General features: G+C 68.3%; 101 protein-coding genes and 2 pseudogenes (1 of these 103 running past the window's edge). 48 read left to right on the top strand and 55 right to left on the bottom strand.

The genetic code is table 11. From position 1 onward, the window contains the following. From QNJ30_15990 to QNJ30_15975, 4 genes are all read right to left on the bottom strand, one after another. A protein-coding gene (locus QNJ30_15990; protein ID MDJ0944969.1) for a transglycosylase SLT domain-containing protein crosses the window boundary here: on the bottom strand, positions 1-656 show its start. Its footprint begins 871 nt before the window's first position; the window shows 656 of its 1,527 coding nt (coding positions 1-656); the start codon lies at positions 654-656; the stop codon falls past the left edge of the window. A gap of 158 nt (positions 657-814) precedes the next feature. After that, positions 815-1,027, bottom strand: coding sequence for a hypothetical protein (locus tag QNJ30_15985; protein ID MDJ0944968.1), 213 nt, complete (start codon positions 1,025-1,027; stop codon positions 815-817). A gap of 146 nt (positions 1,028-1,173) precedes the next feature. After that, positions 1,174-1,380 carry a hypothetical protein gene (locus QNJ30_15980; protein ID MDJ0944967.1) on the bottom strand — a complete coding sequence of 69 codons (207 nt, stop codon included), beginning with the start codon at positions 1,378-1,380 and terminating at the stop codon, positions 1,174-1,176. 116 nt (positions 1,381-1,496) lie between these two features. Next, a complete protein-coding gene (locus tag QNJ30_15975) occupies positions 1,497-2,831 on the bottom strand; it encodes a glycerophosphodiester phosphodiesterase family protein (protein ID MDJ0944966.1) in 1,335 nt (444 codons plus the stop codon). A gap of 373 nt (positions 2,832-3,204) precedes the next feature. Here QNJ30_15975 and QNJ30_15970 point away from each other — a divergent pair, with 373 nt between their 5' ends. Together QNJ30_15970 and QNJ30_15965 are read left to right on the top strand one after the other, a co-directional pair. Then, positions 3,205-3,507 (top strand): hypothetical protein, encoded by a 303-nt coding sequence (locus tag QNJ30_15970; protein ID MDJ0944965.1) that lies wholly within the window; start codon positions 3,205-3,207, stop codon positions 3,505-3,507. Between the two features lie 152 nt (positions 3,508-3,659). Then, positions 3,660-4,541, top strand: a complete 882-nt coding sequence (locus QNJ30_15965; GenBank protein ID MDJ0944964.1) for a carbon-nitrogen hydrolase family protein — start codon at positions 3,660-3,662, stop codon at positions 4,539-4,541. On the opposite strand, the gene QNJ30_15960 is transcribed toward QNJ30_15965, so the two are convergent. Together QNJ30_15960 and QNJ30_15955 are read right to left on the bottom strand one after the other, a co-directional pair. Then, positions 4,472-5,056, bottom strand: coding sequence for a hypothetical protein (locus tag QNJ30_15960; GenBank protein ID MDJ0944963.1), 585 nt, complete (start codon positions 5,054-5,056; stop codon positions 4,472-4,474). The genes QNJ30_15965 and QNJ30_15960 overlap by 70 nt on opposite strands. Next, on the bottom strand, positions 5,056-5,544 hold the full coding sequence (locus QNJ30_15955; GenBank protein ID MDJ0944962.1) for an MFS transporter: 489 nt from the start codon (positions 5,542-5,544) through the stop codon (positions 5,056-5,058). The genes QNJ30_15960 and QNJ30_15955 overlap by 1 nt, the downstream gene beginning before the upstream one ends. A 152-nt stretch (positions 5,545-5,696) precedes the next feature. Between QNJ30_15955 and QNJ30_15950 the strand changes: the two genes are divergently transcribed. Beyond that, positions 5,697-6,569 (top strand): DUF2066 domain-containing protein, encoded by an 873-nt coding sequence (locus tag QNJ30_15950; GenBank protein MDJ0944961.1) that lies wholly within the window; start codon positions 5,697-5,699, stop codon positions 6,567-6,569. A gap of 42 nt (positions 6,570-6,611) precedes the next feature. Here QNJ30_15950 and QNJ30_15945 read toward each other — a convergent pair whose 3' ends face one another. After that, positions 6,612-7,454, bottom strand: a complete 843-nt coding sequence (locus QNJ30_15945; GenBank protein MDJ0944960.1) for a GNAT family N-acetyltransferase — start codon at positions 7,452-7,454, stop codon at positions 6,612-6,614. A gap of 45 nt (positions 7,455-7,499) precedes the next feature. After that, positions 7,500-8,348: an EamA family transporter gene (locus QNJ30_15940; protein ID MDJ0944959.1), complete on the bottom strand. Its 849-nt coding sequence runs from the start codon at positions 8,346-8,348 to the stop codon at positions 7,500-7,502. A gap of 210 nt (positions 8,349-8,558) precedes the next feature. Between QNJ30_15940 and QNJ30_15935 the strand changes: the two genes are divergently transcribed. The 3 genes from QNJ30_15935 (at position 8,559) to QNJ30_15925 (ending at position 9,828) form a co-directional block, all read left to right on the top strand. Then, on the top strand, positions 8,559-8,993 hold the full coding sequence (locus tag QNJ30_15935) for a universal stress protein (GenBank protein ID MDJ0944958.1): 435 nt from the start codon (positions 8,559-8,561) through the stop codon (positions 8,991-8,993). A gap of 264 nt (positions 8,994-9,257) precedes the next feature. Then, positions 9,258-9,416 carry a hypothetical protein gene (locus tag QNJ30_15930; protein MDJ0944957.1) on the top strand — a complete coding sequence of 53 codons (159 nt, stop codon included), beginning with the start codon at positions 9,258-9,260 and terminating at the stop codon, positions 9,414-9,416. 82 nt (positions 9,417-9,498) lie between these two features. Beyond that, on the top strand, positions 9,499-9,828 hold the full coding sequence (locus QNJ30_15925) for a putative quinol monooxygenase (protein ID MDJ0944956.1): 330 nt from the start codon (positions 9,499-9,501) through the stop codon (positions 9,826-9,828). 43 nt (positions 9,829-9,871) lie between these two features. Here QNJ30_15925 and QNJ30_15920 read toward each other — a convergent pair whose 3' ends face one another. After that, complete coding sequence (locus QNJ30_15920; protein MDJ0944955.1) at positions 9,872-10,396, bottom strand: HD domain-containing protein; 525 nt, start codon at positions 10,394-10,396, stop codon at positions 9,872-9,874. Positions 10,397-11,030: 634 nt separating this feature from the next. Here QNJ30_15920 and QNJ30_15915 point away from each other — a divergent pair. Beyond that, complete coding sequence (locus QNJ30_15915; protein MDJ0944954.1) at positions 11,031-14,234, top strand: adenylate/guanylate cyclase domain-containing protein; 3,204 nt, start codon at positions 11,031-11,033, stop codon at positions 14,232-14,234. Here QNJ30_15915 and QNJ30_15910 read toward each other — a convergent pair. The 3 genes from QNJ30_15910 to QNJ30_15900 all read right to left on the bottom strand — a co-directional run bounded on the left by QNJ30_15910 (position 14,197) and on the right by QNJ30_15900 (position 16,348). Next, positions 14,197-14,856 (bottom strand): hypothetical protein, encoded by a 660-nt coding sequence (locus QNJ30_15910; protein MDJ0944953.1) that lies wholly within the window; start codon positions 14,854-14,856, stop codon positions 14,197-14,199. The two genes, QNJ30_15915 and QNJ30_15910, sit on opposite strands and share 38 nt — an antisense overlap. Before the next feature lie 13 nt (positions 14,857-14,869). After that, positions 14,870-15,349, bottom strand: coding sequence for a hypothetical protein (locus QNJ30_15905; protein ID MDJ0944952.1), 480 nt, complete (start codon positions 15,347-15,349; stop codon positions 14,870-14,872). A gap of 225 nt (positions 15,350-15,574) precedes the next feature. Then, complete coding sequence (locus QNJ30_15900) at positions 15,575-16,348, bottom strand: SDR family oxidoreductase (GenBank protein MDJ0944951.1); 774 nt, start codon at positions 16,346-16,348, stop codon at positions 15,575-15,577. A gap of 311 nt (positions 16,349-16,659) precedes the next feature. On the opposite strand from QNJ30_15900, the gene QNJ30_15895 reads away from it, so the two are divergent. Next, positions 16,660-17,526 (top strand): DUF2189 domain-containing protein, encoded by an 867-nt coding sequence (locus tag QNJ30_15895; GenBank protein MDJ0944950.1) that lies wholly within the window; start codon positions 16,660-16,662, stop codon positions 17,524-17,526. Positions 17,527-17,711: 185 nt separating this feature from the next. Here QNJ30_15895 and pap read toward each other — a convergent pair whose 3' ends face one another. From pap to QNJ30_15875, 4 genes are all read right to left on the bottom strand, one after another. Then, a complete protein-coding gene (gene pap, locus QNJ30_15890; GenBank protein MDJ0944949.1) occupies positions 17,712-19,199 on the bottom strand; it encodes a polyphosphate:AMP phosphotransferase in 1,488 nt (495 codons plus the stop codon). Positions 19,200-19,273: 74 nt separating this feature from the next. After that, positions 19,274-19,954 carry a response regulator transcription factor gene (locus QNJ30_15885; protein ID MDJ0944948.1) on the bottom strand — a complete coding sequence of 227 codons (681 nt, stop codon included), beginning with the start codon at positions 19,952-19,954 and terminating at the stop codon, positions 19,274-19,276. Further along, entirely contained in the window at positions 19,951-21,549 is a 1,599-nt protein-coding gene (locus tag QNJ30_15880; protein MDJ0944947.1) for an ATP-binding protein, read from the bottom strand. Before QNJ30_15880 ends, QNJ30_15885 begins: the two co-directional genes overlap by 4 nt. 323 nt (positions 21,550-21,872) lie before the next feature. Beyond that, complete coding sequence (locus QNJ30_15875) at positions 21,873-23,375, bottom strand: NADP-dependent isocitrate dehydrogenase (GenBank protein MDJ0944946.1); 1,503 nt, start codon at positions 23,373-23,375, stop codon at positions 21,873-21,875. 209 nt (positions 23,376-23,584) lie between these two features. Here QNJ30_15875 and QNJ30_15870 point away from each other — a divergent pair, with 209 nt between their 5' ends. Continuing rightward, the gene (locus QNJ30_15870; GenBank protein ID MDJ0944945.1) at positions 23,585-25,531 is read left to right on the top strand and encodes a mechanosensitive ion channel family protein; all 1,947 of its coding nucleotides are present in this window, start codon (positions 23,585-23,587) and stop codon (positions 25,529-25,531) included. A 9-nt stretch (positions 25,532-25,540) separates the two neighbouring features. Here the strand turns inward: QNJ30_15870 and QNJ30_15865 are convergent, their stop codons facing one another. After that, positions 25,541-26,818, bottom strand: a complete 1,278-nt coding sequence (locus QNJ30_15865; GenBank protein ID MDJ0944944.1) for a glycosyltransferase — start codon at positions 26,816-26,818, stop codon at positions 25,541-25,543. 149 nt (positions 26,819-26,967) lie between these two features. On the opposite strand from QNJ30_15865, the gene QNJ30_15860 reads away from it, so the two are divergent. Beyond that, the gene (locus tag QNJ30_15860; protein ID MDJ0944943.1) at positions 26,968-28,290 is read left to right on the top strand and encodes a hypothetical protein; all 1,323 of its coding nucleotides are present in this window, start codon (positions 26,968-26,970) and stop codon (positions 28,288-28,290) included. A gap of 13 nt (positions 28,291-28,303) precedes the next feature. On the opposite strand, the gene QNJ30_15855 is transcribed toward QNJ30_15860, so the two are convergent. Continuing rightward, on the bottom strand, positions 28,304-29,215 hold the full coding sequence (locus tag QNJ30_15855; protein MDJ0944942.1) for a LysR family transcriptional regulator: 912 nt from the start codon (positions 29,213-29,215) through the stop codon (positions 28,304-28,306). Between the two features lie 202 nt (positions 29,216-29,417). Between QNJ30_15855 and QNJ30_15850 the strand changes: the two genes are divergently transcribed. Next, a complete protein-coding gene (locus QNJ30_15850) occupies positions 29,418-30,050 on the top strand; it encodes a glutathione S-transferase family protein (protein MDJ0944941.1) in 633 nt (210 codons plus the stop codon). 461 nt (positions 30,051-30,511) lie between these two features. Here the strand turns inward: QNJ30_15850 and QNJ30_15845 are convergent. From QNJ30_15845 to QNJ30_15835, 3 genes and pseudogenes are all read right to left on the bottom strand, one after another. Continuing rightward, positions 30,512-30,742, bottom strand: a pseudogene (locus QNJ30_15845) (transposase). Positions 30,743-30,850: 108 nt separating this feature from the next. Next, positions 30,851-32,071 carry an IS256 family transposase gene (locus QNJ30_15840; protein ID MDJ0944940.1) on the bottom strand — a complete coding sequence of 407 codons (1,221 nt, stop codon included), beginning with the start codon at positions 32,069-32,071 and terminating at the stop codon, positions 30,851-30,853. Positions 32,072-32,145: 74 nt separating this feature from the next. Then, a pseudogene (locus QNJ30_15835) lies at positions 32,146-32,268 on the bottom strand (hypothetical protein). 483 nt (positions 32,269-32,751) lie between these two features. Here QNJ30_15835 and QNJ30_15830 point away from each other — a divergent pair. Beyond that, positions 32,752-35,631, top strand: coding sequence for a penicillin acylase family protein (locus tag QNJ30_15830; GenBank protein ID MDJ0944939.1), 2,880 nt, complete (start codon positions 32,752-32,754; stop codon positions 35,629-35,631). 1,450 nt (positions 35,632-37,081) lie between these two features. Here QNJ30_15830 and QNJ30_15825 read toward each other — a convergent pair. The 4 genes from QNJ30_15825 to QNJ30_15810 all read right to left on the bottom strand — a co-directional run bounded on the left by QNJ30_15825 (position 37,082) and on the right by QNJ30_15810 (position 43,870). After that, positions 37,082-38,026, bottom strand: a complete 945-nt coding sequence (locus QNJ30_15825; GenBank protein MDJ0944938.1) for a ribose-phosphate diphosphokinase — start codon at positions 38,024-38,026, stop codon at positions 37,082-37,084. A gap of 608 nt (positions 38,027-38,634) precedes the next feature. Next, positions 38,635-40,266: a DUF427 domain-containing protein gene (locus tag QNJ30_15820; protein MDJ0944937.1), complete on the bottom strand. Its 1,632-nt coding sequence runs from the start codon at positions 40,264-40,266 to the stop codon at positions 38,635-38,637. Between the two features lie 413 nt (positions 40,267-40,679). Further along, positions 40,680-42,110 (bottom strand): right-handed parallel beta-helix repeat-containing protein, encoded by a 1,431-nt coding sequence (locus tag QNJ30_15815; GenBank protein MDJ0944936.1) that lies wholly within the window; start codon positions 42,108-42,110, stop codon positions 40,680-40,682. A gap of 479 nt (positions 42,111-42,589) precedes the next feature. After that, positions 42,590-43,870: an MFS transporter gene (locus tag QNJ30_15810; protein MDJ0944935.1), complete on the bottom strand. Its 1,281-nt coding sequence runs from the start codon at positions 43,868-43,870 to the stop codon at positions 42,590-42,592. Between the two features lie 163 nt (positions 43,871-44,033). On the opposite strand from QNJ30_15810, the gene QNJ30_15805 reads away from it, so the two are divergent. Next, complete coding sequence (locus QNJ30_15805) at positions 44,034-44,741, top strand: helix-turn-helix transcriptional regulator (GenBank protein MDJ0944934.1); 708 nt, start codon at positions 44,034-44,036, stop codon at positions 44,739-44,741. 439 nt (positions 44,742-45,180) lie between these two features. Here QNJ30_15805 and QNJ30_15800 read toward each other — a convergent pair whose 3' ends face one another. Continuing rightward, a complete protein-coding gene (locus tag QNJ30_15800; GenBank protein ID MDJ0944933.1) occupies positions 45,181-45,819 on the bottom strand; it encodes a VOC family protein in 639 nt (212 codons plus the stop codon). A 249-nt stretch (positions 45,820-46,068) separates the two neighbouring features. On the opposite strand from QNJ30_15800, the gene QNJ30_15795 reads away from it, so the two are divergent. Further along, complete coding sequence (locus QNJ30_15795) at positions 46,069-46,458, top strand: tautomerase family protein (GenBank protein MDJ0944932.1); 390 nt, start codon at positions 46,069-46,071, stop codon at positions 46,456-46,458. Positions 46,459-47,359: 901 nt separating this feature from the next. Further along, on the top strand, positions 47,360-48,145 hold the full coding sequence (locus tag QNJ30_15790) for a hypothetical protein (GenBank protein ID MDJ0944931.1): 786 nt from the start codon (positions 47,360-47,362) through the stop codon (positions 48,143-48,145). A gap of 61 nt (positions 48,146-48,206) precedes the next feature. Here the strand turns inward: QNJ30_15790 and QNJ30_15785 are convergent, their stop codons facing one another. Then, positions 48,207-48,533, bottom strand: a complete 327-nt coding sequence (locus QNJ30_15785; GenBank protein MDJ0944930.1) for a DUF1330 domain-containing protein — start codon at positions 48,531-48,533, stop codon at positions 48,207-48,209. Positions 48,534-48,685: 152 nt separating this feature from the next. Between QNJ30_15785 and QNJ30_15780 the strand changes: the two genes are divergently transcribed. Then, positions 48,686-49,573 carry a LysR family transcriptional regulator gene (locus tag QNJ30_15780; GenBank protein ID MDJ0944929.1) on the top strand — a complete coding sequence of 296 codons (888 nt, stop codon included), beginning with the start codon at positions 48,686-48,688 and terminating at the stop codon, positions 49,571-49,573. Between the two features lie 559 nt (positions 49,574-50,132). Here the strand turns inward: QNJ30_15780 and QNJ30_15775 are convergent. Continuing rightward, a complete protein-coding gene (locus QNJ30_15775) occupies positions 50,133-50,582 on the bottom strand; it encodes a hypothetical protein (GenBank protein MDJ0944928.1) in 450 nt (149 codons plus the stop codon). Positions 50,583-50,718: 136 nt separating this feature from the next. On the opposite strand from QNJ30_15775, the gene QNJ30_15770 reads away from it, so the two are divergent. From QNJ30_15770 to QNJ30_15745, 6 genes are all read left to right on the top strand, one after another. After that, positions 50,719-51,054 (top strand): metalloregulator ArsR/SmtB family transcription factor, encoded by a 336-nt coding sequence (locus tag QNJ30_15770; GenBank protein MDJ0944927.1) that lies wholly within the window; start codon positions 50,719-50,721, stop codon positions 51,052-51,054. A 9-nt stretch (positions 51,055-51,063) separates the two neighbouring features. Continuing rightward, positions 51,064-51,531 (top strand): SRPBCC domain-containing protein, encoded by a 468-nt coding sequence (locus QNJ30_15765; GenBank protein ID MDJ0944926.1) that lies wholly within the window; start codon positions 51,064-51,066, stop codon positions 51,529-51,531. Positions 51,532-51,594: 63 nt separating this feature from the next. Next, positions 51,595-52,986: a CoA transferase gene (locus QNJ30_15760; GenBank protein ID MDJ0944925.1), complete on the top strand. Its 1,392-nt coding sequence runs from the start codon at positions 51,595-51,597 to the stop codon at positions 52,984-52,986. Between the two features lie 153 nt (positions 52,987-53,139). Beyond that, positions 53,140-53,886 (top strand): MBL fold metallo-hydrolase, encoded by a 747-nt coding sequence (locus tag QNJ30_15755; protein ID MDJ0944924.1) that lies wholly within the window; start codon positions 53,140-53,142, stop codon positions 53,884-53,886. Positions 53,887-53,913: 27 nt separating this feature from the next. After that, complete coding sequence (locus tag QNJ30_15750; GenBank protein MDJ0944923.1) at positions 53,914-54,312, top strand: RidA family protein; 399 nt, start codon at positions 53,914-53,916, stop codon at positions 54,310-54,312. A gap of 53 nt (positions 54,313-54,365) precedes the next feature. Continuing rightward, positions 54,366-54,749, top strand: a complete 384-nt coding sequence (locus QNJ30_15745) for a RidA family protein (GenBank protein ID MDJ0944922.1) — start codon at positions 54,366-54,368, stop codon at positions 54,747-54,749. Positions 54,750-54,764: 15 nt separating this feature from the next. Here QNJ30_15745 and QNJ30_15740 read toward each other — a convergent pair whose 3' ends face one another. Further along, positions 54,765-54,974 carry a dodecin family protein gene (locus tag QNJ30_15740; GenBank protein MDJ0944921.1) on the bottom strand — a complete coding sequence of 70 codons (210 nt, stop codon included), beginning with the start codon at positions 54,972-54,974 and terminating at the stop codon, positions 54,765-54,767. 349 nt (positions 54,975-55,323) lie between these two features. On the opposite strand from QNJ30_15740, the gene QNJ30_15735 reads away from it, so the two are divergent. Next, positions 55,324-55,737: a GNAT family N-acetyltransferase gene (locus QNJ30_15735; GenBank protein ID MDJ0944920.1), complete on the top strand. Its 414-nt coding sequence runs from the start codon at positions 55,324-55,326 to the stop codon at positions 55,735-55,737. A 61-nt stretch (positions 55,738-55,798) separates the two neighbouring features. On the opposite strand, the gene QNJ30_15730 is transcribed toward QNJ30_15735, so the two are convergent. Further along, positions 55,799-56,569, bottom strand: a complete 771-nt coding sequence (locus QNJ30_15730; GenBank protein ID MDJ0944919.1) for an isocitrate lyase/phosphoenolpyruvate mutase family protein — start codon at positions 56,567-56,569, stop codon at positions 55,799-55,801. A gap of 27 nt (positions 56,570-56,596) precedes the next feature. Continuing rightward, positions 56,597-57,235 carry an Ada metal-binding domain-containing protein gene (locus tag QNJ30_15725; GenBank protein MDJ0944918.1) on the bottom strand — a complete coding sequence of 213 codons (639 nt, stop codon included), beginning with the start codon at positions 57,233-57,235 and terminating at the stop codon, positions 56,597-56,599. A gap of 150 nt (positions 57,236-57,385) precedes the next feature. Between QNJ30_15725 and QNJ30_15720 the strand changes: the two genes are divergently transcribed. Together QNJ30_15720 and QNJ30_15715 are read left to right on the top strand one after the other, a co-directional pair. Next, entirely contained in the window at positions 57,386-57,859 is a 474-nt protein-coding gene (locus tag QNJ30_15720; GenBank protein MDJ0944917.1) for a MarR family transcriptional regulator, read from the top strand. After that, entirely contained in the window at positions 57,859-58,293 is a 435-nt protein-coding gene (locus QNJ30_15715; GenBank protein MDJ0944916.1) for a GFA family protein, read from the top strand. Before QNJ30_15720 ends, QNJ30_15715 begins: the two co-directional genes overlap by 1 nt. A gap of 37 nt (positions 58,294-58,330) precedes the next feature. Here the strand turns inward: QNJ30_15715 and QNJ30_15710 are convergent, their stop codons facing one another. Both QNJ30_15710 and QNJ30_15705 read right to left on the bottom strand, forming a co-directional pair. Beyond that, positions 58,331-60,499 carry a cation:dicarboxylase symporter family transporter gene (locus QNJ30_15710; GenBank protein MDJ0944915.1) on the bottom strand — a complete coding sequence of 723 codons (2,169 nt, stop codon included), beginning with the start codon at positions 60,497-60,499 and terminating at the stop codon, positions 58,331-58,333. 327 nt (positions 60,500-60,826) lie between these two features. Continuing rightward, positions 60,827-61,480, bottom strand: coding sequence for a DUF2238 domain-containing protein (locus tag QNJ30_15705; GenBank protein MDJ0944914.1), 654 nt, complete (start codon positions 61,478-61,480; stop codon positions 60,827-60,829). 286 nt (positions 61,481-61,766) lie between these two features. Here QNJ30_15705 and QNJ30_15700 point away from each other — a divergent pair, with 286 nt between their 5' ends. Further along, positions 61,767-62,657, top strand: a complete 891-nt coding sequence (locus tag QNJ30_15700; protein MDJ0944913.1) for an ABC transporter substrate-binding protein — start codon at positions 61,767-61,769, stop codon at positions 62,655-62,657. A 37-nt stretch (positions 62,658-62,694) separates the two neighbouring features. On the opposite strand, the gene QNJ30_15695 is transcribed toward QNJ30_15700, so the two are convergent. Further along, complete coding sequence (locus QNJ30_15695) at positions 62,695-63,702, bottom strand: AraC family transcriptional regulator (GenBank protein ID MDJ0944912.1); 1,008 nt, start codon at positions 63,700-63,702, stop codon at positions 62,695-62,697. Between the two features lie 286 nt (positions 63,703-63,988). On the opposite strand from QNJ30_15695, the gene QNJ30_15690 reads away from it, so the two are divergent. Continuing rightward, positions 63,989-64,375 carry a helix-turn-helix transcriptional regulator gene (locus QNJ30_15690; protein MDJ0944911.1) on the top strand — a complete coding sequence of 129 codons (387 nt, stop codon included), beginning with the start codon at positions 63,989-63,991 and terminating at the stop codon, positions 64,373-64,375. A 250-nt stretch (positions 64,376-64,625) separates the two neighbouring features. Here QNJ30_15690 and QNJ30_15685 read toward each other — a convergent pair whose 3' ends face one another. Together QNJ30_15685 and QNJ30_15680 are read right to left on the bottom strand one after the other, a co-directional pair. Next, positions 64,626-64,814, bottom strand: coding sequence for a hypothetical protein (locus QNJ30_15685; GenBank protein ID MDJ0944910.1), 189 nt, complete (start codon positions 64,812-64,814; stop codon positions 64,626-64,628). 128 nt (positions 64,815-64,942) lie between these two features. Beyond that, positions 64,943-65,128: a hypothetical protein gene (locus QNJ30_15680; protein ID MDJ0944909.1), complete on the bottom strand. Its 186-nt coding sequence runs from the start codon at positions 65,126-65,128 to the stop codon at positions 64,943-64,945. Positions 65,129-65,249: 121 nt separating this feature from the next. On the opposite strand from QNJ30_15680, the gene QNJ30_15675 reads away from it, so the two are divergent. Beyond that, complete coding sequence (locus QNJ30_15675; GenBank protein MDJ0944908.1) at positions 65,250-66,071, top strand: SMI1/KNR4 family protein; 822 nt, start codon at positions 65,250-65,252, stop codon at positions 66,069-66,071. Positions 66,072-66,086: 15 nt separating this feature from the next. Here the strand turns inward: QNJ30_15675 and QNJ30_15670 are convergent, their stop codons facing one another. Continuing rightward, positions 66,087-66,482, bottom strand: a complete 396-nt coding sequence (locus QNJ30_15670; protein ID MDJ0944907.1) for a hypothetical protein — start codon at positions 66,480-66,482, stop codon at positions 66,087-66,089. Positions 66,483-66,791: 309 nt separating this feature from the next. On the opposite strand from QNJ30_15670, the gene QNJ30_15665 reads away from it, so the two are divergent. Beyond that, entirely contained in the window at positions 66,792-67,361 is a 570-nt protein-coding gene (locus QNJ30_15665; protein MDJ0944906.1) for a dienelactone hydrolase family protein, read from the top strand. Beyond that, positions 67,358-68,236, top strand: a complete 879-nt coding sequence (locus tag QNJ30_15660; GenBank protein MDJ0944905.1) for an arginase family protein — start codon at positions 67,358-67,360, stop codon at positions 68,234-68,236. Before QNJ30_15665 ends, QNJ30_15660 begins: the two co-directional genes overlap by 4 nt. On the opposite strand, the gene QNJ30_15655 is transcribed toward QNJ30_15660, so the two are convergent. Continuing rightward, the gene (locus tag QNJ30_15655) at positions 68,210-68,401 is read right to left on the bottom strand and encodes a hypothetical protein (protein ID MDJ0944904.1); all 192 of its coding nucleotides are present in this window, start codon (positions 68,399-68,401) and stop codon (positions 68,210-68,212) included. The genes QNJ30_15660 and QNJ30_15655 overlap by 27 nt on opposite strands. 144 nt (positions 68,402-68,545) lie before the next feature. Between QNJ30_15655 and QNJ30_15650 the strand changes: the two genes are divergently transcribed. After that, positions 68,546-69,565, top strand: a complete 1,020-nt coding sequence (locus tag QNJ30_15650) for a hypothetical protein (protein ID MDJ0944903.1) — start codon at positions 68,546-68,548, stop codon at positions 69,563-69,565. Positions 69,566-69,597: 32 nt separating this feature from the next. Here QNJ30_15650 and QNJ30_15645 read toward each other — a convergent pair whose 3' ends face one another. Both QNJ30_15645 and QNJ30_15640 read right to left on the bottom strand, forming a co-directional pair. After that, positions 69,598-70,605, bottom strand: coding sequence for an NAD-dependent epimerase/dehydratase family protein (locus tag QNJ30_15645; GenBank protein MDJ0944902.1), 1,008 nt, complete (start codon positions 70,603-70,605; stop codon positions 69,598-69,600). Beyond that, a complete protein-coding gene (locus QNJ30_15640) occupies positions 70,602-71,084 on the bottom strand; it encodes a GFA family protein (GenBank protein ID MDJ0944901.1) in 483 nt (160 codons plus the stop codon). The genes QNJ30_15645 and QNJ30_15640 overlap by 4 nt, the downstream gene beginning before the upstream one ends. Positions 71,085-71,657: 573 nt before the next feature. On the opposite strand from QNJ30_15640, the gene QNJ30_15635 reads away from it, so the two are divergent. Continuing rightward, positions 71,658-72,203, top strand: coding sequence for a hypothetical protein (locus QNJ30_15635; protein ID MDJ0944900.1), 546 nt, complete (start codon positions 71,658-71,660; stop codon positions 72,201-72,203). Positions 72,204-72,493: 290 nt separating this feature from the next. On the opposite strand, the gene QNJ30_15630 is transcribed toward QNJ30_15635, so the two are convergent. After that, entirely contained in the window at positions 72,494-73,396 is a 903-nt protein-coding gene (locus tag QNJ30_15630; protein MDJ0944899.1) for an AraC family transcriptional regulator, read from the bottom strand. 148 nt (positions 73,397-73,544) lie between these two features. Between QNJ30_15630 and QNJ30_15625 the strand changes: the two genes are divergently transcribed. The 8 genes from QNJ30_15625 to QNJ30_15590 all read left to right on the top strand — a co-directional run bounded on the left by QNJ30_15625 (position 73,545) and on the right by QNJ30_15590 (position 83,912). Continuing rightward, positions 73,545-74,234 carry a hydrolase gene (locus QNJ30_15625; protein MDJ0944898.1) on the top strand — a complete coding sequence of 230 codons (690 nt, stop codon included), beginning with the start codon at positions 73,545-73,547 and terminating at the stop codon, positions 74,232-74,234. A gap of 62 nt (positions 74,235-74,296) precedes the next feature. Beyond that, positions 74,297-76,249, top strand: coding sequence for an amidohydrolase (locus tag QNJ30_15620; protein MDJ0944897.1), 1,953 nt, complete (start codon positions 74,297-74,299; stop codon positions 76,247-76,249). A gap of 98 nt (positions 76,250-76,347) precedes the next feature. After that, positions 76,348-77,169 (top strand): efflux RND transporter periplasmic adaptor subunit, encoded by an 822-nt coding sequence (locus QNJ30_15615; protein ID MDJ0944896.1) that lies wholly within the window; start codon positions 76,348-76,350, stop codon positions 77,167-77,169. Continuing rightward, positions 77,166-78,761 carry an MFS transporter gene (locus QNJ30_15610; GenBank protein ID MDJ0944895.1) on the top strand — a complete coding sequence of 532 codons (1,596 nt, stop codon included), beginning with the start codon at positions 77,166-77,168 and terminating at the stop codon, positions 78,759-78,761. The genes QNJ30_15615 and QNJ30_15610 overlap by 4 nt, the downstream gene beginning before the upstream one ends. A gap of 393 nt (positions 78,762-79,154) precedes the next feature. Beyond that, positions 79,155-80,678 (top strand): ABC transporter substrate-binding protein, encoded by a 1,524-nt coding sequence (locus tag QNJ30_15605; GenBank protein ID MDJ0944894.1) that lies wholly within the window; start codon positions 79,155-79,157, stop codon positions 80,676-80,678. Then, complete coding sequence (locus QNJ30_15600) at positions 80,666-81,634, top strand: ABC transporter permease (GenBank protein MDJ0944893.1); 969 nt, start codon at positions 80,666-80,668, stop codon at positions 81,632-81,634. Before QNJ30_15605 ends, QNJ30_15600 begins: the two co-directional genes overlap by 13 nt. Positions 81,635-81,927: 293 nt before the next feature. Then, the gene (locus QNJ30_15595) at positions 81,928-82,497 is read left to right on the top strand and encodes an ABC transporter permease subunit (protein MDJ0944892.1); all 570 of its coding nucleotides are present in this window, start codon (positions 81,928-81,930) and stop codon (positions 82,495-82,497) included. Then, positions 82,494-83,912, top strand: coding sequence for an ATP-binding cassette domain-containing protein (locus tag QNJ30_15590; protein ID MDJ0944891.1), 1,419 nt, complete (start codon positions 82,494-82,496; stop codon positions 83,910-83,912). The genes QNJ30_15595 and QNJ30_15590 overlap by 4 nt, the downstream gene beginning before the upstream one ends. A gap of 638 nt (positions 83,913-84,550) precedes the next feature. Here the strand turns inward: QNJ30_15590 and QNJ30_15585 are convergent. The 13 genes from QNJ30_15585 to typA form a co-directional block, all read right to left on the bottom strand. Beyond that, positions 84,551-85,729: an alcohol dehydrogenase catalytic domain-containing protein gene (locus tag QNJ30_15585; protein MDJ0944890.1), complete on the bottom strand. Its 1,179-nt coding sequence runs from the start codon at positions 85,727-85,729 to the stop codon at positions 84,551-84,553. 209 nt (positions 85,730-85,938) lie between these two features. Beyond that, complete coding sequence (locus QNJ30_15580; GenBank protein ID MDJ0944889.1) at positions 85,939-87,882, bottom strand: adenylate/guanylate cyclase domain-containing protein; 1,944 nt, start codon at positions 87,880-87,882, stop codon at positions 85,939-85,941. A 516-nt stretch (positions 87,883-88,398) separates the two neighbouring features. Next, on the bottom strand, positions 88,399-89,100 hold the full coding sequence (locus tag QNJ30_15575) for a GAP family protein (GenBank protein ID MDJ0944888.1): 702 nt from the start codon (positions 89,098-89,100) through the stop codon (positions 88,399-88,401). 295 nt (positions 89,101-89,395) lie between these two features. Then, on the bottom strand, positions 89,396-90,718 hold the full coding sequence (locus QNJ30_15570) for a TRAP transporter large permease subunit (protein MDJ0944887.1): 1,323 nt from the start codon (positions 90,716-90,718) through the stop codon (positions 89,396-89,398). A gap of 10 nt (positions 90,719-90,728) precedes the next feature. Beyond that, complete coding sequence (locus tag QNJ30_15565) at positions 90,729-91,331, bottom strand: TRAP transporter small permease subunit (GenBank protein MDJ0944886.1); 603 nt, start codon at positions 91,329-91,331, stop codon at positions 90,729-90,731. Positions 91,332-91,547: 216 nt separating this feature from the next. Further along, positions 91,548-92,666, bottom strand: a complete 1,119-nt coding sequence (locus QNJ30_15560; GenBank protein ID MDJ0944885.1) for a TRAP transporter substrate-binding protein — start codon at positions 92,664-92,666, stop codon at positions 91,548-91,550. A 147-nt stretch (positions 92,667-92,813) separates the two neighbouring features. Next, a complete protein-coding gene (locus QNJ30_15555) occupies positions 92,814-93,800 on the bottom strand; it encodes an alcohol dehydrogenase catalytic domain-containing protein (GenBank protein ID MDJ0944884.1) in 987 nt (328 codons plus the stop codon). A 95-nt stretch (positions 93,801-93,895) separates the two neighbouring features. Then, a complete protein-coding gene (locus tag QNJ30_15550; protein MDJ0944883.1) occupies positions 93,896-94,279 on the bottom strand; it encodes a RidA family protein in 384 nt (127 codons plus the stop codon). A gap of 87 nt (positions 94,280-94,366) precedes the next feature. Beyond that, the gene (locus QNJ30_15545) at positions 94,367-94,978 is read right to left on the bottom strand and encodes a DNA-3-methyladenine glycosylase I (GenBank protein ID MDJ0944882.1); all 612 of its coding nucleotides are present in this window, start codon (positions 94,976-94,978) and stop codon (positions 94,367-94,369) included. A 76-nt stretch (positions 94,979-95,054) separates the two neighbouring features. Continuing rightward, positions 95,055-95,342 carry a hypothetical protein gene (locus tag QNJ30_15540; GenBank protein MDJ0944881.1) on the bottom strand — a complete coding sequence of 96 codons (288 nt, stop codon included), beginning with the start codon at positions 95,340-95,342 and terminating at the stop codon, positions 95,055-95,057. A 70-nt stretch (positions 95,343-95,412) separates the two neighbouring features. Continuing rightward, complete coding sequence (locus QNJ30_15535) at positions 95,413-95,856, bottom strand: MarR family transcriptional regulator (GenBank protein MDJ0944880.1); 444 nt, start codon at positions 95,854-95,856, stop codon at positions 95,413-95,415. 216 nt (positions 95,857-96,072) lie between these two features. Continuing rightward, entirely contained in the window at positions 96,073-97,179 is a 1,107-nt protein-coding gene (locus tag QNJ30_15530) for a VCBS repeat-containing protein (protein ID MDJ0944879.1), read from the bottom strand. An 8-nt stretch (positions 97,180-97,187) separates the two neighbouring features. Next, complete coding sequence (gene typA / locus QNJ30_15525) at positions 97,188-99,011, bottom strand: translational GTPase TypA (protein MDJ0944878.1); 1,824 nt, start codon at positions 99,009-99,011, stop codon at positions 97,188-97,190. Positions 99,012-99,486: 475 nt separating this feature from the next. Between typA and QNJ30_15520 the strand changes: the two genes are divergently transcribed. After that, the gene (locus tag QNJ30_15520) at positions 99,487-100,767 is read left to right on the top strand and encodes a peptidoglycan-binding domain-containing protein (protein ID MDJ0944877.1); all 1,281 of its coding nucleotides are present in this window, start codon (positions 99,487-99,489) and stop codon (positions 100,765-100,767) included. A gap of 112 nt (positions 100,768-100,879) precedes the next feature. On the opposite strand, the gene QNJ30_15515 is transcribed toward QNJ30_15520, so the two are convergent. Beyond that, positions 100,880-102,187 carry a tetratricopeptide repeat protein gene (locus QNJ30_15515; protein ID MDJ0944876.1) on the bottom strand — a complete coding sequence of 436 codons (1,308 nt, stop codon included), beginning with the start codon at positions 102,185-102,187 and terminating at the stop codon, positions 100,880-100,882. A gap of 346 nt (positions 102,188-102,533) precedes the next feature. Here QNJ30_15515 and QNJ30_15510 point away from each other — a divergent pair, with 346 nt between their 5' ends. The 7 genes from QNJ30_15510 to QNJ30_15480 all read left to right on the top strand — a co-directional run. Continuing rightward, a complete protein-coding gene (locus QNJ30_15510) occupies positions 102,534-104,420 on the top strand; it encodes a multiheme c-type cytochrome (GenBank protein MDJ0944875.1) in 1,887 nt (628 codons plus the stop codon). Between the two features lie 13 nt (positions 104,421-104,433). Beyond that, positions 104,434-105,933, top strand: coding sequence for a hypothetical protein (locus QNJ30_15505; GenBank protein MDJ0944874.1), 1,500 nt, complete (start codon positions 104,434-104,436; stop codon positions 105,931-105,933). Between the two features lie 444 nt (positions 105,934-106,377). Continuing rightward, on the top strand, positions 106,378-107,643 hold the full coding sequence (locus QNJ30_15500) for a 2Fe-2S iron-sulfur cluster-binding protein (GenBank protein MDJ0944873.1): 1,266 nt from the start codon (positions 106,378-106,380) through the stop codon (positions 107,641-107,643). Positions 107,644-107,658: 15 nt separating this feature from the next. Continuing rightward, on the top strand, positions 107,659-108,693 hold the full coding sequence (locus QNJ30_15495) for a cytochrome c family protein (GenBank protein MDJ0944872.1): 1,035 nt from the start codon (positions 107,659-107,661) through the stop codon (positions 108,691-108,693). Then, positions 108,690-110,501, top strand: coding sequence for a 4Fe-4S dicluster domain-containing protein (locus tag QNJ30_15490; GenBank protein MDJ0944871.1), 1,812 nt, complete (start codon positions 108,690-108,692; stop codon positions 110,499-110,501). The genes QNJ30_15495 and QNJ30_15490 overlap by 4 nt, the downstream gene beginning before the upstream one ends. Next, positions 110,498-111,322, top strand: coding sequence for a hypothetical protein (locus QNJ30_15485; protein MDJ0944870.1), 825 nt, complete (start codon positions 110,498-110,500; stop codon positions 111,320-111,322). The genes QNJ30_15490 and QNJ30_15485 overlap by 4 nt, the downstream gene beginning before the upstream one ends. Continuing rightward, on the top strand, positions 111,319-113,444 hold a 2,126-nt coding region (locus tag QNJ30_15480; protein MDJ0944869.1), incomplete at its 3' end, for a hypothetical protein. The genes QNJ30_15485 and QNJ30_15480, both read left to right, overlap by 4 nt.

Below are 113,444 nucleotides of genomic sequence, written 5' to 3'. Positions count from 1 at the left end.
GGCCGGCCGCGGGCGCGGAAGTCGGCGTTGAGGTCCTGGAGGCTGTCGAAATAGCTGGAGTCCTCGCGGACCACCACCTCCTGGCCGGCGAGGTCGTCCAGGCTCGCGAGCGCGGGCGAGGCCGGGCCCAGGATCAGGTGCTCCCGGTCCCGGTCGGTGAAGGGCAGGGAGAAGTCGACCAGCGCCCGGCGGCGCGGCGTGATCCTGAGGGTCGCCGAGGCGAGATCGCCGTAGCCCTCGACCAGGAAGGGCAGGAGCTGGTCCCGGCGCACCGGGATGATGACCAGCTTGAGGGCCTTGGCCCGCTCCCCGAGCTTCTGCCTGAAGAAGCGCCGGAAGGCCTCGGCGCCCTCGGCGAGCGTGCCGCGCGGCCGGCCGCCGTCGATGAAGTAGGTGCCGAGGCTGAAGCTGGTGAGCAGGCGGATCTGGCCGCGCTCGATCATGCCGTCGAGATCGCCGGTCCAGGGCTCCGCCAAGGGCGGCCAGACGTCGGAGAGCGGGGCCTCGTCCGGCGCCTCCGCGGCGGCGGGCGAGGCCGCCGTCTCGGCGTCCACCGCCCAGGGCGGGGCGCAGGCCGCGAGGCTCAGCAGCAGGAGGCCCGCGGCCAAACGAGCGGCGGCCGCGGCGTGGAGCGCAGAGGTCAAGGCCCGTTTCATTCCCCCCATCCGGGATCTCTCGCGCGTCGGCGGTTTCGGCCGCGCCGCCCAGAGGCCGCGCGCCCAAAGGGTAGTCCAGCCTGCCAGCCTCGGCGAGATCGGACCGGCCAGGAGGCGCCGGCCCGGCGAAGAGGACCCTCGTCCCGCGCGGCGCGGGCTCAGCCGTCGTCGCCGGCGGGGCGCGGGGCGGCGGGGGGATTGGGCCTGGCGGCCGGCGCGGCGCGGCCCTGGGGGTCCGGGGCGCAGGGCTGGCAGCCGACGAAGGGGCGGTCGCCCAGGGTCGCGAAGTGGGCGCCGTCCATCTCCTCGCGGCGCAGGCCGGCGCGGGCGCCGGACAGCAGGCGCCGCAGCTTGCCCAAGGTTCTCAACATGTCATCGCCTCTCGCTCCGAAACGCGCAGGCCCGGTCGGCGCAGTTGTTCCGCAAAAGGCCGGCACGATCAAGGGGTCATCGCGCGCCGGCGATGTGGAGTCCGCCTGACGCCCCAGTCGGCCGGGGCCCGGCGGTCGATTTCGATCTAGTCGTTGTCTGCCACCGGGCGGTCGGTGGCCTTGGGGGCAAGGTCGGCCGGGGGGTCGAGGCGCCGGGGCTCCGGCGCGCAGGGTCGACAGCCGACGAAGGGGCGGTCGCCCAGAGTGGCGAAATGGGCGCCGTCCATCTCCTCTCGCCGGAGCCCCTCCCGGGCGCCGGACAGCAGCCGCCACAGCTTGCCGAGCGTCTTCAAGACAGCCCCCCGTTTCTCGGCAGCGAAGGTGCAAGACCTTCACACCCAATAGTTGAGCAGCAAAGGGGCGCGGAGATCAAGGAGTTTCGTGGGCCGGCGGCGGCGCGGCGGGCGGCTTACTCGTCGTCGTCGTCTTCGTCGTCGCCCGGGCGGCCGGCCTGCACCTTCTTGCAGTTGGCATAGAAGGTGGTGGTGGCGGGCCAGTCGGAGAAGAGGGCGATGATGCCGACGTCCTGGGCCAGCACGTCGATGGTGCGCAGGATGTCGCCGTCGCTCTCCAGGGCCTCCAGGGTGGTCTGGTAGTAGAAGGCGCTGCCGCGGCCCTCCAGGACCTCCTCGACGATGCGCCCGGAGCGCTCGGTGGTCCAGGAGATGATGTCGAGGCCGGCCTGGCGGGCGTTCCTGGCATAGTCGGAGGGCACGATCTCGCCGTCCTCGACGGTCAGCAGGACCGGCATGGGCGGGGCGACGATGTTGAGGCCCGCGGCCTTGAGCTCGAGGAACGCCTCCAGGGACGGCGGGCTCTCGGCGAGCTCGCCGACGTTGCGGCCGTCGAGGAAGACCGCCTGGCGGCCGTAGGCCGGGAACTCCTGGATCCAGAGGAAGACGTCGTCGAGGTTGAAGGACTGGGGCCAGACCCGGTCCGGGCGGATGCCGGCCTCGAGGTAGTCGAGCAGCATCTCGCGGGCGTAGCTGATCTGGTCGAGGCCGGACTCGCCGAAGCCGACGTCGCGGTCGACGCCCTTGAGCTCGGGCGTGAAGCCGGTGCCGAGCGACTTGAAGAGCGCGATGCTCTCGGCGTGGGTCAGGAGGGTGCCGCCGGTGGTGTGGAGGTCGGTCCGGAAGGCGGCGGTGCCGCCGACGTAGTCCTCCAAGGTGGTGGCGTCTGGGTCGGCGGCATCCATCTTGCCCTTCAGGGTCTTGAACTCGGCCAGGGTCAGGTCGCTGGTGCAGCACTTGATGTCCGGGCCGTTGAGCAGCCTGCCGTCGGCGTCGAGCACGGGCGGGACCTGGCACTTGGCGGCCAGCTCGGGGCGCAAGACGATGTCGGTGGTGGTGTGCAGGTCGCACTGGGCGTGGCGGCAGACCAGCTCGGCGTCCTTGGTGAAGGTGACGTCGCACTCCAGGATCCCGGCGCCCATGCGCGCGGCGGCGACGTAGGACTCCGCGGTGTGCTCGGGGAAGAGCAGCGGCGCGCCGCGGTGGCCGATGGAGAAGTCGGAGGCCCGGTAGCGCCCCTTGCGGGCGGCGCAGCGCTGCAGCTCCTTCTTTAGGGCGCCCTCGCGCAGCCTGTCGAGCAGGTAGAAGGGGCGCGGGCCGAGCTGCACCGGCAGGGCGCGGCCCGGCTTGCCGTAGGCGCCGGCGTCGACCGCCTGGACCTCCCGGGTCTGGGGCAGGACGAGGAGCGCGCCCAGGACGGCGGCGGCGAGGCCGGCGAATGACGGAGACATGATCGGCTCCCCTTTGTGCAGGACGTCTTTTCGCAAGAACCGCAGTCTGGCAGAAAAACACGCTACGGGTGCAGCGTGTCGGCCGCGTGACCGCGCGGTTGCAGAAATATGGCGCCGCCCGCCGGCCGTGGCCGAAGTGTCACACCGCTGCGGAGACTAATCCCTTCGGCGCAATCCCAGATTGCGGAGGCCCCCGGCGTCTGCGATACTCTGAATCGCCAAACACTCTTGGAGCAAGTCTCCGTAGCCGGAACGACCGAGTCCCGGGCGCCCCAACCCAGGATCGTCGTGCCCCCCGCCGGCTGGTGGGATCGCAGGTCCGGCTACAGGACGGACCGGCCGCGTGCCGGAACGGCTCATAGGAGGTTTCGGCATGGCGCAAGACGCCTTCAACTGGAAAAGCTTCTGGGACATCGCGACGCCCGAGGAGGCCGCCCACATCCTCTCGGGCTGGTTCGGCGTGATGGCGGCGCAGCTGGCGGTCGACTGCGCGCTGGCGGCCGGCAGCGATCAGAAGGACGACGACCGACGCTTCTGGCTGGCGGTGCTGGACCACTTGACCGGCAGCACCCGGCGCCGGGCTCCGGGTCCAGCCCTGGCGCCGCAGGCGGAAGCCGGCGCGCCCGCCCCGCGCGGCGGCCCGATCCCGGTGCGCCCGGATCCCGGCCTGGCCTGACTCCGGCCCCGCCCGGCTTCGACTCGCTGCGATCCGCGCCGGGCCGCGTGTCGGCCGCGTGACAGATCGGGAGCTTTCTTGCGTCCGGGGCCGTCGCAGGCTTGGCCGCCCGCCGGGGCGGTCCTGCAACGGGGGAACTCGGCAAGGTGTCGATGCTTCGGGTCGCTTTGGCGCAGACCAGGGTCGGGACCGAGGTCGCGACGAACGGCGCGGCGATCCGCGCGGCGATGAAACGGGCCAAGGCGGCCGGCGCCGACGTCGTGCAGTTCACCGAGGGCGCGCTCTCGGGCTATGGCCGCAAGGCGCTGCGCCCTTTCGAGACCTGGTCGGCGCGGGACTGGCGCGACCTCGATTCCGAGACCGATCGGATCCTGGATCTGGCGCGTGAACTCGGGCTCTGGACGGTCTTCGGCAGCGTGAGCCGGATCCCGGGCGCGGCGCATCCGCACAACTGCCTCCTGGTGGCCGACGCCGGCGGGCGAATTCATGGGCGCTACGACAAGCGCTTCTGCTCGCACAACGAGCTCGCGGGCTGGTACACCCCGGGCTTCGCGCCTCTCGTCTTCAAGGTCCGGGGCCTGCGCTTCGGCTGCCTGATCTGTCTCGACGGCCGCTTCCCCGAGGTCTGGGAAGAGTACCGCGAGCTGGGCGTCCACTGCGTGCTCTTCTCGAGCTTCACCGCCGGCCGGGAGTCCGAGCGCGACGCCGCCCAGGACGCGATCTTCGGCATCACGGCGCAGGCCCAGGCGGCCAGCCACGTCTACTGGGTCAGCCTGGTCACCCCGGCCAACCCGGTCCAGGGCACGCGGACCCAGTTCATCACCCCGCGGGGCGCGGTCGAGACGAGCTGCCGCCGCCACCGCAGCGGGCTCGCCATCGGGACCCTCGACCTCGGCCCGGACGGCCCGTGGCAGGCGACGGAGCGGGGCCGGCGCTGGCGCGCGGCGGCGCGCGAAGGCGGGATCTACCGCGCGAAGGCGGCGTCGGGATCCCGCGCCAGAAGCGACCGCAGCGGGCGGTCGTCCCAGACCTGAATCTCGACGAATTTGTCGTAGCGCATTGAGGCCTCGGTCTTCCAGCGGTCACCGGGCAGGCCGAAGCGCGCGACCACTTCTCTGATCTCTGCCAGGGTGAAGACCTTGCCGTGGTGGTCCTTCCTCTCGGCGCGGTGGTGATCGTGGCGGGAGAGCGGAAGGCTGGCCATGCTGTCGGGGTAGGTGAAGGTCAGCACGTCGGGCGGCAAGGCCGCCAGCGGCAGGACCAGCGACGCCGGGCGCGACGGGTCCAGGCCGTCGGCGAAGTCGCCGAGAAAGAAGTAGATCGGCCGGTCGAGGCGCGTGGCACCCAGCTTCCGGCGGCGCTCGGAGATGAGCCAGTCCTCGACCGCGTGCCGTCTTCGCAGGTAGTTGGCCTTGATCCGGCGCGTTCCGCCGACGCGGATCTCGTCGAGGATCCGCTCCGCCTCTGCCGCCGGCAGGGCGCAGAGGTTCCGGAAGAGCCCGCGGGCCGGGTCGTAGTTGTGGGTAACGACCTCGGGAAGCCGATGCATCAGCGCCGGCCGAAGGCGAAGAGGACCGCGAAGGCCAGGAGCGCGAGGCCGGCGTCATGGACCCCCGAGACCCGGCCCCGGAGCCGGTCGGGGCAGGCCGTGTTCAGCCAGGCCTCGCTCATGATGAAGATGACGCCGGCGCAGAACCCGAGCAGGAAGCGCGTGGCGATCCAGATCCAGAGAGCTTCGAAGCCGGCGAGCGCGGCCAGGCAGAGCGAGCAGCCGAGCAGGCCGAGGACGATCAGCCGGTCGCCGGCCATGTAGGCCGTGAGCCTTCGGATCAGCAGGATCGCGGCGACGGTGCCCAAGCCGAAGCTGCCGGCGTTCAGGCCGATCAGGCTCTCAGGCACGGCGCAGCTTTCCGGGACCAGCGAGGCCAGCGGATAGGTCAGCCCCTGCACCGCCGCGAAGGCGGTGACGCCGAGGATGACAGCCGTGATCGCCGCCCAGTCCTGCATAAAGCCATCGACGGCCCTTGAAGCGTTCAATTCGTATCCGACCCCTTTCTGAACCGCAGCAAGGACAAGCTAGCGCATTCCCCTGTCCTGCGGCACTGACCCGCGCCGAAGGCCATGACTTTTCTGGACAGGAACGTCATCGCACTTTCGAAGCTGCCCACGCCGTCTTGAGAGGGTGTTTCATGCTCACTCGCGCCAAGACCCAGACTGCGATAGAAGAACCCGTTCCGACAACCCAGGCTTGGAGGGAGGTCGCCCTGCGTCGGTGGCTCTCGTTGCTCCTGCTGCTGATCCCGGCCGGCGACGGCCCCGGGGCGGCGGAGGTCGCGGACCTCTACCGCGCCGAGACCGTCGTCACCGGCACCCTGGAGCCGGAGCGCAGCCGCGGCTTCCGGGCCGGCCTCACCGACGTCGTCGTCAAGCTGACCGGCGATGCGCGGCTGGCCGGAGATGACCGCCTGGCACCGCTGGTCGAACGCGCCCACAGCTTCGTCGCGTCCTTCGACTACGAGGACCGGATGAAAGGCATCCCGGTCCATGACGAGCAAGGCACGCGGGAACGGCCGCACCTCCTGAGGATGCGCTTCAAGGCGGCCGAACTCGACCGGGCGCTGGGGCGTCTGGGCCTGTCGATCTGGCCGGCCGAGCGGCCGCTGCTGGCGGTCTGGCTCGGGATCGAGACGGCCGGGGACCGCTACGTGCTGAGGGCGGCCGGAGCTAGGGGCTACGGCCAAAGGGCGGTCCTGGTCGAGACCGCGGCGCGGCGCGGTCTGCCGCTTCTGCTGCCCGAGGCGGCGAGCGGCGAATCCGCCGTCGCTTTCGAGGATATCGCCGCCGAAGACGTGAGCCGGATGATCGGCGAATCGCCGGGTGCCGACGCCCTTCTCGCCGGCGTGCTTTCGCTCGCCGAGGGCGGATACTGGGACATCACCTGGCGCCTGACCTGGCGGGCGCGTTCAAGGGCTTGGCGCCTGCGCGGCGTGTCCTTCGACACCGCCCTCAGGGACGGCCTGCAGACCTCCGCCTTGGTCCTCAGCGGCCGGGCGCCGCCTTGAAGCCTCCGGCCTCGCGGCGCGGGACGTCCAAGACCTTGCCGGTCAGTACGCCCGCCGCGAGTTGAACCAGGAGTCGCAGACGGGCTCGAAGCCGAGCTTGACGTAGCAGCGCTTGGCGGCGGGATTGCGGGGGTCGCAGTAGAGGCAGGCCGTGGTCCGACCCTCGGCATGGATCCGTTTCACCACCGCGGCGGTGGCCGCGCCGGCGTAGCCGCGGCCGCGCTGCGCGGGCGGCGTGTAGACCGGGCCGATGGCCGCGGCGCGGCGGCTGCGGCGCACGATGCCGGCCAGGGAGACCGGCCGGCCCTCGACTTCCCAGAAGAGATAGTCGCCCTGGCCCGCCTTGCGCGCCAGGCCCGGCCCTTCGGGCGGCGGGTCCTGGGGAACGGCCTCGCGGTTAAAGTCGGTCATCCAGTCGGCCAAGAGCGGGGCGTCGGCGGTCGTGACCGGGCGCGACCGGCCGGGGGCCCGAGGGTCGCGCGGCGCCGCGCGCAGCGCCAGGATCTGCTGTGGCGCGGGGTCGCCGAAGCCGAGCCCCAGCTCCATCGCGCGCGCGACGAACCAGCGCGCCGTCAGGTCCGGGCCCTGCACCGCGGGGTAGTCCTCGTCGCGGGTCGCCTCGGCCAGCGTCGCGCACTGCCGCCGTCCGAGATCGCCGAGGACGATCGGCCGGCCCGCAACCTGCAGCGCGCAGACTCCCGGCCCGCCTAGGCTCCACCGACGCGGCTCGGGCGCGTGTCCCGACCGGACCGCGGCCAGGAGTCCCAGCGGCAGGTTGTGCCGCGCCTCGTCGCGCTCCAGCGCCGGAAGGTGGAGGTCGTGGAAGGCGGCGAACTGCATGGCGGGACGAGCGAAACCGAGACAGGGGTCGCCGAACGCGGCCATGCTAGCGGCCTCGAGGGCGCTTGTCTGCTCTCGGGGGCTGCGGTCCTAGGACTTCGAGAGGCGCATCAACGCGGCACCGAGAAGGGTGACCAGGGTGGAGAAAACCTTGGCGAGGTCGAGCCGTTCCTTCAGGACGCCGACACCGATCACCAGCGCGAAGAGGATGCTGGTCTCGCGCAGCGCCGCGACCAGGGCGATCGGGGCCTGGGTGAAGGCCCAGATCACCAGCGCGTAGGCGATGAAGGTCGCCGCACCGCCGAGAAGGAAAACCTGCTTGGCCCGCAAAGGCACCGCCAGGAGCAGGCCCGGCTGGGTGCAGGCGATGAAGGCTGCGAAGAGAATGACGTTGCCGATGGTGAGCCAGCAATAGAAGCCGAGGGCCGTCCCGGCCAGACGGGCGCCGTTGCCGTCGACCAGCGAGTAGGCGGCGATGAATCCGCCGGTCACGACGGCGAGCAGGGCGGCCTGCGGGTTGCGCAGTCCGTCGCTCCGGCGGACCAGGGCCGTGCTCATCACCCCCGCCGCGATGACCAGGACGGCGAGCGTCTCGGCCGGGGTCAGCGGCACGCCCAGGAAGAGGACCGAGACCCCGGCGACCAGGAGCGGCGCGCTGCCCCGGGCGATCGGATAGACCTGGGTCAGCTCGCCGATCCGGTAGGAGAAAAGCAGGAACACATGGTAGCCGGCATGCAGCGCGACGCCGGCGGCCAGGTAGCCCCAGCTCTCCCGCGCGGGTGCCGGGACGAAGGCCAGGAGGCCGAGGGCGATCGGCAGCGAGCCGAGGACGACGGCGGTCATGTTCAGGTGCTTGTCGCCGCCGCCCTTCACCAGGGCGTTCCACCCCGCGTGCAGCAGGGCCGCGGCGAGGACGGCAAGGAATACGGTCGTGCTCACGCGTTGCCCCGCTGTGCGGAAAGGCCCTGGTCGCCCCCGGGGACCATAGGCGCCGCGAGCCCGCCCGGGCAAGAGGCGGCCGCCGGCCGGCCGATCGTCTGATCCGAGACATGGGCGAACGCGGGACCCTGACCCAGATCAATGCCGGGGTGGCGGGGCCTCGCGCATTTTCCGTCGGGTTTGGAAAGGCTTCCGAGCGAGGAGATTCGGATGCGCAACATCGTGGTTCTCGTGGACCTGGACGAGGAGAGTTCCTGGCGCCAGGCGCTGCCGACGGCGATCGACTACGCCGGGCACGCCGGGGCGCGGCTTCACGTCCTGACCATCGTGCCCGACGAGATGTTCAAGATGACCGTCGTGGCGCAGCTCATACCGGAAGACTACGAGGACAAGCTGATCGAGGACGCGAAGCGGCGCCTGGCCGAGATCGTCGCGGGACAGGCCGCCGCCGAGGGCCCGGAGATCGAGCCCGCCGTGCGCCTGGGCAGCGTCTACAAGGAGGCCCTGCGCTATGCCCGCGACGTCGGGGCCGAGCTGATCGTCCTGGGCGCGCACAAGCCCGAGCTGAAGGACTACCTGCTGGGCTCGAACGCCTCGCAGGTCGTCCGGCACGCGCCCTGCTCGGTGTGGGTCGTGCGCGGCTGAGGCAGATCCCGACCAGACACGGACGGAGTTTCGAGCGAGGTCCGATGCTGCACAAGCGAATCCTGGAATGGCAGGCCGCCCACCCCAACGTCACCTGGATCTTCTGGGGCATCGTCTGGGCCTGTGTCCTGGTCCTTCTGTTCTGGTCCGGGCCGCTCGGCTAGCGCAGGTCCCGATCAGACGCGTTCGCGTCTGGCCGGGAGTCGTGCGCTATCAGTCTGAAGATAGGGCATCGCGATCGACGGAGCGGGAGAACGACGTCCCATGGACTTCACCAGCGTCATCGCCTTCATCGCGATCATCCTCTTTCTCGCCTTCCTGTCCTGGTCGCTGACCCAGGGGCTGAAGGCGATCGAGCGCCGGGTGGTCGCGATCGAGGAGCGCGTCTCCGACCTCGAGGACGAGCTGGCCAAGCGCGGGTAACGGCACAATTCGACAGGCACCGAAGCATCCGGCATGCTGGTGCCGTAAGCTCGGGCGGCCTTGCTTTGATGGAGGAACCGAAATGCCAGCCGCCAGCTTCACGCCGCAGGAATTGAACGACGGCTTCGTCGTGGCCATCGACATCCAGGCCGAGGACGGCGAGGCGGAGACCGTGGCCGCGATCCTCGAAGGCCTGATCGCACCGACGATGGCCGAGCCGGGGGTCAAGCTGTTCCTGCCCTACCGCTCGCCCGACGACCCCGCCCGCTTCTTCATTTTCGAGCTCTACCGGAACCAGGACGGCTGGGCCGCGCACCAGGAGACCGCGCACTTCAAGGCCGCCGTCGCGGAGCTGCTGCCGCGGGTGTCGCGGCGCGAGCGCGTGCCTTTCCTGCCCTTCGCGTCGCGGTGAGATCGGCGAGCGGAACTCGGGTCCCGAGTTCCGCCCCTTGGTGTCAGACGCTGCGGCTGCGGGCCAGCCTGCGGTCGCCTTTGGCGGCGATCCGCTCGAAGCAGACGTCGAGGTCGGCGAAGAGATCCCAACGGTCCTTGCCCAGCCGCTCGGCGGCGGCATCGACCACGCGGAGCTCGAGCGCGCCGACGCGCACGCCCTTCCAGAGCCGATCGGACAGGGCGATCAGGAGCTCCTCGAAGGAGACCTCCATCGACTCGTAGCGGGCGTAGCTGAGGCAACAGCGCGCCACCTCGGGCTGGACGCCGACCTCGAGCAGCAGCCGCTCTCCGGCGGCCTCGTGCGCATCGCCCGGCGCATCGAGCTCGCCGGGGTGAAGGATCTTACCGGCATCGTGGAGGACGACGCCGAGCCGGACCAGATCCTCCCGGATCCCGAGGCCGAGCGGACGCAGCGCGTCGAGCAGCTCGTCCGCCGCCTCGCCGACCAGCTGGGCGTGAAGCACCAGGCGCCCGGGCGCGCCGAGGAAAACCAGCAGGTCGTAGGCGTCTTGCGTCTTCTTCAGCACGGTTCTCTCCTCAACAGGCCGCGCAGGGAGCGCCGCGGCTCCGCTCGCCGCGCGGGCCGAACTCGACGGAGCGGCCACCCAGAGTCCGCCCCGCCCCGCCCATTCCCGGGGCCGGACGCGCGATGCTGGCGTTTGGTTGAACTTCATGCCGTCTTCAACTCCACTTCGTCTCGATCTTGGCTTCGGAAAAATGCCGAGCCGGGCGACGACGCCCGGCGATCGCGCTGCGTCGGGGCCGGTCCCGGCGATTCGGAAGACGCGATGCGCGCGAAGATGCTGCCCGGCGGGCGGCACGAGCCTCGGGTGAAGTCACGGGGTCGAAGAAGGCCGGGGCCGGCGCGGCAGGCCCGGCGGCCGCAACGACGGCGCCGCCGAGGCGGCACGCCTCGCGCCAACTCGGAACTGCCCAAGACTCTCGGCTTCACTCCCTTCCTCCGGACCCTTGTTCCAGGCCCTTGCTCCGGGAAAAACGGGCAGCCCCGGCGGCAAAAGCCGTATTGCCACCAAGCGCCCGGCTAGCCTACGATACCGCCCAACTTCGGCCCCCAGGCGTGCTAGAGGCTGACTCTGGTACCGGACGGCGCCAAGGTCTCCGGTCATCCGCTCCGCCAGAGTTAACCGAGAGGCTCATCGGATGCGATGTCACGCGTGCGGCGCCGTCAATCGTCGCTCTAGCAGCTACTGCGGCTTCTGCGGTGTGGCATTTGCCACTGTCTGCCAGAAATGCGGGCACGAGAACCAGCCCAAGGCGCAGTTCTGCAGCGCCTGCGGGACCGTCCTGGAGTCGCCCCCGCGCGACCAGGCCGTCGAGAGAGGCACCTCCCACCCGGCCTGGGGCGAACGCAAGCAGGGCACCGTCCTCTTCGCCGACCTGGTCGGCTCGACCCAGCTGATCGCCGAGCTCGACCCCGAGCAGGCGATGGAGCGGCTGCGCCCGAGCCTGGGCATCATGCGCGCGGCGGTGAGGCGTTTCGGCGGGACCGTCATCCGGTCCCTCGGCGACGGCATCATGGCGGTCTTCGGCGTGCCGCGCACCCAGGAGGCGCACGCCCTGCTCGCCTGCCAGGCCGCGATCGCCATGCAGCGCGCCTTCGAGTCGGACGGCGACGCGATCAAGGTCCGCGTCGGGCTGCACTCCGGCGAGCTCGTGGTCTCCCAGGACGAGGACCGGCCGGAGCCGGTGCCGCACGGCGCGACGATCCACCTGGCGAACCGCCTGGAGCAGATGGCCGAGCCCGGCGCCATCTGCCTGACCGGCGACTGCTACCGCCTGATCAAGCTGCACTGCGACGCGCGGGCCCTGGGGCCGCGGACCGCGAAGGGCTTCTCCAAGCCGGTCGAGACCTATGCCCTGCTGGGGGTCAAGCCCGCCGTCGCCAGCCAGCAGTTCCGGGCCATGAACCTGACCCCCTTCCAGGGCCGCGTCGAGGACCTCAGGCAGCTGCAGCGCGCCCTGCAGCGTAGCGAAAGCGGCGACGCGCAAGTCGTCGGCATCTCGGGCGCCGCCGGCACCGGCAAGAGCCGGCTTTGCTACGAGTTCGCGGAATGGTCCCGGCGGCGCTTCATCCCGGTCCTGGAAGCCCGCGCCCTGGTGTCCAAGCAGGCGACGCCGCTGCAGCCGGTGCTGGAGTTCCTGCGCCTGTTCCTGGAGCTCTCCTCGTCCGAGGACCAGGCCGCGGCGCGCGACCGCGTGCAGCGGCATCCGACGGTCGCCGGCCTGGACGCGGCGACCGACATCCCGCTGCTCTGCCAGTTCCTCGGCATCGACGATCCCGAGGTCGAGGTGCCGCTGCGGACCCAAAGAACCCGCCAGTCGCGGCTGCGCGAGATCCTCGGCCACATGGTCAGGCAGCGGGGCGAGCAGCCCTACATCATCCTGATCGAGGACCTGCACTGGCTAGACTCCGGGAGCGCGGAGTTCGTCGGCGCGATCGTGCGCGCGATCGCCGGCACCAAGGCGATGCTGGTCGTGAACTTCCGCCGGTCCTACACGGCGGACTGGATGGCGCAGCCCCACTACGAGGAGATCCAGCTGGACGAGCTGGACGCGGGCCCGACCAGCGCCCTGGTCGAGCAGCTGGTCGGCGACCATGCCGAGCTGCGCGCGGTCAAGGCGCGGATCGTCGAGCGCTGCGGCGGCAATCCCTTCTTCGCCGAGGAGCTGGTCCAGTCGCTCGCCGAGCGCGGCGTCATTCGCGGCGAGAAGGGCGACTACCGGCTGGGACCCCGATCCGAGGAGGACCTGCTTCCCGCCTCGGTGCAGGCCATCATCGGCGCGCGCATCGACGCCCTGGCGCCGCCGGAGAAGAACGCCATCCACATCGCGGCGATCATCGGCAAGGAGTTCCCGTTGTCGATCATCGAGGAAGTCGCCGGCATGCCGCGGGAAGAGATCGAGACCATCATCGACCGGCTGCACCAGGCCCAGCTGATCGAGCCGCGCTTCGGGTCCTCCGACCAGGAGTACTTCTTCCGCCATCCGCTGATCCAGGACGTGGCCTACAACGAGCAGCTCAAGAGCCGGCGCAGCGAGCTCCATGCCGCGGTGGCGGTCGCCCTGATCCGCCAGTACAGCGCCAAGCTCGACGAGTTCGCCGCCCTGATCGCGCACCACTACGAGGCCGCCGGCGAGCCGGCGCGCGCGGCGATCTACGCGGCCCGGGCCGCGGTCTGGATCGGCAGCGCCGCCTCCGCGCAGGCCCTGCAGCACTGGCACAGGGTGCTCCGGCTGCTCGACGACCAGCCCCATACGGTGATGCACGACACCCTGCGGATGCGGGCGAGCGGCCAGATCGCCATGTTCGGCTGGCGCGAGGGCATGACCGCCGAAGAGGCCCGGCCCTACATCGACGCGGCCCTGGTCTGGGCGCGCAAGATCGACAACTCCATGACCTCGCTGCTGCTGGCCGCCGACGGGCGGATCGCGGTGGCCAGCGGCTATTCGGCGGACGACTACATCGCAGGCATCCAGGAGGCCCTGACGATCGAAGGCGACCAGGGCAACCCGGGGCGCCTGGCCACCTTGAACGCCCTGTTCTGTCACGCGAACTTCCTGGCCGGCTACCTGACCGAAGCGCTGGAGGCGAACGACCGCGCGCTCCAGGGAGTCCGCGCCATCGACCCCTTCGACGAGGAGTTCCTGGGCCTCGACGTCGAACAGTGGATGCAGAGCCTGCGCGGGCGGATCCTGGTCCGGCGCGGGCAGTTCGACGATGCCGAAGCCTGCCTGCAGAAGGTGCTGGCGATCGAGACGTCGCTGCTCGATCCGGCGGTGCAGTTCATCCCGCACCTGGCCTTCGTCGATCTCGCCTGCTTTCGCGACGATGCGGAGCTGGCCAGGGAGCACGCCTCGCGCATCGTCCAGATCGCCGAGAAGGGCCAGAACCCCTACCTCCAGGTCTACGCCCTGGGTTGCTCGGGCGCGGCCCTCTTCGCCGAGAAGGATTTCGACGGCGCGGCCAGCAAGCTGACCGAAGGCGTCACCTTCGCGCAATCGGCCAAGGCCGCGCTGGAGTTCGAGCCCGAGATGATGGCCAGCCTGGCCGATTGCCACTACGGCGCGGGGGCCTTCGGCCAGGCGGTGTCGGTCGCCAAGCAGGCCATCGAGCTCGCCCAGCGGCGCGGCGCGCGGATGGCCGAGTGCCGGGCGTCGATCATCTACTCCGCCGCCCTGGTCGCCGCCCAGGGCGAGCGGCCGAAAAAGGCGCTGCCGCTCAAGTTCGACCAGGCCGAGAAACTGATCGAGATGACCGGCGCGAGCGTCTTCTCGAAGCGCCTGACGCGCGAACGCGCCCTCACGCTCAGGAAGCTGAACCCCTGCGGCGCACAAGAAGAGTGAACTCCGGCTGGCCGTAGTCGTCGAGCAGGGTGACCGACGCGCCGTAGGCCCGCTCGCAGTGCCGTATCCAGGTCTCCGGCCGCGACCGGTAGAGGTCCCGCTCGGCGGCGCTGTCCGGGGGCCGGTCGCGCGGCAGCATGAAGTTCACGGCGAAGCCCTTGCGGCTGGCCGCGTGCATCTCGTCCAGGGTGAGAGCGACGAAGCGCTCCCAGGTCGGCCGCGGCTGCTCCAGCTTCACGTTGAAGATGCCGCTGGCGACGCTGTAGTCCGCGACCCGGGCGTTGGCGGTCCCGGTGACGAAGGCGGCCCAGGGACAGGCCCGCCAGAGCCGCTCGGCCCGGCGCTTCATGGCCGCCGCCAGGTCGATGCCCAGGTAGTCGATCCCGGCCTCCGGGTGACGCTTGGCGAGATAGCCGACCAGCGCCCCGTAGCCGCAGCCGACGTCGTTCAGCGAGAAGGGCGCCGCGAAGTCGCAGAGCTTCATGAGCTGGAGGAAGCGCAACTCCTGGGAGGCGATGCAGCTCCAATCGACTCCCAGGGGCGTGGCGCCGAAGCGCTTCAGGCGATCTGTGTAGTAGCGGACGACGCCCGACTCGAGCTTCGACAGCGCGTCGCCCTCCATCGGCGCGCCGCGCTCAGCGGGACTTGGCTCGTCGCTTGGCGCGGTTCTTCTCGATCGGAGTCATGGGCAGGGAGATGACCAGGAAGTTCTCGGTCGAATAGGTCAAGGCGAGCTTCGGCCGGGGCGAGACCTTGACGCGCGGGTCCTTGCGCGAGTCGTGCGTGGTGAAATGGACCGGGATGGGCTCGCCCTTCTCGAGATGGCGCTGCAGGACCGAAATGATCCGGTCCTCGCCGCTCATGTCCTTCTTGTCCGAGGGACAGGCTTTGAGGTCTTTGACGAGGTACTCGTACCAGCCGCGCCGATGGGCCCAGTTGTTGCCCGGCGCCAGGTTGAGGAGCGCGAAGGACTGCTTTAGGGAATGCTCCTCGGAGAAGATGCCGAACTCCTTCTGCAGGACGAGCATCTCCTTGATCGCATCATTGGGCCCGAAACGCAGGTTGAGCTGCTCCAACAGGCCGCCGACGTTGATGTCCGGTAGGCGTCCGCCCATCTCACTTCCCCCCTCAGGCAGTTTAGGTCAATCGTGATATAGCACAGGCCCTTCCCCTGCGCGAGGCGAGCCGAGTGCGACTGCGAGGCTGCAGTCAAGGCTCCGGATCGCCGCCCCGCCATAGGGCGCCGCGGCAGCATGCATGACGCCCGGGCCGGGACGCAACCACTTCGTCGGGGGCCGGATTGCCGAGGCCTTCCGCAGCCGGCCCCCTCTCGCGGCCGGTCAGAGCGCGCGGACGATGCCGCCTTCGACGCGCAGGGCGCTGCCGTTGACCGCGCCGTTGGCGGCGAGGAAGACGGCGGCCTCGGCGACCTCCTCGGCGGTCACGAAGCGCTGAATCAGAGAGGTCGGCTCGTGCGCCCGGAAGTAGGTGTCGATCACCTCCTGCACCGGCTTGCCCTCCTGCGCGGCCAGGCCCTCGAAGTAGGACTCGACGCCGGCGGTCCAGGTCGGCCCGGGCAGAAGGCTGTTGACCGTGACCGCGGATCCCCGGGTCAGCTCGGCCAGGCCGCGCGACAGGGCGATGAGGTCGGTCTTGGTCATGGAGTAGTGGATCATCGTCGGCAGGGGCCTGAGCCCGGCCTCGCTGGCGACGTTGACGATCCGGCCGCGGCCGCGCTCGAGCATGCCCGGCATCAGCGCACGGCAGAGGCGGATGGCGCTGAGCACGTTGGTCTGGTAGTAGCGCAGCCACTCCTCGTCCTCGATCTCGAAGAAGTCCTGGACCGAGAAGATGCCGGCGTTGTTGACCAGGATCTCGACCTCGCCGGCCGCGGGAAGCGCCGCGATCACCTGGGCGCAGCCCTCCGCCGTCGCCAGGTCGCCGGCCACCCCGGCGTCGGCGCCGATCTCCGCGCGCACCGCCTCGACCTCCGCCGGATCGCGGCCGTGGACCACGGCCCGGGCCCCCTGTGCGACGAAAGCCGCGGCGATGGCCCGCCCGATCCCCTTGGTCGAGCCGGTGACCAGAGCGCGCTTGCCTTCCAAATCGGCCATGGCCGTCACCTCCTTTCGCGTTTGACTCCCTTTGCGTTCATATCGGGCGCGACCGCCAAGGTCGCCACCCAGGATGCCTTCACCGAGGGTGCGGGGATCAAACGCGGGGTGCGAGGGTCCCGCCCGCCGCCGCGTCTCAATGGCGGGGGACGGGCCCGCACACATCTCGCAGTTGTGAGGAGACAGGGGCGCACAAGGGGCGTAGACTCAACAGCGTGGCTGGTCTCGGCGCCTTCGGGCCTGCGGCTGGACGACATGGCAGGCCATGAAGACGTCGCGACCGAGGGTGCAAACGGTCGAAAGGAAGGATCATGGCCACCATACGCAATCCCATCGAATGGGGCGCCGACCAGTTCCGGCGGGCGACGCAGCACGCCGGGTCGACGGGCCGTGCCCTGCGCGGGAGCGAAGCCGGCGCCGAGGCCGGGCCGCTGACGGTCCGGCGGATCGGGCTGGAGGACCTGAGCGAGGTCCTGCGCAGGGGCATGGCCGACTTCGCCGCCTGCCGGACCGACGTGGTCTTCCTCTGCCTGATCTATCCCATCATCGGCCTGGTCCTGGCGCGCCTGGCCTTCGACCACGACCTTCTGCCGCTGCTGTTCCCGGTCGCCTCGGGCTTCGCGCTGCTCGGACCGGTGGCCGCGGTCGGGCTCTACGAGATGAGCCGGCGCCGCGAGCAGGGCGGCAAGGCGAGCTGGAGCGAGGCCTTCGGGGTGATCGCGGCACCCGCCTTCGGCGCCATCGTCGTGCTGGGCCTGATCCTGCTGGCGATCTTCCTGCTGTGGCTGGTCGCCGCGCAGGTGATCTACCTGAACACCCTGGGGCCCGAGCCGCCGGCTTCCCTCGCCGCCTTCATCGGCGAGGTCCTCGGGACCGAGGCCGGCTGGACCATGATCGCGGTCGGGATCGGGGTCGGCTTCCTCTTCGCCCTGCTGGTGCTGGCGACCAGCGTGGTGTCCTTCCCGCTGCTGCTCGACCGGGACGTCGGGATCGGCACCGCGATCGGGACCTCGGTGCGGGTCGCCGCCGCCAACCCGCTGGCCACCGCCGCCTGGGGCCTGATCGTCGCCGGCGGCCTGGTGCTCGGCTCGCTGCCGCTGTTCCTGGGGCTGGTGGTGGTCCTGCCGATCCTGGGCCACGCAACCTGGCACCTCTACCGCCGGACGGTGGCGCAGTAGAGGCGCGCCCTCGGCGCGGGGTGACGTTCAGATGGCCGATTTAGTCGCAGCGGTGGGCCTGACCCCTCACCCTCCCGACGCTTCGCGCCGGGCCCCTCCCTCTCCCTGGGGAGAGGGATGTGGAGGCTTGGCGAGGCCGGGGGCCGAGCCTTAGCCGGAGCTGGATGAGGGCGCAGACGCCGGGTTCAGAGCTCGGCTTTGAGGCGGTCGGCGAGGGTCTTCACGACCTTGACCCGGGCGTGGTACTTGTCGTTGGCCTCGACCAGGGTCCAGGGCGCGGCGGTCGTGCTGGTGCGGTCGACCATGTCGTGGACCGCCTGCCGGTAGGCGTTCCATTTCTTGCGGTTGCGCCAGTCCTCCTCGGTGATCTTGTAGCGCTTGTAGCCGATCTTCTCGCGCTCCTTGAAGCGGCGCAGCTGCTCCTTCTTGTCGATGGCGAGCCAGAACTTGACGACGACGATGCCGGCCTCGGTCAGCTCCTCCTCGAAGAAGCGGATCTCGTCGTAGGCGCGCATCCAGTCGTGCCTGGAGGCGAAGCCCTCGATCCGCTCGACCAGGACCCGGCCGTACCAGGAGCGGTCGAAGACGGTGATCCGTCCGTGCCTGGGGACGTGGCGCCAGAAGCGCCAGAGATAGGGCTGCGCCTTCTCCTCGTCGCTGGGCGCGGCGACGGAGATGACGCGGGTCAGCCGCGGGTCCAGGGCCTGGACCACGCGGCGGATGCTGCCGCCCTTGCCGGCGGCGTCGTTGCCTTCGAAGACCGCGACCAGGGCGCGGCTCTCGAACTTGCGGCCCAGGGTCAAGGCCGTCAGGCGGCGCTGCTCTTCCTTGAGCCGGGCGCGGTAGTCGTCGCGCTCCAGGGCGCGGCCGAGGTCCAGGGAGTCGAGGATGTTCGGGCCGCTGCCGCTGCCCAGGGTGCTGGTGCCGATGCTGGGGATCGCCGGCGCCGCACCCGCCAGGCGCTCGCGCACGGCGTCGGCCAGGGTCCGGCCGAGGGTCAGGTCGCGGTAGCGCGCATCGGCGCTGGCGATGGGGATCCAGGGCGCGTGGGCGGCGCTGGTCGCGCTCACCAGCCCTTCGATGATCTCGATGGCTTCGTCGTAGCGCTTGGCGAAGGCCTTGCCGAGCTCGGCCTCGTCCTCGGAGAGCTTCCAGGCCGCGGTCCCGGCCTTCTTGAGCTTCTTATGCTCCTTAAGGCTCTGCTTCTTCGGCAGGAAGAGAAAGGCCTTGAGAATGAGCGCGCCGTCCTGGGCCAGCAGCCGCTCGAAGCGCAGGCCCTCTTCGATGCGATCCCGGAAGCGGCCGCGGCCGATGCGGCCGAGGAAGTAGTCGCGCATCGGTCCGTCGTACCAGGCGTTGAGGAAGATGCCGATCCGGCCCTTGGGCGGCAGCGCGCGCCAGAAGCGCCAGAGGCGCGGCCGGTCCCGCTCCTCCTCGCTGGGCCGCATCTCGGCGTAGGGCCAGATGTGCCGGGAATCCATCCAGCTCAGGAGCTGCTTCGCCGCGGCGCTGCGGCCGAGGACGTCGATGCCGGAAAGCAGGAGGATGACCGGGAAGTCCCCGGACTCGAGCAGGTCGAACTGGGCGTCGATCAGCCGGCCGCGCAGCAGCGGCTCCTCCGCCTCGTACTCGGCCTTGCCGATCTCGTGCGCCAGCTCCAGGGATTCGAACATCGCCACCGCCCCAGCACCCAAATGATACGGTAAACATTAGCAGGGATTCCGGGCCGGCGGCAGCCGGCGTCGGGTCAGGCGGGCTTGTCCAGGCGGTATCCGTGGCCGCGCACGGTCTCGATGGCCGGGACCTCGGGTCCGGAGCCGAGCTTGCGACGCAGCCGGCCGACGTAGACGTCGACCACGTTGGTCAGGGGATCGGAGTCGTAGCCCCAGACGGCGGAGAGGATGCGCTGGCGGGAGAAGACCTTGCCGGGGGCGCCGAGGAAGAGGTCGAGGATCGCAACCTCCTTTGCCGTCAGGTCGAGGCGCGCCTCGCCGCAGGTTACGATCATGGACTCCCGGTCGAAGACCAGGGCGCCGCAGGCGACCCGCTCGCGCGGCTTCTCGAAGTTGCCGGCGCGCCGGACCAGAGCCTCGAGCCGGGCCAGCAGCTCGTCGAAGGCGAAGGGCTTTGTCAGGTAGTCGTCGGCGCCGAGCTTCAGGCCCTTGACCCGCTCGTCGAGTTCGTCCATCGCGGTCAGCATCAGGATCGGGGTCCGCACGCCGCCGTGGCGGAGCTGCTCGCAGACCTGGTGGCCGTGCAGCTTGGGCAGCATGAGGTCGAGGACGATGACGTCGAAGTCGCTCTCCTGGCCCAGGTCGAGGCCGTCCAGACCGTCGCGGGCGACCGTGACTCCGAAGCCTTCGGCCTTGAGCCCGCGCTCGATGAAGTCGGCGACCCGTCGCTCGTCCTCGACCAGAAGGACGTTCACGCCACGGCCCTCAGCTTGCGCACGGTCGGCAGAAAGACGCTGGCCGTCGTGCCCTCGCCGAGCTGGCTGTCGATGACCAGCTCGCCGCCGTGGGCGTCGGCGATGGCCTTGGCGACCGGCAGGCCGAGGCCGGTGCCGTCGGCGTGGTGCTCGCCGGCGTTGTCGCCGCGGTAGAAGCGCTCGAAGATCCGCTCCAGCTCGTCGGGGGCGATGCCAATACCGCCGTCGGCGATGCGCACGATCACGCCCTTGGGCGCGGCGCCCATGAAGATGCCGACCTCGCCCCGGGCCTCGCTGTAGCGGATCGCGTTGTCGACCAAAATCAAGAAGAGCTGCCGCAACCGGCCCGGATCGCCGGAGACCACGGCCTCGGCAACCTCCTGCTGTAGGGTGACGGAAACACCGCGCTTCTCGGCCAGGACCTCGGCGTCGCCGCAGACGCTCTCGACGATCTCCTGCAGGGCGACGGCCTGGCGCGACATCCGGGTCTCGCCGGCGTTTTGCCGGGCCACGAAGAGCAGGTCGTCGACCAGGCGCCCGGTGTGCTCGGCCTGCTCAAGGACCCGCTGCAGGGTGCCCTTGTACTCCTCGACCGCCTTGTCGTGGCCGCGCAAGCCGATCTCGGCCTCGCCGCGGATGATGGTCAGCGGCGTGCGCAGCTCGTGGCTGATGTCGGCGAAGAAGCGGCGGCGTATCTGGTCGGCCTTCTCCAGGGCGGCGTTGGCCTCCCGCAGCTCGGCGGTGCGCGCGGTCACGGCCCGTTCCAGGTCGGCCTTGGCCGCCTCCAGGTCGCGCTTGTTCGATTCCAGCTCGCCGGCCATGCGGTTGAAGCTGCGGGCCAGCTCGCCGAATTCGTCGGCGCTGGCCAGCTCGATGCGATGGGTCAGGTCACCCTTGCGCAGGGCCCGCGTCCCGGCGAGCAACGCCGCCATCGGCCGGCGCAGGCCGCGCAGCAGCAGGAAGGCGCAGACCAACCCGACGGCGATGGCGATGGCGGCCAAGACGTCGACCACCAGGTTGACCTGCCGGATCACGGCCCGCCCCTCGGCGTCGGCCTCGGCGACCTCGCGCTGCTCTTCGGCGATGGCCTCCTCCAGGAGGGCGTTGAAGCTGCCGTCGATGCTCTGCTCCAGCAGGGTGTTCAGCTTGATCCAGGCCCTACCGCGCTCGCCGACGTCCCGGAGGTTCCGGACCTCCGCGAACTCGATCAGCGCCCGGTCGATCTGGCGTTCGATCAGCGAGAGCGTGTAGAGCTCCTCGCGCTCGCCCTCCTGCTCGTCCTCGTCGACGAAGGCGACCTCGTAGGCGATCATGTTGCGGAGCGACGCGATGTCGGCCTCGAGCTTCTCGCGCAGCTCCTTTTCGCCGCGGCCGAGGTCCTGATCGCCGACCAGCAGGGCGTCGGCCAGCTGCTTGAAGAGCTGATAGGTGTGGCTGGAGAGGCGCAGGTGGCCCTCGAGCACGTCGTGCGCCAGGCGCGAGCGCTCCATGTGGACCTGCACCTGGCGGCCGCCCCAGTTCGACAGCGCGGTCAGCGCGATCGTCAGGCAGATCAGGACCCCAAAGGCCAGCAGCAACTTGGTCCGGTAGTTCATCGCCTACCCCAAGCCAGATCCCACGCCCCAAGCGGCGCAATGCCGGCGCAGACAACCACAAAACCGGGCGCCAGGCGACTCATCTCTCCATCCCCTCTTTCCCGTGGCCCGGGGGACGCGGGGGCCCCGACCATCCGGTTAATCTTATGTAGTTCTAGATATTTGGGGGTCAGGCTCTTTCGGTATCCTGACGCCCGGGTGAACAGATTTTGAAAGCGAGATGAAAATCAGGTGAAAGTCCCGGGCGCAGGGCAGGAAAACGGCCCTGCGCGAGAGCATCGCACAGGGCCGCGCCGGGCCCGGAGAGGGTCGGTCGGGGCCGGCTACTGTCCCTGGCCGAGCGAGTACCCGGCCTCGCCGTCGAAGGTGAAGAGGTGCTCGGTCTTCACGAAGTCGACGCCCTGCTTGGCCAGGTTGCCGAGCAGCTCGACCACCATGGCCTTGTTGAGCTGCTTGCCCGACTCGGCCAGGTAGCGGCAGCGCCAGTGGTCGGTGCAGAAGGTCTCGGGCAGACCGTCGGGCCAGACCTTGACCCCCCGGTTGGTGACCATGGCGAGCTTGTAGGCGCCGTTCTGGGCCGCCTGCATGGCCGCCGCCAGGGCCACCGGATCGCGCTCGGACCAGTGCACGAAGACGTCGATGCCGACCAGGTCCTTCTTGGCCGGCGGCCGGCTCTGCGCCTCGGGCACCGCGAAGGCCTTGGCCGCGCCGCCGCTGCGCACCGGGGCCAGGGTCTCCGGCGCCTCGCCGAGCCGGGCGATGACCGCGTCGGCGAAGGCCTCGGTGCCAAGCTTCATGCTGGAGGCCTGCGCATCGAAGATATCGTAGGTGTGGAGGCCGTCCTCGATGGTCTTGAGCCAGGCGTTGTGGACCTTCTCGGCGACCCTGGACTGGCCGATGTGGTGCAGCATCATGACCCCGGCGAGCAGCAGGCCCGAGGGGTTGGCGAGGTCCTGGCCGGCGCGGCGCGGCGCCGAGCCGTGGATCGCCTCGAACATCGCGCCCTGGGCGCCGATGTTGGCCGAAGGCGCCAGGCCGACCGATCCGGCGATCTGGGCCGCGACGTCGGAGAGCACGTCGCCGTAGAGGTTCGGCACCACGATGACGTCGAAGGCCTCGGGCGTGTCGGCCAGCTTGGCGGCGCCGATGTCGACGATCCAATGCTCGTTCTCGATCTGCGGGTAGTCGGCGGCGACCTCGTCGAAGACCTTGTGGAACAGGCCGTCGCTCAGCTTCATGATGTTGTCCTTGGTGAAGCAGGTGACCTTGCGGCGGCCGTGGGCCACGGCGTACTCGAAGGCGTAGCGGACGATCTTCTCGCAGCCCGGGCGCGAGATCAGCTTCAGGCACTGCACGACCTCGTCGGTCTGGCGGTGCTCGATGCCGGCGTAGAGGTCCTCCTCGTTCTCGCGGATCACGACCACGTCCATGCCCGGGTGCCGGGTCGCGACGAAGGGCGCGTAGGCGGTGCAGGGCCGGACGTTGGCGAAGAGCCCGAGGGACTTGCGGACGGTGACGTTGAGGCTCTTGTAGCCTCCCCCCTGGGGCGTGGTGATCGGCGCCTTGTAGAAGACCTTGGTGCGGCGCAGGCTGTCCCAGGACTGGGGATCGATGCCAGCGGAGTTGCCGGCCAGGTAGACCTGCTCGCCGATGCTGATCGGCTCGACCGCGATCTCGGCGCCGGCGGCCAAGAGCACGCGGAGGCTGGCGCGCATGATCTCCGGCCCGATGCCGTCGCCGAAGGCGACCGTAATCGGCACGGCGTTGGGGGATTGCTGGGTCAGGCCGGTCAGATCGGCGGCCTGCGGCGGGGTCATTTCGTTCATTGTCGGGTCCCTCTGCGAAGAGCTCTTAAGTCGGGCGTTACGTGTTCGACAGGTCGGGACCCACACCCGGCTTTTGAAATCGATGAACGCCCGCCCCGTGATCCGGTTTTCCGATCAGGCGCCGCCGAGCGCCCCTGCGTGCAGCGCTTGCTTTCGGGGACTTTGGAGCTAGGGTTTGGCCGAGCAAAGATCGGTCCGCGTCGATTCGCATGAGACAGAGCTGCACAGAGCGGTCGGCCGGCGCGCGTTCCGCGGCGCGCCGGCGCAACGCGCCGACCGGCCGGGCCTTCACGTTTCTGGTCGCCGCGATCTCGGTTTCGCTCGCCGCCCTGGCGCCGGTCGCGGCGTCGGCCGAGGAAAGCGGTCCCCTGGCACCCTCGGACACCTCGAGCCCGCGGGCGACGCTGGAGACCTTCCTCGAGGACAGCCTCAAGGCGATCCAGTTGTGGAAGGCGGCGATCAGCCTAAACGAGGCGACGCCTGGCCTCTTCGCGAGCGAGCCCGTGGAGGAGGGGCTCGCGCGCGCGCGGACGCTCGGGCAGCGCGCGGCCAACACCATGGATCTCAGCGAAATCCCTCAGGCCCGGCTCGAAGACCTGCGCATCGAATCGAGCCTCCTGCTGAAGGAGGTGCTGGACCGGATCGAGTTGCCGCCCCTGGAGACGGTACCCGACGCCGAGGCGATGAAGACCGAAGGCCTGACCCGCTGGCGGATCCCGGAGACAGAGATCGAGATCGCCCGAGTCGAGGACGGCCCCCGGGCCGGCGAGTTCCTTTTCACTTCCCAGACGGTCGAACGCCTGCCGGAGTTCTACGAGAAGGTCCGCGACCTTCCCTACCGGACCACGGAGACCGCGGGGATCTACGAGTTCTACATCGCCACGCCGGGCCAACTCTTACCGCCGAAATGGCTGTCCTGGGTCCAGAACCTGCCGCCCTGGGCCACCGAACTGCACTGGGGCCAGACCCTCTGGCAATGGTTCGGGCTCGGCCTGTCGGTGCTGCTCGCGATTCTGCTCCCCCTCGGCGTCAACCGCTGGCTGCGGCGCCGGGCCGTGCCGATCTCCGCGCTGCGACGCAGCTGGCGGCGACTCGTCGTTCCGTCGGTGACGCTGGCGAGCTTCGCCGTCTTTCGCCTCTTCGTCGACGAGCAGCTCAACGTCACCGGCGGCGTCCTGGTCGCCGTCGTGATCGCCTTCGAGGGGCTGATCGCCATCGTCGCGGCCTGGACCGTGATCGTCGTCGCCAACGTGATCGCCGAGACCAGCATCGCGTCGCCGCGAATCGACGCCGCGAGCCTGGACGCCAGCATGGTCCGGATGAGCCTGCGCGTCCTCGGCGGCCTGAGCGCCATCGGCGTCGTGCTGTTCGGCGCCGACCGGGTCGGCCTGCCGGTGGTGCCGCTGCTGGCCGGCCTGGGCGTCGGCGGCCTCGCCGTGGCCCTGGCCGCACGGCCGACCCTGGAGAACCTGATCGGCGGCGTGATCCTCTACGCCGACCGCCCGGTGCGGGTCGGCGATTTCTGCAGCTTCGGGGACAAGATCGGCGTCGTAGAATCCATCGGCATGCGCTCGACCAAGATCCGGGCGCTGGACCGCACCGTGATCTCGGTGCCCAACGCCCAGTTCGTCGACATGCAGCTGGTGAACTGGAGCCGCTGCGACCGCCGGCTGATCGAGGCGCTGGTCGGCCTGCGCTACGAGACCTCGCCCGACCAGTTGCGCTTCGTCCTGGCCAAGCTGCGCGAGATGTGCCTGGCGCATCCCAAGGTCCACGGCGAGACCATCCGCATCCGGCTCGCCGGCTTCGGCGCCTCCTCGCTCGACGTCCAGGTCCGGGTCTACGCCCTGACCCGGGACTGGGAGGAGTTCCACGCCATCCGCGAGGACCTCTACCTGCGGATCGTCGAGATCGTCGAATCCTCGGGCACCGGCTTCGCCTTCCCTTCGACCACCGCCTACCTGGCCCGCGACGGCGGCTTGGACGATGAGCGCGGCCGGGCGGCCGAGGCGCAGGTCGCGCGCTGGCGGGCGGCCGGCGAGCTGCCCTTCCCCGAGTTCCCAAAGCCCGGGCGGGAGGCGCTCGCCGGCACCCTGGACTACCCGCCCGAGGGATCGCCCGACGCCCGGGTCCCGGCAAAGGGCAAGGGCAGCTGACGGCGGCGGTCACCCCGGGCGCCGGCCGGCCCGCGCCCCGACGCCCTCGAGCAGCTCGGCCGCGGCGGCCACGCCAGGCTCGGCGCGTAGCTCGGCCCCGAGGGCCTCGGCACGGGCGACCACCGCCGGATCCGCGGCCGTCGAGAGGGCGGCGGCCAGGGCGGCGGCGGTCAGGCGCTTCTGCGGCAGGGGCGCGGGGCCGGCGCCGAGGGCCGCGATTCGGCGGCCCCAGAAGGGCTGGTCGCCGAAGACCGGGCAGACGACCTGCGGCCGGCCCCAGCGCAGGGCCTCGTGGGTGGTGCCGGCGCCACCGTGGTGGACCACCGCCGCGCAGCGCGGGAAGAGCCAGGTATGGGGCGCGGCCTCGATCGCCAGCACCCCCTCCGCGCGGGGCTCGGCCGCGAGGCCGCCCCAGCCGGTCGCCAGCAGGCCGCGTTGGCCGCCGCGGGCCAGGGCCTCGAGGACGTTCCGGGTGATCCGCCCGGCGTCGTCCGCCGGCATGCTGCCGAAGCCGACGTAGACCGGCGGCGGGCCGGCGGCGAGGAAGCGGGCCAGGGCCTCGGGCGGCCGCCAGGCCTCGTCGGGCGCGGTGAACCAGTAGCCGGTGATCCGCTCGCGCGCGCCCCAGTCCGGCGGCGGCGGGACGAGGTGGCGGCTGTGGGCGTGGAGACGCAGCACGCCGGGGCCGCGCGGATCGTGGCCCTCGACCGGGTCCGCCGGCCCGAGGCCCGCGAGCTCCGGCCGGCGCCGGCGCCAGTCGCGCAGGACCAGCCCGGTGCCGAGGCGCATCAACGCGTGGGCAAGCGTATGGCTCAGCCGGTTGCCGAGCGCGCCGAGCCCGGCGACGGGAAAGATCAGGTTGGGGAAGGCGCGGGTCGGCACGTAGGCCGGCTGCAGGAAGCCAGGCACCGCGACGCAGTCGAGCGCAATGGCCAGAAGCGGCGCGCCGAAGGCCTTGGGGTGGTAGACGACGAGCTCGGGGGCAATCGCCTGGGCGACCTGCCACATGTCGTCGAGCTGCCGGCGCATCATCGCCCGGGAGGCGCGCCAGGCGCGGAGCTTGCCGGCGAAGGAGTGCAGCGCCGCCTTGATCTCCTCGGTCTCGAGCAGGCCGCGGATGTCGGCCGAAAGCGGCGCCGCCGCCAGGCCCGCCGCCTCGATCATGGCCTCGAAGCCGCGCCCGGTGCTGACGGTGACGGCGTGGCCCCGGCCCCGCAGCGCGGCGCCCAAGGCGACGTAGGGCTGGACGTCGCCGCGCGAGCCGAAGGTCAGGATCAGGATCCGCATCGCCAGGGCTCTTAGCAGATCCGGCCGCCCTTGGCCCGGACGCAGTCGGTCGGATTTGCGCCGAATGCCGGCCGCCGAGGATTCAGGCAGCGTTAAGGCCCGGCCGCCAGACTCGGGGCGCGCAACCTGGCGGCGTGGAAAGCGAGATCATGGGCGAGGCCCTCACCGCGAACGTCATCTGGGCCGGGCTGTCGGCGATGATCGCCGCGGCCATCGTCCTGTCGTGGCCCTATCGCCGCGAGTGGCGCTTCGTCCTGCGCCGCCTGATCGCCGCCCCGCCGGAGGCCATCTGGGACGTCTACCACCCCGGGGCCGAGACCGAGGCCCACGCGGCCTTCCACCGCGAGATCCATTCGGTCAGGAGGCTGGACGGCCTGCCGGTGACCTGGGAACTCGTCGTCGACGGCAGCGGCGGCCACGGCACGCACCTCATGACCCTGCGCTACCAGTCGCTGAACGAGCAGAGACCGGCGCGCTCGGAGCTGCGGCACAGCGAGATCGACGGCCGGCCCTATCCCTTCGGCGAAGCCCACCGCGAGACCCTGGAGCTCGAAGCGCGGCCCGACGGCACGCTGGTGTCGCTGGGGTTCTCCGGCGAGATCGCCAGCCTCTGGCAACTGCTCCATCTCTGGCGCCACCATCGCCGCTACCTGGGCCGACTCCAGCGCTTCTGCGAGGGCGGCGGCCTCGCCCCGGAGATCTCCAAGGGCCGGGCCTTCTGGACCAGCCTGGCGCTCTCCGCCGTCGCCCTGGTCAGCTTCGCCCTGCTGTTCGGCTGGGCCGGCGCGCTGCTGATCGCCGGGATCCTGGTGATCCACGAGTTCGGCCACTGGCTGGCCATGCGCCTGACCGGCCAGCCGGCGCCCAAGCTGCTGCTGATTCCCTTCTTCGGCGGCGTGGCCGTCGCCAACCATCCGCACCGGACCCTCTTCGACGACGCCTTCTGCGCGCTTATGGGCCCGGGCCTGAGCGCCCTGCCGGCCCTGGCCCTGCTGCTGGCGGCCTGGGCCCTGGGCGTGCCCGACATGGCCGCCTTCATGGCCGCCCCATCGGGCCCGGTCGCGGACCTGGGCGCGCAGGTGAAGATGGCCTTGGCCCTGGGGGCGGTCGCGATCGCCACCGCCATCGGCGCCCTGAACCTGCTGCAGATGGTGCCGGTGCTGCCGCTCGACGGCGGCCAGATCCTGCGCGCCTTCCTGCAGTCCTTCGGCGCCAGCTGGGCGCGCCGCATCCTGCTCGCCGTGACCGGCCTCGGGATCCTGGGCCTCGGCTACGCCGGCGACTACATTCTGGCCGGGATCCTGGGCCTGGGGGCGCTCCAGGCCTGGTACCTGGGCGAGGAGGCGCCCGAGGCCCGCCCGATGAGCGCGGCCGGCGCCAGCGTCCTCGGCCTCGGCTATGTCCTGACCCTCGGCATCCACGCCGCTGCGCTCTATTTCGGCCTGCAGGTGATGGGCATCGACATCCTCTGAGGCGGGCAAAGCCCTATTCAGGCGCGGTCTCGGCACCGGCCGGCCGCGGGCGCTCGCCCTCGATCAGGGGCCTCTGCCGTTCCAGGATCTCGAGCAGGTAGGCCCAGAAGGTGCGGATGCGCGCGGTCGCCAGCAGGTCCTTGTGGGTCAGCAGCCAGTACTCGTGGTTGCCCTGGGTCCGGCCCGGCGGCACGCGGACCAGGGTCGGCTCGGCGTCGCCCAGGTAGCAGGGCAGGAGGGCGATGCCGGCGCCGGCCTTGGCCGCCTCGAGCTGGCAGACGTCGCTGGGGATGCGGCCGCGCACCGGGGTGTCGGGCAGCGGACCGGCGCGCACCCAGTCGGGGTGAGGGACGTGGTCGTGCCAGCCGATCCAGCGCGCGGCGGCCGGATCGCGCGCCGGATCCCGGGTCGCGAGGTAGTCCGGCGTCGCGTAGGGCGCCTGGGCAATGCGCGCGACCTTGCGGCCGATCAGGTGCTCCGGCGGGCGGCGCGTCGCCCGCAGCGCGACGTCGGCCTCGCGCGCCGAGAGGTTCGCGGTCTCGAGCGACATGTCGAGCTCCAGGGTGACCTCGGGATAGAGGTCCATGAAGGCGACCAGGTCGGGCATCAGCAGGCCGAGCAGGGCGCTGTCCGGCGCGGTGAACACGATGTCGCCGCTGAGCCGCGCGTCGCGGCCCAGGACCAGGCGCTCGACCCCCTGGACCTCCGCCTCGATCCGCCGGGCGGCGGCCAGGGTCTGCTCGCCGGCCGCGGTGATCGCGTAGCCGGCGGGGGTGCGGTCGAAGAGGCGGGCGCCGAGCCGCGCCTCGAAGCCCCGGATCCGCCGCGACACCGTGGTGTTGTCGACCTGCAGCAGCCGCGCCGCGGCGCGGACCGAACCGCCGCGGGCCACCGCCAGGAAGACCCTGAGATCGTCCCAATCCATGCGTGCTTTCCTCGCGACCGGGCCGGCTCTGCGTGCTTCTGCGCCGCGCTGCCGGCCCAAAACCGGAAACCTGCGGTGATTATGCCGCAGCTTGCGCCGAATTTGCGGACTTCATCCGCTTCGACGCAACGCGCATTCTGTCCCGAGCCGGACGGCCGAGGTCCGAGACGGCAGGGCGAAACCGAAAGGGAAGGACGGGCGCATGATCGAACTCTACGAATGGCCGCCGACGCGATCGCAGCGGGCGAAGTGGGCGCTCGAGGAGCTGGGGATCGCCTACACCTCCCGGGTCGTCGACCTTCCGGGGAAGCAGCAGGACTCCGAAGCCTACCGCGCCCTCCATCCCCTGGGCGCGGTCCCGGCCCTCAGGACCGAGGCATACACGATCTTCGAGTCGGTCGCGATCGTGCTGCAGCTCATCGACGAACACCCCGAGAAAGACCTGGCGCCCGCGCCCGGCAGCCCGGCGCGCGCCCTCTACTATCAGTGGAGCGTCTTCGCCTGCGCCGAGCTGGACCCGGCGGTCATGATGGTCTTCGACAACACCCTGCGGCCGCTGACCCACATGCGCCCGCCCGGCACGCCGCACGACCCCGGGCTCGCCGAGCGCGGCCGGCGCGACTTCGCGACCCGCGCCGAGATCCTCTCCGCGGCGCTCGACGACCGCGACTATCTGCTCGGCTCGCAGTTCTCGGGCGCGGACATCCTGGTCGGCCACAGCTGCTTCATGGCCCGGTTCAACGGCCTGCTCGGCGACCATCCGGTCCTCGAAGCCTACTACGACCGCCTGAGCCAAAGGCCGGCCCACCGGCGCGCCTATCCGGCGGCCGCGTGACCCGCTGCTCCTGGTGCCGGTCCACACGGGTGACCCGGCTGCGATTCATCGGCGTTGCGCGACCGTCACGCCTTCGACTCGGGTGTCCGGGAGCGCTGGGTCACAGGGCCCGGATCATCTTGAACCGGTCGAACGCGCCCTCGACCAACCCTTCGCTGGCACCTCACCCGCCTGAGCCGTCCGCAACGGTGTCGGGCTCACCCTCCGGCTGCCAGGTCACCAACATCCACCATCAACGGTAACCGATCCAAATCGCCCAAGACTTCCGCTCAGAGATCCATTCCGGACCAGGACGAGGGCAAATCCGGACGATCAGTTTTAGCCGAGAGTGTTGAAGAAGTCCGATTGAGACCGATTTCGGGTGTCCGCTGTTAGTAACAGCGGACGTTTTCTTGGCACCTCGGATTTGGCCGAGGCGCTTCAGCTTTGTCGATCCATGGCGATAGGGATTGGGGCAAGGGTCACGCGGCGATGGCCTGAGGCGGCGGTATGCTCGTGTTCTTGACCAGGCGTTTGAGGTTCTGGACGGTCGCGGTGAGCAAGAACTCGTCTCTCGCGCCGGTGAGGCCGCGCAAGCGGAGCCGTGCGAGGGCGAGGACGTGTTTGACCTCGCCGAAGAGGGTTTCAATCTTCTTGCGTTCGCCGCGGGAGGCCGCGTAAGCCTCGGTCTCCATCAAAGCGCGGGTATAGTCGCGCGCTGCTTCGTTGGGGTCGCGCGGAACCCGGGGCGTTGGGACAGCATTTCGGCTTCATCTGGGAGTGTCCGATGAAGTGTGTATGTGAGCGATGCGCGATTTGGTTCAGGTCTCGCCTCGCAGTCTTTCTCCGAACAGGATATCAAACTGGTTGAGCGCTGGCAGCCACTCCTTGGGGGCGGCCTTCCATCCCTTCTCGATGTTCCTGAGGGCCAGGAACAGCAGCTTGCCGGCCGCCTGATCGTTGGGGAAGTGGCCCCTGGTCTTGATGATCTTGCGCAGGCCGCGGTGCAGGCTCTCGATGGCATTGGTGGTGTAGATCAGGCGCCGGATCTCCGGAGCAAAGGCGAACATCGGGATGATCTCCTCCCAGTGGCAGCGCCAGCCGGCGACGATCGAGGGGTACTTGGCGCCCCAGAGCTGCTCGAACTCCACCAGGCGGTCGGCCGCGGCCTCGACCGTCTCGGCCCGGTAGATCGCCTTCATGTCCTTGGCCACCTGGCGTCGGTCCTTGTAGGCGCACAAGGACAGGCCGTAGCGCATCAGATGGACGATGCAGGTCTGGACCTGGGTCTCCGGGAAGACCGCGTTGATCGCTTCGGGGAAGCCTTTGAGGCCGTCGACCACCGCGATCAGGCAGTCCTTGATGCCTCGGGCCTTGAGCTCGTTCATCACCCGCAGCCAGAACTTGGCGCCCTCGCTCTGCTCGATCCACAGCCCCAGGATCTCCTTGGTGCCGTCCAGGCGGATGCCGATCGCCAGATAGACCGCCTTGTTCCTGACCGCCCCCTCATCGCGGATCTTGACCCGCAGGGCGTCGAAGAAGATCACGGGATAGACCGGATCCAGCGGTCTGGTCTGCCAGGCCTTGACCTCCTCGAGCACGGCATCGGTCACCCGGCTGATCAGGTCCGGGGAGACCGAGATCGCGTAGAGCTCCTCGAGGTGGCCGCGGATCTCGCGCTGGGTCATGCCCCGGGCATAGAGCGAGATTACCTTCTCGTCGAAGCCGGGAAGCCGGCTCTGACCCTTCCTGACCAGCTGTGGCTCGAAGCTGGCGTTGCGGTCCCTGGGCACCGCAACATCGACCGACCCGCTCTCCGTCAGAACCCGCTTCCGGCCGTGGCCGTTGCGGTTATTCCCGCTGCCGCGACCAGTCGGATCGCCCTTCTCATAGCCCAGATGCGCGGTCAGCTCCGCTCCAAAGGCCCGCTCCATCAAGGCCTTCTGCAGGCTCTTCAGAAGACCTTCATCGCCCAGCAGGTCCTCCGGACCCTCGTAGCCTTCCAGCAGGGCGTCCAGCAGCTCCTTGCGAATCTCTTTCATCGTGCTTCCTCCTTACAGGATCGAAGCACACCACTCGCTTACACACCTAATCGGACAGTCTCCTTCATCTCGCCGCGCAGCCAGCTCAGGTCCAGAACCGCATCGATCTTGCGCAAGGGATGATCGGCCGGAACGATCTCTTCAAGATCGAACTCGTAGAAAACACGGTCCTGCCGACCGACCGGCTTACCCATTATCGCCCCGATCCTCTCACGCCGCCCGCAGACGCAAAGAATCACGGCACGCCGAGCCGCTCAAAGGACCTTTTCGACAGCCTCGGCTATGCCTTGCCCTCCACACCATGCTCTCGGCAGGTCCGGTCAACCTCCAAATTCAGACATCAGAGCTTGGGACGACCGCTCGGCTCGGTTTCCGTAAGTGTATGGTATCAGTCGGTGACGGAGAAGGACCTGCTTCCATCAACCGCATTTGGACACTGAGCTTGAACATTCAGAATCCTCACCAGCAATGGAAGCTCTTCCCGCGTGAACCTTTGAATTTGACCGAAGATGAATTTCCATGAGTCGTAGGAAGAGGTTCTTATACCTCTGATTGTATAAGCTGGCTACAATTAGCCAATAGCCTGATAAATCGAACTACTCCGGAATCGATACTGGAGCTCGCAGAGTCCGCGCAAAGGTCTCGGACTCAGCAAGCAATAAGTTGGAAAGGGGGGCGTGATGAGGACTTTGAACCGAACGCTGTTGTCGGTGTTCCTTTTGGTCGTCTCGCTAACGGCGCAGGCCGAGACGATCCTGCCCGGTCTCGAAGCGCCGGTCACCGTGGTGCGGGATTCCAACGGGATTCCGCATATCTTTGCCAAGAACGACCACGATGTCGTCTTCATGCAGGGTTGGGTGCACGCCGAAGACCGTCTTTTCCAGATGGATCTTTTTCGACGGCAGGTCGCCGGCACCACGGCAGAGCTGCTCGGCAAGGCCGCGCTGCCGTCCGACGTGATCTTCCGCACGCTCGGCTTCGAACGGGCCGCCAGGCGCTCGCTGGACGCCCATGCACCGGAGTTCAAGGACCTGCTGCAGGCCTACAGCGACGGGGTCAACGCCTTCATCGATGTTGCCGAGGCGACCGGACTCCTGCCGCCGGAGTACGGGGTCCTGGAACTGTCGCACGTCGCCCGCTGGAGCCCGCTGGACAGCCTCGCGATCGGCAAAGGCCTCGGCGTTCAGACGTCGGTTCTCGGGTCGGAGGACATCGAACTGACCGTGACCCTCGAGACCTATCGGCTCGCGGGCGCGGCGGCCGGTTTCGACGGCTCGAAGCTCTTCTTCGAGGACCTGTTCCGCAGCGCGCCCTTCGATCCGGCCTCGACCGTGCCGGACGCTGAACAAACCAAGCCAATCCTCGGCGTAGAAGCGCAGATTGCCGCTCTGCAGCGCCAGGTCTTGCAGCCGCGCGAGATCGGGCCGCGTCTCGGAGCCAAGACGCTGGAACAGGCGCGCGGGTACCTGGAGAAGCTGCGCGGTCTGCCGCGGATCCCCGGTCTATTGCAGCCCGACGGCCGAACGGCGGGTGGCAGCAACACCTGGGTGGTCAGCGGCGCGCACATCCGCAACGGCCGCCCTTTGCTGGCCAACGATGCCCATTTGACGCTCAATTCCCCGACGATCTTCCACCAGGTGCACTTGGTCGCGCCCGGCCTCGACGTGATCGGCCGGGGCCTGCCCGGTGCGCCCTGCGTGGCGATCGGTCACAACCGGCACCTGGCCTGGGGGTTCACGAACAGCCGGCTCGACATAACCGACACCTATGTCGAAGTCATCGTGGAGGACAAGAATTCGCCAAGCGGCCTGAGCACCCTTTACGAGGGCGTGCCCGAACCGATCATCCCCTTGCTTGAGAGCTTCAGCGCCAACGAGGGCGGGATAGTCCGTCCGCAATTCGACCAGGTTGTCCTGATCGTCCCGCGACGCAACAACGGCCCGATCATCACCAAGCCGGAACCCGATCCTGAAATCGGGAAACTCACGGCCCTCAGCCTGCAATCGATCGGGTTCGGCCCGACCCGCGACCCCGAAGGCATCTGCGATATCAATCGCGCCCGCAACTTGGCGGAATTCAAATCGGCCCTGCAACTCGTCGACTTCGCGTCGCAGAACGTTTCCTACGCGGACAGCAAGGGCAACATCGCCTACTTCGTTTCCGGCGAGGTGCCGCTGCGCGAGGACCTGCAGGCGGCCGAACCGGGTGACCCTGTTGCGCCGCCGTTCCTGATCCGCCAAGGTACCGGCGGGCAGGAATGGATCCCGGAGGAGAACCCGCCGCCGACACAGGCGACCGCCTTCGCGATTCTGCCCTTCGAAGAGATGCCGCAGACCGAGAATCCGATCAGCGGAGTCATCGTCAACTCGAACAACGATCAAGCCGGCAACAGCCTGGACAACGATCCCCTGAACGATTTCCGTCCTGGCGGCGGCCTCTACTATCTGAACTGGGGCGGGCGCAATTTCTCGATCCGCGCCGGCCGAACTACCCGGCTGCTCGAGGAAGCGCTCGACGACGATGACCGCCTCGGCCCCGCCGACATGATCGAGCTCCAGGCCGACGTCGTGATGCTCGACGCCCAGGTCCTGACCCCGGCCATCCTGCACGCCTTCGATCGGGCCTCGTCCCCTGGTGCCCACCCCGCGCTGGCCGCCTTCGCCGCGGACCCGAGGGTGGCAGAAGCGGTGGAGCGGCTGGAAGACTGGGACCATTCCACGCCGACCGGAATACCCGAAGGCTACGACGCGCGCCGAGACGATGACGATGATGACGACGACGAAGAGTGGAACGACCTGGACGAGGACGAGATCGAGAACAGCGTCGCCGCGACCATCTATTCGGTCTGGCGGCGCGAGATGGCGGCCAATACCATCGACGCCACCCTGGCCAGCGTGGGGCTACCGCCCTTGGTCAACGTCAGGGAGGAAAGGATCACGGCCCTGCGTTACTTACTCGACACCTTCGAGGGCAATCAAGGCGTGGGCGCCTCGGGACTGGATTTCTTTCCCGGTCCGAGTGACGCGGATCCCGCCACCCGCCGCGATATCGCGATCCTGAGGAGCTTGGCCGACGCGCTCGATCGCTTGGCGTCCGACAGTTTCAAGGCGGCCTTCAACAACTCCCTCGACCAGGACGACTACCGCTGGGGCCGGCTGCATCGCATCGTGTTCGCGAATATCCTGGGCAGCGTGTTCAACGTGCCGCCGGGGTTCGGTTTCTTCCCGCCGCCCCTGGACGACCTCGACGGGATTCCGACCGACGGCGGCTTCGAGACGGTGGACGTCGGCAGTCCGGCCATGAATATCGAGACCCCCGGCAGCGATGCCTTCATGTTCAACTTGGGACCGACCGGTCGTTTCGTCGCCGAGTTCGGACGCCGAAAGCTCAAGGCGGTGTCCAGCCTGCCGGGCGGCGAAAGCGCCGTACCGGGCAGTCCCTTCTATTTGAACCTGCTCGAGCCCTGGCTGCTGAACCAGACCTATCCGCTACTGGTTTCACCCAGGAAGGTGCGAGCCGACGCAGAAAAGACGCAAATCTTCGCGCCGCCGGCATCGTGAAGACGGTGTCGGCCGCGACGGCGCGCAGAATGGTTTCGTCTCAAATTGAAGGCTGACGTGGCCAGCCACATCAACCGAAAAGCAGCAGAGTCGGCCCTAGCAGGCCTCGCCGGTCGACGTCGGCTTTCAAGGGGAGACCGGTTGTCCACCTGTGGCCATCGGTTCGGGCGTTCCCAGCGAGTTGCGGCCGGCTCGACCTCATCGTCTGCCAGTCGATCTCACCAGGGAATGGGGCCCCCGGCCCTTAGCAGTTAGGCTCACAGTGCCTTTTGTGATGGTACCAGGCTGATTCTCTGGCCTCGGCCATGCGCTCCATGCCGATTCGCATCAGGCCACCGCCTATAGCTTGGCTGCCAACGCGACTGCCGAGCGCACCGCCGTCGTGGACCAACTAGCGCACTTCCCGATCAGACGCATTCGCGTCTGGCCGGGAGTAGTGCGCTAACACGTTGCAACGAGGGCATTACATCCGGCCAGATGGATCGCAAAGCGATTCCATCTGATCGGATAATGCCCTCGCGCAGGCAAGCTCCGCCCGTACTCGGTCCGTTCGGGACCGGCACCAGAAACTGGCCCTAACTTTTTGAACTAATCCAATATATTGACGCAGCTACCACCTTCGCAGCCCCCACTGGGGTCAATTGTGGTACTTGTCCAACGGCCGCCCCCACCATTGTTTGAGCTGCCGCGACGCCCGGGGCTCTGGGAATCCAAGTAAACGTTTCCCGATTGCCCAGTGTCGAGATTGAACCAGTTCCCGCGGTCATCAGCCACGTAACGGCCGGGCTGCACGTATCCGTAAATCTGTGTAGCAGTGCGGCACCAATCATCGGTCATAGGGCGACCGTTGACGAAGGCGCCGCATGCTGCATTTGCGTCTGCCCAGGGCGACATCGCCAAGATTACGAAAGCTGCTGCTACAAGGCTGCCAGCGATCGTTTGTGTCTTGGTCCATCGCATTCTCACACTCCATTCAACTAAGGTTGCGTTCAATAGAGAATAAGCCTCTGCTAGGCGAGCTAAGTGGGTTTCATCACACTTTGGGCTGACTAGAGATTAGGGGCCCCTGACTTCTGCTTCGGGTCACACCTTGCCGTGGGTCGAACCATCACCGCACGTCCGGAGCAGGGATGACAGTGGTCGTAGTCGCCGCAAAAAACGGACATCGGCTCTGACGAGTCCTGAGTTGGGGCGAACTCGGAAATGACGAGCCACCGCTGGGCACGGCGATTTCTAGCCATAAATGGCCGTCCGGTGTGGTGTTGGACAATCAACGCGAAAGGCTGAAGTCGACCCGAAGCGGGCGTTCAGGCTTGGCCAATCGTCTGGGACTCGTTTGAGGAGCTTGGCCAGTCGAGATGAGGCCGAAGGGCCGCCACGCGCCAAAACCGAGACTGCCCGAACCGAGGTTGCTTCGGCAATCAACCTCTGGCTCCGTCCCGGTTTCGCTCTACCGGAACAACCGGGAAATGCTCGAGCCGTTGTGGATCGCAAGGATGGCATCGGCGAACAGTTCGGTGACCGAGCAGACTTCGATGATGTCGAGCTGCTTCTCCGAGGCAAGGGGGATGGTGTTGGTGACCACCAGCGACTTCAGTGGCGAGGCCGCGATACGCTGCACCGCTTGACCCGAGAGTACCGGATGCACCGCAGCCGCCTCGACCGAGGTCGCACCATGATCCAGCAGGAACGCCGTTGCTTCCATCAGCGTGCCGCCGCTGGCGATCTCGTCGTCGATGATCAAGGCGTGCTTGCCGGCGACGTCGCCGATCAGAGCGACCGCGCGTGGTTTCTCGTCATCGCCATCGCGGCGTTTGTCGACAATCGCGATCGGCAGGTTGAGGCGGTTGGCGTAGCCACCAATTTCCTTGGCCTCGCCGACATCGCCCGCGACGAGGACATAGTCGGCAAGCTCCCGGGTTGTAAGCAAGTGATCGCAGATGATCGGTGCCGCCTGAAGCTGATCTACGGGAAATCGAAAAAAGCCCTGCACCTGCGGTGAGTGGAAATTCATCGTCAGAACCCGGTCAGCGCCTGCGGCCTCCAAAAGGTCCGCCATGAGCCGGGCCGTGATAGAGATTCGCGGCTGGTCCTTCTTGTCGGAGCGTGCATAGGGAAAGTAAGGCAAGACCGCGGTCACCCGCTTGGCCGAGGCGTGCTTCAAGGCGTCAATTGTGATCAGAAGCTCGACAATGCCGTCCGAAACGGGCACGCAGGAGGGCTGGATGACGAAAGCATCCGACTCCCGGACATTCTCTTCGATCTGCACCAACATGTTCTCGTTGGAGAAGCGGACGATACGGGTCTTGCATACTTCGACACCCAAGTGCCGACAGACCTGCTCGGCGAAGGCTGGATGTGCCGAACCGCTAACGATCTGAATTGATTCGGCCATGGGCTTCCCCTTATCGCGGTGTTGCTTGGTCCCGATAGGGCCGTTCTAGGGCATTATCCGATCAGATGGAATCGCTTCGCGATCCATCTGGCCGGATGTAATGCCCTACCTTCAGAGTGATAGCGCACGACTCCCGGCCAGACGCGAACGCGTCTGATCGGGAAGTGCGCTAGCTGATCCGCTGCGAAAAGGCACCAGGCAGGGCGGATATCACCCCTCGGCGCTCTTGATGGCTGCACAAGTCGCTGCTCTCGATCCGTTCTGGTCGCTGTCGGACCTCATCATCCCCGAGCGCTCGGGCCGTCCGGGATCCCGCGGTAGGACCGGACCATGCTGGACTTCGAGACTAGAAATGCCGGGCGGAGAAACGGGTCCACTACAACAAGCTCTGCCACTTCTACCTGGTCGAGCTGATCGTCCGGCGCGCGCGGGCGAGGGAGCGGGATCACCGGGCGCTCTGGATCTCCGTCGACGGGGCCGTCGGGCGGCTGAGCGAAGAGGCGCAGCGCTGGGCGGTGACCAGGGTCCGGGGCGGCGCGCCGCGGCCCGAAGATCCGCGAGGCGATCCGAGGTGACCCGGTCGGAGGGCGCGACGTCACGCGCGCCGGTCACGCCTCTGGATCGGGCGCCGCCTCCGGCGGCAGGGTGAAGATCTCCTGGTCGCCGCGGACGCCGCGCAGGGCGTGGCGGCCGAGGGAGAGCAGCTCGCCGGAGATGCTGTCGGCGAAGGCGGCGGAGACGATGACCGGCGCCTCGAGGGTCTTGCTCAGCTCCTCGAGGCGGGCGGCCTCGTTGACCGCCGAGCCGATGACGGTGAAGTCCAGTCGCCGCTCGCTGCCGATGTTGCCGTAGGTCAGGTCGCCGCGGTGCAGGGCGATGCCGACCGAAAGCGGCGCCTCGCCCGCCTCGGCGCGCTCGGCGTTGCAGGCGGCGATCCGCCGCTCGGCGTCGCGCACCGCGGCCAGGGCGCCGCTGCAGGCCGCCGGCGCGCGGCTGGCCGGATCGTCGATCGGGAAGATCGCGAGCACCGCGTCGCCGATGAACTTGAGGACCTCGCCGCCCTGCTCGATCACCGCCCCGGCGATGCCGTCGAAGTAGTGGTTGAGGGCCGCCAGGTAGTCCTCGCGGGAGAGCCGCTCCGCCAGCACGGTGGAACCGCGCAGGTCGCTGAACAGGATCACCGCGTGGATGTTCTCGCCGTCGCCGCGCTTGACCCGCCCCTCCAGGACCCGCTCGCCGGTGCTGCCGCCGAGGTAGGTCTGCAGCAGCGACAGGGAGGAGAGCCGCTGGGCGTGGGCCTCGAGCTGGCGGCTCAGGTTGGGCAGGATCTCGTGCAGCTGGCCCAGGCTCTCGGTCGAGAAGCCGCCGGGTTCCTGCGAGACCATGGTGATGATGTTGATCTGCCCGTCGGCGAAGCGCATCGGCATGGCGACGTAGTCGGTCGCGCCCTCCTCGACCAGGTCCTTGAGGATCGGGTAGTCGAGGCGCGGGTTGGGCACGTCCAGGCGCCGGCGCACGCCGCCCTCGCCCTTGAGGATCACCGCCAGGGGGCTGTCGCGGAACTGGCTGCTCTGGATCCCGGTGTGGGTGGCCTGGAACTCGGTCACCTCGCCGGTCTCGGCCCGCCAGGTGTAGGCGTGGGCGAAGAGCTGCGGGTTCAGGGTCTGGATCATGACTCGCAGGCGCATCAGCGGCATGCCCCGGGCGACCAGGGCCTCGGCCAGGCGCCGCACCAGCTCCTCCGAGGACTTGGCCTGCCAGGCCTCCTGCACCAGCCAGGGCACCAGGGGGTTGTCGGCGGCGGGCGCGTCCTCGGGCGGCGCCAGGGTGATCTCGGCGTCCTCGGCCAACCAGGTGTCGATGCGGTCCCGGTAGAAGGCGATGTAGTTCCCGACCAGCTCGGCCTCGTCGAAGGGCGCCTCGTAGCTCCACGCCAGGTTCTCGACGGTCTCGCCGTCGAGCTCGAGGCTCCAGTAGGAGGCGTTACCCTTGAAGGGGCAGTAGGTGCGGTGCTCGGTCGGGGTCAGCAGGTCCATGCGCACGTCCGCGCGCGGGAAGTAGTAGACCGGCGGCAGGCGGGTCTCGTGCATGACCAGCGCCCGGCGGCTGTCGGCCAGGGTCACGCCGCCCGCGATCGCGCGGATGCGCCGGTCGCTCGGCTCGATCACCAGCCGGTAGCCCGTGTGCGCCTTGGCCTCGTGCCGTTCGAAGGCCTCGGCCGCCTCGATGACGTTGCTCACCGCCGTTTCTCCAGATCCTGCCGCCCGCCGCGCGGTCCGGCGCCGCGCTCGGGCAATCGACCCCCTAGATTTGGGCATCCGCGGGCCGGAAATGAAGGCCCCGCGGCCCGGCTCGCAAAGACCCCGTCGGCGCGCCCCCCGGAGGCCGCCCCTCGCCCCGGCGGCCCGGTCATGACGCCGTCTGCCAGCGGCCTCGCTTCGCCCCTGGTCCGGGCCCGCAGGGACGGGGTGATCGACCGCCTGCCGCCGGCGGCGTGACGGCGGGGATCGATCCCTTTGAGACCTTCACGGTGTGACCGCGAAGAGCTTTTGTGAGGGGTCAAGCGGTCGTCCGCCGGGCTCCGCCGTGTCGGGGAAGAGTAGCCAGATCCAGCCCTTCGATAGATCCGACGCAGTCTCCGCACCAGAAAGTTTTACGGGCAAATGTTGTCACCCCGACTTATAACCGTGTTGTCGCAGACGATGCCTCCTGAAATAGAATTGCCAAACAACGAAAGGCGTGAACCGAAAGAAGCGGTGATGCCTCCGCTCACTCCCTCGATATTCGAATCCTCGATGTCAAGGAGACAGTCATCAGCGTTTATTCCACCGGCGTTGTTGCCTGTGATACCAATACCGTTAGCAATAACACTAGAATCCCGGCGACACCTTATCCCGTCGCGAGCGTTGTCTGAAATTACTATGCCGTCGGAAAGACGGGCGCTGGATTTGTGCTCCAGACGGATACCATCCGTACCGTTGCGACGAATTTGAACATCGACGTCAGCGAAAAGGGGTCTTAACTCCAAATGCGAGCCTTCGAATACCAGAATGCCATGGCTCACACTGTCTTCGATAATCAGTGTCCCAGACTCCATGAAGGTGTGGGAGTTTTCGACTATCGAAAGCCCAAAATCATCATTGCCGCGGATCTCCAAAGTGCCAATCAGCCTTGCGTTGGACACTCGATTGACGTGCAAGCCGCCAATTCCCAGAGGATCGTTAGATCCATTGCCCTCGATGAGAATGAATCCATCGAGCGTAGCATTTGAAGAACCAAAGATCAGCAGTCCTTCGCTGCCGTTTCCGGCAATTGTCAGAGCCCCACGTAAGTTAGCTTCTGAATTCCCTGCTATCGTCAATCCGCGGCCGCCGTTGTCTCCGAGGGTCAAGGTGCTAGTGTCGGATACAAAGAGCGAGGAACTAAACACGCCAAGGCCGTCTTGGATATTTCCAGTCGCTTCAACTGAGGCACCAAAAATAAACATGCTAGATGATTCTGAGGCCTGTATGCCCACACCGCCGTTGCTTATGCTCTTCAGCGTACCGCCTAGGAATACAACGCTAGAGTTGATGGCCGCAAGAAAGCCTTCGTCTCCGTTGTTCTGTGCAGTGCAATTCGTGATTATTGCGTTCGCATTTTGGCCGACTTCTACGCCGTCGTCGGCGTTGTCCTGCACCGTCAGGTCTTCCAGCGTCGCGGAGGCCTGCCTTTGAATAACAATGCCACCGTCGCCGTTTTGCAGGATGAGGTTTCGAAGTGTCACATCGCGCGCACCGTCAATGGTCACAACATTGTCTGACGAACCTTGGCCGTCGATCACTGCATCGGCCTTGCCCACCAACGTCAGCTTGTCCGTCATGATGGTGACAGTTTCATCGCAGGCTCCCCGAACGACTATCGTGTCGCCTGGTTGTGCGCGCTCAAGCGCCCTCGTGATTGTCTGTCCGATGTCGCAGTCCACATTCAAAAGACGTCCCGCCCCTTGATCGCCATCGTCATCATCATCATCATCGTCCGCAAAGGCTGGTATCGTTGTAACGATGGCGAGGCTCAGAAGCAGGGAACTTGCTACCTTCATCATATTTACCTCCCCTTGTTGAACCCAAGGAGGCAGCGGGCGTACAACTGGTCTCAGTGAGATCGTTGGCTTGTCCTGTCGGAATTCTGGAGTCCGGCGGACGTCCTCCCGGAGTTCCCTTGAGCCAGAGATGACTACCTGTCGTGCTATTTCTTCAAATTAGTCCCTGCCGAAATTGAACCAGCAGCCAAAACCGCCAAGGCCACTCCGTTCAGTCTTGGGACTACTAATAGAGTATCCCTAAAGGCATGACGATCCAAACGAATTCGCACTTGTGGAGTACATCCGGCCAGTTCGTATTGAGTACCGGGACGTTGGCAACTTCGGGTCAAGAGTGAGCATCAGCGTCGGGCCCATAGATCGTCGGCTTACTGATCCGAACCGGCCTTCGAGATCGCCGACTCGACGGGCCGTTTTTGGCCGAAGGCGGCCCCCGGTCGGCGCTGCAGGTGCCGTAGATCCTCGAGGCGGTGGGCGCGTGGTCAGGCCGGGGCGCAGGTCGTCCTTTGCCGCCGGCCGAGAAGAAAGCAGCCGATCGACAGCAGCTGGATGACGGCGGCGGTGGCGAAGAACACCGTGGTGTCGCCCGCAGGCAAGCCGAAGTGGCCGGGCGCGAGGGCGCCAAGGATGCCGAAGACGGCCGGCGCCAGGGCGTAGGTCGCCTGCCCTATGGCCACGATCAGCGAAACGACGCGCTGAACCTCTTCCGCCGCGAACTCGACCTGCGCGATCAGGGGCGGCAGCGACGTGGCATTGCCGATGCCGGCGCCGAAGAGAACCACCCCGAGCAGGAGCAGCGGCGTGCTTTCGCCCGCCGCGGCGATGAAGATCAGCGATCCCGTCAGCTGCACGGCGTGGCTGGCGCCGGCAAGCACGCGGCGGTCGGCGGCGGACGGCATGAGCCAAGCGACGAGGTAGCGGCCGGCGATGGCGCAGGCGGTGGCCAAGCCCATGGCGAAGCCGGCGCCTCGTTCGCCGAGGGCCGGCACGAGCAGCGAGAAGAGATGCGCGATCAGGCCGATCTGGGCGAAGAGCCCGAGCGCCATCCCGGCCGCCAGCGTCAGGAAGGCAGGGTCCTGCCACAGGGCCGCCCCCGGCAGAGCCCGCGCGCCGGCGGCCGCCACGCAGGGTGAGACGATCGCGGAGCCGTCGCCGTCCGGAGACTGACCCAGCGCCAAAGGCGTCTTCGCGAAGACCGACCGGGAAAGCGCCCAGACGACCGCCACCATGACGACGCCGACCAAGGCGGCGGAGAGGACGAAGCCGACCTCCGTGATGAGAAGGACCCAAAGCGGCGAGAGCACCACGCCGCCGATGCTCGCCCCGTTGTAGGCGGACGACAGCGCCGCCGGACGACGGCGCCGGAACCAGGGCGCGATGATCGCATTCAGCGCCGCCGCCCCCATGGCGACCCAGCCCGCGCCGCTGAAGAGCGCGGCGGCAAACAGCTGCCAGGGCTCTTCTGCCATGGCCCAGCCGAGCACACCGGCGGCCAGCGACGACGCGCCCGCGGTGGTGACCGCCGGGACGCCGAAACGTCCGTAGAGCGCCGGGAGCTTGGCGACCACGGCGGCGCCGATGAGGAAGTGGAAGGTCACGGCGCCCGAAACCAGCGCTAGCGGCCAGCCGCTGCGCTCGACGACCGCATGGAGAAACACCGGTGGCCCGTAGAAGCCCACCCCCCAGCCGAAGATCGCCAAGACGAAGGCGGCCCAGACCACGCGCCAGCCGAAAAAGGCTGTACCTTTCCTTGATGTCGCCATGGGTCCAGCTCCCTGGTTCCGGGTTGATCGCCGTCCGACGGCGCCCGCCATAGGGTGCCGTGTCGGAGCGCCAGCTTGGGCGGATCCGGCGCGGAATGCTTCGGGCCTGATCGAAGTATCGGGCTTCGAAAGGGTGTAGTCTGGAGCCCAGAGGAGGGCTTCGATGGTCAACACGAACCAGATCGCGGAGATCGCCGCCTTGGTCGGCGAGCCGGCGCGGGCATCGATCCTCGGCGCGCTCATGGACGGCCGGGCGCTCACCGCGGCCGAGCTCGCCGGCGTCGCGGGCATCACGCCGCAGACGGCGAGCAGCCACCTCGCCCGCCTGACTGCGGCGCGGCTCCTGAAGGTCGAGAAGCAGGGGCGCCACCGCTATCACCGGCTCGCGTCGCCCGCCGTGGCCCGCATGCTCGAGGGCATCATGCAGATTGCCTCAGGAAACGCCGCCGACACGCGCCGCAAGCTGGTCGTCGGGCCTCGGGACGCCGCACTGCGCAGGGCCCGGACCTGCTACGATCACTTCGCCGGTCGGCTCGGGGTGGCCATCACCGACGGACTGGTCGCGCGCGGCGTCATCGAGTTCGGCGACGATGCCGGCTTGGTCACTGAGCAGGGCCTCGATGTCCTGCGGCGGATCGGCATCGATCTGGCCGGCGGCGGGCGCCCGCGGTCTTCGCGGCCGCTCTGTCGGCCCTGCTTCGACTGGAGCGAACGCCGATCCCACGTGGCTGGAAAGCTCGGGGCCGCAATCGCCGCGCATTACCTGGAAAAGGGCTATGTCCGGCGGATTCGGGACTCCCGCGCCCTGGACGTCACGCCGAGGGGTCGAAAGGCGCTGCGCGACATGTTCGGCGTCACCGAGCCGGTCTAGTCGAATGGCCTCTCGGAGCGACCCGCGCGGAAGGCATTGACACCAAGGGGCGGGTCTGGTTCATGACCAGCCGGCAGCCCTGTGCGCCTTGGCCTTGTGGCCTTCGAATGCCTGCGCCGCCTCGATGACGTTGTTCACCGCCGTTTCTCCAGATCCTGCCGCCCGCCGCGCGGTCTGGCGCCGCGCTCGGGCAATCGACGCCTAGATTTGGGCCTTCCCGCGCCGAAATGAAGGCCCCGCTGCCTCGGGCGCGTGGAGACCCCGTCGACTCCTCCCCCGAGGCCGCCCCTCGCCCCGGCGCCCCAGCCACGTCAGCCACGGTCGTTCGCCGGTCAGTTCGAACTCGGAATCGGGGCAAGGGCAGACGCCGTCCGACAATGGCAGAAAAGACAAACCTCAAGATCAGCTCGGAGGGGCCAATGCGGTATCCGCGGCCGAGTCAGGTCAGCTCCTTCAATCCGGTCGGAGTCTCGATGTCCGCACGGTAGCGGATTTTGGGACCCTGGACGATCGAAGGCGGATGATCGATGGAGAGTTCGCGATACAGCGTCTCAATGGCAGCAGGATCCGGATGTTCGAGGGTGAGCGAACGGAGGCGCGCACCGAGATCTGGAATCGAGGCCATCGACTCGGCTTCGCGTCGTCGGTCTATGAGCGAAGGGGCCGCGCCATCGAGGGGGAGCGAGCCATCCTCGGGGATGGCAAAATCGAAAGTCGGGTTGTCGGCCGGAAGGGGAACCTTTTCGCCGAAGACCTCGCGGCGGGTTGACACAACGGAATCGATCGCATCCGTGCTGGCAACCCAGCCTCGCAGGCGCCGACCTTCGTTCCAGTCCGATCTGACTTGTTCTTGATTGTCGAGACCGAACCAACGCGGCCGGCCAGGCCCGGTGCCGTCCGGGTCGAGCGCTACGATTTCGAGATAGACAGTGTTTCCGAGCTGAAGCCGGTGATTGTGGGTGCCCATGTAATCGTGGCGTGTCCCGAAAGGCACGTCGAGGTCGAGGCAACTTTGGACATGCGACACCCCTTCGATCAGCGTTGGGGCTATGACGGTGATGTGGTCAAGCTTCAGCACGTACGGAGAACTCCAATGCCGCCCGGAGAGTCCATATGATCCAGACTGCCGCTAAAAGCAAAGGCAGCTTCAGGCTCTTTCTGGTCATTGCGGCGCCTTTCAGCAATGACCACGCCTTGCCAATCAGGCGAGTTCCTGCCCGAAGACCGAGTCGAGCCCAAAGAAGACATTGGTTTCACCTGCCTCTTGGCCCGTGACGACTGTCGCCAAAGGCGCCACCCCCGGCAACTCAAATTGCGAGGACGACCCATGCCCTTCAACAAGCTCCATGTGCCGCAGCATCTCCCGGCCGAGACATGCCATGCCATCAACGATCTCTTGCACGACAGCCTTGTCGACACCTGCGGCGTGAACCCTGAAGACTATTTCTGTCTCGTTTCGCGATATTCAGCAGAGGATATGATCTTGCACCCGACTTTCCTGGGAAAAAGAGATCCTGCTTCAACCGTAGTCATCGAGATCGCCTTACTTGCCGGGCGCACAAATGAACAGAAGGAAGCGCTCTTCAAGGACGTTCGCCGTCGACTTCGCGGGATCGACTTCAACCCCGAGAATTCGATTATCTTCCTGATCGAGAACAGACCAATAGACTGGTCGTTCAGTGACGCCGGGTCCGTCAAGTCCGTCCTGGGTCTTTGAGGTCACCCATTACGCTGGCTCGAAAGAACGGCGGCTCCGTTCCGCTTTTTGGCCGTTCGTGTCGCCCAATCCCGTTGACGGCCTTTGGCCGGAGGCCGCCCCCGGTCGGCGTTTCCTGGACGAAGGCGGCCCCGCGTCGACCGGAGCGAAGGCCGATGCCAGTTGGCGGGAAAGCTCAGGGCCGCAATCTCCGCGCGTTACCTGGAGAAGGGCCATGTCGGGCGGAATCGGAACTCCCACGCCTCGGACATCACGCCGAAGGGCCGAAAGGCGCTGCACAACATGTTCGGCGTCGCCCAGCCGGTTTGGCCAAAAGGCCTCTCGGAGCGCCCCGCGCGGGACGCGTTAGACCGGCCGCAGGCAGGTCTGGTTCATGACCAGCCGGTAGCCCCTGTGCGCCTTGGCCTCGTGCCGTTCGAAGGCCTCTGCCGCCTCGATCACGTTGCTCACCGCCGTTTTTCCGAAACCCCTCGCCGCGCCGTGCGACCTCTAGAAAACAGGGATGGTCTCGCCGGATGGAAGGCCCCGGCGCGGATCGCCCAAAGCTTTCTCGAAACCGCGGAAAAGAGTGGGGTTTACCACAGAATTCGTATTCCAAATTGCCGAGCATGAGAGCAAGGAAGCGAAGGCAGGCTTCCGGGACGAATCCGAACGCGGGAGATCACCATGAGACTGTTGATCCTGACAGTGGCCGTGAGCCTCGGACTCGCCACGGCCGCCCTGGCTTGCCCGCAAGGCTACTACCCCTGCGGCAGCGGCGGGGCGCTCTGCTGCCCGCGCTAGACGCGGGCCGCTCCGACCCCGGCCCGGATCGAGATCCAAGCCGCCGGGCCGGGTCTCCGGACGCCCGCCCGGCGGCGCGATAGGCCCGGGCGGACGCCGCAACCCTTCGGAGGCCAACATGAGCGCGAAACGGAAATGGACCTGGCTCCTGCTCCTGTTTCCCCTGGGGCTGGGCCTCAAGATCCTCTACCTGGCCTGGGTCGATCCGCCGGATCCGCCTGCGCCGCCCTCGACCGTCTTCAAGGACGCCGGCTACCTGACCCTGCGCATGACGGTCGACTACCACGCGCCGGGCAGCCTCTACGCGGTCGACGAGATCACGGAGGACGGCTTCGTCAACCTGCGCCCGGCCTGCAACATCGACCGCGGCGAGCTGGAGCGGGTCAAGGAGATCCGGCGAACGACCGACGTGTCGGTCGCCATCGCGCAGAAGCTCTCGGCGGGCGCCGAGGTCGCCCAGGAGAACTGGAGCCGGCTGGGCTTCGAGTCCGACCTGTCGAACACGCGGGAGATCCGGTCGGTCTTCACCGACTCCAGCGTCGAACTGCTGAGCACCGAGAGCATCCTGCGGCTGCGCGACAGCTACCTGGAGCGGGCGGCGTGCTTCGCCGCCGTGAAGACCGAGCTCGAACGGGGCTACGACGTCTGCCAGACGGAGGCGGTCATCGTCTCCGACCTGGTCTACCGGGTGAAAGAGGGCACCGGCGGCAAGGTCGGGGTGACGGGGGTCCTCGACCGCATCCTGCGCTTCCTGACCTTCGGCAGCTTCGAGCGGGTGGTGGAGAAGACCGTGGAAGGCGGCAAGATGTACCACGCGGTCAAGCTGCACCGCCCGCGGCAGGGCACGTCCTGCATCCTGCTGAACCGCTCGACCGCCCAGGCCGGCGAGAACCAGGGACGCTGACGCCCCGGCACGGCCAAGCGGAGCGGTCGCCGAGGCCGGCACGGCCGATCGGGCCGCCCGCTCAGGCCGGCGGTCCCCGGAAGGCGGGGGCGACGATCATGGTGGTGTTCTCGAGCCTGGTCAGCGCCTGGCGCCTGGCGAGCAGCGGCTGATAGGCGGGGTCGGCGTACCACTGCGCCTGGGCCTCGGCGGAGGGGAACCTGAGCACCACCGTGAAGTTCTTGTCGTAGTCGCCTTCGAGGGTCGCGACCTCGGGCGTGCCGACCAGAACCTCGACCCCGTACTTCTGGTTCAGGGGCTGCAGCGGCAGGGCGTAGTCGCTGAAGAAGGCGTCCATGTCGGTGATCTCGAGCTGCGCGAGGAGGTAGACGGGGGCCTGGTCGGACATCGGCGGGTCTCCCTGTGTTGCCTGGGTCGCAGAGCGGGTGCCGCTGGAGAAAAGCGGACGCCGCCAGAGATAGGTCCTGCGCCTAGACCCTGTCATTCCGCAAAAGATCAAAGTACCTTTGCATTTCTGCAAAGCCTGGCGCTGGAGGGCCCATGAACTGGCAAGACCTTCAGATCCTGCTGGCCTTCCGCCGCCAGGGCAGCCTGCAGACCGCGGCGAAGGCCCTCGGGCTCGACATCAGCACGGTCTCGCGCCGCCTGCGGGCCCTGGAAGCGGCGCTGGACGCGCCCCTGGTGGAGAACATCCGGGGCCGTCTGAGCCTGACCGCCCAGGGCGAAGAAGCGGCCCGGGCGGCCGAGGCCATGGCGGCCGAGTCCGACAGCCTGCAGCGGGCGCTCAAGGGCCGGGACGCCGCCCTCTCCGGGACCTTGCGGGTCGCGATGCTGGACGTCTTCGCGGATTTCCACATGGACCTGCTGGAGGCCTTCAAGGCCGCCCACCCGCAGGTGGTGCTGGAGCTGCTGTGCAGCAGCTCGCGGACCCACAGCCTGACCCGGCGCGAGGCGGAGGTCGCGGTCCGGGTCGCCCGCCGGCCGGAGGAGACCCTGGTCGGGCGCAGGGTGATGCGGCTGGACTACGCCGTCTACGCCAGCGAGGCCCTGGTCGCGCGCGGCGGGCGCGACTGGCGGGCGCTGCCCTGGATCGGCTACGACCTCTCGGCGGAGGCCAGGGTCACCGAGGACTGGATGAAGCGCGAGGGCGTCCTGGACAAGGTCCGCCTGCGGGCCGATTCGCCGGCCGCCATCTTCCGGGCGACCGAGGCCGGGGCCGGGGCGGCGGCCCTGTCGCTGCCCTATGCCGAGCGCTGCCGCGGCCTGGTCCGCCTGAGCGCGCCCCTGCCCGGCTTCGCCACCGACGTCTGGCTGCTGACCCATCGCGACCTGCGCCGCAACGCCCGGGTGCGCGCCTTCCTCGACCATATGTACGAGGGCCTGACCGCCTGGCGGCGCGCCGGGCCCGAAGCGGCGGCGGCCGGCTGACGCGAGAGCGCGGCACGGCATCCAGGCCAGAAGGCTCGGGGTGTGAATCAGCCGCTGGTGGCATGATCTCAACCGGCAACTCTCCCTTATGTCATGCCCGGACTTGATCCGGGCATCCACGGCGCCGCTTGGCGTCTGGAGCTGGCCATGGATCACCGGATCAAGTCCGGTGATGACAGCGAGTGTGATGGCGACCTGGAAGCGTAGAGACTAGACAGCGTCGCCCTCCTCTCAAACGTGCCGGGTCTCGCCGCCGGCGCCACCACCTCTCCTGTCATGCCCGGACTTGATCCATGGTTGCCCGGTTTGGATCGAGGCGGGTCGAGCCTCACGCCTCCTCCCCCTTGATGGGGGAGGGCGCGTATGCGCGGCGCTTCGCGCGGAGGGGGTGGCGGCCGATAGGCCGCACAGGCAACCTCGGTATCGCCTTTTCGCTTCGCGATACCCCCCACCCCAGCCCTCCCCCACAAGGGGGGAGGGAGTTCGCATTCGGCTTCGAAGCCTGTGTGCGGAGTCGTCCTGGCGTGAGAAACACCACGCAAGCTTGGCTCGCAGACCGTCAGCCGCCCGCGGCCGGCTTCTTCCAGTCGCCGGTGGTGTTCCACCAGCGGTGGGGGTTGTCGCTGTCGTCGAGGCCCTTGGAGCGGCAGGCCAGGACCGGGCGGACCTTGATCACCGGTTCCTGGTAGCTGTGGACCTGGAAGACCGCCTCGACCACCTCTTCCAGCAGGGCCTGGTCGTCGGGCAGCTCGAAGCTGACCTCGACCACGCCGGGGCGCTTGCGGACCTCGGTCTCCGCGCCCGCCACGGCGCCGTCCAGCGGCCGGTAGCGCTCGGTCCCCGGGGCCGTCTGATGGGCGTTGCTGTCGTAGTTCTCGCCCTGGGACAGCGGCGTGATCCGGCAGACCGCCGCCATGATGCGGTCGACGTCCTCCTGCGGCGCGAAGACGCTGACCTCGAGCAGCCGCTCCATGCGCGCGGACTTGGTCTCGAAACCCTCTTCTTTCATGGCCCCCACCTCTGTTGTCGCCTCGTCGGCGCGAAGGATAGCAGGGCGCTCCTGACAGGAGGCCGTCAGCAGACCCCGACCGCGGGCGCGAAACGGGCCCCTTGACAGATCCGTAAGCTGCAGCTTACGGTAAGTAATGACTTACGGAGAAGTCTTCGCCGCCCTGGCGGACCCGACCCGCCGGCACATCTTCGAGGCCCTGCGCGCGCGGCCCAAGACCGTGGGCGAGCTGGCGGCGGGCCAGCCGGTCAGCCGGCCGGCGGTGTCGCAGCACCTGAGGGTGCTGGAGTCCGCCCGGCTGGTCAGCGTGGAGCCGCGCGGCAACCGCCGCGTCTACGCGATCAAGCGCGACGGCCTGGAGGAGCTGCGCCGCTACGTCGAGAGCTTCTGGAGCGACGTCCTGGCGGCCTACGGCGCCGAGATCGCGCGGCGCATGAGCGACGAGACCGAATCCGGCGAAACCGATTCATAGGAGAGGCGCGTGCACGACCCCATCGTCAGGACCATCGAGGTGCCCTGCAGCCAGGAGAAGGCCTTCACGGTCTTCGTGAGCGAGATGCACAGCTGGTGGCCGCTCGGCCGCTTCACGGTCTCGGCCATGGCGGGCGCGCCGGCGCAGACGGTCCGGGTCGACGCCCGGCCAGGCGGCGAGATCGTCGAGATCGGTCCCGACGGCCGCGAGCACCGCTGGGGCAGAATCAGGGCCTACGAGCCGCACGGCTTTGTCAGCATGGACTTCCACATCGCCCCGGCCGAGGAGGCGCACCTGGACGAATGGAGCCTGGTCGAGGTGCGCTTCACCGCGCTCGACGCCGGGCGCACCCGGGTCGAGTTGACCCAGAGCAACTGGGAGGCCTTCGGCGAGCGGGCCGAGATGCTGCGCGGCGGCTACACCGGCGGCTGGACGGTCATCTTCGAGCAGGCCTACAAGGCGGCCTGCGGCGGCTGAGCCGACGCGAATCGGACCGGCGCGCCGCGCGCAACCGGGCTGCGCCCTTCGGGAGACTCCGCCATGACCCCTCGCTTCCTGCCCGAGATCGAGACCGCCTTCCGGGACGAAGCCGGCGCGGCGAGTCCCTGGTCGCTCTCCCTCTCGGGCACGGGGGAGCTGCCGTCCTGCTTCGCCGTGACCGATCTCGCCGTCGCCTCGATCGGAGCCGCAGGCCTGACCCTGGCGCGCTATGCCGCGGCGGGGCGCGCGGCGTCGGCGGTGTCGGTCGACCGGCGCCTGGCCTCGCTCTGGTTCGGCTGGACGCTGCATCCCGAGGGCTGGAGCCTGCCGCCCGCCTGGGACCCGGTCGCCGGCGACTATCCGGCGAAGGACGGCTGGATCCGGCTCCACACCAACGCCCCGGCGCATCGCGCGGCGGCCCTGTCGGTCCTGGGCGTGGCGGCGGAGCGATCGGCGGTCGAGCGCGCGGTCGCGGGCTGGGACGCGGCGGCGCTGGAGGCGGCGGTCGTCGAGGCCGGCGGCTGCGCCGCGGCGATGCACAGCCTCGAGGCCTGGGCGCGGCACCCGCAGGGCCGGGCCGTGGCGCGGGAGCCGCTGGTCGCCTGGGCGGAGTCCGCCGCCGCCCCCCGAGATGCGGCGGTCGAGTGCGCCCGGCCGCTCGCCGGGGTCCGGGTGCTCGACCTGACCCGGGTGCTGGCCGGACCGGTCGCCAGCCGCTTCCTCGCCGGCTTCGGCGCCGAGGTGCTGCGCATCGACCCGCCGGGCTGGGAGGAGCCCGGCGTGGTGCCCGAGGTGACCCTCGGCAAGCGCTGCGCGGGCCTGGACCTCCGGGTCCCGACGGCGCGGGAGACCTTCGAGTCCCTGCTCGCCTCGGCCGACGTCCTGCTTCACGGCTATCGCCCCGGCGCCCTGCCCGGCCTCGGCTACGACCTGGAAGCGCGGCGGCGGATCAACCCCGTGCTGGTCGACGTCTCGCTCGACGCCTACGGCTGGACCGGGCCCTGGGCCGGCCGGCGCGGCTTCGACAGCCTGGTGCAGATGAGCAGCGGGATCGCCCAGGCCGGCATGGCGGCCGCCGGCGCCACGCGACCGGTCCCGCTGCCGGTTCAGGCGCTCGACCATGCCACCGGATACCTCCTGGCCGCCGCCGTGATCCACGCCCTGGGCGCGCGGCGGCGCGGCCGGATCCTTTCGGCGCGCCTCTCCCTGGCGCGCACGGCGCGGCTGCTGACCGCGCAGCGGCCGCCGGCGCCCGGCCCGGCGCCGCTGGAGTCGGGCGCCGACGACCTGGCGCCGGCGGTCGAGGACACGGCCTGGGGCCCGGCCCGGCGGCTCAGCTTTCCGCTCACGATCGACGGCATCGCGCCGCACTGGCCGCATCCGGCTGGCGAGCTGCGGTCCGCGCCCGCAGCCTGGTCGGCGACGTCGGGATCGGGCAGCGGAGTCGACTGAACCGCGGCCCGGCCCGCGGAACGCAAAGTCGATCGGACGGCGCTTTGGACAAAGGCCACGGGATGGCGGGCCGAAGGCCGGCGATCTATCATGACGCTCGACCAGAGCCTTGACGGCGGGCGGACCGCCGTCCGCTTTCACGGGAGATCCCCTTTGGCCCTCGAAGTCGCCGAGCGATGGTTCGAACTGCGGCGCTTCAGCGACGACGTCACCCTGATCCGCGAGCCGCACGTCTTCGGCGCGGCCTACGCCAACATGTGGCACGTCCGGGGCCGCGACAAGGACCTGCTGCTCGATACCGGCACGGGCGTGCTGAGCCTGCGCGCGCAGGTCGCACAGCTCACCGAGCGGCCGCCGGTCTGCGTCGCGAGCCACACGCACTTCGACCACATCGGCGGCCACCACGAGTTCGAGGAGCGCCTCGTGCACGCGGCGGAAGCCGACATCCTCGCCGCGCCCGACGACGAACGGACTTTGCTCTCGGCCAACCGGGAAGCCTGCTTCCAGGCACTGCCCTATGCCGGCTTCGACATCGGGCGCTACGGGATCGCCGCGGCCCCAGCGACCAGGCTGGTCGCCGAGGGCGACATCGTCGACCTTGGAGACCGGCACTTCGAGGTGATGCACCTGCCGGGACATTCGCCGGGCTCGATCTGCCTGTGGGAGGCGGCGACCAGGACGCTCCTCTCCGGCGACGTGGTCACCGAAGGCGCGCCAATCGACGAGCACTATCACTCCGACATCCCGGACTACATCGCGAGCCTCGAGCGCCTGCGCGATCTCCCGGCCGAGATCGTCCATCCCGGGCACTACGAAAGCCTGGGCCGCCCGCGCATGGTCGAGATCATCGACGACTACCTGGCGGGGAAGCGAAAACCTGGTTGTCCGGCCGCGCCGTAAGGGGTCAGTGCGACCAAGGAGGAAGACATGAGCCGATTCCGCTCGATCGTCCCCGAGGCCCTCGGCCTGCTGCATTCGCAGCGGGGCCATTCGCCGGGAGTGCGCGTCGGGTCCCTGCTCCTGATCTCCGGCATGCTGGGCCGCGACGCGGACTTGGCCGTCGTCCGCGAACCCGAAGCCCAGATCACGAGGATCTTCGAGAACATGGGACTGGTGCTCGCCGAAGCCGGCTGCGGCTGGGGCGACCTGGTCGAGATGACCGCCTACTTCACGCGGCTGCAGCGCGACTTCGAGCTGTTCATGACGGTGCGCAACCGCTACGTCGAGGCGCCCTATCCCGCGATGACGATGATCGGCATCGCCGAGCTGGCGCAGCCGGGCCTGATCTGCGAGGTCAAGGGCATTGCCATGGTCCGGGACGGCTGATCGCCGGCCCGGCCCCGAGACCCCGATTTCGACATCCTGCCAAGGAGCTCCGGATGCGAGTCGTAACTCCCGACAAGTCCTACAAGTCCCTGTCCCGCTATGCGCAAGGCATCGTGCACGCGGCGGGGGCGGAGCGCATGGTGGTCGCCGGGCAGCTCGGCCTGCGCCCCGACGGCACCCCGGAAGACGGGCTCGAGGCCCAGATGGCACGGGCCTGGTCCAACGTCTTCGCGGTCATGGCCGTCGGCGGCTTCGAGGTCCGGCACCTCTTGCGCGCGACCGTCTACGTGACGGTGCCTGGCCAGGTCGCGCTCTACCGCGAGGTCCGGGACCGCATGCTAAACGGCCACCTCTGCGCCTGCACCTACCTCGAGATCGCGGCCTTGTCCGGGCCCGAGCACCTGGTCGAGATCGAGGCGGAGGCCGTCAAGGACTAGAGCGGGGCAGCGGCCTCAGCTGTCGTACTTGAAGGAGACCTTGACCTTGGCGCGGTAGGACTCGACGCGGCCGTCCTTGATGGTCATGTCCATCTCGGAGATCTCGGCGACCCGGAGGCCGCGCAGGGACTTGCCGGCCCGCTCGACCGCGGCGGCGGCCGCCTTCTCCCAGGACTCGCTGCTGGTCCCGACGAGTTCGATGATCTTGTAGACGCTTTCGGACATGATGCTCCCCTCTGGGCTCGAGGTTTCAGGTGTCGCCGCCCCGACCGGGCCCAAGCGGCGGCGCGGTCGACTCCCGGACCGGCTTCCCGTCCCAGGGCCATCGCCGGGGATCTTCGACCGATCCGCGCGATGAAGGAGCCGGTCGGCGGCAGCTCATTCTAAGCCGCCAGATCTGCTTGGGAAGCAGCCAAGCCCTGTGGGCGCTCTCGGTCGGCTTCGCGCGATCAGGGGAGAGATCGCTTCATCGCGAACCTCGACGCCTTGCGGGAGCGATCCTTCGCCTTGGAAATCGAGAGGACTGCAATAGAGTGCTCGCACATGTGCGCAATCCCATCGCCGGGAGCTCGCGATGATCATTCGCCGTTACCTGCCCGCCCCCGAGGACATGGCCGAAGAACTGCACCTGCGCCTGGCCGAAGCCGGTCAGGCGCTCCAAGATCACGAGATGCCGACCTTCTTTCTCGCCGCCCTGTCGGACGACGAGGAACTCCTGGCCGGGTGCAAGGGAGAGATCGCCTTCAAGGCGGCCCACGTCTCCGAGCTTTGGGTGGCTCACAGCCACCGCGGACAGGGCCTGGGCAGCCGGCTGCTCAGTCAGGCCGAGACCCTGGCCAAAGACCGAGGCTGCAACCGGATCCATCTCGAGACCCGCAACCCGAAGGCGCGAAGCTTGTACGAAAAGCTGGGCTTCCGCATTTTCGGCGAGCTGCCGGAGTATGAAGGCGGCAACCCACTCTGCTTCCTCGAAAAGCCGATCGCCTGACCACGCAGCTCGTTCGTGGGCCCGCCCCAGGGACTCGCGCTCCGGTCGCCGCCCGGCCCCGTCACCCGGCGCCGGCGGCCTCCCGGAAGTCCGCGGCGAGGTCGGCCATCGCGGTGACGTAGGGCCCCGGCCCGTGGCTGATCCGGGCGACGCCGAGGGCGGCCAGGGCCGCCATCGAAGGCGCGCCGTCGAGCATCATGATGTTGACCGGCAGGGCGGTGGCCTCGCAGACCGCGCCGATCAGGTCCGGGGCGACCAGGCCGGGCGCGAAGAAGCCGCTGGCCCCGGCCTCGGCGTAGGCGGCGGCGCGCTCGATGGCTTCCGGCACCAGATCGGCGTGCCTGCCGCGGTCCTTCTCCTTCAGGAAGAGGTCGGTCCGGGCGTTGAGGAAGAACGGCAGCCCGGCCGCCTCGGCGGCGGCGCGCAGGGCGGCGATCCGCGCGCATTGCACTTCGGGTGCGTGGAGGCCGGCGCCGCCGACCACCTGGTCCTCGAAGTTGATGCCAATTGCCCCGGCCTCGATGACCCGGGCGAGGTTGGCGGCCAGGTCTTCCGGCGCCTCGGCGTAGCCGCCCTCGAAGTCCAGGCTGACCGGCAGCTCGACGCTGCCGGCGATGCGCGCGAGGAGGGTCAGCACCAGGTCGAGCGGGATCGCCTGGCCGTCGCGGTAGCCCTGGGCCGCCGCCACCGACCAGCTGCCGGTCGCGACCGCCTTGGCGCCGGCCTCGGCGATGGCCTTGGCGCCGCCAGCGTCCCAGATGTTGTAGAGCAGCAGCGGCGCGCCGGGCTTGTGAAGGTCGGCGAAGGCGCGGGCTTTCTCGGCTTGGGACATCGGCTCCTCCTGTCTGGGCGCGCGGCATCAGGGCGACGCGGCGGCGCGGATCTGACGTTGCGGCGCTCCTTTCGGGACCGCAGGCGGGCGGCCCTCGGGCTCCGGGACCGCCGCGCGGCGGCGCAGGGCCGAGGGCGGGCGGCCGTAGAGCACGGCGAAGGCCGCGTTGAAGCGGCGCAGGCTGCGGAAGCCGGCGCGGGCCGCGATCTCGGTCATCGGCAGCGCGGTCGCGTCGAGCAGCCGCTTGGCGCGCTGGAGGCGCAGGGTCCTGGCGATCTGCAGCGGCGGGGCGCCGACGTGCCGGGCGAAGAGCCGCGAGAGATGGCGCGGACCGACGCCGAGGCGCGCGGCCAGGGCCTCGACGCCGTCCCGGTCCAGGGCGCCGGCCTCGATCAGCCGGAGCGCTCGCGCCACCGTCGTCCGGGTGCCCTGCCAGGCCGGGCAGAAGGGCGCGGTCTCGGGCCGGCAGCGCAGGCAGGGGCGGTAGCCGGCCCGCTCGGCGGCCGCGGCGCTGGGGTAGAAGGTCACGTTGCGGGTCAGCGGCTGCTTCACCGGGCAGACCGGGCGGCAGTAGATCCGGGTCGTCCGCACCGCGACGAAGAAGACGCCGTCGAAGGCGGGATCGCGCCGCAGCCGGGCCTGGTTGCAGGTTTCGAAATCGAGCATGGCCTTGCCTAACACCTCGGCGGCGCGGGCGCGAGACGCAAGGGATGATGAGGTCCGAAAGCGGCCAGTCTGCGGGCGGATCGACGTGAGTCGCCCACGCTGAGCACCTATTGACATGTAGAGTGTCAATATGACAGTCTACATGTCATCATGGCATCGCGGACCGAGGCGCTCTATGAGGTGATCCGGCTGGTGCGGCCGCTCTACAAGGTCCTGGAGGCGGCGGTCCAGATCGAGCTGGCGGGGACCGGGATCACGGTGCCGCAGCGCGCGGTGCTGGAGCAGCTCCTCGACCGGGGGCCGCTGACGGTGCCGGCGATCGGTCGGCGCCTGGTTCTGCCGCGGCAGTTCATCCAGAAGACCGCCAACGAGCTGCTCGACGCCGGCCTCCTCGCCAAGCGGACCAACGCGGCGCACAAGCGCTCGATGCTGCTGGCCCTGACCCCGGCCGGGCTGACGGCGATCACCGGCATAAAGGCGCGAGAGGCGGCGGTGATGCAGCCCATCGCCCTGGCCCTGGACCGGGCGGCGGTGGACACGACCCGGGCCACCCTGCAGGACATCATCCGCGCCTTCGGAGCGCACAACGCCGAAGCCAGAGAACGGCAGGAAGGAGACCGGTGATGACGAAACGCGAGGGCGGCTGCCTCTGCGGCGCGGTCCGCTATCTGGTCGAGGGCGAGCCGATCGTCTCCGGCGCCTGCTACTGCCGCGACTGCCAGGTGGTCGCCGGCGGCGGCGCCGCCTACGGCTCCATGTACCCGGCGTCGGCCGTGACCGTGACCGCCGGCGAGACCCGAACCTACAGGGTCAAAGCCGACAGCGGCGCCGAGGTCTTCCGGGAGTTCTGCCCGCGCTGCGGCGTGCACCTGATCTCCTACAACGGCAGCCATCCCGAGTTCAAATCGATCAAGGCCGGCACCCTGGACGACCCGAGCGGTTTCGAGTCCCAGGGCAGCATCTGGACTGCCTCGGCCCAGCCCTGGCACCGGATCGACAGGGAGCTGCCCTGCGCCGAGAAGAACCCGGACCCCGGCATCTGGGATCCCCCCGCCTGAGCGGGCGGGGCGGCCGGCGTGCGGCGCGATCCCCGGCTCAGTCGACCCAGTGTAGGACGTCGCGGATCACCGACCAGCGCGGCGCCCGCTGCTCGTCCGTCTTGCCCTGGATCCAGTAATCGTAGAGCCCCTCGATCGTGCGGTTTCGCTCGGCGAACTGGAGCCACACGTTCACGGCCTTGAGCAGCTCCACGCTTCCCTTCGGCAAGACGTAGCCCATGGGAAAGCTGGCGACCGGCCTGGGAATGACCACGGTGTATTGCGGATAGAGGATGGTCCAGGCGACCGCCTCCTCCGCGGGACTCAGGATCGCGTCGACCTCCTCGAGCCCGGACTCGATCAGCCTGCGGTACTCGGTCGCGGTCTGCAGGGGAACCACCGTCGCGTCGGGGATCAGCCGCCGGATCAGGGTCTGCGTGTGCTCGAAATCGTAGGCGGCGATCCGGAGATCGCCACGGTCCCGAACCTCGAGCCAGCTCGAGAAGCGGTCACGCGCATGGTCCGGCACGAGGAAAGCCGCGGTCTCGCTGGTAAAGGCTCTGGTCAGGTCGACCCGCGAGGAATTGCTGGCCAGCAGGGGAACTTGAATCATGGCGATGTCGCAGTAGCCGCTGTTCACCGTGTCGAACCAGCCCTCAGCCCTGACCAAGGGCACGAACTCGAGCGTCAGGCCCCAATCCCGCGCCAGCCTATGCGCCATCTCGACGTCGAAACCGACCAAGTCGCCGGAGGCGTTGAAGTAGGCCGTCGGATAGGTCTTGGGTCCGTAGCAGGCGCGGAGCACCCCGCTCTCCAGGACTTCGACATAGGTGCGGGGCCTGCCGAGCTCGTTGTGCGCGGCCGGCGGCGGTTCCTCGAACACCCTGGCGGGCTGCGGCGTGCGGAGAAGCTCCAGACCCGCCAGCGCTTCGGCCTTGGTGTAGGGCACGACCAGGACGTTCGTGTAGAAGGCGCGCAGGCCGAAGAGGACCGCAACGACCAGCAGTGTCGTGACCAAGGTGAAGCGCAGCAGAGGCCACGGCCGGGCCCGCACCCTGCCCTCCATCGCGACGGCGCCGATCAACCCGATCGTGGTCAGATGCATCGCGGCCAGGAGCGTGCCGAAGCGACTGCTCAGCACGTCGACGGTGACGTAGAGGTGGAACAGATCGGTCGGCAGTCGGAGCAGATCCAGGAGAAAGGGGATCGCAAGCACGGGCCCGCCGAACAGGCTGCCGATGCCGACGACCGCCAGGGTCGGATAGTTCTCTGCCGCAACGCTCGATCCGACATACCAGCCGGCGAAGAGCGCGAAGGCCAGGGACATGACGAGCCCGAGATTCGGAAAGGCGAAGAAGGTCGGGATCAAGATATCGACCGAGGCCCTGGCCCGCTTTGCCCGGTCGTCCTTTTGGTCATGGATCTTGTCGAGCAGCTCCTTGCTTTGCGTGGCGAGCAGCGGCAGGACGATCAGCAGGCTTCCGGTGGCAAAGGCGGTGATCAGCGGGGCGCGGAGATAGGTGAGGATGTCGCGATAGCGGAGCGGCGTCAGTGCCGCCACCAGGCTTGGCAGAATCCAGAAGCTGAGGACGACGGCGAGCAGGATGTCGATTGCGAGGTAGACCTGCAGACGTCCCAACTCGTCGAGGCGCAGGCTGCCCGCGGCGCTGGCGACGATCGCGAACACGCCGAAGGGCGCGAGCCTGGCGACCAGGCCGGTCAGACGAATCAGCGCCTCGGAGGCGACCGACAAGGGCTCCAGCAGAACGCGCTTGTTCTCGATCCCGATCAGGCAGAGCCCGATCAGCGCGCTGAAGACCACGATCGCCGGCACGACCGCGTTGGAGAGGGCGTGAAAGAAATTGGCCGGGATGTAGAGCGCCAGGAAATCGACCGGCTCGGGCTCGCGGATCAGGTTGGTGCTGAAGAACGAGGGCGTCGGCCAATCCGGGTAGGCGAGCGGCCCGAGAAAAACGAGCGCGAGGCCGATCGCCCAAAGCGTCAGCAGGACGCCGCCGCCGCAGAGCGCGAGCCGCTTGGCCTGCTGGTAGTCGAGCCGGCCGAGCCCGCAGATCAGGGCGACGACGATGTAGGGAATGACCGTCATCTGCAACAGCATGATGAAGGCGTCCCCGGCGACCCCGAGGACCTCCATCAGATCGCCGAAGAAGACACCCGCCACCACGCCCAGACCCAGACCGACGAGGACCTGTGTTGCGAGGTTCATGCGCATGCCCCCCCTGAGCGCGCCTCATCCGGTTTTCGCGCGACGCGCATGCACACACGGACGGGTGACGCCAGAGTCGCGCCGGGGGCAAAAAAACTCAAGCGTCAGGGCCGCGGCCCCGCGTTCTTGTGGCGCTCTCGCTTCGCCGGCCCGGGGACTGCCGCCGCGGAAGCATGAGCTGCGGCCGCCAATCTGCTGTGCCGCGCCGAAAGCCGCGGTATCGCCGCGCCCGAATCGGCACGACGGCTTCGCGCCCGGCTCGGACGGTTGCAGGGCACCTGTCGCTGCGCTTGGAGAGGGGCCGGCCGGCCCGAAGGCGGAGATGGCCTAGCGGGACCGGCCGAGCCAGGCGAGCTGGCGGTCATGGAGGCGCGACAGCAGGATGAGCGCGGCCAGCGCGCCGCAGAGCGCCAGGAACATGTCCCACTGGGTGTCCCAGGGATCGCCCTGGGTCGCGAGGAAGGCGTCGGCCTCGGCGCCGAGAAGCAGGGCGGCCCACCACTCGATCAGCTCGTAGAGCGCGCTGAAGGCGAGGCAGAAGGCGACGGTCAGGACCGGGAGCCAGCGGCTGCCGACGAGCGGCGAGCGGCGGACCAGGATCTCGCGGACCAGGATCGCGGGCACGAAGCCCTGGGCGACGTGGCCGAGGCGGTCGTAGTGGTTGCGCGAGAGGTCGAAGAAGTCCTGGGCCCAGAATCCCAGGGGCACCTGGGCGTAGGTGTAGTGGCCGCCAAGGGCGAGGATCAGGGCGTGCAGGAAGAGCAGCCGGTAGAGCAGTGGTGTCAGGGGAAAGCGCCGCCGGGTCCAGACCAGGAGCGGCAGGCCGATCATGATCGGCAGGGTCTCGAAGAACCAGGTCAGGCCGTCCGCGGGCGCGATGCCGGAGACCACCAGCGCCAGCGCCGCGCCGCCGAGCAGGATCTTGACCTCCGTGGAGAAGGCGCCCGAGTCCTGCATGCCGCCCGCTGTGCCCGCTGCCAAGCTTCTCGTCTCCTCTTGCCGCAGAGTCCTAGCTTGCCGTTATCGGAGAGTCACCCCCTCCCTACCCTCCCCCATCGAGGGGGAGGGTTCGGTTGGGCGCCGGTGTTGAGCTTCCCCCTCCCCCTGGATGGGGGAGGGTCGGGGTGGGGGTGACTCTTCGAACCAGGCGAGTTGTCACCAACCTAATCACCCTTCCGCCCGATGCGCGGCCAGCATTCGCGATCCGCCGCGTCCTGGACTAGGATGCCGCGGCAGCATCAAACGCCTATGCAAGGGAGAGCGCGCCTTGGCCAGGATCGACATCCAGTTCAGCCTGTTTTCCGCCTTCTATTCGCCGCTGATCTCGACCATGTCGGGCGGCTTCCTCGAGGCCGAGGGGCTCGAGCCCGAATGGTCGGTCTCGCCGCCGGGGGTCTCGGCGATCGCCGCCCTGGAGGCGGGCGCGGCGCAGGTGATCCAGTCGGCGCTGAGCCAGGCCTTCGGGCCGCTCAACAGGGGCGAGACGCCGAGCGCGGTCCACTTCGCCCAGGTCAACGAGATGGACGGCTTCTTCCTGACCGGGCGCGCGGCGGACCCCGACTTCACCTGGGACAAGCTGGAGGGCGCCGAGGTGGTGCTCTTCGGGGGCGGCCAGCCGCTCGCCATGTTCAAGTACGCCTGCCACAAGGCCGGCATCGATTTCGACAGGATCACGCCGATCACGCCCGGCGGCGCGGCCGCGATCGACGAGGCCTTTCGCGCCGGCCGGGGCCAGTACGTGCAGCAGCAGGGCCCCTACCCGCAGCAGCTCCAGGCCGACGGCGTCGGCCACGTGGTGGCCCAGGTCGGCCCGCAGATCGGCCCCTGCGGCTTCTCCAGCCTGGCGGCGACCCGCGACTGGCTGGAGACCGACATGGCCAAGGCCTTCATGCGCGCCTACCGCAAGACCCGGGCCTACATCGTCGAGACCCCGGCGGCCGAGATCGCCCGGGCCGAGAAGCCCTACTTCCCCGAGATCGACGAGGCGGTCCTGGCCGACTGCATCGCGACCTACCAGCAACTCGGCTGCTGGACGCCCCACGTCGAGATCACCGAGGCGGCCTTCGAGAAGACCCTGGACATCTTCGAGTACAACGGCCTGATCGAAGCGCGCTACCGCTACGACCAGGTCTGCGCCCGGCCGCCGGCCGGCGATTGAGCCCCGCAGAGCCGCGGAGCCGGGCGGCGCGGCGCCCTCAGTCCGCCAGCTGGTGCTGCAGCGGGCTGGCGCCGGACCAGCGGCGGAAGGCGTGATAGAAGGCGGCGACCTCGGAGTAGCCCAGCAGGTAGGCGACCTGCTTGAAACTGATCCGCCTGTCCTTCAGGTACTGGAAGGCCAAGCCCCGGCGGACCTCGTCGAGGAGACCCTTGAAGGTCTGCCCCTCGGCCGCCAGGCGCCGCGACAGTGTGCGGGCGGACATACCGAACTCCCGGGCGACCGTGTCCATCCTGGGCTGTCCGGAGGGCAGGAGGTTGGTGATCAGGCGCCGCACCTCGTAGGTCAGGTCTTCCTTCTCCGGGCGCGCGCCCAGGATCAGCTGGCAGTGGTGCTTCAGGATCTTGAGCAGCTCGCTGTCCGCCCCGGTTATCGGTAGGTCCAGGAACCGCGGGGCGAAGGCGATGGCGTTCCTGTCCTGCAGATAGCGGACCGGGGCGCCGAAGATCCGGGCGACCGTCGGCGCCTCCGCGGGCTCGGCATGCCGGAAGTCGACCCAGTCGAGGGCGATATTCCGGCCGGTGATCAGCTGAGAGAAGCGGTAGAGCAGCCCCAGCGCGCAGTCGACGTCCTGATTCGCCTGCGAGACGAAGGGGTCGACGATCCTGCTGACCATGACGACGTGATTCCGGTCGCGCTCGAGATCGAATTCCAGGCCGTCGGTCGAGACCCGGAAGTAGCGCACCAAGTTCTCCAGAGCGTCGCCCAGGGTGGCGGAATTGAGCAGCACGTAGCCGAGCACGCCCGCCTGCTTGGGGAGGATGGAGGTGGTCAGACGCAGGCCGAAGCAGCCGTCGCCCGTGGCCTCGGTGGCCAGGGTCAGGAGCGCGGCGTGCTTGCGATAGGGAATGCGGGCGTCGGGGTCGCTCACCTGCCGCCGGGCGAGGCCGGCCCTCTTGAGGATCGGATCGATCGGAACCCGCTCCGCCTTCAGGCTCTCGACAATAACGCAGGCCCAGCGGGCGTCGATCATGCGCAGGTCGGCCAAGGTCACCTCCCGGCCACGGACTGACGGTGAATATCAACTCTATGGCGGGCGAAATCAATGGGAGCTCGGAAAATATCCCCATCTTGGGGCTGCGGAGAGGCCGCTGCCGCGTCGCCTTCCCGCGAGGGTTGGCGGCGGCAGGGTCCTGAGCCAAGGGCCCGATGCGGCAGCCGAGGACGGCAGGTCCGGGGGCGACCGCCGCGAGGGATTCAGCCCTTGCCCCGTTCATGACAAGCGACGGCGAAGCCTCGCCGTCGCCACCGTTTCGAAGCCCAAGGTGACCGCAATGAAGCTGCATGAAATCTCGGCAAGTCAAGGACACGCACTCTGCGGCCGGAACCTGGTCGCCTTCGTCCGATGCTTCATCGCCCGGTCGCTCGCCGACGGCGATCCCAGGATCGCCAGGGCCGCCGAGGCGGCCAAACTGAGCGTCCGCACCCTGCAGCGGCGTCTGCTGGCGGCCGGCCTCACCTATCACCAGTTGCTCGACGAGGTCCGCCTGGAGACCGCGATCCACCTGCTGGTCCGTTCCGACAATAGCGTCGCGGAGACCGCGCGCGCCCTGGGCTACGCCCATCCAGGGCACTTCACGCGGGCCTTCAGGCGCTGGACGGGGGACGCGCCGGCCAGCTTCCGCAAGCGCCTGCGCAGCGGCCGCCGGCGCAGTTGCTAGGGCACGAAGACACGAGGTCGAATCGACCTCATATTCGAAGCCCGCTCTGGTTTGGACTCACGGCAGTTTGGCGGAAGTGTCGATCGGTCCGAGGCTCATCCGGAGCGCAGGGCCGATCGACGCGGTAGTGCCGGATTGCCTCAGGCGCCTGCGACATTCGGCCGATTGCGCGCCTGATTCAGGGGGTCTTGATTGCGGCCTTTTCCTTTACAGCCGCCTTCTTCCGGACCTTCCTTGTCGGGGCGACAGGCTACTTTGCCGCCGCCTTTGCCGTTTTTCCTTTCTTGGTGGGTGCTTCTTCCGACTTGGACGAGACCTTTTCACGCAGGCCGCGTGCAGTTCGACCAACTGCACCGCGGACTTTCTTGTCGCGATAGAAATAGACGCCCAGCCCACCGATCACCGCGCCGGCGACGAATGGAATTATGGGAATAGCCATGTCTGGATCCTCTGGTTCGGGTTCGTGGCTGCCATCGGCAGCGGTCTTGGCGCCCTAGTGTCTCGGAAGCCGTCCTAGTATCGGACATCCTCCCCGCGCCATCGCAGGCTCGGCCTAAAGGCGAGTTCCTATGCCTGGATACGAAGCCTCTCACCGAAATCATCCCCCGCCACCAGGCCCAGGTCTTTCTCGCGGTCAACGATCCCGAGGCACTCGACTTCGCCGACATTGCCAACGGCGGCAACGTGGTCGGCGGCCCGGAAGAACCACAGCTCCACGAGCTTGCGCTGCCCCGCTTCGCGCTTCTTAAACACAAAGAGGGAATGATCGTCTTCGACTTGGAGGGCTTGGGGGCTAAGTCCGTTGTTCCTCCCCGCATGATACACTGCAAGTCGTCCGCACCACCCCAATCGGGCAACCCGGGAGACTCCTCTGATGGCGGCCAATCCGGAGACGATCTGGCAGGTGCCCGCCTACCTGCCTTATCTGCAACCGCCGCTGACCGAGACCGCCGTCGCCGCGGCGGAGCGCGAGATCGGCCATCGCCTGCCCGAGGCCTACCTCGACCTGCTGCGCAAGCAGAACGGCGGCTACATTCGCTTCTCGCTGCCGGAGTACGCGCACGAGATGATCGCCGGCATCGGGCCGCACTTTCCGTCCCTGACCGACTTCGACTGGACCGAAGTCCAGGACCACGTGAGCTTCCCCCTCGGCGGACTGGTGCCCTTCGACGGGGACGGGCACTGGCACCTCTGCCTGGACTACCGGGACGACGGCACCGGCGCAGCGGTGACCTACGTCGACATCGAATGCGACGAGCAGGCTCGCCTGGCGCCGAGCTTCGCGGACTACCTCGCCCTGCTGCGCATCGAGGCGGACGACGACGTTCTGGAGACCACCTTGGAGGTCGAGGAGATCGTCGCGCGCCTTTCCGCGGCGCTCGGCGTCGATTTCGACCCGCCCGACAGCTGGGCGCACGGCTATCCGCAGCGCAGCGCCGCCCTCGGCAACAAAGGCAGTCCGGAATGGCTCTGGCTCAGCCCGAACCTGGTGCCGCGCGGCTTCGTCCGCCCGGAGGATGATCGCTACGAGGCGCTGAAGGACCTGCTGCCGGGGGAGGCCCTGCGCTATCCCGAAGCACCGGAGGGCAGCTTCCTCCTGGCGACGACGGCGGGCGCGCGCACCCGGGTCCGCGAGGCCTGCCGGGCCGCGAAGCTCGCGGTCAGGCCGCTGCGCGATTACCTCCAGGGCGGCTGAAGGGGCGGGCGGCCGTCAGAAGGTCCTGAACGCGAGGGTCGGGTCGCCGTCCTCGAAGCCGGCGGGATCGAGGCCCGCGGCCACGGCGGCATCGATGACCAGCGGCACCAGGAGCTCGCGCTCGTCGGTTTCCAGCAAGCCGCCGCCGGCCCCGGCGTTCACCCGGTCCAAGGCGCCGAACAACGCCTTGATCTCTTCCAGTATGGCGGGCTTGGCGGCCGGTTCGGGCAGCGCCTTGAGCCTTTTGAAGTAGGCCTCGATGCAGCCATCCACCTGCCCTGTCGCCGCGAGCGAAAAGCCGGTGAGGCCGTGTTCGATGCAGGACGACCAATGCGCGGCGAGTCCGGGCTTCGCCGCCGCGAGGATCCGGTCGAGTGTCTCGTTTCGCATGCCACGCCTCCGATCGCTCATGGCCGGGCGCTCACTCCCCATATATCACGCTGGGGAACCAGAGGGCGATCTGGGCGACGAGGGTGATGGGGCGAGGCCGAGGACCTGGATCACTGCGAGAAACCGGGTCCAGCGGTCTTCAGCGGTTCCCTGCACGGCAGACACCTTGGGCTCCGGCGACGTGAAAGCCTTGTATCGGAACCATCGACTTCGGCTCATTAGCCGAAGCGCCGGCCTTCCTGCGCCTTCGATGACGCGTCCTTGACGCGGTTGGACGCGAGCCGCAGTCTCGACCGACGGTTGATCTGCAGGAACGGACCTCGCAGTACAGTGGCCCACGTCGTGCTCTTCCACTCCATCCTCGGCCTGAGGCCGGCCGAGCAGGAGATCGCGGCCGCTCTGGTGCAGGACGGCCACAGGGTCGCCCTTCCGGACCTTTATGACGGCCGCGCGACGGACGACTACGACGCGGGCTTTCGGCTCAAGGAGGAGATCGGGGACGCCGTGATCGACGCGCACGCCCGTTCGGCCATCGAGGAGGCACCCAACGACGCCGTCTTGTCGGGCGTGTCCCTGGGCGCTTTCCTGGTCGGGCGGTTCTGGGGCCAACGCCCGCGGATGCCGGGCGCTTTGCTGTTCGCCGGTGTCGCACCGTGGATGACGCCGCGCCGGCCCGGCCTCCCGGTCTCGGCCCATATCGCGCGTCCCGATCCCTTCGATGACGAGGCCTTCTTCGCCGAATGGCGCGCCGATGCCGGCGAAGCGGCGCTCGAGATGCATCGCTACGACGGAGTCGGGCACTATTTCTTCCTCGACCGCAGCCTGCCGGACTACGACGCCGCGGCGGCCGAGCTCTGTCTCGAGCGCGCCCGCGCTTTCCTGCGCAGCCTTGCCCCATGAAGGTGCGGCTGATCCAGGCACCTTATGACACGGCGCTCTATGATACCCGGATGGGGCGGGGACCCGGGCGCTTGCTTGAGGGCGGTGCCGTCGAGCGCCTCGAGGCCCTGGGGCACGAGGTCAGCCTCGGAACCGTGGACCCGAGGCCGGAACTGCCCGCCGAAGTGGCGACAGGCTTCGCGGTCATGCGCGGTGTCGCCGATGAGGTCAGGAAAGCGCGCGCGTCCAAGGCCTTTCCCCTGGTGCTGGCCGGGAACTGCAACACGGCGGTCGGCACCGTCAGCGGCCTGGCGCCGCGACGGATCGCTGCCCTGTGGTTCGATGCCCATGCCGACTTCAACACGCCGGACTCCTCGACCAGCGGATTCCTCGACGGCATGGGGCTTGCGATCCTGACCGGCCACTGCTGGCGTGCCCTGGCGGAGAGCGTCCCGGGATACGCGCCGGTTCCGGAGGAGCGGGTGATCCTGGCCGGGGCCCGGGATTTCGATGCGCGCGAGCGGGAGCGTCTTGCGGAATCGCGGATCACCTGCCTGTCGGACCGGGACCTCAACGATGGCGGCATCGAGCGGCGACTCGGCGACGCCTTGGATCGCTTGGCGCCGCAGGTCGATGCCTTCTATCTCCATGTCGATCTCGACGTCCACGACCCGCGGATAGCACCGGCCAACCATTTCCGGCCGCCGGGCGGGGTGACGCCGGAACGACTACGAGAGCTGGTCGCCTTCATCTCGAGGCGCGTCCCGGTGGCCGCCGCCTATCTCGGCGCCTACGACCCCGACGTCGATCCACAGGGCGTGACCCTCGGAGCGGGGCTGGCGCTTCTGGAAACCATCGTCTCGGAAGCTTCAGACCTGGAGCATGCCCGGCCATAGGCCGTCGTTCACGGCGGGGAGCCAGAGGGAGATCTGGGCGAAGAGGATGATCGGGGCGAGGCCGAAGAGCTGGATGACCATGAACTGCATCATGCCCTTGCAGGTGTCCTTGAGGTCCCACTGCGGGACCACTCCCTTGAGGAAATAGGCCGGGAGGAAAACCACCGGCCAAGGTCGGCCGCCCGGTCTTGCGGTCGTTCCGCCCAGGCCGGGCGAAGGATACCGGTTCGGACGAAGCGGACTTTGACGTGTCACACGCTTGCCGTAGGCTGCGGCAAGTGAATCCCCGAGAAGGGGCGATGCACCCCGATGGTTGTTCCTGGTCCCGTGATCGCGTGGCTTCTTGCCTCCGACCCCTCGCTTCGCTGGCAAGCGATGCGCGACTTGCTCGACGCTCCAGAGGCTGATTGGAAGGCGGAGCGGGTCAAGGTGGAAACCGAGGGCTGGGGCGCCCGACTTCTCTCCTTTCAGGACGACGACGGGCAATGGGCGGGCGGTGCCTTCGTGCCGCGCGGTTTCACCCGGAGCGATTGGAAAAAGGAGGGGCAGCCCTGGACGGCCACCTGCTTCGCGCTGACGCAGCTCCGCGAACTCGGTCTCGATCCCGCATCGGGCAGGGCCCGGCGAACAGTCGAGCTGGTCGGACAGAGTTCACGCTGGGACGAGGGCGGCCAGCCCTATTGGGAGGGCGAGATCGAGGAATGCATCAACGGTCGGACCGTCGCCGACGGCGCCTACTTCGGCGTCGAGGTTTCGCCCATCGTCGACAGGCTGCTGGGCGAGCGTCAGGAGGACGGGGGCTGGAACTGCGAACGCATCAACGGCTCGCTTTGTTCGTCGTTTGCCAGCACGATCAACGTGCTCGAAGGACTTCTTGAGTACGAGGTCTCGACCGGCGGCACGAAGGAGTCGAAGGCGGCACGCCGGTCAGGGGAGGAATACCTTTTAAGGAGGAGTCTCTTCCGACGTCTCAGCACGGGCGAGCCGGCGGACGAGACCTTTCTGTCTCTCTTGCATCCGAATCGCTGGCGTTACGATGTCTTGCGGGCCTTGGATTATTTTCGTGCCAGCGCGATGCATAGCGGCGCCCGGCCAGACGAGCGCCTCGGCGACGCCGTAGACCACCTTCGGTCCAAGCGTTGCGAGGACGGCACCTGGCCCCTCGACTGGCGGGCCTCCGGCCGCGTCTGGTTTGACCTGGACGAGGGACCTGGCAAGCCCTCCCGGTGGATCACCCTCAGGGCGCTGCGGGTGCTGAAATGGTGGGACAGTTGGTATCTCCCGGAGCGCGACGAGGTGACCCGGTCCGGTCCAAGCGCGGCCGGATGATGAGAGGTCGATTCGACCTCATATGATCGTGCCTAAGCCAAGAGCGCGCGCTCCTGCTCGCGGGAAGTCCCGCACTTCAAGGGACGATCCCGCTCCGCCCGGTCCCAGCGAAGAAGATCTCCGAGGGTCTCGGCGATCGGCCGGCAGGACAGGCCGTCGCGACGGGCCTTTTCGGTGTCGACCTGGAACAGGTAGCGCCGGCTTGCGCCCGGCGGCAGGATCAGGGGCATCTCCGTCCAGGGCTGGATGCCGGCCTCTTGCAGCTTCTGCTCCGCCACCCAGACCAGCTCGGCCCCGGAGCCCGTAACCCCGATGATAGCTTCGAAGAGCGCGGACAGCGGCATGTCCCGGCCCGTCAGGTTGTAGATCCCGCTGCGCCCCTCCGTCGCGGCGCGGACCGCGAAGGCGGCCGCATCGCGCACGTCGATCATCTGAAAGACGCCGTCCTTCGGCGCCGGCACGGGGATCCGACCGCCCTGGTCGATCCGGCGAACCCACCAGGTCAGGCGGTCCGTGTAATCGCCCGCTCCGACCAGCAGGCCTAAGCGCAGAAGGATCGCGCTGTCGCCCAGCTTCTGCTGCGCGACGATCTCGCAGGCCCGCTTGAGGGGCCCGTAGGACCTGCCATAGGCGCCGGCGTCCGAGCGTCGCTCCGCCGGCAGGTTCCGCGCGACCTCGAGATCCGCTTCGCCGGCCGTCGGCGCGGGATCGATCTCGGACAGGAGCGGGCTGGAATAGTCGCCATAGGCCGATATGGAGGAAACGAAGACGTAGCGCTGGAGCTCTGATCCGACGACCTGCAAGAGCCGTTCCACCGCCTCCGGTGCGTAGCCGCAGGTGTCGAAGACGAAGTCGAAGCCTTCGCCCTCAAGGACCTTCAGGTCACCGTAACGGTCGCCCTGCAGGACCCCGACCCTATCGGGCAGGGCCCGCTGCGTCTGTCCGCGCGACAGCACGACGACGTCGTGACCGGCGTCCACGGCCGCTTCGGCGATAGCGCCGCCGAGGAACCCGGTTCCACCTACGACCAGCGATCTCATGCTCTGTTCCTCGATGCCTTTCGGTTTCCTTTACCTAAGCTCGCAGCCGCATCGGTGAGCCGCGACCGCGAGGTGTTCGGGAAGCGCTCCAAGTCGTCATCGATATGGAGCCACTGAAGGCGCTGCGAGTCATGGGCATGAAGCTGCGGCGCGAGTTCGTTGGCTTGGTCGAGAAGGCCTACCGCGACGTAGACCTGTCCTGGAAGATACTCGTAGCGTCCTGCGAGCGGAGACCCGCAGATTGCGCAGAATGTGCGCATCACGCCAGGATTGGCGACCACCTTGCGCCCTTCGTCCGGCGAGAAAGTCACCGCAGTCTCATCGAAGGCCGCAAACGCCGCGACGGGTGCCCCCGTTACCCGCCGGCAATCGGTACAGTGGCAGTAGGCGATCGTGTGCGGCGCCTGCGTCGCGCTGATCTTGGTTGCACCACAATAGCACCGCCCTGTAATCACAGTCGAAGCGGCCTCATCCGCCATGGTCATTTTCTCCGTGCGTCATCGTTGACCCGAGAGATAGCGCGAATCTCCTGCTTCGCGTCGAAATTTCCGTCTCGCATCGGGCGTAGCACAACAGCGCGATCGACAGAAATGGCAGCATTGAGGTGTGTACTTGCGACAAGCCGGTCGTCACCCCCGATCATGGCACGAACCGGCTCTTCTCTCTCCTCTCCGCAATGTCTCCTTCGGACTCGATCCGGTCGTTTTGGCGACCATCAGCAACGGCCGCTTCTGGCCGAGGCTGTCGTCGGCAAGCCCTTGCGGGTTCGGGCGGTGGTCCTTGAGGGTGTCTCAGGGCCCGTAAATCACGGCCGGGAGCCAGAGGGCGATTTGGGGGAAGAGGATGATCAGGGCGAGGCCGAGGCGCCACGCTCCCGGAAGGCCGAAGTCCGACCCGGCCTTGCGGCCGCAAGGCCGGCGGAATAGGCTTATCTATCGCAAAAATGTGCAAGAGCGTCTTCTGCCCGAGCGCCGCAAGGGAGTCTCTCGGGCGGGGATGAGTCCATCGTTCCGGAGCCGGGCAGGGCGCGATCTTCACGGGGAGAGCAGATCATGTCACGACTTGGCTTGGCTGCGAAGAGGGGAGCCAGGAGCCCTCGGCTTTGCCTCTCGCTGTTGGTTCTCTTGCTGCCGCTTCTCTGGCCGCCGGCATCCGTCAACGCCGGGGAGGCGAAGCTGGAGTGGCGGGCCGTCACGCACAATCGGGAAGTTCAGGTCATCAAGGTCGGCGACGCCGACGGACATGTCATGGGCGTTGCCAAGTTCAGCGGCCTGGCCTTCTTCGACGACGGCAAGGTCGGCGCGACCGGGTACACGGTCAACTTCGACTACACCCGGGGCAGCGGGCCCTTCAACGGGCATTCGATCCTGGCCTTCGAAGACGGCTCGAAGATCTGGATGAGCTTCGAGGGCAAGAGCGTGATGGACGCGGACGGCGTCACCCGCTTCGAAGGCGGGTACACGCAGACCCGAGGCTCCGGCGGCTATGAGGGCATCAAGGGGAGCGGCAGCTTCAAGGGCCAGCGCGTAAGCCTTATGGAAGGCGGCGGCGAGACTTACTACGACGCTAGCCTGAGCTTCGTCCTGCCGGCGCAGTAGGCCCTGGCCCAAGGCCGTACAGAACGCGCGGTGTGGGGCGAGGGGAAGACCCTCGCCGGCCATCAGGTTAAGATCCTTGACCGCCAGTCCGACGACGATTGGCTGGCGCGTGTTGCCTTGCGCAGCCTGCTTTCCGAAGATCCCCCCCGGGAGCCAGGAGGCTGTTTGGAGGAGGAGGATCGGAGCGTGACAGCGAATGGCGGCCTTGGAATCGGAAAGCGGTCCTCCGCCTGAAGCTGCGCGAGCCAGACACGGTCGAACCTTCCTGCTGTCGGTCGCTATCGTGAGCGCTACGGCGTCGTGGTGTCGGCGCGGAGCGCACCCGGCGTCTTTCCCGTTGCCTGCTTGATCCGGCGGTGCATGTGTGACTGGCTCGAGAAGCCGCTTCGGTAGGCGATCGTGGCCAGGTTCAAACCGGTGCCTGCGATCAGTTCGATGGCCCGCTCCGTGCGCCGGCGCATCAGGTATTGAGCCGGCGCCTCGCCCATCTCCGCCTTGAAGACGCGCGCGAAGTGGAAGGGACTCATCCCCAGGTGCGCCGATAGGTCGCTGAGCCTGATGGTCTCCGACAGCTTCTCCTCGATGACCCCCAGAACGGGACGGAGGTCGGCCCGTGTCACGCGGTCATGCAGAACGTCGAGCTTCGCCGAGACATCGCGAAGGGTCCGCAACACGCCAAGCCCGATCAAATAGGCTCTGCTGTCCATTTCCATGGGGCCCGGCGGATCGCTGCAATCGCCGGCCCGCGCGATATAGGTCTCGACATCTCTGGCCCAGTCCCGATCGCGCAGGCCGAAGAAGTCCTCCGGTTCGGCGACCGAGCCCAAGCCCACCTCGTCGGCGATCTCGCACATCAGGTTCTGACGGAAGTGAAGCTCTGCGTACTCCACCGTGCCGTTCGACGCATAGGTGCCACGGCTCCCCGGCGTTTCAAGCGAGAGATCGCCCCGCTGGGCGACCCCCCAAACCTTGGCCTCGTCGAGGCGCCGCACCGGCGCGCCGCCCAGATAGTAGATCAGGACGTAGTGATCGACGCCCGGCATGCCCTGCCGCTCCGTGATCGGGCGGCGGTGCCGGGAGACCGGCATGTTCCACCGAGCCTCGACGCCGTAGATCCTCGGCAAGGCCGCAGCCCTGTCGCTGCGGTCGTGCCGGCAGATCTCCGATTCCTGTTCGAAGGCGTGCTTTCCCATGAAGTCCCCCCAAAGTCGTGATGCCGGCAAGCATAGGCAAAAGCTGACAGCAAGCCGGTGCAATACCTTTTACGTGACCTGGCCCAGATCAGAGCAGGAACAAGGCGTTTTTGCCACTCGGCCAGATCTATTCATCGAGGAGAGAAGAATGACCATGCCCGATCTGCTGACACCGCAGAATTCCCAGCTGATCTTCATCGACCACCAGCCGCAGATGGCCTTCGGTGTCCAGTCGATCGACCGTCAGGCCTTGAAGAACAACACGGTCGCGCTGGCCAAGTCGGCGAAGATCTTCGACATCCCGACGACGATCACGACCGTCGAGACGGAAAGCTTCTCGGGCCACACCTATCCGGAGCTCCTGGCGGTGTTCCCCGAGACGCCCCTGCTGGAGCGGACCTCGATGAACTCCTGGGACGACCAGAAGGTCCGCGACGCCCTGGCCAAGAACGGGCGCAAGAAGGTCATCGTCTCGGGTCTCTGGACCGAGGTCTGCAACAACATGTTCGCCTTCAGCGCGATGGCCGAGGGCGGCTACGAGATCTACATGGTCGCCGACGCCTCCGGGGGCACCTCGCAGGAGGCGCACGACTACGCCATGCAGCGCATGATCCAGGCGGGCGTCGTGCCAATGACCTGGCAGCAGGTGCTGCTGGAATGGCAGCGAGACTGGGCGCACCGGGACACCTACGACGCGGTCATCGCCCTGGTCCAGGAGCATTCCGGGGCCTATGGCATGGGCGTCGACTACGCCTATACCATGGTGCACAAGGCGCCGGAACGCGTCGAGCACGGCCCGAGAATCGACCCGGCCGCAGCCGCGATCGCCGCCGAGTAGCCCCGAACTTCCCGCGCCCGGCCCCGCGAGGGGCCGGGCCACAGAAAACAGGAGACTTCGACATGAGTCCGCGCCGCCGCGGCGTTCTGAAGGGTCTGGCCGCAACGGGCGCGCTTGGCCTGATGCGCACGCCCCGCGCCTGGAGCCAGACGATGACCGAAACGCCGGATACCATACTGACCAACGGTCGCATCACGACCCTGGATCCTTCCAATCCCGAGGTGCAGGCCTTGGCGATCGCCGACGGCCGGGTCCTCGAGACCGGCAGCAACGAGGCGATCCTGCGGCTGGCCGGCGCGGCCACGCGGAAGATCGACTTGGGCGGGCGACGCGTGATCCCGGGCTTGAACGACAGCCACACGCACCTCATCCGGGGCGGACTGAACTACAACATGGAGCTGCGCTGGGAAAGCGTGCCGTCCCTGGCCGATGCGCTGCGCATGCTGAAGGAACAGGCCGAGCGCACGCCGGCACCGCAATGGGTCCGCGTCGTCGGCGGCTGGTCGGAGTTCCAGTTCGCCGAGCGCCGGATGCCGACCCTGGACGAGATCAACGCCGCGGCCCCCGACACCCCGGTCTTCATCCTGCACCTCTACGGGCGCGCCCTGATCAACCAATCGGCGGTGAAGGCGCTGGGCTTCGACAAGGACACGCCGAACCCGCCGGGCGGCGAGATCCAGCGGGATGCCAAGGGCGACCCGACCGGCCTGCTAATCGCCAAGCCTTCGGCCTTGATCCTCTACTCGACCCTGGCGCGCGGTCCGAGGCTGCCGGTCGAGGACCAGATCAACTCGACCCGGCACTACATGCGCGAGATGAACCGTCTCGGCATCACCTCGGTCATCGACGCCGGGGGCGGCGGGCAGAACTTCCCGGAGGACTACGACGTCATCCAGCGCCTGCACGACGACGGCCAGCTGACGGTGCGCGTGGCCTACAACCTCTTCGCCCAGGCTGCCGGCTCGGAGCTCAGCGACTACGAGCGCTGGGTGGGGATGACGGAACCGGGCGCGGGCTCGGACATGCTGCGCATGAACGGCGCGGGCGAGAACCTGACCTGGTCGGCGGCGGATTTCGAGAACTTCCTCGAGCCGCGCCCCGACCTGGCGCCGACCATGGAGGCGGAGCTGGAGCCGATCGTCGAACTTCTGGCGGCGAACCGCTGGCCGTTCCGAATCCACGCGACCTACGACGAGAGCATCGACAGGTTTCTCAGCGTGTTCGAGCGGGTGAACGGGCGGAGGCCCTTCGAGACCCGCTTCATCATCGACCATGCCGAGACCATCGGCCCGCGCAACATCGAACGCATCCAGGCCCTCGGCGGCGGCATCGCCATCCAGCACCGCATGGCCTTCCAGGGCGAGTACTTCGTCGAGCGCTACGGCCCCAAGGCGGCCGAGCTGACGCCCCCGGTCCGGCGCATGCTGCAGACCGGCGTGCCCGTCGGCGCCGGCACCGATGCGACGCGGGTGGCGAGCTACGACCCCTGGGTCGGGCTCTACTGGCTGACCACCGGCAAGACCTTGGGCGGGCTGCCGCTCTACGGCGAGGCCAACGTGCTGTCGCGCGAGGAGGCGCTGGGCCTCTGGACCCACGGCTCCGCCTGGTTCTCCGGCGAGGCCGACGTCAAGGGCAGGCTCGCGCCCGGCATGTATGCCGACCTGGCGGTGCTCTCGGCCGACTACCTGGCGGTGCCGCCTGAGGAGATCCGCCGGCTCAACAGCGTCCTGACCGTTGTCGGCGGCAAGGTGGTCTACGGCGAGGGCGACTTCTCCGACCTGTCGCCGCCGCTCCCGCCCGCCTCCCCGTCCTGGTCGCCGGTGAACACCGAGGCGAGTCCCGGGCAGCGCGCGGAGGCGAAGACGCCGCAGTACGCCGCCGCTTGTCACGCGGGCTGCAGCAACCACTGCGGCGTCCACGGCCACGACCACGGCATCGCCTGGACAATGCCGCTGCCCGTCTCGGACGCCAAGAGCTTCTGGGGTGCGCTCGGCTGCTCCTGCTTCGCGGTCTGAAGGAGGGTGTCGATGAACGCGGTCCTCGGCGGTCGGGGCGGCCCTTCTCCGGCGCCGGCCACGACGGCGGGTCTCCGGGGGCCAGATTGGGCACCGAAATGAGGATCGCGGTCTTCCTCTTGCTCTGCGCCGCCGCGCCGGCCCTCGCCGAGCCGCTGTCCTTCGAGGGCAGGGTCGAGGCCTATCGCACGGCCGAGCTGTCGAACCGGCTGGATGGGGTCGTCGCGGAGATCCTGTTCTCCGGCGGCGAGTACGTCACGGCCGGAACACCGATGATCCTGATGGACACGGAGGAGCTCGAGCTTTCGGTCGCGACCGAGCAGGCGGAGGTTTCGCGCGCCGAAGCCGCGCATGTCCTTGCGCAGCGGGACGCGCAACGGACGCGCGCCCTCGAGACCCGGGGGGTCGCGACGGAGGTGCGCGCCGACGCGACGGAGGCCGCCTTGAAGGATGCCGCCGCCCGGCTCGAGGCGGCGCGCGTCGCCCTGCGGCGCGCGGAGCTCGATCTTCGCCGGGCGGTGATCCGGGCGCCGATCGACGGCTTCGCAGGCCGTCCGAAGACGGCCCTGGGCGCCTTCGTGGAGGCCGAGTCCGGCGCGGCGCTCGGCGAGATCCTCCAGATCGATCCGGCGCTCATCGCCTATCGCGTCCCCTATGGGGTGCGCCTGGAGTCCATGGCACGGACCGGCGCCGACAGCATCGAAGCGCTGTTCGAGCATATCGAGCTGAGGATCCAGATGCCCGGCGGGCGGATCTACCCGCACGAAGCCAGGCCGGACTTCGCCTCCACCAGCATCGATCAGAGCGACGGCACGCTGACCGTTTGGGCCGCCTTCCCGAACCCCGACGCGGTCCTGCGACCGGGCATGTCGGTCACCGTCCTCTCCGAGATCGCGAAAGGGAAGGAGGTCTCGCAATGAGCGCGCCCGAGGCCGCCAAGGTTCGGGCGGCGCCCACCGCGATGGCGCCCTTCCGGCACCGCGCCTTCGCCGTGCTGTGGCTGGCCACCGTCGCGTCGAACATCGGCACCTGGATGCACGATGTCGGCGCGGGCTGGCTGATGACCGAGCTGTCGCCGTCGCCGCTGATCGTCGCGGCCGTGCAGGCGGCGACGACCCTGCCGATCTTCCTCTTCGCGCTTCTCGCCGGGGCCGTCGCGGACATCGTCGACCGGCGCAAGCTGCTGATCCTAGTGAACGCCGCGATGGCCGTGGCGGCAGGGCTGATGGCCGGTCTCGTGCATCTCGAGCTGGTGACGCCCTTGCTGCTGCTCGCCTTCACCTTTCTCTTCGGCACCGGCGCCGCCTTCATGGCGCCGGCCTGGCAGGCCATCGTGCCCCGTCTGGTGCCGCGCGACGAGCTGTCTCCAGCCATCTCGCTCAACTCCATGGGCATCAACGTCAGCCGGGCCATCGGGCCGGCGCTGGCCGGTTTCCTGATCGTGGGCGCGGGCCTGGCCGCCCCCTTCCTGGTCAACGCGCTGAGCTTCCTCGGGATCATCGCCGCCCTCTGGTGGTGGCGCCAGGCCCCGAGCGCGCCGACGGGATTGCCGGCGGAGCACGTCGGCCCCGCGATCCGCGCCGGGTTGCGCTATGCCCTGAACGCCCCGCCCCTGAAAGCGACCTTGCTGCGCGCAGCGGCATTCTTCGTCTTCGCCAGCGCCTTCTGGGCCATGCTGCCGCTGATCGCACGGTCGGTGCTGTCCGGCGGGCCGACGCTCTACGGCACCCTGCTCGCCGCCGTCGGCGCGGGCGCGGTGGGCGGCGCGCTCGTGCTCCCGGCGATCAAGGCCCGCCTGGGCCCGGACCGGACGGTCGCCGCCGGGACGCTCGGCACCGCCGGCGTCCTCGTCGCCCTGGCCGTGCTGCCCGATCAGGTCGTCGCCGTGCTTGCGGCCGGGGTTGCGGGGCTGTCGTGGATCGCCGTGCTCTCGAGCCTCAACGTCTCGGCGCAGACCGCCCTGCCGGACTGGGTCCGCGCCCGTGGGCTGTCGATCTTTCTGACGGTCTTCTTCGGGGCCATGTCGGCGGGCAGCCTCCTCTGGGGTCAGGTCGCGGCGATCTGGGGCATTCCGGCGGCATTGCTCGCCGCCGCGGTCGGAGCCGTGCTGCTGATCCCGCTGACCAAGCGGGCCCGGCTGGGACAGGGCGAAGCGCTCGACCACAGCCCCTCCATGCATTGGCCGGAACCGGTCCTGTCGCTAGGCGCGGCGCCCGACGGGCCGGTGATGATCCAGGTCGAGTATCGCGTGGGCGAGAGTGAGCGCGCGCCCTTCCGCGCCCTCATGGCGGCGCTCGCCGACAGCCGCCGCCGCGGCGGCGGCTATCGCTGGACCCTGGTGCAGGATGCCGCCGATCCCGAGCGCCATCTGGAGACCTGGTGGGAGGCCTCCTGGCTCGATCACCAGCGTCACCACGGGCGCGTCACGGAGGCGGACCGGGCGCTCCAGGACCGCATCGCCGGGATGCAGAAGCCGGGCGTCCGGCCGGTCGTATCCCACTTCGTCAGCTGAGTTCGCAGGGGCCCTGTCCCGAGCGTTCTTGTCCCATGACCGGTCGAGCGGCGAAAAAGGTGACGCCAAGCCCGGCCATCTCAGCCGCGTTTACTCCCTATAGTTGGCCGCCGGGAGCCAGAGGGCGATCCGGGGGGAAGAGGATGACAAGGGCGAGGCCGAGATGATGGCCTGTGGCCCGGGGCAACGATCGAGGCCCATGACGAAATGCCCGCCAAGCGCGCGATCTCTGCTTCGCTAAAATCCATAGTTGAAGCTGAGCCGCTTGCCTCTGGGTCTGACTTATCCACCGAAGCAGAGCTTCAGATTTTTGAGATGTTATAATATAACGGATGCTGTGATCACCGCGCCGTCGGTGAAGGAATGCTCCCTGGGATGAGGATATCTTGGTCCATGAAGAGACTGCTTGGCATCGCACTTTGCGCGTTTGGATTGGTCGCGTCACTGTCATCAGAGGCTGCAGAGAAGACCTCGGTCTCCATCGCGGCGCCTTGGGAGATCACCAGCACCGACCCGGCGATTTCGGGCTTTGCCTTGCAGCGGATGCAGGTCATGGAGACCCTCGTAGATGCCGATTCCAAAGGGCGGCTGAGACCCGCTCTCGCGAACACCTGGGACGTCTCGGACGACAAGCTCGTCTGGACCTTCGCGTTGCGCGACGGCGTAAGGTTTCACGACGGCACGCCGCTCACCGCTGAGGCTGCCGCCGCAGCGCTGGTTCGAGCCAGCGCGCAGCCGGGCGTTCTGAAGAAGGCACCTGTCGAGAGCATTACCGCGAAGGACGAGGCTGTCGTCATATCGCTGGCGCGACCCTTTGCGGCGCTCCCCGCACTCCTGACTCATTCGACCACGGTCATCCCGGCTCCCGCGGCCTTCGATGCCAGCGGCACACCGGTCGCAGCCATAGGGACCGGACCGTTCAAGGTCGAGACTCTCTCTCCCCCGCAAAGCCTGGACGTGGTTCGATTTGAGGACTACTGGGGAGATGCGCCTGCGATCGAATCGGCGCGCTATTTGGCCGCCGGCCGCGCGGAAACCAGGGCGCTGTTGGCGGAAAGCGGCGATGCCGACCTGGTGTTCACGCTCGATCCCTCCGGCTACGCGCGCCTGGGCTCGGTCAAGGATATCGAGACGGTTGTCATACCGATTCCGCGCGTGGTGACGCTGAAGGTCAACGCCGGCCACCCGTTCCTTGCCGCGCCCGAGGCGCGACGGGCCCTGAGTCTCGCCATCGACCGCGACGGCATAGCGGCGGGGATCACCCGGTTCCCCGAGGCAGGTGCAACGCAGCTCTTCCCGCCGGCACTGGGAGATTGGCACGACCCGGCATTGCCGCCGCTCGTCAACGACCCTGCCGAGGCCGAGCGACTGCTGGCGGACCTTGGCTGGGAGAAGGGCGACGACGGCATCCTGACCCGTGACGGCCAGAGGTTCGCGCTGGTTCTGCGCACCTTCCCGGATCGCCCCGAGCTGCCCCTGATTGCAGCGGCGCTGCAAGATCAATGGCGGGCCATCGGCGTCGAGCTGGAGGTCAGCGTGAGCAACTATTCCGAGATCCCGGCCGGTCATCAGGACGGCTCCCTGCATGTGGCGCTCTATGCTCGGAACTATGGCCTAACGCCGGACCCTATCGGGACCGTGCTCGCGGACTTCGGTACGGGCGGTGGTGACTGGGGCGCAATGAATTGGCAGGAGCCAACGGTTGCGAGCGCCTTGGAGGTGATCGCCGCTACCGATAAAGATGCCGCTCGGCGGCCCAAGATCGCCGAGGTGCGCGAGGCCCTACAGAGCGATCTGCCGGTCATCCCGATCGTCTGGTATCAGCACACTGTGGCCATCGCGAAAGGGCTCCGCGGTGTCGTGGTCGATCCGCTTGAGCGAAGCTATGGGCTGAGCGGCATGACATGGGCGGACTAGACCGGCCCGGCAGTAACCTCGCCACAGCTCTGGCAGCCCGCGGGCTGCAAGCCTTGCTTGTCGCGATCATCGTCGGGGGCGTCAGCTTTGCCATGATGCAAGCGCTGCCCGGTGATGCGGCCTTCCGCATCGCGGCCGCACGCTATGGCTATGACCTGATGGACGCGGCGTCGGCCGAGGCGGTGCGCAGTGAGCTTGCGCTGGAGCGGCCGTGGTTTTGGCAACTGCTCGATTGGCTCGGTCACCTGGCGACCCTCGACCTGGGACGATCGCTGGTCACGGGCGATCCGGTCGTCGAGGAGATTGCCCATCAGCTCGGGCACTCGCTGATATTGGCGGGTGGATCGGTTGTGGTCTCCATCTTGATCGCCGTGCCGGTCGGGGTCGCGGCCGGTCTCAAGCCCGGCGGGCTGGTCGATCGCGCCTCCCTTGGCCTTTCCGTCCTGCTGCGCGCGATGCCGGCCTTTGCGCTCGGCATCGTGCTGATTCTGGTCCTTGCGGTGCAGGTCAAGCTCCTTCCGGTTGCGGGCTATCGTGGGCCCGAGCATCTGGTGCTGCCCTCGCTGACCCTGGGTCTTGGGCTTGCGGCGGTGTCGAACCGGGTGTTGCGTGATGCCGTGGTCGACGCTTTGGCGGCGGAGTGGCAGCTTTTCGCCCGGACGAAGGGGCTCTCGGCCGCGGTCACGATGCTGCGCCACGTGGCGCGCAACGTAGCGGTTCCGGTCGTTGCCTACGTTGGCGTGCAGCTCGCCTATCTGATCGAGGGCGTGGTGATTGTCGAGGCGGTCTTCGCCTGGCCGGGGATCGGGCACGCGCTGGTCCACGCGATCTTCGATCGCGATATTGCCATGGTCCAAGGCACCGCGCTGTCGCTGGGTCTCCTCTACGTGATCCTCAATCTCGGGATCGACCTAGCCTGCCGCTGGCTCGATCCGCGAACTCGGGTCGCGCCGTGACGGCCCGAGAGTCCGCCGCACAAGAGCCACGGGCGCGCGACGGTCTGGTCCTCGCTTGGCCGAGGGTCGGCGCGGCGCGCGCCATCGGCTTCGGGTTGCTCGGTTTCCTCGGCGTCTGCGCGGTCGCGGGGCCCGACTTGGTTGGGATCGATCCCGCGGCGCAGTCGCTACGCGCCACACTCCAGGCGCCAAGTGCGGCGCATCTGCTCGGCACTGACCACCTTGGCCGGGATATGGCCGCGCGACTTCTCTCGGGCGCTCAGTTGTCGCTGATGCTTGCGGGACTTTCGGTCTTGACCGCAGCGGTCCCGGGCAGCGCGCTGGGCGTGCTCTCGGCTTGGACGGGAGGTTGGCTGGACCGAGGGCTCGGCGCCTTTGCCGACGCGGTCTTGGCCCTGCCCGGATTGCTGTTGGTGTTGATGTTGGCGGCCATTTCGCCCGGCTCTTGGTGGGCCCTCTACGTCGGGATCTCGCTGACTCTCTGGGTCGAGTACTTTCGCTACACGCGCCAGCGCGCTCGGATCCTGTTGGCCGAACCGGCGGTCGAAGCCTCGCTACTGCTGGGCTTCGGCCCGATCTACATCGTGCGCCGGCACCTGGTTCCCGAAATTGGCCCGGGCCTTTTGACCCTCGCCGCCTTTGGGACCGCCACAGCGGTAACGGCGGTTGCCGCGCTCGGCTTCGTCAGCGTTGGCATCCGCCCGCCGACCGCGGAGTGGGGCGTGATGATGACCGAGCTGCTGCCCTATTGGCGTGAGACGCCCTGGCTGATTCTGCAGCCGGTGCTGTGTCTCGTCCTGACGGTGCTGGCGCTGCATCTATCCGTTGGATTCAGCCGGCGCGAGCGAGGCGCGGTCCGATGACGAGGTTGGCGGCCGAAAACCTGACAGTCGCCGTCGGATCGACCCGCCTCGTCGGTCCTCTCGGCTTCTGCAGTGGCGCCGGCGAAGTGCTGGTCATCATGGGTGAGACGGGGGCGGGCAAGAGCCTTCTTGCGCAGGCAATCCTGGGCGCTCTGCCGACCGGCCTGTCCGCGACGGGGAGCATCTGGCTCGACGCGGCGCGGATCGATGGGCTTCACCCGCGCGCCCGCGCCGCATTGTGGGGACGGCGCATCGCCATGTTGCCGCAAGAGCCATGGCGCGCCCTCGACCCGCTCATGACGGCTATGCCGCAGGTGGCCGAGACCTACCGCTACGTCGAGGCGTTTGCGCCAACAGCTGCGCGGCGCGCGGCGCAGGAGGATTTCGACGCGCTTGGCCTGCGCGGGGCTCAGGATCGGCTGCCAGGCGCGCTCTCCGGGGGCATGGCCCAGCGGGTCGCCTTCGCTGCCACACGGGCCGGTGGCGCTCCAATCCTGATTGCGGACGAGCCGACCAAAGGCTTGGATTTGGCCCGTCGGGATCTGGTGGCCGACATGTTGCTCGGCGTGGCCGAAGCGGGCGGAACTCTGGTCGTGATCACCCATGAGGTTGCGCTGGCCCGTCGTTTGGGCGGACGCGTGATGGTTCTCCGCCACGGGACTCTGGTCGAGGAGGGGCCAGCTGCGCGCGTGCTCGAGACGCCACAGGCGCCCTATACCCAGGCCCTTCTCGCTGCCGATCCGGCCCGCTGGCCAAAGCCGTCGGCCGCCCAAGCGGGAGCGACCCTCCTCCGCGCCGACGCCGTGGCCGTGGCCCGTGGCGGCCGCACCCTGTTTGAGGGCTTCGACCTTGACTTGCGCGCCGGGCAGCGGGTTGCCATCTCCGGGCCGAGCGGCGTCGGCAAGACGTCCCTCCTCGATACGCTTTCCGGTCTGCGCCCAGCGTCTTCGGGGCGCGTGGAGCGCGCAGCTTCGGTAGGGCCGACAGGCGTGCAAAAGCTCTATCAGGACCCGCCCGCCGCCTTCCCGCAGCGACTCAGCCTCGGGCGCAGCGTCGGCGACGTGGCGCAACGCCATGACATCGAATGGTCGGTGATCACCGATCTGCTGGAACGACTGAAGGTATCCCCAGCGCTGCTCGCGCGGCGCCCGAACGCTGTTTCGGGTGGCGAGTTGCAGCGGGTCGCCTTGATCCGTGCGCTTTGCATTTCTCCCAAGGTCCTGCTGGCAGATGAGCCAACCTCACGCCTCGATCCGATCACGCAGCGCGAGACCATGGATGTGATCGCAAGCCTCGCCGATGAGAGAAACATCGCCGTATTCCTGGTGACGCATCATTCCGAGATCGCGGATCGCTGGGCGCACAGGCACATGAAATTGGGCGCAGAGGCAGACAAGAACGGACCCAAATCGTGACCTCTGCATCGGCAACGGACAACCCGCATGAGCGCGGGCCACTGCAAGTTCATCAATCGACTCTTTCTGGCTTCAGTCGTGCGATGCTTGTGACCGGATGCCTGGAAGGGGTCATTCTTCGCTGTCGGCGTGATGATCCTCGCGCGTCGGCTTTCGAATCAGAAAGCCGACGTCGCGGACGGCTCGAAGGAACGGCGGCTCTTGGCCGGCACCGGCCATTTGAGGCGCGCGGACTGGGGCGCCTGCGGCGGTTCCATTTGCGCCCACCCGCTCCGGCGCCCCTCACTCCCCGTAGATCACGTCCGGGATCCAGAGGGCGATCCGGGGGAAGAGGATGATCAGGGCCAGGCCGAGGAGCTGGATGACTACAAGCTGCAGTCCGCCCTTGTAGATGTCCTTGGAACTCCTGTCGCGGAGTCACGACCTCGAGGCGATCTGTCAAAAGGGTAGCCGGTGGCCAAGATCAACCGTCGACCTGGGGCGGCCGTTCCAGCTTACCGCCGGCAAGATCGGATTTCGGACTGCTATCCCTTCGTCCTGCCGCAACGATCGGCTAGGCAGTCGGGTGCCCGACGACGTTTCGACGGCCCTTTTGGTGACGCTCGCAGAATGTCATTGGCGGATGCCGAGACACGACTCTACCGATTTGGCCGAAGGGCCGCTTTCACAGTCGAAAAATCACCATCGAGGTATTTCAGCAACAGGGGTTCAACTTCCAAGAACGTCAGGTTCGTCACCCACTCCCTACGACATCGCCTGACGAGTTGGATGGCGTTCATGAAGTGCTGAACTGAGTAGACGAAGGCGCCGACAATCCGCTTCTGGCTTCGGATGAAATCCCCCGCATCTATTTCCAGCATGGGAGTGGCGAAGCCCAAAAGGACGCATGTCCCGGATTTGCGGGTCAACGCGATCGCCTTCTGTCTGGCCTCGGCCGAACCGACGGTATCAAACACGACGTCATACCTTCCGGTAAGATCTGCCGAAACGCTGTTTGCTCCCAGCTCCGTCGCAGCACGGAGTCGGCCGCTTGAGAGATCGGCCACAGCAATTTCTTCGCAATCGGCCTCTGCCGCACAGGCAACCAGCCCCAAACCGAGTCCTCCCGCACCGACAATCGCCACCGTATCACCGGTATCCGCACCGGAAAGTTCCCAGGCGTTCACCGAGTTAGCGAAGGGCTCGACGAAGGCTGCTTGTTCCCAACTCAGATCGTCGGGCAGATCAACCAGTGCTGTCGCTGGAACGACGACCTTTTGCGCGAAACCGCCGTTGGACTGCACACCTATCAGTTCCCACGAACTGCACAACTGGTAGCGACCGCGCAGACAGTCATCGCAGGTTCCGCAGCTTTGCAACGGATTCACTGCCACACGCCGGCCTTCAGCCGTCACCCCGGCAATCCCGTGGCCCATGATGTTCGGCAGTCTCCGTATTCCAGGATTTTTGTAGCCGAGGTATTCGCTGCCCCCGATGCTGGCAACTTCCACATCAACGAAGACCTGACCCGGTCCCGCGACGGGCGCATCAATGTCCAGCAATGACAACCGGCGCTCGCCTTCGAGTAACAGGGCTTTCAGGATCCGTCCCCTCTGTCCAGCTTGTAATCTGATCTCCGAGGATAGCCGCTGGAGGCAAAGACCGACACTCCCAAACCTCGACAGTCCAAGGTCATGGCCGGTGGAAAGAGGGGCAGCGGCCGAGCGACTGGTCTTTCGATTAGAAATCGCACGGTGCGTGCGGCGCAGGCGGACGGCCGCTTCCGGCCGATCTGAGCCGCCGTCAGCAAGCCCAAACTGCAGCTTGCCCTGGAGCACCCACTGCAAGATCACGACCTCGAGGAGATCGGCCGGGAGGGCGCCTACTGGCCAAGGTCAGCCGTCGAACCAACTCGATCCTTCTTGATCCGTGATCCGAACGTCGGCTTTCGGATCCCAGACCGGTCTTCCGACAGCGATCAACGGTTAGGGCGAAACTGGCCAAAAGGCGACATGGCTCTGCCCTGGGAGCCCGAGGCATGCTGCTGCTACTCGGGGGAGGGCAATTCTGCGGAGGCCGAGCGCTCGGGCAGTCCAGCCCTACGCAGGCCTTCGACCATGCGGTCGATATAGGACGGCTGGAACCCGAAAGCGCGATAGAAGTGCACGGCGTTTTCGATTGCATAGCCGGGTCTGAGCTCAAGCAGCTTGGCGACGGCCGCAGACGCTTTTGCCTCATCGTCAAGCCAGCCGTAAGTGTAGGCGTATTGCAACTGGGCCAACCAGAAGCCAGGGATGAATGCACGATGGAAATAGTCCAACGCTGCTTCGTACTCCCCCTTTCGGTAGTGATCCTTGGCGAAAACGTACCAGATGTATTTGGGATAGGTTTTGGGATAGAGCGCGATGGCCTTGCGAACCAGCGCTTTGCCCTTTTCCCACTTGCCGGTATAGCCGATCCAACTACCGATCACGCCGATGGTGATGTCGTTCGGGCTGAGCAAGAGCGTCCGCTCTGCCTCATCGTAAAACTTCTCAAGATCACCGTTGACGAGATAAGCCCGCGTGAGGGCCCAACTGGCTTCTGCGCTGCCGGGGTCGAGCTCGACCGCTCGTCGCGCCGCCTCCAGGGCTAGCGCTCGAGGATCTCCTCCCTCGGCTTGTGCGAGTCCAAACTCGAAGGCGTACTCCACTGCGTAGACGTAGGCGAGTAACGCCCAGGCATGCGCATAGTTGGGATCAAGCTCGACCGTGGGCTTTAGGCAATCGTAGGCTCTGCGGGCATTGGATTCGGAGGGCGATCGGATCCATTGCCTTGCCGTCAGCACGCACTCATAGGCCGATAGGCTTTGCGGCGGCTTGCCGCGGGCATGGGCGAGGCGGCTTTTTGCGATGGCACCGCCATAAGACGAGGCAATCGCATTGACGACTTTTTCTGTGATTTCGGCTTGCACGTTGAAGACGTTGGCAGGGGTCAAATCGGCTTCATAGGACTCCGCCCAAACAAGCGCGGCCGAGGTGGTGTCGATAAGCTGCGCCGTGACGCGAATCGTGTCCGAGGCACGACGAATGCTTCCCTTGAGGACGTAGGCGACATCCAAGTCCTGCCCTATTTGCCTGGGGTCGATGGCTTGGCCTTTGTATTGGGTCGTCGCGCTCCGGGCGCGCACGTGGAGCTCTCGGTATCGCGTGAGGGCAGTGATGATCTCCTCGGTGATGCCGTCAGAGAAGTACTCTTGCTCCAGAGAGCCACTCAGATTGGCGAATGGCAGCACCGCAATCGAAGGACCGCTCGGCAGAGCGAGGACCGCGGCCTCAACGAAGGCGACCTCCCTCGGCCCATCTGACGGCCTCAGAATGAAATTCCAGGCGGCAAGTCCGGCAATCAGGAAAGCCACGATTGCGGCAGCGACCAAGGCTTCGCGCCGCCAGAGTCGTCTCCTCGCCTCGCTCAGCTTCGGCACCGCACCGGCATCGAGGTGGACACGATAAACCGGGACCGGCTCCGCAATATTCTTGACCCGGTGCTCGCCCAGGTCCTCGAATCCAAGGTCTACCTTGTTCTTCACCTGGTTGAAGACGTTGCGGGCAATGCAGATACCACCGGGATCGGCCACGCTCTCCAGACGGGCGGCAACATTGACGCCATCGCCATAGATGTCACTCTCCTCGACGATGATGTCGCCAATGTTGATGCCGATCCGAAACTTGATGCGCCGATCTTCTGGCTCTTGGGCGGTGCGCTCTTCCATACCGCGCTGAACGGCGGCCGCGCACTCCACCGCATCAACCGCGCTTGCGAACTCGACGAGCGCGCCGTCTCCCGTCAACTTGACAATACGCCCATGATGCTCAGCGACCTTGGGGTCGATCAGTTCTTCTCGGTGAGCGTTGAGCGCAGAGTGGGTGCCCGCCTCATCGCTTTCCATAAGGCGGCTGTAGCCGACCACATCGGCAGCGAGGATTGCTGCTAGCCTCCGCTCCAATCCCATCTCCCATCCCGAGAAAGAGCGGCCTCTTGAGGGTGAATGATACTGCTATATGCCGGAAGCCGGTAGTAGGGCTCAAAGCCCGCCCTGTCTGGCCAGCACATCAGAGAGCTGGCTTCCCCTGCAGTCGTGCGCGAAGCTCAGCAAGGGGTCATTTTCGCCCGTCCACTCAGCGCTCCTTGACATCAGGGACCGTAGATCACGGCCGGGAGCCAGAGGGCGATCTGGGGAAAGAGGATGATCAGGGCGAGGCCGAGGAGACGGTCTCAATTCTCCCCGCCTCAAAACCAAAGCGACCTTCGGCACGCGCAGAGCGCCAAGCCTATGTCCATAGCCGGCGATCCAACAAGATACTTGCCGGTGAGACGGAGCGGCTGTGATCGACCCAAGCCGACCCTTCTCGATCGACGATCGAGACGTCGGCTTTCGGATTTCAGACCGGTCATCCGACGTCGGCCATCGAATAGGGCGAAAGTAGCCAAAGGCAGACCAAAGAGGGTGGAGGGATGCCGATGAGTTTCAAACCGGGATCAGCGGTGTACCAAGGAACCAACCGACACCATCCATAATGAGCAGAGCTCCAAGCACGAGCAACAGGCTAACGATGAGCCTCTGGCCCCATCGGTCAAAAAAGCCCCTGATATTGTGTAGAAGGCGCTGGCCGCGCTCACCGAGCACTAGACTCAAGGCCACGATTGCAGCGAGAGGCGCAACGAAAACAATGTTGTAGACGACGAGTACCATGACTTCCTGCCTGGTCGTCTGATCACTTCTGAGGATGAGGTCGATGGCTGCGAGATAGGGCACAGCACCCGGTAATCCAACAATGGTCATTCCGGCGCCGGCGAGAAAGGCCTGTCTAGCCGTCACCGCAGTGGGAGCCTCTTTCTCGGTCTGTTGTTTGCGGGCTCGGGCAATGCGAAGGCCAAGGACGACAAGTACGAAGCCGATCAAGATCTGAAATATCAGCTCTTCGGTATTGGGGTCTTGCCAGACCTTTAGGGCGTAGGCGTTGATCGTATCGAACACGCTCTGCAGGCCGAACAGGACCAACAATCCGCAGACCAGGTAGGTCACGAGAATGCCAGCCAGTAGGGCTGTGCTTCGAAACAGAGGGCTCGGACCGCCAAGCAGAATTACCAAGACTACAATGCAAAGAGGAATGATCGAGGTGCTGTCCAGCAAAGCAATCGGCGTTAGCACCAGAACTAGTTCAGCCATCGCCGTCTCCCTGAATTCAGCGCTCCGTCAAAGGGTACAGATCAATTTATGCAAACGTTAGCGTTTCCGCTCAACGGCAGTGAATGGGTATCAGCCGGAGACAGAAACTTCCGCCCTGGGTCACGCTTCACCGTCGGCGTGATGATCCTCGCGCGTCGGCTTTCGGATCAGAAAGCCGACGTCGCGAACGGCTCGAAGGAATGGCGCCCCTTGGCCGGTGTCGGCCATTTGAGGCGCGCGGACTGGGACGCCAGCGGCGGTTCCACTTGCGCCCGCACGCTCCGGCGGCCGTCCCTCACTCCCCGTAGATCACGGCCGGGAGCCAAAGGGCGATTTGGGGGAAGAGGATGATCAGGGCGAGGCCGAAGAGCTGGATGACCATGAACTGCATCATGCCCTTGTAGATGTCCTTGAGGTCCCATTGCGGGACCACGCCCTTGAGGAAGTAGGCCGAGAGCGCGACCGGCGGCGAGAGCCAGGCGGTCTGCAGGTTGACGGCGACCAGGATCCCGAACCAGGTGAGGTTGAAGCCGAGCTTCTCGATCAGGGGCAGGAGGATCGGCACGATGATCAGGACGATGGGCACCCATTCGAGCGGCCAGCCCAGGAGGAAGATCAGGGCCATGACCATGAGGAGGATCGCGGTCGGCGGCAGGTCGAGGCCGAGCAGGACCTCGGTCAGCATGGTCGGGGTGCCGAGGCGCGAGAAGACCGCGCCGAAGAAGTTGGAGGCCGCGACCAGGAAGAGGATCAGGACCGAGATCTCCAGGGTCTTGATCATCGCGTCCATCAGCATGCGCGGCGTCAGCTTGCGGTAGGCCAGGGTCAGCAAGAAGGCGCCGAAGGCGCCGCAGGCCGCGCCCTCGGTCGGGGTCGCGAGGCCGAAGAGGATGCTGCCCAGGGCGGCGAAGACCAGGGCCGCCGGCGGCACCAGCCCGATGACGAACTCGCGGACGACGTGGGCCATGGACTCGGCGCGCTGGTCCTCCGGCAGGGGCGGCCCGAGCGCGGGATTGATCGCGCAGCGCAGCAGGGCGTAGCCGGTGTAGAGTAAGGCCAGCATGATCCCGGGGATGATGGCGGCGGCGAAGAGGTCGGTCACCGGCACCTCGAGCACCGGGCCCATAACCACCAGCATGATGCTGGGCGGGATCAGGATGCCCAGGGTGCCGCCGGCGGTGATGGTGCCCGAGGCGAGCTGCACGTCGTAGTTGGAGCGGTTCATGGTCCGCGCGGCCATGATCCCGAGGATGGTGACCGAGGCGCCGACGATCCCGGTCGCCGCGGCGAAGATGGTCGAGACGAAGAGCACCGCGATGTAGAGGGCGCCGCGGACCCGGGACAGCATGAGCTGGACCGCCTCGAAGAGCCGTTCCATCAGCCCGGCCCGTTCCATCAGGATGCCCATCAGGACGAAGAGGGGCACCGCGGCCAGGGTCTGCTCCATCATCACCGAGTAGAACTGGAAGGTCATGAGGTAGAAGACCAGATCGCCGAAGCCGAGATAGCCGAAGACCATGCCCAGGAAGATCAGGGTGAAGGAGATCGGATAGCCGACGAAGATCGCGAAGAGCATGCAGCCGATCAGGACCAGGCCGAGGAGTTCCTCGTAACTCATCCTTCAGGCCTCAGCGGTCGGGCCAGCGGCCGCGGGTCGCAGCGTACCAGCTCTTCAGGAACTCGGAGACGCCCTGGATCAGCAGCAGGGCGATACCGATCGGCAGTGCGGTCTTGATCGGCCCGACGTGGGGCATCCAGGCGGTGTCCATGCCGCGCTCGCCGCGCATCCAGGCGAGCTGGGCGAAGTCGGTCGAGGTCCAGAGGAAGACCAGCAGACCGGGGAAGTAGAGGAAGAGGTAGAGCGCGGCGTCGATCCGGCCCTGGGTCTGGCTGGTCCAGCCGCGGTAGAGGAAGTCGGCGCGGATGTGCACCCCCTTGGACAGGGCGTAGCCGGCGCCGAGCATGAAGCTGGCGCCGTAGAGCATGCGGCTGACGTCGTAGGCCCACATGGTCGGCGCGACGAAGAACTTGCGCATGAAGATCTCGTAGACCATGGCGCAGATCAGCGGAATCACGAGCAGGCAGACCCCACGCCCGACCCAGAGCGAGAAGACGTCGATCCAGGTGATGGTCCGTGCCATCCAGGGCGGCATGTCCGGCGGCAGCCGGCCGGGCGCCCCGGACCTGCGCTCGGCGATCAGTTCGTCAACCGTGTCGTCGGCGCCGGACATGGTGCTTCCCCTGCGTGGTCTTCGGAGATTCCGGTCGCCGTCGCGGAGGGTCGGCCCCTCACCCTCCCACAGCGCTCTTGCGCTGCGGGCCCCTCCCTCTCCCCCGGGGAGAGGGAATGAGAGCCGCACCGCAGCCCTCTCCCCGGGGGAGAGGGCGGCGAGCGGAGCGAGCGGGTGAGGGGAAGTCCCGCGACGATCGAATACCCTTCGACGACCCTACTTCTTCAGTTGCTTGGCGAAGGCGTTGCCGAGGTTGGCGTTGGAGGTCTGGGCGCCGGCCCAGAAGGGCACCGCGACTTCGGCGAAGGCCTTCTGGGAATCCCAGACCTTCTTGAAGAAGGCGTTCTCGGCGGCGTTCTTCTCCAGGGTCGCCTTGGCCGCGTTCATGTACTCGGTGAAGTAGTCGGCCGGGGTGTCGTGGAGCTGGACGCCGTGGTTCTCGGTCAGGTCCTTGAGCGCCTTGCCGTTCTCGTAGATGCGGTAGGCCAGGGACTGGATCAGGGAGGCGTTGGCCGCGACCTCGATCGCCTTTTGCTGGTGCGGGGTCAGCTTGTTGTAGACGTCGCCGTTGATGTAGATGTCGGCGTTGACCACGACCTGGTGCAGGCCCTGCAGGTAGTAGTGCTTGAGCACCTTCTGGAAGCCGAAGACGCTGTCAGGCTTGGGGCAGCACCACTCGGCGGCGTCGATCACGCCCTTCTCCAGTGCCGGCAGGATATCGCCGCCGCCCATGGCGACCGCGGCAATGCCGATGTCCTTGTAGGTCTGGCCCGGGATCCCTGGCGGGGTGCGGAAGCGGTACTGGCGGAAGTCCTCCATGGAGGCGATGGGCTCCTTGAACCAGCCGAGCGCCTCGGGGCCGACCGGCTGCAGCATGAAGCCCTTGACGTTCATGCCCATCTCGCCCCAGAGCTCGTCGTAGAGCTCCTTGCCGCCGCCGTACATGAACCAGGACACGAAGGCGATGTTGTCGATGCCGACCCCGGCGCCGGCGACCGGCGAGCCGAAGAGCATGGCGGCCGGGTGATAGCCGGACCAGTAGTGGGTCCAGGCGAAGCCGCCCTCGACCAGGCCCTTGTCGACGGCCTCCAGGGTCTCCTTGACGCCGACCACGGCGCCGGCCGGCAGCACCTCGATCACGACCTCACCGTTGGTCAAAGCGCTGACGTTCTCGCCGAACTGCTTCAGCATGGTGACCTCGTCGGCCTTGGCCGGGATCACCGACTGGACCCGGATCTTGACCTCGGCCGAGGCCGGCAGACTGCCGGCCGCCGCCAGGCCGAAGGCGACCGGCAGCGCCCAGAGGGCGCCCAGCAAGCTCTTCACTCTCCGCATTTTTTGCCTCCCATGGCTTATGTTGGCCCCCGAGCCCTGTCGCACGTTTGGGGCTTTATTCCGGGCGGTCTTGCGCCGTCCCTTCGGAAAAGCTTCACACGGGCGGCGGCCATCGACAAGGAAAAGCCGTCTCAGGGATGTCCCGGGTCAGGGCCGCAGGACGATCTTGGCGGCGGCGGTCCGACCCCGGTCGAGGTCGTGGAAGGCCTGGACGCCCGCCTCGAGGGGCCGCGGCTCGGCCCAGGCGAGCTCGCCGAGGACGCCGCGGTGCAGGGCGTCGAGCGAGGCGCGGAGATCGGTTTCGGTATAGGTGTAGACGCCGAGGAAGGCGATCTCCGACAGGGTGACCCGGCGGGCGTCGAAGTCGCCGGCCCAGTCCTGCAGGCCGAGGTGGGAGACCACGCCGCCGGCGGCCACGGCCTCGAGGGCGGCGGCGCGGGTCCGCGTGCTGCCGACCGCGTCGACCACCAGGTCGTAGCCGCCGGCCTCGGCCGGCGCGGCCGCGGGATCGAGGGTCTCCAGCCCGGCGGCCTCGGCGGTCCCCCGGCGCAGGGGGTTGGTCTCGGCGAGGCGCAGTTCGGCGCAGCCGTGGTGGCGCAGGATCAGGCCGGCGAGCAGGCCGACCGAGCCGCCGCCGATGACCAGGGCCCGGCTTTCGGCCAGGGGCTGCCAGAGCGCGGCCAGCCCGAGTTCGACGGCGTGCCAGGCGGTGGCGCAGGGCTCGGTCAGCGCCGCGTGCTCCGCGGCCATGCCCTCGGGCACGGGGATCAGGTTGCGCTCCGGGATCGCGACCCGCTCGGCGAAGGCGCCGGGGTGCTGCATGCCGATCAGCTCGCGCTCCGGGCAGAGGTTGCTCCGCCCGCCGGTGCAGTAGCGGCAGCGGCCGCAGGCGATCACCGGATTGAGCACCACCCGTTGCCCCGGCGTCTTGCCCTCCAGCACCCGGCCGGCGGCCTCGTGGCCGAGGATCATCGGCGGCACCCGGCGCGGGTCGTGGCCGTGCCAGGCGTGCAGGTCCGAGCCGCAGATGCCGACCGCCTCGACCGCGACCAGGGCCTCGCCGGGCCCGGGCTCGGGCTCCGGCTGGTCGCGGATCTCGGTCGCCTCGGTGCCGGTGTAGACCAGGGCTTTCATGGCCGAGCGCTCCCCCTTACTTCCCCTGGGAACGAGCCTAGACCAGTTTCGGCCCCCAGGGAATCCGGGCCCCGCGCCTGTGCCATGAAGAGACCTCAAGCTTCGGCAATGGCCTCGATTTCCAGCAGCCAGGCCTCGTCGAAGATGCCGGCGATGATGACGGTCAAGGCCGGGGCGCGGTCGCCCAGGACCTCCCGGCGGACCTGGCGGTTCTCCGCGATGTGGGCGCGGTCCGACAGGAAGATGGTCGCCTTGACGAGGTGGTCGAGGGTCATCTCGGCGGCCGCGAGCTGGGCTTCGATGTTGGCCCAGACCTGGCGCGCCTGGTCCTCGAAGCTCGACGGCAGGGTCCCGTCGCGCGCCAGAGGGATTTGGCCGCTGATGTAGAGCCGCCGGGTCGTGCCCCTGGTCTCGACCGCCTGGGAATAGCCGCCGACCGACTCCGGCGCGGCCTCCGAGTTGATGGATCGCATGGCCATGTGATTCCCCTCCTTGGCTTGGGATGTTCCTCTAGTGTCAGGACCCTACAAGAGGCGCGGGATCGGGCAAGAACCGGCGCCGCCGTCTCAGCGCCCCGGTCGCTTGAAGCCCTCGCGCGCGCGCCCGACCTCGGCCCGGATCGCGCAGCCTTCGACGTGGTCGTTGATCAGCCCCATGGCCTGCATGAAGGCGTAGGCGGTCGTCGGGCCGACGAACTTCCAGCCCAGCTTCTTCAGGTCCTTCGAGAGGGCGGTCGATTCCGGCGAGGTCGAGACCGTCTGCGGCGCGGCGAGCCGCTTCGGGTCCGGTTCGTAGCGCCAGAGGAAGGCCGCCAGGGAGCCTTCCCGCGCGACGAGCTCCCGGGCGCGCCGCGCGTTGTTGATGACCGCCTCGATCTTGCCGCGGTGGCGGACGATACCCTCGTCCGCGAGCAGGCGGTCGAGGTCGTCCTGTGTGAAACGCGCGATGCGGTCGAAGTCGAAGCCGTGGAAGGCGCCGCGGAAGTTCTCGCGCTTGGCAAGGATGGTGCGCCAGCTCAGCCCGGACTGGAAGCCCTCGAGGCTGAGCTTCTCGAAGAGGCGGCGGTCGTCGCCGACCGGAAAGCCCCATTCCCTGTCGTGGTAGTCCAGGAACGCCGGTGCGGCCGCGGACCAGCGGCAGCGCCGTTTCCCGTCGGGGCCCGTGATCGTTGCGCTCATGGGCCTTTGCTCCCCGAGCGATCGCCTCCCGCGCGGCCTTGCGAATTCCTTCCGGGCAAGCCGGTGGAGAAACCGCTCAAGGGAGCAGGAACTCCAGACGCGCTTCGGCGTTGGAGGGGGCGAGCTCCAGGATCTCGGCTTCCACCACCTTCTCGGCCACGAAGGGATCGGCCTCGACCCGGCTCTGCAGTTCCGCACGCGAGGTGCCGTGGGCCAGGATCCCGCCGCCCAGACCGGTCTGCAGGCTGCCGGTCAAGAGGAACACGCCGTCCTCGAAGCCGCGCTTCACCCAGTCCACGTGGCCGTCCATGAACTGGCTGGCCTTTTCCCGGTTCTCCGAAAACTTGAGAAGCACGATGAACATCCGATGGGTCCTCCTGGTATTTTATGGTTGAATTTTTCATGCCTGTATTATTTGGCCGAAAAAGTATCTGCTATTCGACGGCCGAGAGCGCGCGCTGCAGCGCGCGCTGGTCCATGCCCTTCAGGGTCCTCGCCAGCTCGGCCTGCACCTTCGCGACCTCCTTCGCGCCGGCCGCCTGGCGCTGCAGACCGCGCTGCGTCACCTCGGCCCGGACCGCGCGGCGGTCCTGCGGATCCTCGACCCGCCGGACCAGACCGTCCGCCTCGAGCCGGTCCATGAGCTGGGTGATGTTGGAGCGCACGCAGGTCATCTTCCTGGCGCAGTCGCTCAGGCTGAGCGGCTCGCCGGCCTCGATGAGATGGGTCAGGGCGCCGAACTTGGCGAGCGAAAGTCCGACTCGCGCCAAGGCCTCCCCCAGGCGCCGCTCGACGGCGCGCCCGGCGTTGACCAGGGAGAACATCAGCTGGCGGTCCTTCTCGCCGCGGCCGCGGTTCTGGCTGCGCCTCTGGTTCATATATGAATGATACAGTTGTGATGGATCTTGCGTCAAGCTGCAGGGCTCCGCTCCGGGTTCCACTGCTTCAATCCGGCGTGGCGTCGCGTCGGAAGGTGCGACCCCTCACCCAGCTCCGGCTAGGGCTCGGCTGGTCGCCTCGCCAAGCCTCCACAACCCTCCCCCCACGGGAGAGGGTGGGAGCGGCCAAGGCCGCGAGCGGGTGAGGGGATCCGGCTAAGGCCGGGCCAGCATGAGGCGGCCGTCTTCGAGGCCGTAGAGGAGCTCGGGGCGGCCGTCGGCGTCGAGGTCGGTGGCGAGGATGGCGGTTGCGATCTCGGCGTCATGAGGCACCGTGTCGAGCTCGGCGAAGGTGCCGCCGGCGAAGCTGACGATGCGCAGGGACCGGCGGCCGTTGGCCGGGACGGCGAGGTCGGGGACGCCGTCGGCGTTCCAGTCGAGGACGGCCGAGAGGTCGAGCTCGCGGCTGCCGATGGCGTGGTTGGAGAAGCCGGCAACCGCCTGCTCCTGGCGCAGTTCGCCCTCGACCAGCTCCCAGACCCGGAGGGTCCCGCCGATGTGCGGGGTCTCGACGTAGGCGATCTCGACCCGGCCGTCGCCGTCGAAGTCGGCCGCGCCGGCCGGGTTGAGCCAGCGGTTGGCGATCCCGATGGGCGGGGTCTCGGCGAGGTGCTCGATGCGGCCCTCGACCAGGCGGTAGACGGCGAGCGCGGCGCCGCGGTCAAGGTAGCTGCGGATCACCACGAACTCCGCCCGGCCGTCGCCGGTGAGATCGACCAGGCGCACCCGCAGGTCCTCGAAGACCGAGCCGGCCGACAGGTCCAGGGTCGCGGTCTCGCCGGACCAGAGGTCGAGCGCGCAGAAGCCGGAGGCCTCGATGGGATCGCCGAGGATGGCGTGCCGGTAGTCCTCCGTCGGTCCGATCAGCAGGGCGAAGGACGTGTTTTCGATGACGCTGGGCTCGGCGTCGTAGAGCATGTCGGCGGCGCAGGCGACTTCGCTTCCGACGCCTTCGTCCTCGCTCTGCGGAGTTGCGCCCGAACCGAGCCGGATCCGCGACTCCACGATCCGGTAGTCACCGGGGGTCTCCTTCAGTCCGATCGCGCCGTCGAAGGCAGACAAGGTCGCCACCGCGCCGTCGCAGAGCAGGACGTCGGCCACCCGCACAACGCCGCCCGTCGCGATGCCGCTGCCGAACTCCGGACCGGATCTGAGCTTCGAAACGCAGGTGCCGGGCACCACCTCTTGCGGGTCCGTTGCTCCGGCAACCTGGCACAGGCCCGCGCCGAGCGTGACCAGGAGGATCGCAAGCGCCCGCCGCACCGCCGGCCTCACGCGCTTTCGGCGCGGCGCGCCTGGCGCTTGCGTGCGTGGGGGTCGAGCTCGCGCTTGCGCAGGCGGATGGTCTCGGGCGTGACCTCGACCAGCTCGTCGTCGGCGATGTAGGCGATGGCCTGCTCGAGCGACAGCTTGCGCGGCGGGGTCAGGCGGATCGCCTCGTCGCTGCCGGCGGCGCGGAAGTTGGTCAGCTGCTTGGCCTTGAGCGGGTTGACCTCGAGGTCGTTGTCGCGGCTGTTCTCGGCGATGATCATGCCCTCGTAGACCTCGACCCCGGAGCCGATGAAGAAGGCCGCGCGCTCCTCCAGGTTGGCGAGCGCGTAGGCCACGCTCTTGCCCTTGGCGTTGGAGATCAGGACGCCGTTGCGCCGGCCGGGGATCTTGCCGGCGTAGGGGCCGTACTCGCGGAACAGCCGGTGCAGGACCCCGGTGCCCCGGGTCTCGGTCATGAACTCGCCGTGGTAGCCGATCAGGCCGCGCGAGGGCGCGACGAAGGTCAGGCGCTGCTTGCCGCCGCCCGAAGGCCGCATATCCTCCATGCGGCCGCGGCGCCTGCCGAGCGCCTCGACCACCGCGCCGGCGTAGGCCTCGTCGACGTCGACCACCACATCCTCGAAGGGCTCGAGGGTCTGGCCGGTCTCGGGGTCGGCCTTGGTCAGCACGCGCGGGCGGCTGATCGAGAGCTCGAAGCCCTCGCGGCGCATGGTCTCGATCAGGACGCCGAGCTGCAGCTCGCCGCGCCCGGCGACCTCGAAGGCGTCCTTGGACTCGGTCTCGGACACCCGGATCGCGACGTTGCCCTCGGCCTCGGCGAAGAGCCGGTCGCGGATCATCCGCGAGGTGACCTTGCTGCCGGAGCGGCCGGCCAGCGGCGAGTCGTTGATCGAGAAGATCATGGCCAGGGTCGGCGGGTCGATCGGCTGCGCCGGCAGGCCCTCCTCCACGGCGAGATCGCAGAGGGTGTCGGCGACGGTCGCGGTGCCGAAGCCGGCCAGGGCGACGATGTCGCCGGCCTCGGCTTCCTCGATCCCCTGGCGGCCGAGACCGCGGAAGCCGAGGACCTTGGTGATGCGGGCCTGCTCGACCGTCTTGCCGTCGGGGGAGAGGGCCTTGGCGGTCATGTTCGGGCGGACGCTGCCGGAGAAGATCCGGCCGGTCAGGACCCGGCCCAGGTAGGGATCGCTCTCCAGGGTCGTGGCCAGCAGGCGGAAGGGCCCGTCCTCGGGCACGGCGGGGGCCGGGACCTTGGCGACCACAGTATCGAAGAGCGGCGCCATATCGGTTCCGGCTTCGGCCGAGTCGAGGCGCGCCCAGCCCTGCTTGGCCGAGGCGAAGAGAATCGGGAAGTCGAGCTGCGCCTCGGTGGCGCCCAGGGCGACGAAGAGGTCGAAGACCTCCTCGTGGACGAAGTCGGGGCGGGCGTCGGGCTTGTCGACCTTGTTGACCACGACGATGGGCTTGAGCCCCAGGCGCAGGGCCTTGGCGGTGACGAACTTGGTCTGCGGCATCGGGCCCTCGGCGGCGTCGACCAGCAGCAGGACACCGTCGACCATGTCGAGGATGCGCTCGACCTCGCCGCCGAAGTCGGCGTGGCCGGGGGTGTCGACGATGTTGATCCGCACGCCCTGCCACGCCACCGAGGCGCACTTGGCGAGGATCGTGATGCCGCGCTCGCGCTCCAGCTCGTTGCTGTCCATCACCCGCTCGGCGACCTGCTGGTTCGCCCGGAAGGTGCCGCTCTGACGCAGCAGGGCGTCGACCAGGGTGGTCTTGCCGTGGTCGACGTGCGCGATGATGGCGATGTTGCGGATCTGCACTTGGGATCCTCTTGGTCTCTGCTTGCCGAGTTCCAGGGGGCGGCGCCGAAGGCCCGGCCGGGGCCAAGCCCCGCTCGGCGCCCTCGCGGTTGTAAATCGCCGAGTCGCCGCGGCGCGACCGCGCGGCGTCCCCATCCGGGCCGGCGCCTTTGAAGCAGGCCGCGAGCGTGCCGTCAATGTAAGGTTTTATTAACCTTTCCAAGACAACGAATCGGGCGCAATCTATGCCATTACTTTACACGCTACGGTTTTATGGCACATGAAAGGCTCAAAGATGTCACGCCATCGGCCGCTGCAATCCGCGTTATTCTTGGGTCATCTGCAGGCCGTAGTCTACGGCCTCGGTGGCTACACGTGCCGCTGGAGAGGGAAAAACAAAGAGGATGGCCCCACTTAGCGCCTTCTTCTGAGAGGAGGTGCCCTCTTGATGTCTCGACTTAAACGAGGCTTTTCTCGGCGCCAAAGCACCTATCCCATGCCGCATCCTTCGGATCGCCGTCGCCAGGACTTCGATTTCGCGGGCTACCGGGACCGGCCCGTTCAGTCGGAGACCGACCCGACGGTCAAACGCTTCGTCTGGCGGGTCGTGATCGAATCCGCCGTGATCCTGGGACTCCTCGTCGGCGTGGTCTTCCTGACCTACCAGGCTGGCTACCTGCTGCTCTTCAAGGGTTCGGAGGAGCCAAGCAGCGCCCTGACCGATCCGCAAGGCACGGCCCCGCCGGGCACGGCCCAGGGCGGCAGCCTCGGGACCGGACCCGCGGCCGCGACGGTCAGCCACTACATGATCCAGCTCTCTCCGGCGCTCACCATCCAGCAGGCCGATCAGATGCAGGCGCGCCTGGAGGCCACCTACGCCAACCTCCTGGGCAGCCTCAAGGTGTCGCTGCGGGCGCAGCAGGCCCAGGGCGGCGCGCCGGTCTACTACGTGGTCGCGGGCCCGCTGTTCAGCCCGGTGACGGCCGACGACCTTTGCGGCCAGATCGAGGACGCGGGCTACGGCGATCCCTGCAGCGTGCTGCCGCAGACGGCGGCCCCCGCCGGCGTCGCCGCGGCGCCGGCCCAGCCGCTCCGGCCGGCGCAGCCGGTCGCCACCGGCGCCAGCCCGGAGATCATCGCCATGGTCCAGCGGCGCCTGCGCGAAGCGGGCTTCCGCCCCGGCGGCGTCTCGGGCCAGATCGGCCCCGAGACCACTGACGCGATTCGGGCTTACCAGATCTCCGCCGGCCTGGAGCCGACCGGGCAGATCACCAGCGACCTGCTGGACCGGCTCGCGGCGGCCCCGGCGGCGAGCCAGCCCGCCGGCCAGGTCTCGTCCAGCGTCAGTCTGCCGCTCGACGCCGCGACGACGCCCGCCCTGCAAGGCCAGCCGGCCGGGGTCACGGGCGGCCTCGGCGCCGCCGGCGCCGTGACTGCGCCGCTTCCGAGGAGCAGCAATCCCCTGACCGCCCGGGCGCAGGAGTTCCTGCAGATGGGCGACTTCTCCTCCGCGCGGCTGCTCTACGAGCAGGCCTTCAACCAAGGCGACGCCGCCGCCGCCGCCGGCATGGCTCTGACCTTCGACCCGGTCTACTACCAGGAGGCCGGGGTGGTCGGCATGACGCCGAACCCCGAGAGCGCGGTGGCCTGGTACCGGCGGGCGATCGATGCCGGCGACGCCAGCGCCGTGCCTCGGCTGGAGAAGCTGATCAAGTGGCTCCAGCAACGATCGGCGAGCAACGAGGAGGCCCGCCGGGTCCTGCAGCGCCTGCAGTAGAAGAGCCGACGCGCAACCGCGGACCGAAGCGAAAGACCACTCCCCTATGGCGAGCCCGGCCCAGCGTGCGGCCGGAACGCGAGTTCGTTTCAGAGACGCGGCGGGCCCCGGTTCAGCGCTGACGTAGGAAGCAGTCCTGGCGCAGGCTTTGCAGGCGGGTGCAGACGTCCTGGGCGACGGAGGCGCTCTCGTAAGGGCCGGCCATGACCCGGAAGAAGTCGCCGCGCGGTCCGGCCTGTGCCCGCTCGACCCAAATCTCCTGCGCCGCCAGGATGTCCCGGTAGCTATCGAGGACGCGGCTGCGGCTGTCCTCGGCCGAGGCCTGGGAACGGAAGGACCCGAGGTGAAGGTTGATCAGGCGGACCGCCGGCGCGGCCTGGGCGACCTGCACCCGGGCCGGCGCCGCCTCGACGGGCGGGCTGCGCGCGGGGCTGGCCGCCGCGTCGATCCCCGCCGGCGCGGCCTGGCCGGCCGGCTCCAGGAAGATCGTATCCGGCGCTGCGATCTGCGGCGCCGGGGCGGCCGCTGCGGCCGGCGCCGGTTCCGGCGCTGCGGCCGGCGCCGGAATGGCCGCGGCCGGCTGCGGCCGGGTTGGCGCCTCGAGCCCGGCGGCCCGGGCGGCCGGCGCGACCTGGCGGGAGCGGTCCGCCGCGACTGCGGAGGGCAGGAGCCCGTGGACCCGCTGCAGCTCGTTCAGCTGGCGCCGGCTTTCGACCACGGCCTCGTGGTCGGGGCCGACGATCTTCTCCCAGATCAGCAGCGAGCGCTCCAGCGCGATCGCGGCCTCGGGATGGCGTCCCTGGGCCTCGTAGATGCCGGCGAGGTTGTTCAGCGCGGCGGCGACGCTGTGGTTGTCGCCGCCCAGGCTGGCCTCCCAGATCTCCACGGCGCGGAGCATCTTGGTCTCGGCCGAGGCGTAATCGTTCTGCAGGTATTCGACCGCCGCGAGGTTCTTGAGAACCTGGGCGACGTCCGGATGGTCCGGCCCGAGCCCGACCTCGATCACCTGCAGGGCCCGGGTCAGGAGCTCGGCGACCTCGGCATGACCGCCCTCGGCGTAGTAGGTCGCGGCCAGGTCGTTGAGGCTGTGGCCGACCCTCATGTCCCAGGGCGAGATCTGCTCGGCCTCGCGCAGCGCCGCCTCGAACATCGCGCGGGCTTCGCCGTAGTCCTGATCCTGAAGCGCCTTGCGACCGAGATCGGAGTAGCGCTCCCAGGCGACCTCGCCGGCGACGCCGCGGCCCGGCGCGGCCAGGGCGAGGACCAGGGCCGCCAGCAGGCAGGCGAGCGCAAGGCGCAGCCGAGGCCCGAGGACAAGCGACCCGGCATGTCCATCGCCACGGCCGAGCGCCGCGCCGGCCGCAGGGTGTTGAAGGCGCTGGCGGGGCAGCGCGCGGTTCGATCCGACACTTCCTGTCATGGCGCGATTTCTCGACTGCTGGGCCGCTCAACACCGTTTTCGCGGACGCTCATATATTATGCAGCCGCACCCCGGCCATGATGTGTGATTTCTGTGTAGAGCCGTGACGCTGCGCGGCCGGTGGCAGCCGCTTCCCGACGCGAAAGGTCGCAGCGCGCCGAATTCTGTCACCGGATTGACGCATCAATTTCGCTTACCGAGCGCGGTCTCCGCCGGACAGAATGCTGACTGCGGCTCTGGTCCTTCGGTTGTCCGAATCCGATTTCCCAGGTAGGGCCGGGTTTCCCAAGCAGGGCGGGTTTCTCGCCGAGGGCCGAGTGACGCAGTCACAGGAGAGGCCCTCGCCATGTCGTCACAGCTCCCCCCCAAGCCCAAGTTCCTCGCGCTCACGATCGCATTCACGATCTGCGCCACTGTCGCCTGGCCCGCCGTCGGCTCCGAACGCGGCGAGCCGGTCGAAGCGCCCAGGGCCGAAGCGCCCGAGGTCGAAGCGGAAACGCTGGCCGAGGCGGTGGAGGCCGCACCCGCCGAGGCCGGACCCGGGGCCGAGGAGGAGGAGGCCTTCTTCGACGAGGCCGAGCGCCAGCACGAGCTGCTGTTCCAGGAGACCCGCTATCCCTCAGCGGCGACCTGCGGCACCTGCCATCCGAAGCACTACAAGGAGTGGTCGGTCTCGCAGCACTCCTACGCGCAGCTCAGCCCCGTCTACATGGCGATCAACAACTTCCTCAACTTCAGCACCAGCAGCTCGATGGGCGACTTCTGCCTGCGCTGCCACAACCAGGTCGGCGCCAACCTCGGCGAGTCGCCCTTCATCTCCAACCTGGAGCGCCACCCGACCTCGCGCGAGGGAATCACCTGCGTGGTCTGTCACCGGGTCAACAAGGCCTACAACAAGGCCAGCGGCCGGATCGGCCTGCAGGAGGGCGACCTCCTGGAGCCGGTCTACGGCCCGACCGGCAACTCGGAGCTGGAGCGCGTGCTGAAGGACGACGACTACCGCGTGGTCACCGAGCGCGAGCAGCAGGGCCGCCAGATCCACACCCAGGTCAAGAAGTTCGCGGGCATCTCCTCCTCGACCTTCTGCGGCAGCTGCCACGACGTGACCCTGTTCAACGGCTTCCGCCTGGAGGAGGCCTTCAGCGAGTACCGCATGTCGCCGGCGGCGGCGCGCGGCGAGACCTGCCAGGACTGCCACATGGGCAAGGTCCAGGGCGTCGCCAGCGGCTACGCCCACGGGCCGGCCGCCGAAGTCGGCGGGGTCGAGACCAAGCCGCGGAAGCTGACCGACCACACCTTCGCCGGCCCGGACTACTCGGTGATCCATCCCGGGATCTTCCCGCATAACAGCGACGCCCAGAAGCTGGCGACTCTCGAGGACTGGCTGAAGTTCGACGTCGAGGCCGGCTGGGGCACCGACGCCTTCGAGGACACGGTGAGCGACGACCAGGTCTTCCCGGAGCGCTGGGAAGCCCCGGACGACCGCTACGACGCCCGCGAGATCCTCGACGTGCAGTTCGCCCGCCTCGCCACCGCCAGGAAGAAGCGCCTGGAACTGCTGCGCAACGGCTACATGCTGGGCGACATCGTCATCGAGGACGCGGACAGCGACGGCCTGGACTTCAGCGTCGAGGTCAAGAACATCACCGACGGCCACAACGTGCCGACCGGCTTCACCGGCGAGCGCCTGGTCTGGCTCGAGGTCACGGTCTTCGACGCCGAGGGCAAGGTGCTGTTCCAATCGGGCGACCGGGATCCCAACGGCGACGTCCGCGACCTGCACTCCCTCTACGTCCACAACGGCGAGCTGCCGCTGGACGACTACCTCTTCAACCTGCAGTCCCGCTTCGTCGTCACCCAGGGCCGCGGCGGCGAGCGCGAGGCGGTGATCCCGATCCCCTTCACCGTGACCGCCCTGCCCATCGTGCGGCCCTCGACCCTGTCGCTGATCCTGACCGGCGAGCCGCCCACCGAGCGCAACCACCGCAAGGGCATCGAGCCCCTGGGCAACCGCTGGGCGGACTACAGCGTCGACGGCGACGCCCTGACCGGCAAGGGTCCCTACCGGGCGACGGTCAAGCTCAACGCCCAGATGATCCCGGTCAACCTGATCGCTGCCGTGGAGCGGGTCGGCTTCGACTACAACATGAGCGCCCGGGAGCTGGCCGACGCCGTGGTCGCGGGCGCGGAGACGCTCTGGGAGAAGGAGATCGTCTTCGAGGTCGACGGCTGAGCGGGGGCGGAGCATGGACGCGACGGCACCCCGACCCCGCCCGGCGGCCGGAGCGGCCGCCCTGCGGGCCGCGCGCCGCGGCGGCGCGGCCCCGGTCCTGGCCATCGCCCTGGCCGCGCTGCTTGCGGCCGAGCCGGGCTTCGCCGAAAGCCCGGTCGACGACGCCGGGGAAAAGGAGAGCAAGAGCCGCCTGTCGGACGAGCCCAAGCCCTTCCTGACCGAGGGCGACATCCCGGATCGCCCGCCGCTGATCCTGGAGATCGGCGACGACTTCCTGGGCGAGGGCGAGCTCGACAACGGCTTCGAGCTGCCGACCGGCGCGGTCTGGCAGCCGCGGCTCTGGGTCTTCGGGACCTACCGCACCTCGATCCAGACCATCGACACCGGCCGGGCCGAGCGCACCACCGAATTCGTCAACCGCGGCGACTTCTTCGCCAACCTGCAGCTGACCGGCACCGAGAAGGTCGTGTTCGGCGTCCGGCCCTTCGACAAGAACGAGCCGGACGACTTCTCCGGCTACCGCCTGGAGCCGGACGACGACAGCGGCCGCCAGGACGAGTACAAATTCAACATCCGGACGCTCTTCGCGGAAGGCGACTTCGGCAGCCTCTTCCCCAATCTCGACCCGAACGGCACGTCCCTGCTCGACTTCGGCTTCACCGTCGGGCGCCAGCCGCTGATCGTGCAGGACGGCATCCTGCTGAGCGACACCATCGACTCGGTCGGGCTGGTGCGCAACAACATCCGAATGCCCGGGGTCTCCAACCTTCGGGTCGCCGGCGTCTGGGGCTGGAACGAGGTGACCCGCTCGGCCACCGGCGTCGCGGAGACCCAGGAAGACAACGTCCAGCTCTTCGGCCTCCTCACCGAGTGGGACCTGCCGGACACCACGCTGAACTTCGACGCCGTCTATACCCTGGACGAGAAGAACAGCAACGACGGGGTGTTCCTCGGCTTCTCGGCGGCCCAGCGCATTGGCCACTTCAACACCACCTTCCGGGCCAACGGATCGCTCGCGCTCGGCTCCGAGAACGAGACCGCCCTGACCCGCGACGGCATCCTGCTCTCCGCCGAGCTGTCCTGGACTCCCTGGGGCACCGAGGACACCCTCTACGCCAATCCCTTCGTCGCCTTCGGCGAGTTCCTGCAGGCCGGCCGCGAGCTGGTCGACGGCGGCGGCCCGCTGGCGCCCCTGGGAATCCTCTTCGCCTCGCCAAACATCGGCAACTTCGGATCGGAGCTGAACAACCGCGCCAACGACGTCGGCGGGATCGCGCTCGGCTACCAGGCCTTCTGGAACGACAACTGGACCAACCTGGCGGTCGAGCTGGCGATCCGGCAGGACCTGGGCCTGGACGGCGACGAGATCGGCTTCGACCAGCAGGGCATCGGCTTCCAGTTCCAGCAGAAGCTGACCCAGCAGATGCTGCTGCAGATCGAGGGCTTCGGCGTGCGGCAGCAGGGCGACAAGACCGCCTACGGCGGCCGCACCGAGATCCTCTATCAGTTCTGAGGCGAGCGATCTCGACCGCGAGGCCGCGCCCCGCGGGTCGGGCCGACAACCCGGCCGGCGGGCCGCTCAAAAGCGGCGCGCGCGTTCCGAATTCTGTCACCGGAATAACGCACCAAAGCCCCGGAATAAGGGGGAAACTTCGGATGGTGGGCTGCTCGAAGCAAACGTCTCATCAGGATCGCCGGCACGGCGATCACGGCTGGCTTGGAACTCTGATCGGGAGGCGTGCACCAAATGACGTTGCAGTCGATCTGCCCGCGCGGTCGCGGCTTCCAGAAATGCTGACGTTGAAGGCGGGGCGCAGGATCGTGCCGCCGCGCAGCAGGCAGCGGGGAAGCCGGGGGCTGTTGACGGAGCGGACATGGGAGGCGAAGGGCGGGGTCTCGAGCAACGGGATCGCGCCGGGCCTTCGGGGCTAGACAAGAAGGCAAGGTAAGGGAACGGATGGAGGAGATTCTACAAGTCGTCAGCGCCGTGGTCCTGGGCGGAGCCATGATCCAGGCGGCCGCGCTGCTGTTCCGGGTCGCGCGCCAGAACGCCCGTGTCCGGCAGCGCGAAGCCCTGGCCCTGGAAGGCTTCGTCCATCGCGCCCGGCGCGCCGTCGGGCGGGCGCGGCCGAAACCGGCCAAGCGGGTCGAGAACTGGACCGGGGTCCGGAAGTTCTCCATCGAACGCAAGGTCCGCGAGGCGGCCGGCATCTACTCCTTCTACCTGAAGCCGCACGACGGCAAACCGCTGCCGCCCTTCGTGCCCGGGCAATACCTGACCGTCGAGGTCCCGGTGCCGGGACAGACGCAGGCCCAGGTCCGCTGCTACAGCCTGTCGGACGCGCCCGGATCGCGCGACTTCTACCGGATCACGGTCAAGCGGATCGGCGAAGGCGAGAAGGGCCCAAGCTCGCCGGCCGGGGTGGTCTCGAGCCGCCTGCACGAGCTGCCCGAGGGCGCGACCATCAACGTCCGGGCGCCCGCCGGCCAGTTCTTCCTCGACGTCAGGCGGGCCCGTCCGGTCGTGCTGATCGCCGGCGGCATCGGCATCACGCCGGTGCTCTCGATGCTGAACACGATCTGCACCTACGGCCTCAAGCGCGAGGTCTATCTGTTCTACGGCGTGCGCGACCACAGCCACCACGCCATGTACGACCACCTGAAGGAGCTGCAGCGCAGGCACAAGAACTTCCACCTGGTGGTCTGCTACAGCCGGCCGTCCCCGACCTGCAAGAAGGGCCGCGACTACGACCACAAGGGCCACGTCACGGTTCCGCTGATGCGATTCCTGCTGCCCTTCAAGGGCTGCGAGTTCTACCTCTGCGGCCCCGGCGGCATGATCCGCTCGATCACCGAGGGGCTGAAGGACAGCGGCGTGCCGGAGGCCGACATCAAGATGGAGGCCTTCGGCCCGGCCTCCCTGGAACCGGCCGCCCAGCCGCCGGCCCAGGCCCGCGGCAAGCAGGAGACGGTCAAGATCGCCTTTCAGCGCTCGGGCAAGACCCTGGACTGGAGCCCGGCCGCGCGCAGCCTGCTCGACCTCGCCGAGAGCAACGGCGTCAGCCTGAACAGCGGCTGCCGCGCCGGCCAGTGCGGGAGCTGCGCCATCGGGATCAAGGAGGGCCGGGTCCGCTACTTGGCCAAGCCGGGCCAGACCCCGCCGCGGGGACAATGCCTGGCCTGCATCACCGTCCCCGAAAGCGACCTCGTCCTGGACGCCTGAGGCCCGGCGATGACCATGACGCAGGCAAGACAGCACCACGGGATCCGCTTGGCCGTCACCGGCGCGAGTCTGGCCCTCGGCCTCCTGCTGGCGTCTTCGAGCGGCGCCCTGGCGCGCGCGCCGGATCCAGCCAAGGTGGTCGGCGCGACCGAATGCGCGGAGTGCCACAAGCAAGAGACGGAGACCTGGAAGAAGACCCACCACTACAAGACTTTCAAGGCGCTGCCGCGCAACAAGAAGGGGCGGGAGATCGCCAAGGCCCTGGGCCTGCGTCGGATCCGCGCCGAAGGTCTCTGCGTGAGCTGCCACTTCTCGAGCAAGGAGCAGAAGGGCAAGACCAGGCCGATCGCCGGCATCTCCTGCGAGTCCTGCCACAGCCCGGCCAAGGACTGGCTGAAGCGGCACAGCGAGTACAGCGGCAAGAAGAAGAACACCGAGACGCCGGAGGAGGCCAAGCAGCGCTGGATCGACGCCGAGGCGGCCGGAATGATCCGGCCCAAGATGATCTACACCCTGACCAAGAACTGCTACAGCTGCCACGTCGTGCCGGAGGAGAAGCTGGTCAACAAGGGCGGCCATCCCGCCGGCAGCCCCTTCGAGCTGGTCCGCTGGTCCCAGGGCGAGGTCCGCCACAATACCTGGCACAACTCCGGCAAGGAGAACCGCCCGCTGAGCCAGGAGCGCCTGCGGCTGTTCTACGCGGTCGGGGTCGCGGTCGAGCTGGAGAGCGCCCTGCGCGCGTTGAGCAAGGCGACCGAGAAGGACCGCTTCGCGGTGACCATGGCCAAGCGCGTGCAGATCGCCCGGCTGCGCGCCCGCCGCCTGGCCCGGGCCACCAAGGACCCGGAGCTGGTCAAGCTGGCCCGCGCCGCCAGCGCCGCCAAGCTGAACCTGGCCGAGGTCAAGTCCCTGGTCGCCGTGGCCGACTTGGTGGCCAAGGCGGCTCAGGCCTTCGCCGAGACCCACGACGGCTCGAAGCTGGCCGCCATCGACCGCTTCCTGCCCAAGTCCGCCGAGCACAAGGGCAAGACCAGGACGCCCGGCAGTTGAGGGAGAGCATGGCCCGGGGCCGGGACAGCCTGCCGATCGACTTTCGCGCGGAGCCGGAGCGCAGCCCGCGGATCCAGAGCGACCGCGGCCGCAGCCAGCGGGCGGTCGGCATTCCCCGGCCGCAGCGCTGGGACCGCCCCTTCGACCCCGAGATGACCGAGCGCGACGTCGACCTGGTGATGGATACGCCGGTCTTCCAGAAGATGGACCCCAAGGAGTTCCCGCGGAACCTGCCGCTGCAGGGCATCCTGCTGAACGACGCGCGGATCCGGCACTACGAGCACGGCGAGGTGATCGTGCAGGCCGGCGACTTCGGCGGCTCCTTCTTCCAGGTCATGGCCGGCCGGGTCCGCAGCCTGCGGGTCGAGGCCGGGGGCCGAGCGCCGCGCAAGGGCGCCAGGACCAAGCGCTCCGTCTTCTCGGCGATCGGCCAGCTCTGGCGCAACTCGCCAGTGCCCGAGCGCCGCAACATCGAGGACTACCCGGTGCTCGCGGGACCCTGGGCGATGGCCGAGGAGGAAGGCCCGCGCGAGCGGCTGGAGGACGTCGGCGCCATCCTGGCAAGCCAGCAGACCGACCTGCTGACCGAGGACGACATGTTCGGCGAGACCGAGGCCCTGACCCGGCAGCCCTACAACCGGACCTACTTCGCCGAGGGCCGGGCGGTGGTCCTGGAGCTGCGCTGGCAGGGCCTGCGCGACATCCGGCGCTGCAACAAGGGCTTCCGGGCCCGGATCGACTCGCTCTACCAGAGCCGCGACCTGAGGATGCACCTGCAGGAATCGCCGCTGTTCCGCCACCTCGACGACGAGGTCCTGGACCACATCGCCCGCAACACCCTCTTCGAGACCCACGGCGAGTTCGAGTGGGCGCACGGATTCAAGCGTCTGGCCTCGGAGAGCCCGCAGGAGGTGGTCAAGGCGGAGCCGGTGATCGCCGAGTACGGCGACTACCTGGACGGCCTGATCCTGATCCGCTCCGGCTTCGGCCGGATCACCGAGCAGGAGGCCGGCGGCCTGCGCACGGCGGGCTTCCTGACCCGCAACGAGACCTTCGGCCTGCCCGAGATCATCGACCACTGGCGCCGGGACGCGCCGCTCAACCACCGCTTCGGCCTGCACGCGGTCGGCTACGTCGACCTGCTGCGGGTGCCGACGGTCCTGGTCGAGCGCTTCGTGCTGCCCGGCCTGCCGGAGGAGGCCCTGGCCGCGGCGACCCGCGACGACCCGACCCGGCACCTCTCGGCTTTCGCCGACCGCCGCGAGGCGACGGTCGACCCGACCCTGATCGACTTCCTGGTCAACACCCGGACCATGAACGGGACCGCGGTCATGGCGATCAACACCGACCGCTGCACCGCCTGCGACGACTGCGTGCGCGCCTGCGCCGCCGCCCACGACAACAACCCGCGCTTCCTGCGCCACGGCCCCGAGCACGAGAACATCATGATCGCCAACGCCTGCCTGCACTGCGTCGACGCGGTCTGCCTGATCGGCTGCCCGACCGGCGCGATCCACCGCGACCCGGGCAGCGGCAACGTGCTGATCGACGACACCACCTGCATCGGCTGCGCGACCTGCGCCAACTCCTGCCCCTACAACAACATCCGCATGGTCGAGATCCGCGACGACGACGGCTCGCCGATCGTCGACCAGACCGGCGGCAACCCGATCGTCAAGGCGACCAAGTGCGATCTCTGCATCGACCAGCTCGGCGGCCCGGCCTGCCAGCGGGCCTGCCCGCACGACGCCCTGGTCCGCCTCGACCTCAGGGACCGCGACAGCCTGTGGCGCTGGGCCAGCCAATGAACAGCTTCGCGCAACGCCGCTTCGTCAACATCGTCCTGGCCTTCCTGGCCGCGAGCCTGCTGGTCCTGTTCAACGGCCTCTACGAGATGTCGCTGCGCGACGCGGCCTTCCTGAACGGCTGGCTGCTGTTCGGCGGCATGGTCTTTCTGATTCTGTTCAACGCCCGCAAGAAGCTGCCCTTCCTGCCCCTGATGGCGGCCTCGACCTGGCTGCAGATCCACGTCTACCTGGGCCTGATCTGCGCCCTCTTGTTCTTTCTGCACTCGGACTTCAGGCTGCCCAACGGCCGCTTCGAGATCCTGCTCTGGGGAACCACGGTCGGGCTCTTCGCCACCGGCGTCTTCGGCCTGGTGATCTCGCGCCGCCTGCCGCTGCGCCTGCGCGCCGGCGGCGAGCGGATCCTCTTCGAACGGATCCCGCAGTTCCGCGCCCAGCTCGCCAACGAGGCCGAGGGCCTGGCCTACAACTCGCTGGACGAGACCGGCAACACCGCGGTCGCCAACTTCTACTGGACCGTGCTGGCGCCCTACCTGCGCAAACCGCGCAACCTGCTGGCGCACCTGGCCGGCTCGCGTAAGCACGCCCGGCGCCTGGAGAACCAGATTCGCGAGCTGCAGCGCTACGAGAACACCAAGGGCCGCGACCTGCTGACCCGGCTCGGTGAGATCACGGCGGCCAAGGACAACCTGGACCACCAGTACGCCCTGCAGCTGACCCTAAAGCTCTGGCTGTTCTTCCACCTGCCGCTGAGCTACTCGGTCCTGGTCCTCAGCGTGGTTCACGTGGGCCTGGCCTACGCCTTTGGCTCGGCGGCGCCATGATGCGGCGACTCCAGAGCTTCGATTTCGACCGCAGCCCCTACCAGCGGGTCTCGGACCAGTGGGTCTGCGGCTACGCCGCCGAGGGCCGGCCCTGCCGCCTCGGCCCGACCGCCAAGGGCCGCTGCCAGTCACGGAGCGAGTGCGAGCCGCGGCACGACGGCGAGCGCTGGCTCTGCACCAGGTCGGAGGAGCAGGGCGGGCCCTGCGAACAGGGACCGGACCGCGACGGCGGCTGCTGCCAGCAGCGCCCGCCCTGCGTCCCCCAGGCCAGCCTGCGCCGCAAGCGCGGAAAGGTGACCTTCTGGGCGACCGCCCTGACCCTGGCCCTGGCCGCCCTGGTGCTGGGCACCGAGCTGCGCGCGCCGGCCTTCGACCCGGGCCCGGTGATCCAGGGCCACGGCGAGGTCGGCAACTGCGGCGTCTGCCACGTCGCCTTCGAGGGCGGGCCGGCGGGCTGGCTGCGGGCCTCGGTGCGGCCGGACGACCCGCACGGCGACAGCAAGAAGTGCGTCGCCTGCCACGACCGCGGCCGCCATGCGACCCATCCGCACAACCAGGCGCCCGCGGTCCTGAAGCAGCATACCAAGACCATCACCGCGAACACGCCGCAATCCCGGCCGTCCTGGATGGTCGCGCTGCGCGATTCGGTCTTCGACCTGCCGCCCCAGGCCGAGGACGCCCTGGCCTGCGCGACCTGCCACAAGGAGCATCGCGGCGCCGAGTTCGACGCCACCGCGGTGCCCGACGACCGCTGCCAGACCTGCCACGCGGTCAAGTTCGCCAGCTTCTCCGAGGGCCATCCGCCCTTCGACCGCTATCCCTACCTGCGGCGGACCCGCCTGGCCTTCAACCACGAGAGACACTTCAACCGCAACTTCGCCGAATCCAAGGTCAAGAACCCGCCGCGGACCTGCGCCTCCTGCCACGTGCCCGACGACAGCGGGCGCTACATGGAGGTCAAGCCCTTCGACGAGACCTGCGCGACCTGCCACCGCAAGGACATCCAGGGCGAGGGCCTGGCCGGGACCAAGGGCCTGCCGGTCTTCGCCCTGCCCGAGCTCGATCTCGAGACCTTGCAGGAGCGGAAGATCGACATCGGCGAATGGCCGGAGTACGCCATCGCCCAGAGCCTGTCGCCCTTCATGATCATGATGCTGAACGGCCAGCCCGGGCTGGAGATCGACCTGGCACTGGTCCAGCGGCTGCAGCTCAACGACCTGACCGAGGCCAAGGAGGGCGAGCTGCGCGCCGTGCAGCGGGTCGCCTGGGCCATCAAGGCGCTGCTGCACGACATCGTGGTCACCGGCGCCGAGACGGTCCGGGCCCGGGTCGAGCTGAGCTTGAACCGCAACCTGGATGCCGACATCGCGGCCCAGCTGATCGCGCAGATCCCCCTCGACGTGATGCGCAGCGCCCAGCGCGACTGGTTCCCGGCGCTGAAGCGGGAGATCGAGGAGCGGCGCCAGAAACGCGCCGCGCTCGAGCTGCCGAAGCCGCGCAGGTGGAGCACCTATTCCTTCCGGGGCTTCTCCCTGCCGGTCGCCGGGCCCCGGCTGGCCGCGGCCGCGGGACCGGGCCCGCTCGGCGGCCATCCGACCCAGGGCCGCCGCGTTCCCGGCGGGCTGCAGCTGGCCCAGAGCGGCGACGACCTGCTGTCGGACGAAAAGCTGCTCGACAAGGAGTCCCTGCGCCTCGAGGACTTCGAGCAGCTCCTCAAGGAGGACTCCGGCGGCGACAACAGCGGCCTCGGGGACATCGCGCCCTCTGGCGGCGCGCCCGCCAAGCCGGAGGCCGCGGCCGCGCCCGAGCCCGCCAAGGGCGCGCCGCCACCGCCCAGGGCCGGGGAACGGCCGGGGCTCAACGCGGCGCCGGGCAAGCCCGCCGAGGGCGCGCCAGCTCCGGTCGAGAAAGCCGCCGAGGAGACCGCACCGGCGGAGGCCGCCCCGCAGGCCGCGCAGCCCGCCGCCCCGGCCGCGGCGCCGCAGCCGCGGGTCGCGGCGGGCGGCCAAGGCGGCGGCGACCTGCTGTCGGACGACAAGCTGCTCGACAAGGAGTCCCTGCGCCTCGAGGACTTCGAGCAGCTCCTCAAGGAGGACTCCGGCGGCGACAACAGCGGCCTCGG

The organism is Kiloniellales bacterium (genome assembly GCA_030066685.1).
GTDB lineage: Bacteria > Pseudomonadota > Alphaproteobacteria > Kiloniellales > JAKSBE01 > JAKSBE01.
This window is presented reverse-complemented; position numbering and strand designations above follow the sequence as displayed.

Excerpts from the sequence above, each read along its gene's own strand:
- QNJ30_15985 (MDJ0944968.1), bottom strand. The coding sequence starts at position 1,027 with ATGTTGAGAACCTTGGGCAAGCTGCGGCGCCTGCTGTCCGGCGCCCGC.
- QNJ30_15975 (MDJ0944966.1), bottom strand. The coding sequence starts at position 2,831 with ATGTCTCCGTCATTCGCCGGCCTCGCCGCCGCCGTCCTGGGCGCGCTC.
- QNJ30_15970 (MDJ0944965.1), top strand. The coding sequence starts at position 3,205 with ATGGCGCAAGACGCCTTCAACTGGAAAAGCTTCTGGGACATCGCGACG.
- QNJ30_15965 (MDJ0944964.1), top strand. The coding sequence starts at position 3,660 with ATGCTTCGGGTCGCTTTGGCGCAGACCAGGGTCGGGACCGAGGTCGCG.
- QNJ30_15960 (MDJ0944963.1), bottom strand. The coding sequence starts at position 5,056 with ATGCATCGGCTTCCCGAGGTCGTTACCCACAACTACGACCCGGCCCGC.
- QNJ30_15950 (MDJ0944961.1), top strand. The coding sequence starts at position 5,697 with ATGCTCACTCGCGCCAAGACCCAGACTGCGATAGAAGAACCCGTTCCG.
- QNJ30_15945 (MDJ0944960.1), bottom strand. The coding sequence starts at position 7,454 with ATGGCCGCGTTCGGCGACCCCTGTCTCGGTTTCGCTCGTCCCGCCATG.
- QNJ30_15935 (MDJ0944958.1), top strand. The coding sequence starts at position 8,559 with ATGCGCAACATCGTGGTTCTCGTGGACCTGGACGAGGAGAGTTCCTGG.
- QNJ30_15930 (MDJ0944957.1), top strand. The coding sequence starts at position 9,258 with ATGGACTTCACCAGCGTCATCGCCTTCATCGCGATCATCCTCTTTCTC.
- QNJ30_15925 (MDJ0944956.1), top strand. The coding sequence starts at position 9,499 with ATGCCAGCCGCCAGCTTCACGCCGCAGGAATTGAACGACGGCTTCGTC.
- QNJ30_15915 (MDJ0944954.1), top strand. The coding sequence starts at position 11,031 with ATGCGATGTCACGCGTGCGGCGCCGTCAATCGTCGCTCTAGCAGCTAC.
- QNJ30_15910 (MDJ0944953.1), bottom strand. The coding sequence starts at position 14,856 with ATGGAGGGCGACGCGCTGTCGAAGCTCGAGTCGGGCGTCGTCCGCTAC.
- QNJ30_15905 (MDJ0944952.1), bottom strand. The coding sequence starts at position 15,349 with ATGGGCGGACGCCTACCGGACATCAACGTCGGCGGCCTGTTGGAGCAG.
- QNJ30_15900 (MDJ0944951.1), bottom strand. The coding sequence starts at position 16,348 with ATGGCCGATTTGGAAGGCAAGCGCGCTCTGGTCACCGGCTCGACCAAG.
- QNJ30_15895 (MDJ0944950.1), top strand. The coding sequence starts at position 16,660 with ATGGCCACCATACGCAATCCCATCGAATGGGGCGCCGACCAGTTCCGG.
- pap (MDJ0944949.1), bottom strand. The coding sequence starts at position 19,199 with ATGTTCGAATCCCTGGAGCTGGCGCACGAGATCGGCAAGGCCGAGTAC.
- QNJ30_15880 (MDJ0944947.1), bottom strand. The coding sequence starts at position 21,549 with ATGAACTACCGGACCAAGTTGCTGCTGGCCTTTGGGGTCCTGATCTGC.
- QNJ30_15875 (MDJ0944946.1), bottom strand. The coding sequence starts at position 23,375 with ATGAACGAAATGACCCCGCCGCAGGCCGCCGATCTGACCGGCCTGACC.
- QNJ30_15870 (MDJ0944945.1), top strand. The coding sequence starts at position 23,585 with ATGAGACAGAGCTGCACAGAGCGGTCGGCCGGCGCGCGTTCCGCGGCG.
- QNJ30_15865 (MDJ0944944.1), bottom strand. The coding sequence starts at position 26,818 with ATGCGGATCCTGATCCTGACCTTCGGCTCGCGCGGCGACGTCCAGCCC.
- QNJ30_15860 (MDJ0944943.1), top strand. The coding sequence starts at position 26,968 with ATGGGCGAGGCCCTCACCGCGAACGTCATCTGGGCCGGGCTGTCGGCG.
- QNJ30_15855 (MDJ0944942.1), bottom strand. The coding sequence starts at position 29,215 with ATGGATTGGGACGATCTCAGGGTCTTCCTGGCGGTGGCCCGCGGCGGT.
- QNJ30_15850 (MDJ0944941.1), top strand. The coding sequence starts at position 29,418 with ATGATCGAACTCTACGAATGGCCGCCGACGCGATCGCAGCGGGCGAAG.
- QNJ30_15840 (MDJ0944940.1), bottom strand. The coding sequence starts at position 32,071 with ATGAAAGAGATTCGCAAGGAGCTGCTGGACGCCCTGCTGGAAGGCTAC.
- QNJ30_15830 (MDJ0944939.1), top strand. The coding sequence starts at position 32,752 with ATGAGGACTTTGAACCGAACGCTGTTGTCGGTGTTCCTTTTGGTCGTC.
- QNJ30_15825 (MDJ0944938.1), bottom strand. The coding sequence starts at position 38,026 with ATGGCCGAATCAATTCAGATCGTTAGCGGTTCGGCACATCCAGCCTTC.
- QNJ30_15815 (MDJ0944936.1), bottom strand. The coding sequence starts at position 42,110 with ATGATGAAGGTAGCAAGTTCCCTGCTTCTGAGCCTCGCCATCGTTACA.
- QNJ30_15810 (MDJ0944935.1), bottom strand. The coding sequence starts at position 43,870 with ATGGCGACATCAAGGAAAGGTACAGCCTTTTTCGGCTGGCGCGTGGTC.
- QNJ30_15805 (MDJ0944934.1), top strand. The coding sequence starts at position 44,034 with ATGGTCAACACGAACCAGATCGCGGAGATCGCCGCCTTGGTCGGCGAG.
- QNJ30_15795 (MDJ0944932.1), top strand. The coding sequence starts at position 46,069 with ATGCCCTTCAACAAGCTCCATGTGCCGCAGCATCTCCCGGCCGAGACA.
- QNJ30_15790 (MDJ0944931.1), top strand. The coding sequence starts at position 47,360 with ATGAGCGCGAAACGGAAATGGACCTGGCTCCTGCTCCTGTTTCCCCTG.
- QNJ30_15785 (MDJ0944930.1), bottom strand. The coding sequence starts at position 48,533 with ATGTCCGACCAGGCCCCCGTCTACCTCCTCGCGCAGCTCGAGATCACC.
- QNJ30_15780 (MDJ0944929.1), top strand. The coding sequence starts at position 48,686 with ATGAACTGGCAAGACCTTCAGATCCTGCTGGCCTTCCGCCGCCAGGGC.
- QNJ30_15775 (MDJ0944928.1), bottom strand. The coding sequence starts at position 50,582 with ATGAAAGAAGAGGGTTTCGAGACCAAGTCCGCGCGCATGGAGCGGCTG.
- QNJ30_15770 (MDJ0944927.1), top strand. The coding sequence starts at position 50,719 with ATGACTTACGGAGAAGTCTTCGCCGCCCTGGCGGACCCGACCCGCCGG.
- QNJ30_15760 (MDJ0944925.1), top strand. The coding sequence starts at position 51,595 with ATGACCCCTCGCTTCCTGCCCGAGATCGAGACCGCCTTCCGGGACGAA.
- QNJ30_15750 (MDJ0944923.1), top strand. The coding sequence starts at position 53,914 with ATGAGCCGATTCCGCTCGATCGTCCCCGAGGCCCTCGGCCTGCTGCAT.
- QNJ30_15745 (MDJ0944922.1), top strand. The coding sequence starts at position 54,366 with ATGCGAGTCGTAACTCCCGACAAGTCCTACAAGTCCCTGTCCCGCTAT.
- QNJ30_15740 (MDJ0944921.1), bottom strand. The coding sequence starts at position 54,974 with ATGTCCGAAAGCGTCTACAAGATCATCGAACTCGTCGGGACCAGCAGC.
- QNJ30_15735 (MDJ0944920.1), top strand. The coding sequence starts at position 55,324 with ATGATCATTCGCCGTTACCTGCCCGCCCCCGAGGACATGGCCGAAGAA.
- QNJ30_15730 (MDJ0944919.1), bottom strand. The coding sequence starts at position 56,569 with ATGTCCCAAGCCGAGAAAGCCCGCGCCTTCGCCGACCTTCACAAGCCC.
- QNJ30_15725 (MDJ0944918.1), bottom strand. The coding sequence starts at position 57,235 with ATGCTCGATTTCGAAACCTGCAACCAGGCCCGGCTGCGGCGCGATCCC.
- QNJ30_15720 (MDJ0944917.1), top strand. The coding sequence starts at position 57,386 with ATGGCATCGCGGACCGAGGCGCTCTATGAGGTGATCCGGCTGGTGCGG.
- QNJ30_15715 (MDJ0944916.1), top strand. The coding sequence starts at position 57,859 with ATGACGAAACGCGAGGGCGGCTGCCTCTGCGGCGCGGTCCGCTATCTG.
- QNJ30_15710 (MDJ0944915.1), bottom strand. The coding sequence starts at position 60,499 with ATGAACCTCGCAACACAGGTCCTCGTCGGTCTGGGTCTGGGCGTGGTG.
- QNJ30_15690 (MDJ0944911.1), top strand. The coding sequence starts at position 63,989 with ATGAAGCTGCATGAAATCTCGGCAAGTCAAGGACACGCACTCTGCGGC.
- QNJ30_15685 (MDJ0944910.1), bottom strand. The coding sequence starts at position 64,814 with ATGGCTATTCCCATAATTCCATTCGTCGCCGGCGCGGTGATCGGTGGG.
- QNJ30_15675 (MDJ0944908.1), top strand. The coding sequence starts at position 65,250 with ATGGCGGCCAATCCGGAGACGATCTGGCAGGTGCCCGCCTACCTGCCT.
- QNJ30_15670 (MDJ0944907.1), bottom strand. The coding sequence starts at position 66,482 with ATGAGCGATCGGAGGCGTGGCATGCGAAACGAGACACTCGACCGGATC.
- QNJ30_15660 (MDJ0944905.1), top strand. The coding sequence starts at position 67,358 with ATGAAGGTGCGGCTGATCCAGGCACCTTATGACACGGCGCTCTATGAT.
- QNJ30_15650 (MDJ0944903.1), top strand. The coding sequence starts at position 68,546 with ATGGTTGTTCCTGGTCCCGTGATCGCGTGGCTTCTTGCCTCCGACCCC.
- QNJ30_15645 (MDJ0944902.1), bottom strand. The coding sequence starts at position 70,605 with ATGAGATCGCTGGTCGTAGGTGGAACCGGGTTCCTCGGCGGCGCTATC.
- QNJ30_15640 (MDJ0944901.1), bottom strand. The coding sequence starts at position 71,084 with ATGGCGGATGAGGCCGCTTCGACTGTGATTACAGGGCGGTGCTATTGT.
- QNJ30_15635 (MDJ0944900.1), top strand. The coding sequence starts at position 71,658 with ATGTCACGACTTGGCTTGGCTGCGAAGAGGGGAGCCAGGAGCCCTCGG.
- QNJ30_15630 (MDJ0944899.1), bottom strand. The coding sequence starts at position 73,396 with ATGGGAAAGCACGCCTTCGAACAGGAATCGGAGATCTGCCGGCACGAC.
- QNJ30_15625 (MDJ0944898.1), top strand. The coding sequence starts at position 73,545 with ATGACCATGCCCGATCTGCTGACACCGCAGAATTCCCAGCTGATCTTC.
- QNJ30_15620 (MDJ0944897.1), top strand. The coding sequence starts at position 74,297 with ATGAGTCCGCGCCGCCGCGGCGTTCTGAAGGGTCTGGCCGCAACGGGC.
- QNJ30_15615 (MDJ0944896.1), top strand. The coding sequence starts at position 76,348 with ATGAGGATCGCGGTCTTCCTCTTGCTCTGCGCCGCCGCGCCGGCCCTC.
- QNJ30_15610 (MDJ0944895.1), top strand. The coding sequence starts at position 77,166 with ATGAGCGCGCCCGAGGCCGCCAAGGTTCGGGCGGCGCCCACCGCGATG.
- QNJ30_15605 (MDJ0944894.1), top strand. The coding sequence starts at position 79,155 with ATGAAGAGACTGCTTGGCATCGCACTTTGCGCGTTTGGATTGGTCGCG.
- QNJ30_15600 (MDJ0944893.1), top strand. The coding sequence starts at position 80,666 with ATGGGCGGACTAGACCGGCCCGGCAGTAACCTCGCCACAGCTCTGGCA.
- QNJ30_15590 (MDJ0944891.1), top strand. The coding sequence starts at position 82,494 with ATGACGAGGTTGGCGGCCGAAAACCTGACAGTCGCCGTCGGATCGACC.
- QNJ30_15580 (MDJ0944889.1), bottom strand. The coding sequence starts at position 87,882 with ATGGGATTGGAGCGGAGGCTAGCAGCAATCCTCGCTGCCGATGTGGTC.
- QNJ30_15575 (MDJ0944888.1), bottom strand. The coding sequence starts at position 89,100 with ATGGCTGAACTAGTTCTGGTGCTAACGCCGATTGCTTTGCTGGACAGC.
- QNJ30_15570 (MDJ0944887.1), bottom strand. The coding sequence starts at position 90,718 with ATGAGTTACGAGGAACTCCTCGGCCTGGTCCTGATCGGCTGCATGCTC.
- QNJ30_15565 (MDJ0944886.1), bottom strand. The coding sequence starts at position 91,331 with ATGTCCGGCGCCGACGACACGGTTGACGAACTGATCGCCGAGCGCAGG.
- QNJ30_15560 (MDJ0944885.1), bottom strand. The coding sequence starts at position 92,666 with ATGCGGAGAGTGAAGAGCTTGCTGGGCGCCCTCTGGGCGCTGCCGGTC.
- QNJ30_15555 (MDJ0944884.1), bottom strand. The coding sequence starts at position 93,800 with ATGAAAGCCCTGGTCTACACCGGCACCGAGGCGACCGAGATCCGCGAC.
- QNJ30_15550 (MDJ0944883.1), bottom strand. The coding sequence starts at position 94,279 with ATGGCCATGCGATCCATCAACTCGGAGGCCGCGCCGGAGTCGGTCGGC.
- QNJ30_15545 (MDJ0944882.1), bottom strand. The coding sequence starts at position 94,978 with ATGAGCGCAACGATCACGGGCCCCGACGGGAAACGGCGCTGCCGCTGG.
- QNJ30_15540 (MDJ0944881.1), bottom strand. The coding sequence starts at position 95,342 with ATGTTCATCGTGCTTCTCAAGTTTTCGGAGAACCGGGAAAAGGCCAGC.
- QNJ30_15535 (MDJ0944880.1), bottom strand. The coding sequence starts at position 95,856 with ATGAACCAGAGGCGCAGCCAGAACCGCGGCCGCGGCGAGAAGGACCGC.
- QNJ30_15520 (MDJ0944877.1), top strand. The coding sequence starts at position 99,487 with ATGCCGCATCCTTCGGATCGCCGTCGCCAGGACTTCGATTTCGCGGGC.
- QNJ30_15515 (MDJ0944876.1), bottom strand. The coding sequence starts at position 102,187 with ATGACAGGAAGTGTCGGATCGAACCGCGCGCTGCCCCGCCAGCGCCTT.
- QNJ30_15510 (MDJ0944875.1), top strand. The coding sequence starts at position 102,534 with ATGTCGTCACAGCTCCCCCCCAAGCCCAAGTTCCTCGCGCTCACGATC.
- QNJ30_15505 (MDJ0944874.1), top strand. The coding sequence starts at position 104,434 with ATGGACGCGACGGCACCCCGACCCCGCCCGGCGGCCGGAGCGGCCGCC.
- QNJ30_15500 (MDJ0944873.1), top strand. The coding sequence starts at position 106,378 with ATGGAGGAGATTCTACAAGTCGTCAGCGCCGTGGTCCTGGGCGGAGCC.
- QNJ30_15495 (MDJ0944872.1), top strand. The coding sequence starts at position 107,659 with ATGACGCAGGCAAGACAGCACCACGGGATCCGCTTGGCCGTCACCGGC.
- QNJ30_15485 (MDJ0944870.1), top strand. The coding sequence starts at position 110,498 with ATGAACAGCTTCGCGCAACGCCGCTTCGTCAACATCGTCCTGGCCTTC.